90 protein-coding genes, 1 tRNA gene and 1 riboswitch are annotated in these 107,183 nt (G+C 46.1%); of the genes, 44 read left to right on the top strand and 47 right to left on the bottom strand.

Annotation, left to right across the window (positions count from 1 at the left end; all coding sequences use genetic code 11):
• Positions 1-790 precede the first annotated feature (790 nt).
• Positions 791-1,420, bottom strand: coding sequence for a thioredoxin family protein (locus ACX0G9_RS21005; protein WP_459066919.1), 630 nt, complete (start codon positions 1,418-1,420; stop codon positions 791-793).
• A gap of 50 nt (positions 1,421-1,470) precedes the next feature.
• Between ACX0G9_RS21005 and ACX0G9_RS21000 the strand changes: the two genes are divergently transcribed.
• The gene (locus ACX0G9_RS21000) at positions 1,471-2,031 is read left to right on the top strand and encodes a UbiX family flavin prenyltransferase (RefSeq protein ID WP_459066918.1); all 561 of its coding nucleotides are present in this window, start codon (positions 1,471-1,473) and stop codon (positions 2,029-2,031) included.
• Positions 2,032-2,040: 9 nt separating this feature from the next.
• On the opposite strand, the gene ACX0G9_RS20995 is transcribed toward ACX0G9_RS21000, so the two are convergent.
• Complete coding sequence (locus ACX0G9_RS20995) at positions 2,041-2,733, bottom strand: LolA family protein (RefSeq protein ID WP_459066917.1); 693 nt, start codon at positions 2,731-2,733, stop codon at positions 2,041-2,043.
• 166 nt (positions 2,734-2,899) lie between these two features.
• Entirely contained in the window at positions 2,900-5,506 is a 2,607-nt protein-coding gene (locus ACX0G9_RS20990; RefSeq protein ID WP_459066916.1) for an FtsK/SpoIIIE family DNA translocase, read from the bottom strand.
• A gap of 67 nt (positions 5,507-5,573) precedes the next feature.
• Here ACX0G9_RS20990 and ACX0G9_RS20985 point away from each other — a divergent pair, with 67 nt between their 5' ends.
• The gene (locus ACX0G9_RS20985) at positions 5,574-7,514 is read left to right on the top strand and encodes a sensor histidine kinase (RefSeq protein WP_459066915.1); all 1,941 of its coding nucleotides are present in this window, start codon (positions 5,574-5,576) and stop codon (positions 7,512-7,514) included.
• A gap of 59 nt (positions 7,515-7,573) precedes the next feature.
• Here the strand turns inward: ACX0G9_RS20985 and ACX0G9_RS20980 are convergent, their stop codons facing one another.
• Genes ACX0G9_RS20980 through ACX0G9_RS20970 form a run of 3 tightly spaced genes read right to left on the bottom strand, consistent with a single transcriptional unit; the run spans position 7,574 to position 9,814 of the window.
• On the bottom strand, positions 7,574-7,969 hold the full coding sequence (locus tag ACX0G9_RS20980; RefSeq protein WP_459066914.1) for a DUF423 domain-containing protein: 396 nt from the start codon (positions 7,967-7,969) through the stop codon (positions 7,574-7,576).
• 23 nt (positions 7,970-7,992) lie between these two features.
• Positions 7,993-8,529, bottom strand: a complete 537-nt coding sequence (locus ACX0G9_RS20975; protein ID WP_459066913.1) for a shikimate kinase — start codon at positions 8,527-8,529, stop codon at positions 7,993-7,995.
• Between the two features lie 55 nt (positions 8,530-8,584).
• Positions 8,585-9,814, bottom strand: coding sequence for an acyl-CoA dehydrogenase family protein (locus ACX0G9_RS20970; protein ID WP_459066912.1), 1,230 nt, complete (start codon positions 9,812-9,814; stop codon positions 8,585-8,587).
• Positions 9,815-10,016: 202 nt separating this feature from the next.
• Between ACX0G9_RS20970 and ACX0G9_RS20965 the strand changes: the two genes are divergently transcribed.
• Genes ACX0G9_RS20965 through ACX0G9_RS20945 form a run of 5 tightly spaced genes read left to right on the top strand, consistent with a single transcriptional unit; the run spans position 10,017 to position 14,965 of the window.
• Complete coding sequence (locus ACX0G9_RS20965; protein WP_459066911.1) at positions 10,017-10,574, top strand: RNA polymerase sigma factor; 558 nt, start codon at positions 10,017-10,019, stop codon at positions 10,572-10,574.
• On the top strand, positions 10,571-11,335 hold the full coding sequence (locus ACX0G9_RS20960) for a hypothetical protein (RefSeq protein WP_459066910.1): 765 nt from the start codon (positions 10,571-10,573) through the stop codon (positions 11,333-11,335). The genes ACX0G9_RS20965 and ACX0G9_RS20960 overlap by 4 nt, the downstream gene beginning before the upstream one ends.
• Positions 11,310-12,353, top strand: a complete 1,044-nt coding sequence (locus ACX0G9_RS20955; protein WP_459066909.1) for a DUF4097 family beta strand repeat-containing protein — start codon at positions 11,310-11,312, stop codon at positions 12,351-12,353. Before ACX0G9_RS20960 ends, ACX0G9_RS20955 begins: the two co-directional genes overlap by 26 nt.
• 54 nt (positions 12,354-12,407) lie before the next feature.
• On the top strand, positions 12,408-13,670 hold the full coding sequence (gene kynU, locus ACX0G9_RS20950) for a kynureninase (RefSeq protein ID WP_459066908.1): 1,263 nt from the start codon (positions 12,408-12,410) through the stop codon (positions 13,668-13,670).
• A gap of 20 nt (positions 13,671-13,690) precedes the next feature.
• Complete coding sequence (locus tag ACX0G9_RS20945) at positions 13,691-14,965, top strand: cation:dicarboxylate symporter family transporter (protein ID WP_459066907.1); 1,275 nt, start codon at positions 13,691-13,693, stop codon at positions 14,963-14,965.
• Here the strand turns inward: ACX0G9_RS20945 and pyrF are convergent.
• Genes pyrF through ACX0G9_RS20930 form a run of 3 tightly spaced genes read right to left on the bottom strand, consistent with a single transcriptional unit; the run spans position 14,922 to position 17,548 of the window.
• Complete coding sequence (gene pyrF, locus ACX0G9_RS20940) at positions 14,922-15,722, bottom strand: orotidine-5'-phosphate decarboxylase (protein ID WP_459066906.1); 801 nt, start codon at positions 15,720-15,722, stop codon at positions 14,922-14,924. The two genes, ACX0G9_RS20945 and pyrF, sit on opposite strands and share 44 nt — an antisense overlap.
• A 9-nt stretch (positions 15,723-15,731) precedes the next feature.
• Complete coding sequence (locus ACX0G9_RS20935) at positions 15,732-16,376, bottom strand: FMN-binding negative transcriptional regulator (RefSeq protein ID WP_459066905.1); 645 nt, start codon at positions 16,374-16,376, stop codon at positions 15,732-15,734.
• A 56-nt stretch (positions 16,377-16,432) separates the two neighbouring features.
• On the bottom strand, positions 16,433-17,548 hold the full coding sequence (locus ACX0G9_RS20930; RefSeq protein ID WP_459066904.1) for an Mrp/NBP35 family ATP-binding protein: 1,116 nt from the start codon (positions 17,546-17,548) through the stop codon (positions 16,433-16,435).
• A gap of 100 nt (positions 17,549-17,648) precedes the next feature.
• Between ACX0G9_RS20930 and ACX0G9_RS20925 the strand changes: the two genes are divergently transcribed.
• On the top strand, positions 17,649-18,284 hold the full coding sequence (locus ACX0G9_RS20925) for a carboxypeptidase-like regulatory domain-containing protein (RefSeq protein WP_459066903.1): 636 nt from the start codon (positions 17,649-17,651) through the stop codon (positions 18,282-18,284).
• A gap of 66 nt (positions 18,285-18,350) precedes the next feature.
• Positions 18,351-19,295: a 3-hydroxyacyl-CoA dehydrogenase family protein gene (locus ACX0G9_RS20920; RefSeq protein ID WP_459066902.1), complete on the top strand. Its 945-nt coding sequence runs from the start codon at positions 18,351-18,353 to the stop codon at positions 19,293-19,295.
• Between the two features lie 55 nt (positions 19,296-19,350).
• On the opposite strand, the gene ACX0G9_RS20915 is transcribed toward ACX0G9_RS20920, so the two are convergent.
• From ACX0G9_RS20915 to ribD, 3 genes are all read right to left on the bottom strand, one after another.
• Complete coding sequence (locus ACX0G9_RS20915; protein WP_459066901.1) at positions 19,351-21,204, bottom strand: carboxypeptidase-like regulatory domain-containing protein; 1,854 nt, start codon at positions 21,202-21,204, stop codon at positions 19,351-19,353.
• 124 nt (positions 21,205-21,328) lie between these two features.
• Positions 21,329-21,961 carry an IMPACT family protein gene (locus ACX0G9_RS20910; protein ID WP_459066900.1) on the bottom strand — a complete coding sequence of 211 codons (633 nt, stop codon included), beginning with the start codon at positions 21,959-21,961 and terminating at the stop codon, positions 21,329-21,331.
• An 18-nt stretch (positions 21,962-21,979) separates the two neighbouring features.
• A complete protein-coding gene (gene ribD, locus ACX0G9_RS20905) occupies positions 21,980-23,146 on the bottom strand; it encodes a bifunctional diaminohydroxyphosphoribosylaminopyrimidine deaminase/5-amino-6-(5-phosphoribosylamino)uracil reductase RibD (RefSeq protein WP_459066899.1) in 1,167 nt (388 codons plus the stop codon).
• Between the two features lie 83 nt (positions 23,147-23,229).
• Between ribD and prmC the strand changes: the two genes are divergently transcribed.
• Both prmC and ACX0G9_RS20895 read left to right on the top strand, forming a co-directional pair.
• Positions 23,230-24,138: a peptide chain release factor N(5)-glutamine methyltransferase gene (gene prmC / locus ACX0G9_RS20900; RefSeq protein ID WP_459066898.1), complete on the top strand. Its 909-nt coding sequence runs from the start codon at positions 23,230-23,232 to the stop codon at positions 24,136-24,138.
• 82 nt (positions 24,139-24,220) lie between these two features.
• Entirely contained in the window at positions 24,221-25,585 is a 1,365-nt protein-coding gene (locus ACX0G9_RS20895; protein WP_459066897.1) for a carbohydrate porin, read from the top strand.
• Positions 25,586-25,598: 13 nt separating this feature from the next.
• On the opposite strand, the gene ACX0G9_RS20890 is transcribed toward ACX0G9_RS20895, so the two are convergent.
• The 3 genes from ACX0G9_RS20890 to ACX0G9_RS20880 form a co-directional block, all read right to left on the bottom strand.
• Positions 25,599-26,003 (bottom strand): ExbD/TolR family protein, encoded by a 405-nt coding sequence (locus ACX0G9_RS20890; RefSeq protein ID WP_459066896.1) that lies wholly within the window; start codon positions 26,001-26,003, stop codon positions 25,599-25,601.
• Positions 26,004-26,035: 32 nt separating this feature from the next.
• A complete protein-coding gene (locus ACX0G9_RS20885; RefSeq protein WP_459066895.1) occupies positions 26,036-26,740 on the bottom strand; it encodes a MotA/TolQ/ExbB proton channel family protein in 705 nt (234 codons plus the stop codon).
• 163 nt (positions 26,741-26,903) lie between these two features.
• Positions 26,904-27,830, bottom strand: a complete 927-nt coding sequence (locus tag ACX0G9_RS20880) for an SPFH domain-containing protein (RefSeq protein ID WP_459066894.1) — start codon at positions 27,828-27,830, stop codon at positions 26,904-26,906.
• A gap of 85 nt (positions 27,831-27,915) precedes the next feature.
• Between ACX0G9_RS20880 and ACX0G9_RS20875 the strand changes: the two genes are divergently transcribed.
• Complete coding sequence (locus ACX0G9_RS20875) at positions 27,916-28,950, top strand: YpdA family putative bacillithiol disulfide reductase (protein WP_459066893.1); 1,035 nt, start codon at positions 27,916-27,918, stop codon at positions 28,948-28,950.
• Positions 28,951-28,966: 16 nt separating this feature from the next.
• Here ACX0G9_RS20875 and pepT read toward each other — a convergent pair whose 3' ends face one another.
• Positions 28,967-30,211: a peptidase T gene (gene pepT, locus ACX0G9_RS20870; RefSeq protein WP_459066892.1), complete on the bottom strand. Its 1,245-nt coding sequence runs from the start codon at positions 30,209-30,211 to the stop codon at positions 28,967-28,969.
• A 31-nt stretch (positions 30,212-30,242) separates the two neighbouring features.
• Here pepT and ACX0G9_RS20865 point away from each other — a divergent pair, with 31 nt between their 5' ends.
• Entirely contained in the window at positions 30,243-31,136 is an 894-nt protein-coding gene (locus ACX0G9_RS20865; RefSeq protein WP_459066891.1) for a CPBP family intramembrane glutamic endopeptidase, read from the top strand.
• A 163-nt stretch (positions 31,137-31,299) separates the two neighbouring features.
• On the opposite strand, the gene ACX0G9_RS20860 is transcribed toward ACX0G9_RS20865, so the two are convergent.
• Entirely contained in the window at positions 31,300-31,755 is a 456-nt protein-coding gene (locus ACX0G9_RS20860) for an FKBP-type peptidyl-prolyl cis-trans isomerase (RefSeq protein WP_459066890.1), read from the bottom strand.
• A 186-nt stretch (positions 31,756-31,941) separates the two neighbouring features.
• Here ACX0G9_RS20860 and fmt point away from each other — a divergent pair, with 186 nt between their 5' ends.
• A complete protein-coding gene (gene fmt / locus ACX0G9_RS20855; RefSeq protein ID WP_459066889.1) occupies positions 31,942-32,892 on the top strand; it encodes a methionyl-tRNA formyltransferase in 951 nt (316 codons plus the stop codon).
• A 7-nt stretch (positions 32,893-32,899) separates the two neighbouring features.
• Here fmt and ACX0G9_RS20850 read toward each other — a convergent pair whose 3' ends face one another.
• The 11 genes from ACX0G9_RS20850 to ACX0G9_RS20800 all read right to left on the bottom strand — a co-directional run bounded on the left by ACX0G9_RS20850 (position 32,900) and on the right by ACX0G9_RS20800 (position 46,184).
• Positions 32,900-34,033 carry a LysM peptidoglycan-binding domain-containing protein gene (locus ACX0G9_RS20850; RefSeq protein WP_459066888.1) on the bottom strand — a complete coding sequence of 378 codons (1,134 nt, stop codon included), beginning with the start codon at positions 34,031-34,033 and terminating at the stop codon, positions 32,900-32,902.
• A gap of 67 nt (positions 34,034-34,100) precedes the next feature.
• Positions 34,101-35,528, bottom strand: a complete 1,428-nt coding sequence (locus ACX0G9_RS20845; RefSeq protein ID WP_459066887.1) for a methyltransferase RsmF C-terminal domain-like protein — start codon at positions 35,526-35,528, stop codon at positions 34,101-34,103.
• A gap of 153 nt (positions 35,529-35,681) precedes the next feature.
• On the bottom strand, positions 35,682-36,563 hold the full coding sequence (locus tag ACX0G9_RS20840) for a DUF4249 domain-containing protein (RefSeq protein WP_459066886.1): 882 nt from the start codon (positions 36,561-36,563) through the stop codon (positions 35,682-35,684).
• A 14-nt stretch (positions 36,564-36,577) separates the two neighbouring features.
• Positions 36,578-38,920, bottom strand: a complete 2,343-nt coding sequence (locus tag ACX0G9_RS20835) for a TonB-dependent receptor (protein WP_459066885.1) — start codon at positions 38,918-38,920, stop codon at positions 36,578-36,580.
• Positions 38,921-38,985: 65 nt separating this feature from the next.
• Positions 38,986-40,095 (bottom strand): hypothetical protein, encoded by a 1,110-nt coding sequence (locus ACX0G9_RS20830; RefSeq protein ID WP_459066884.1) that lies wholly within the window; start codon positions 40,093-40,095, stop codon positions 38,986-38,988.
• 123 nt (positions 40,096-40,218) lie between these two features.
• The gene (locus ACX0G9_RS20825; protein ID WP_459066883.1) at positions 40,219-42,042 is read right to left on the bottom strand and encodes a peptidase associated/transthyretin-like domain-containing protein; all 1,824 of its coding nucleotides are present in this window, start codon (positions 42,040-42,042) and stop codon (positions 40,219-40,221) included.
• A 13-nt stretch (positions 42,043-42,055) separates the two neighbouring features.
• The gene (locus ACX0G9_RS20820; RefSeq protein WP_459066882.1) at positions 42,056-43,054 is read right to left on the bottom strand and encodes a FecR family protein; all 999 of its coding nucleotides are present in this window, start codon (positions 43,052-43,054) and stop codon (positions 42,056-42,058) included.
• A 33-nt stretch (positions 43,055-43,087) separates the two neighbouring features.
• Positions 43,088-43,669, bottom strand: coding sequence for an RNA polymerase sigma-70 factor (locus tag ACX0G9_RS20815; protein WP_459066881.1), 582 nt, complete (start codon positions 43,667-43,669; stop codon positions 43,088-43,090).
• Positions 43,670-43,798: 129 nt separating this feature from the next.
• On the bottom strand, positions 43,799-44,710 hold the full coding sequence (locus ACX0G9_RS20810) for an O-methyltransferase (protein WP_459066880.1): 912 nt from the start codon (positions 44,708-44,710) through the stop codon (positions 43,799-43,801).
• A 52-nt stretch (positions 44,711-44,762) separates the two neighbouring features.
• Entirely contained in the window at positions 44,763-45,329 is a 567-nt protein-coding gene (locus ACX0G9_RS20805; RefSeq protein ID WP_459066879.1) for a dihydrofolate reductase, read from the bottom strand.
• 60 nt (positions 45,330-45,389) lie between these two features.
• Positions 45,390-46,184 (bottom strand): thymidylate synthase, encoded by a 795-nt coding sequence (locus ACX0G9_RS20800; protein ID WP_459066878.1) that lies wholly within the window; start codon positions 46,182-46,184, stop codon positions 45,390-45,392.
• A gap of 70 nt (positions 46,185-46,254) precedes the next feature.
• Between ACX0G9_RS20800 and ACX0G9_RS20795 the strand changes: the two genes are divergently transcribed.
• Positions 46,255-47,124: a helix-turn-helix domain-containing protein gene (locus ACX0G9_RS20795; RefSeq protein ID WP_459066877.1), complete on the top strand. Its 870-nt coding sequence runs from the start codon at positions 46,255-46,257 to the stop codon at positions 47,122-47,124.
• Positions 47,125-47,203: 79 nt separating this feature from the next.
• The gene (locus tag ACX0G9_RS20790; protein WP_459066876.1) at positions 47,204-48,709 is read left to right on the top strand and encodes an apolipoprotein N-acyltransferase; all 1,506 of its coding nucleotides are present in this window, start codon (positions 47,204-47,206) and stop codon (positions 48,707-48,709) included.
• Here ACX0G9_RS20790 and ACX0G9_RS20785 read toward each other — a convergent pair.
• Entirely contained in the window at positions 48,676-49,974 is a 1,299-nt protein-coding gene (locus ACX0G9_RS20785; RefSeq protein ID WP_459066875.1) for a peroxiredoxin family protein, read from the bottom strand. The two genes, ACX0G9_RS20790 and ACX0G9_RS20785, sit on opposite strands and share 34 nt — an antisense overlap.
• Positions 49,975-50,391: 417 nt before the next feature.
• On the opposite strand from ACX0G9_RS20785, the gene ACX0G9_RS20780 reads away from it, so the two are divergent.
• The 8 genes from ACX0G9_RS20780 to ACX0G9_RS20745 all read left to right on the top strand — a co-directional run bounded on the left by ACX0G9_RS20780 (position 50,392) and on the right by ACX0G9_RS20745 (position 60,429).
• Positions 50,392-50,904, top strand: coding sequence for a DUF4402 domain-containing protein (locus ACX0G9_RS20780; protein ID WP_459066874.1), 513 nt, complete (start codon positions 50,392-50,394; stop codon positions 50,902-50,904).
• Positions 50,905-50,993: 89 nt separating this feature from the next.
• Positions 50,994-51,503 carry a DUF4402 domain-containing protein gene (locus ACX0G9_RS20775; RefSeq protein ID WP_459066873.1) on the top strand — a complete coding sequence of 170 codons (510 nt, stop codon included), beginning with the start codon at positions 50,994-50,996 and terminating at the stop codon, positions 51,501-51,503.
• 26 nt (positions 51,504-51,529) lie between these two features.
• Positions 51,530-52,408, top strand: a complete 879-nt coding sequence (locus tag ACX0G9_RS20770; protein ID WP_459066872.1) for a fimbrial biogenesis chaperone — start codon at positions 51,530-51,532, stop codon at positions 52,406-52,408.
• A gap of 65 nt (positions 52,409-52,473) precedes the next feature.
• Complete coding sequence (locus ACX0G9_RS20765) at positions 52,474-53,907, top strand: autotransporter outer membrane beta-barrel domain-containing protein (RefSeq protein WP_459066871.1); 1,434 nt, start codon at positions 52,474-52,476, stop codon at positions 53,905-53,907.
• Between the two features lie 88 nt (positions 53,908-53,995).
• Complete coding sequence (locus ACX0G9_RS20760; RefSeq protein WP_459066870.1) at positions 53,996-55,384, top strand: autotransporter-associated beta strand repeat-containing protein; 1,389 nt, start codon at positions 53,996-53,998, stop codon at positions 55,382-55,384.
• Positions 55,385-55,444: 60 nt separating this feature from the next.
• Entirely contained in the window at positions 55,445-57,190 is a 1,746-nt protein-coding gene (locus ACX0G9_RS20755) for a T9SS type A sorting domain-containing protein (protein ID WP_459066869.1), read from the top strand.
• A 20-nt stretch (positions 57,191-57,210) separates the two neighbouring features.
• The gene (locus tag ACX0G9_RS20750) at positions 57,211-57,729 is read left to right on the top strand and encodes a DUF4402 domain-containing protein (RefSeq protein ID WP_459066868.1); all 519 of its coding nucleotides are present in this window, start codon (positions 57,211-57,213) and stop codon (positions 57,727-57,729) included.
• Between the two features lie 30 nt (positions 57,730-57,759).
• Entirely contained in the window at positions 57,760-60,429 is a 2,670-nt protein-coding gene (locus tag ACX0G9_RS20745; protein WP_459066867.1) for an MSCRAMM family protein, read from the top strand.
• A 36-nt stretch (positions 60,430-60,465) separates the two neighbouring features.
• Here the strand turns inward: ACX0G9_RS20745 and ACX0G9_RS20740 are convergent, their stop codons facing one another.
• Positions 60,466-61,410, bottom strand: a complete 945-nt coding sequence (locus tag ACX0G9_RS20740; RefSeq protein WP_459066866.1) for an NAD-dependent epimerase/dehydratase family protein — start codon at positions 61,408-61,410, stop codon at positions 60,466-60,468.
• Positions 61,411-61,535: 125 nt separating this feature from the next.
• Here ACX0G9_RS20740 and kdsA point away from each other — a divergent pair, with 125 nt between their 5' ends.
• Complete coding sequence (kdsA, locus tag ACX0G9_RS20735) at positions 61,536-62,387, top strand: 3-deoxy-8-phosphooctulonate synthase (RefSeq protein ID WP_459066865.1); 852 nt, start codon at positions 61,536-61,538, stop codon at positions 62,385-62,387.
• Between the two features lie 377 nt (positions 62,388-62,764).
• On the opposite strand, the gene ACX0G9_RS20730 is transcribed toward kdsA, so the two are convergent.
• Positions 62,765-63,757 carry an AraC family transcriptional regulator gene (locus ACX0G9_RS20730; protein ID WP_459066864.1) on the bottom strand — a complete coding sequence of 331 codons (993 nt, stop codon included), beginning with the start codon at positions 63,755-63,757 and terminating at the stop codon, positions 62,765-62,767.
• Between the two features lie 290 nt (positions 63,758-64,047).
• Positions 64,048-64,269: a PspC domain-containing protein gene (locus ACX0G9_RS20725; protein ID WP_459066863.1), complete on the bottom strand. Its 222-nt coding sequence runs from the start codon at positions 64,267-64,269 to the stop codon at positions 64,048-64,050.
• A gap of 164 nt (positions 64,270-64,433) precedes the next feature.
• On the opposite strand from ACX0G9_RS20725, the gene ACX0G9_RS20720 reads away from it, so the two are divergent.
• A complete protein-coding gene (locus ACX0G9_RS20720; protein WP_459066862.1) occupies positions 64,434-66,698 on the top strand; it encodes an aconitate hydratase in 2,265 nt (754 codons plus the stop codon).
• Positions 66,699-67,042: 344 nt separating this feature from the next.
• On the opposite strand, the gene ACX0G9_RS20715 is transcribed toward ACX0G9_RS20720, so the two are convergent.
• Positions 67,043-67,966, bottom strand: a complete 924-nt coding sequence (locus ACX0G9_RS20715) for a Nif3-like dinuclear metal center hexameric protein (RefSeq protein WP_459066861.1) — start codon at positions 67,964-67,966, stop codon at positions 67,043-67,045.
• Positions 67,967-68,080: 114 nt separating this feature from the next.
• On the opposite strand from ACX0G9_RS20715, the gene ACX0G9_RS20710 reads away from it, so the two are divergent.
• The 3 genes from ACX0G9_RS20710 to ACX0G9_RS20700 all read left to right on the top strand — a co-directional run bounded on the left by ACX0G9_RS20710 (position 68,081) and on the right by ACX0G9_RS20700 (position 71,590).
• A complete protein-coding gene (locus ACX0G9_RS20710; RefSeq protein ID WP_459066860.1) occupies positions 68,081-69,220 on the top strand; it encodes a glycoside hydrolase family 18 protein in 1,140 nt (379 codons plus the stop codon).
• 305 nt (positions 69,221-69,525) lie between these two features.
• Complete coding sequence (locus ACX0G9_RS20705; RefSeq protein ID WP_459066859.1) at positions 69,526-70,023, top strand: RNA polymerase sigma factor; 498 nt, start codon at positions 69,526-69,528, stop codon at positions 70,021-70,023.
• The gene (locus tag ACX0G9_RS20700) at positions 70,016-71,590 is read left to right on the top strand and encodes a porin family protein (protein ID WP_459066858.1); all 1,575 of its coding nucleotides are present in this window, start codon (positions 70,016-70,018) and stop codon (positions 71,588-71,590) included. Before ACX0G9_RS20705 ends, ACX0G9_RS20700 begins: the two co-directional genes overlap by 8 nt.
• Positions 71,591-71,637: 47 nt before the next feature.
• Here the strand turns inward: ACX0G9_RS20700 and ACX0G9_RS20695 are convergent, their stop codons facing one another.
• Positions 71,638-72,024, bottom strand: a complete 387-nt coding sequence (locus ACX0G9_RS20695; protein ID WP_459066857.1) for an SET domain-containing protein-lysine N-methyltransferase — start codon at positions 72,022-72,024, stop codon at positions 71,638-71,640.
• Positions 72,025-72,110: 86 nt separating this feature from the next.
• Here ACX0G9_RS20695 and mgtE point away from each other — a divergent pair, with 86 nt between their 5' ends.
• The 5 genes from mgtE (at position 72,111) to ACX0G9_RS20670 (ending at position 81,423) form a co-directional block, all read left to right on the top strand.
• Positions 72,111-73,499, top strand: a complete 1,389-nt coding sequence (gene mgtE / locus ACX0G9_RS20690; RefSeq protein ID WP_459066856.1) for a magnesium transporter — start codon at positions 72,111-72,113, stop codon at positions 73,497-73,499.
• 26 nt (positions 73,500-73,525) lie between these two features.
• Positions 73,526-75,982, top strand: coding sequence for a S9 family peptidase (locus tag ACX0G9_RS20685; protein ID WP_459066855.1), 2,457 nt, complete (start codon positions 73,526-73,528; stop codon positions 75,980-75,982).
• 183 nt (positions 75,983-76,165) lie between these two features.
• On the top strand, positions 76,166-77,170 hold the full coding sequence (locus ACX0G9_RS20680; RefSeq protein ID WP_459066854.1) for a hypothetical protein: 1,005 nt from the start codon (positions 76,166-76,168) through the stop codon (positions 77,168-77,170).
• 139 nt (positions 77,171-77,309) lie between these two features.
• Positions 77,310-79,163 carry a glutamine--fructose-6-phosphate transaminase (isomerizing) gene (gene glmS / locus ACX0G9_RS20675; protein ID WP_459066853.1) on the top strand — a complete coding sequence of 618 codons (1,854 nt, stop codon included), beginning with the start codon at positions 77,310-77,312 and terminating at the stop codon, positions 79,161-79,163.
• Positions 79,164-79,173: 10 nt separating this feature from the next.
• Entirely contained in the window at positions 79,174-81,423 is a 2,250-nt protein-coding gene (locus tag ACX0G9_RS20670; RefSeq protein ID WP_459066852.1) for a DUF4954 family protein, read from the top strand.
• Between the two features lie 37 nt (positions 81,424-81,460).
• Here the strand turns inward: ACX0G9_RS20670 and der are convergent, their stop codons facing one another.
• The 3 genes from der to ACX0G9_RS20655 form a co-directional block, all read right to left on the bottom strand.
• Positions 81,461-82,768, bottom strand: a complete 1,308-nt coding sequence (der, locus tag ACX0G9_RS20665) for a ribosome biogenesis GTPase Der (protein ID WP_459066851.1) — start codon at positions 82,766-82,768, stop codon at positions 81,461-81,463.
• Between the two features lie 23 nt (positions 82,769-82,791).
• Positions 82,792-83,658, bottom strand: coding sequence for a GTPase Era (gene era / locus ACX0G9_RS20660; protein ID WP_459066850.1), 867 nt, complete (start codon positions 83,656-83,658; stop codon positions 82,792-82,794).
• 298 nt (positions 83,659-83,956) lie between these two features.
• Positions 83,957-84,028: transfer RNA gene (locus tag ACX0G9_RS20655), tRNA-Met, on the bottom strand.
• 195 nt (positions 84,029-84,223) lie between these two features.
• On the opposite strand from ACX0G9_RS20655, the gene ACX0G9_RS20650 reads away from it, so the two are divergent.
• From ACX0G9_RS20650 to ACX0G9_RS20635, 4 genes are all read left to right on the top strand, one after another.
• A complete protein-coding gene (locus ACX0G9_RS20650) occupies positions 84,224-85,477 on the top strand; it encodes a hypothetical protein (protein WP_459066849.1) in 1,254 nt (417 codons plus the stop codon).
• Positions 85,478-85,483: 6 nt separating this feature from the next.
• Positions 85,484-85,915 (top strand): QcrA and Rieske domain-containing protein, encoded by a 432-nt coding sequence (locus tag ACX0G9_RS20645; RefSeq protein ID WP_459066848.1) that lies wholly within the window; start codon positions 85,484-85,486, stop codon positions 85,913-85,915.
• 74 nt (positions 85,916-85,989) lie between these two features.
• On the top strand, positions 85,990-87,090 hold the full coding sequence (locus ACX0G9_RS20640) for an imelysin family protein (RefSeq protein ID WP_459066847.1): 1,101 nt from the start codon (positions 85,990-85,992) through the stop codon (positions 87,088-87,090).
• Between the two features lie 107 nt (positions 87,091-87,197).
• Positions 87,198-88,580: a di-heme oxidoreductase family protein gene (locus ACX0G9_RS20635; protein ID WP_459066846.1), complete on the top strand. Its 1,383-nt coding sequence runs from the start codon at positions 87,198-87,200 to the stop codon at positions 88,578-88,580.
• Positions 88,581-88,590: 10 nt separating this feature from the next.
• On the opposite strand, the gene ACX0G9_RS20630 is transcribed toward ACX0G9_RS20635, so the two are convergent.
• The 3 genes from ACX0G9_RS20630 to ACX0G9_RS20620 form a co-directional block, all read right to left on the bottom strand.
• The gene (locus ACX0G9_RS20630; protein ID WP_459066845.1) at positions 88,591-89,310 is read right to left on the bottom strand and encodes a head GIN domain-containing protein; all 720 of its coding nucleotides are present in this window, start codon (positions 89,308-89,310) and stop codon (positions 88,591-88,593) included.
• 22 nt (positions 89,311-89,332) lie between these two features.
• Positions 89,333-90,049 (bottom strand): head GIN domain-containing protein, encoded by a 717-nt coding sequence (locus ACX0G9_RS20625; RefSeq protein ID WP_459066844.1) that lies wholly within the window; start codon positions 90,047-90,049, stop codon positions 89,333-89,335.
• Between the two features lie 61 nt (positions 90,050-90,110).
• Positions 90,111-90,857, bottom strand: coding sequence for a head GIN domain-containing protein (locus ACX0G9_RS20620; protein ID WP_459066843.1), 747 nt, complete (start codon positions 90,855-90,857; stop codon positions 90,111-90,113).
• Between the two features lie 253 nt (positions 90,858-91,110).
• Positions 91,111-91,216: riboswitch (TPP riboswitch) on the top strand.
• Between the two features lie 84 nt (positions 91,217-91,300).
• Here ACX0G9_RS20620 and ACX0G9_RS20615 point away from each other — a divergent pair.
• Both ACX0G9_RS20615 and ACX0G9_RS20610 read left to right on the top strand, forming a co-directional pair.
• Positions 91,301-93,781: a TonB-dependent receptor gene (locus tag ACX0G9_RS20615; protein WP_459066842.1), complete on the top strand. Its 2,481-nt coding sequence runs from the start codon at positions 91,301-91,303 to the stop codon at positions 93,779-93,781.
• Positions 93,782-93,841: 60 nt separating this feature from the next.
• On the top strand, positions 93,842-95,860 hold the full coding sequence (locus ACX0G9_RS20610) for a S9 family peptidase (protein WP_459066841.1): 2,019 nt from the start codon (positions 93,842-93,844) through the stop codon (positions 95,858-95,860).
• A gap of 11 nt (positions 95,861-95,871) precedes the next feature.
• Here ACX0G9_RS20610 and ACX0G9_RS20605 read toward each other — a convergent pair whose 3' ends face one another.
• The 3 genes from ACX0G9_RS20605 to ACX0G9_RS20595 are packed head-to-tail and all read right to left on the bottom strand — an operon-like array spanning position 95,872 to position 98,125.
• Complete coding sequence (locus ACX0G9_RS20605) at positions 95,872-96,180, bottom strand: rhodanese-like domain-containing protein (RefSeq protein ID WP_459066840.1); 309 nt, start codon at positions 96,178-96,180, stop codon at positions 95,872-95,874.
• A gap of 55 nt (positions 96,181-96,235) precedes the next feature.
• Positions 96,236-97,057 (bottom strand): PASTA domain-containing protein, encoded by an 822-nt coding sequence (locus ACX0G9_RS20600; protein WP_459066839.1) that lies wholly within the window; start codon positions 97,055-97,057, stop codon positions 96,236-96,238.
• Positions 97,058-97,111: 54 nt separating this feature from the next.
• A complete protein-coding gene (locus tag ACX0G9_RS20595; protein WP_459066838.1) occupies positions 97,112-98,125 on the bottom strand; it encodes a D-alanine--D-alanine ligase in 1,014 nt (337 codons plus the stop codon).
• A gap of 106 nt (positions 98,126-98,231) precedes the next feature.
• On the opposite strand from ACX0G9_RS20595, the gene ACX0G9_RS20590 reads away from it, so the two are divergent.
• Positions 98,232-98,465, top strand: a complete 234-nt coding sequence (locus ACX0G9_RS20590) for a hypothetical protein (RefSeq protein WP_459066837.1) — start codon at positions 98,232-98,234, stop codon at positions 98,463-98,465.
• Positions 98,466-98,834: 369 nt separating this feature from the next.
• On the opposite strand, the gene ACX0G9_RS20585 is transcribed toward ACX0G9_RS20590, so the two are convergent.
• A complete protein-coding gene (locus tag ACX0G9_RS20585) occupies positions 98,835-99,182 on the bottom strand; it encodes a 4Fe-4S dicluster domain-containing protein (protein WP_459066836.1) in 348 nt (115 codons plus the stop codon).
• Between the two features lie 59 nt (positions 99,183-99,241).
• On the opposite strand from ACX0G9_RS20585, the gene ACX0G9_RS20580 reads away from it, so the two are divergent.
• Both ACX0G9_RS20580 and ACX0G9_RS20575 read left to right on the top strand, forming a co-directional pair.
• Positions 99,242-100,240: an acyl-CoA reductase gene (locus ACX0G9_RS20580; protein WP_459066835.1), complete on the top strand. Its 999-nt coding sequence runs from the start codon at positions 99,242-99,244 to the stop codon at positions 100,238-100,240.
• A 321-nt stretch (positions 100,241-100,561) separates the two neighbouring features.
• On the top strand, positions 100,562-102,085 hold the full coding sequence (locus tag ACX0G9_RS20575) for a trypsin-like peptidase domain-containing protein (RefSeq protein WP_459066834.1): 1,524 nt from the start codon (positions 100,562-100,564) through the stop codon (positions 102,083-102,085).
• A gap of 101 nt (positions 102,086-102,186) precedes the next feature.
• On the opposite strand, the gene ACX0G9_RS20570 is transcribed toward ACX0G9_RS20575, so the two are convergent.
• Positions 102,187-103,512: an alpha-amylase family glycosyl hydrolase gene (locus ACX0G9_RS20570; protein WP_459066833.1), complete on the bottom strand. Its 1,326-nt coding sequence runs from the start codon at positions 103,510-103,512 to the stop codon at positions 102,187-102,189.
• A 191-nt stretch (positions 103,513-103,703) separates the two neighbouring features.
• Between ACX0G9_RS20570 and ACX0G9_RS20565 the strand changes: the two genes are divergently transcribed.
• Entirely contained in the window at positions 103,704-104,942 is a 1,239-nt protein-coding gene (locus ACX0G9_RS20565; RefSeq protein WP_459066832.1) for a 4-hydroxy-3-methylbut-2-enyl diphosphate reductase, read from the top strand.
• Between the two features lie 42 nt (positions 104,943-104,984).
• Here the strand turns inward: ACX0G9_RS20565 and accC are convergent, their stop codons facing one another.
• Together accC and accB are read right to left on the bottom strand one after the other, a co-directional pair.
• Positions 104,985-106,322, bottom strand: a complete 1,338-nt coding sequence (gene accC / locus ACX0G9_RS20560) for an acetyl-CoA carboxylase biotin carboxylase subunit (protein WP_459066831.1) — start codon at positions 106,320-106,322, stop codon at positions 104,985-104,987.
• Between the two features lie 102 nt (positions 106,323-106,424).
• Entirely contained in the window at positions 106,425-106,916 is a 492-nt protein-coding gene (gene accB, locus ACX0G9_RS20555; protein WP_459066830.1) for an acetyl-CoA carboxylase biotin carboxyl carrier protein, read from the bottom strand.
• Positions 106,917-107,183: the final 267 nt, after the last annotated feature.

Below are 107,183 nucleotides of genomic sequence, written 5' to 3'. Positions count from 1 at the left end.
AAAACCTCTTCTAAAAAGGGGAGATTCCCAAGAGGCTCTCCTCTTGGGCGCCACGCATAGATTTTTTGTGTCCGGGGCCCTGGGCGACAAGTTTTAACTAAAAGAGCCCAGGGCGCCAAACATTATGGCAGAAGAAACTTTTTAGAAGAAGAAACTTTTCAGAAGAAAACCTCTTCTAAAAAGGGGAGATTCCCAAGAGGCTCTCCTCTTGGGCGCCACGCATAGATTTTTTGTGTCCGGGGGCCTGGGCGACAAGTTTTAACTAAAAGAGCCCAGGGCGCCAAACATTATGGCAGAAGAAACTTTTCAGAAGAAACATCTTTTCAGAAGAAAACATCTTCTAAAAAGCGGAGATTCCCAAGAGGCTCTCCTCTTGGGCGCTACGCATAGATTTTTTGTGTCCGGGGCCCTGGGCGACAAGTTTTAACTAAAAGAGCCCTGGGGCCCGGACACAAAAAAGCCCCGCCGAAGCGGGGCTGCACTAATCAAATACCATTAACCATTAAACCTTATCCTATGAAAAAACAAATATAAGACCTTAATGGGGAAACCTTAGCGGCAAGGCCAAATTTTTTTTACCCAGTTACCATTATATTGATTTAGATCAAGCCTTTGATATTGAATTAATCCTTTAAGAGTATTATGTTATCTACCAGGAGCTAAATCGTTATAGTCATTTGAGGTGCAGGGGTAGTAAATAAACGTAAAAAACGTAAGTATTTACGCTTATGTCTATTTTGACTGGTTGGCTAAAAAACAGGGAAAACCATTAGATCACTTCCAGGTCTCACTACCAGGTCGCCTTAAAGCCTTTCTGAAACTGGTCAAAGGAGACCTTTTCAAAGTTTCCTTCCCCAAAGTATTTGACCAGCAATTCGAGTTCGCGAGGTTGCATATAACCGGGAATCGCCTGAGGTTCTCCGCCCGGAGGGATTATGATAGTTGTTGGGAACTCGAGCCTGCCCTGGGTCAGATAAAGGGCGAATTCATTGGATTTGTAGGCAGCACTGAAAGAATAAGCTTTCCCATTCCAATTGATCACGGCATGTGTTTCTGCATCCAGCTTTACGGGGTAAAATTTATCCCCCAGGTATTGCGCTACCTTCTTATTGGAATACGTCTTTTTGTCCATTTGTTTGCACCATCCGCACCAGGTGGTGTAGAGATCGATGAGAACAGGGCGTTTTTCCTTTTGCAATTTACCTGCTGCTTCTTCCACGCTCAACCAGTTTATCCCTTCCTCCGTTGCTGCCGCTGTGGGAACCGGATCTATCGTATTATTTGTTTTTACAGGAGATCGAAGACCGGGTTGATTGGTATTATAGGCGACGGGTCTTCCTGCACTGGAAAAAACCACGATCCACAGGATCAAAAACAAACCTTTCCACTCAGATAAAAACGACCCTTTCCATTTTTGCATAGTACTTTTGTTTTCTCTTTTGTTTTTCCTTATAAAACTAACGAAATACCATGCATAAAATTGTCGTTGCGGTGACAGGAGCCAGTGGATCGATCTATGCAAGACTGCTTTTGGATAAACTGGCAGCCCTGAAAGACCAATGGCAGGCGGTGTCGGTGATCATGACCGAAAACGCAAAGGAAGTATGGAGAACGGAGTTGGAGAATGAATCCTATAAGGATTATACGCTCCCTTTTTTCACACAGCAGGATTTCTCAGCGCCATTTGCCTCCGGCTCGGGAAAATACAATACCATGATCATTATACCCTGTTCGATGGGTACCCTGGGCCGGATAGCCACCGGAATGTCATCCGATCTGATCACCCGGGCCGCCGATGTCGTTTTAAAAGAAAGAAGAAAACTGATCTGTGTGGTGCGGGACACTCCTTATAACCTCATACATATCCGGAATATGGAGACCCTGACCCTTGCAGGAGGCATTATTTGTCCCGCTACCCCCTCCTTTTACAGTAGGCCACGCAATCTGGAAGAATTGGCTGCAACAGTAGTAGACCGGGTCCTGGATCTGGCAGGTCTGGATATTTCCACTTTCCGGTGGGGAAGCAGGTAGCACCTTATTCTAATTCCTCAGATCCACTTCCTCGGCACCGGGAAATTTTCCTTTGGTATAAGAGAGTTGTGCATCTGTAAGCGGAGCATTGCCATTCAGCTTTTGGGTAGTAAGTGTGTAGCGGTTGCCGCTCTTTTCGAACCATTTGACACTGATCAGCGAATGCAGGGCTTTATCAATATATAGGAGCGCTTTAAAAAGAGGTTTGGACTTGTCTGCAGGAGTCAGCTCGACCTCCTGAACCGTGCGGGTGCCTATTTTGCTCTCTCCATTCAGTTTATACAGGAAATCCTTATCATAAAAATTGGTAAACAGTTTATCCGGACTGATCGTTTTGGTAGACGGGTCTGTTTTGGTGATAGTCACCTCATTGGAAGATTTATCATACATCCAGGAGTCTTTCCCATCGCTGAAGATATCCTGCCCGGCCATGCTGACATGATATTTATCCCCTTTCAGATAGATCAGACCGCTTTTACTTCCCTGTACCTTGCCTTTCGCATCTTCGACTTTCAGCGTAAAATTGGCTTGTATCGATTTATACGTCTTTAATTTCGTGCTTAGGGCATCCAATACCTTTTTTGCCTCCGGATCATTTTTACCAAGGCTGTTGTTCTGCGCCTGTGCCCCGAATAAGGAAGCCAGTATAAATCCACCTATCAATAAACTGGTAATACCAGATGATCTTTTATCCAAATTCATATTTTTCATTTTATCGACGTTCATATGTTATTCTGTTAAAGTGTGCCCATCCGCAAAAGAACGGGAGCCTGGAAATTGAAGGCGCAAAGATATTTCAAAAGAAGATAGCCTTTCCACGTTTATAGCGAAATAACGGAAGTTTAAGGGTAAAGGGAAGATTTAAGGGTTAAGGATTAAGATATTGATCCAGTTCCATTTCTGTCTTGATAAGCACATCACGGGCTTTACTACCTTGCCCGGGACCTACAACTCCCGCTGCCTCGAGTTGGTCCATCAGGCGGCCCGCCCGGTTATACCCCAGTTTCATCCGGCGTTGCAGCAGGGAAGTTGAGCCAATCTGGTTCTGCACGATCATACGGGCGGCCTCTTCAAACAAAGGGTCGCGGTCACCCAGGTCAAAATCCTTGCCTTCCATATCTTTTTCATCTACATATTCAGGTAAAAGAAAGGCCTGCGGATAACCCCTTTGTTTGCCGATGAATTCCGTAACCTCTTCGACTTCCGGTGTGTCAACGAAAGCACATTGCAAACGGGTTATCTCTCCGTTATAGGAGATAAGCATGTCCCCTTTGCCTATCAGTTGTTCCGCACCTCCTGCATCCAAAATGGTCCTCGAATCGATCTTGGAAGAAACCTTGAAAGCGATACGGGCCGGAAAATTGGCTTTGATGGTTCCTGTAATGATATTGACAGAAGGGCGCTGGGTAGCAATGATCAAGTGTATTCCAACGGCGCGGGCCAACTGCGCAAGCCGGGCGATAGGCATTTCCACCTCCTTTCCGGCCGTCATGATCAGATCGGCAAATTCGTCAACCACCAGCACGATAAAGGGAAGATATTGATGTCCTTTCTGGGGATTCAACCTGCGTTTGATGAACTTTTCATTGTATTCCCTGATATTACGGGCGCCTGCTTCCTTCAATAGATCGTAGCGGTTGTCCATTTCAATACACAAGGCATTCAGCGTATGGATCACTTTTTTGGTATCCGTTATGATCGATTCCTCCTCACCGGGCAATTTTGCCAGAAAATGTTTTTCGATGGTCCGGTAAATGCTCAATTCTACTTTCTTCGGATCCACCAGCACCAGTTTTAGCTGGGAAGGATGTTTTTTATACAACAGGGAGACAAGGATGGCATTCAATCCAACCGATTTACCCTGCCCGGTTGCTCCTGCCATTAAAAGATGCGGCATCGCAGCCAGATCGACAATAAAATTTTCATTGTCAATTTTTTTACCGATCGCAATAGGCAGGGCAAAAGTACTATGCTGGAATTTTTCGGAGGCAAGCAGGGTTCGCATGCTCACGATCGTCTTTTTTACATTCGGCACCTCGATACCGATCGTTCCCTTTCCGGGGATCGGTGCAATGATACGTATACCCAGGGCAGCCAGGCTTAGCGCGATATCATCTTCCAGGTTCTTGATCCGGGAAATTCGGACTCCGGGAGCAGGCACGATTTCATATAGCGTCACCGTTGGACCAACTGTAGCACTGATCTTCTGGATCAGAATATCATAGTTCTTCAGGGTATTGATGATCTGGTTCTTATTCATCTCCAGCTCCGCCGCATCCTGGATGATTTTATCACTGCCATGAGCTTCGAGAAGATCCAGGGAAGGATATTTGTAATCGCGCAGATCCAGGGTTGGTTCATAATCCGGCATAGGAGCCGATATAACGCCTTCTTCTGCTCCCTCCTCTATACCTATATTATTTCCCTCTTCCGGGATGGGTTTGATTTCCAGCTCCAGATCAGCGTTCTTACCCTTATTATTACCCGTATTAAATCCTGTCCCTGTCAGGGGAGGCACAACCGGCGGAAGGATCAGCGCCGGTATTTCTTCCTGAAAGGGTGTTTCCGGTTCTTCTTCAAAATCGGGTTCTTTTCCGTAATCAGGTTCATCCTGCGGTAAAAAGGCCTCAGGCTCCGGTTCCTTTTCAATGATCTGAAAATCAATTTCGGGTTCAATCTCCTTATTGCTTTTTGGAGGAATAATCGCCACCAAGCCTTCCCCTTTCATGATATTACCCTTCATATTACTGAAGCCCTCATCGACGAATAACCGGGCACCTTCTTCGCGGCCCACTTCAGCAGAAGCCGGATCCATTCCTTTTTCCTTCAGGGGAAGGGAAGGTATTTTGGGCATTTTTGGCACTTTGAATACCGGGTTGAATCTCCAGATAAAATAGGCCAATCCGGCAACCATCAGCAAGGCGGCTGTACCCAGCTTGCCAAGGAAACGGGTAAGCCAGTCACTGATCATATCTCCAACGGCTCCGCCCCAGGGAAACCCATTTCCCCGGGTAACAAAGGCTAATGCTACCGAAAAGAAGATAAGGCCTGCCAGCACATAACGCAGGTTACGGCCGATCGAAAACACTTTTCGTGTATACAGAAAGTTCACTCCCAGGATAAAAAGGAAGGAACAAAAAAGATAGGAGGCGAGTCCGAAGCCCTTATAGAAAAAAAAATGTGAAACCAGTGCTCCCAGGTTGCCCAGCAGGTTAGCCACCTTTATTTCGGAGGATGGCAGCAGTATGGACGCTCCGTGATGGAACACCTTATCCTGGTCTTCTTTCCAGGTATATAGATAAGAGGTAAATGCAATAAAAAGAAAAAGAGCCAGTAATAGAAAAACAGCCCCGGTTATCTTATGGGTGCGTTCGTCTTTCACGATTTGTTTGACAGTCACCTGAGAGTCTTTTTCAGGCTTCAGTTTATCGGCAACAGGCGCTTGGCTTTTCTTTGACTTCAGTCGGTTTGCCATGATCACAAATATACGTGAGTAGTGAATATTTTTATTTACTTTACCTTTTAAATCGCAAATAAGCTCCATGGCAGGGCAAACCATTTCTAACCCATCCAATTATATCAGGGCCATTCTGGTCTTTCTGCTGCTCTCCTTTAACAGATCAACCATCCTGGCTCAATCCGCCCGGGAGCTTCCGGCTGCCGATCTGGCAAAAACAGGCATTTTGGACGATATTTCAGAATATACCTCTCTTTACTTTTCAAAAACAAATACGATTTCCCCGGCCGAGCTGCCTTCCCTATCCTTCCCGGTCAGAGGCACAAAAAAATATGAACACTTTATTCCGGTCAGCCATGTCAACACAAAAGCGGTATTAAAATTCGTGCTTTCCAACAGTAGTGATCAGGAGGTTGTCGTATTCTTATGCCCCGGTTTTTTCTATGATACCATCCGGCTTTATTCCATGAACGATTCAACCCCGGGGCAGGTAAAAATCCTGCCGGATATATTGCCCAATGATCCGGATAGTTTGGGTTATCGCCAGATAAGCATGGCCCCTCATTCCCGGAACACCTACTTTGTGATCCTTTCCTTTATCAAATCTCCTACCAATTCCATCAATCCAACCCTAACCCGGACCAATTTCATCAAACAAGGGATCATTCTCAACCATAAGAACCGGACGATCATCGATATAATTACCAATCTGTTTGCAGGGATCATGCTGATGATGATTTTTTACGCGGTGAGTCAGTATGCGCAGACAGCCAAACCGGAGTTCCTCTATTATGCCGGTTATGCCATTTGTCTCAGCGTTCTTTTGTTCCTTAAATCCACCCTGCATAATGTAACGACTCCCTTTAATTTCTTTTTCGAAAGTTTCCTGGATAATATCATTTTTTGCTTAGGTTATATATCGTATATTTTTTTCCATCGTAAATTCCTGGAAACAAAAAAGAATTACCCCGATCTGGACCGCTATCTTTTCTGGGGTTCGGCAGCCATCATCGGGTTGACTGTATTATATATTCTTACCTATTTCCTTTCTCCGGATTTCCGGATCCCCAACTTTATGGAAGACAGTACGAAGATCGTGCTGCTCGTCCTTTCCTTTATTTTTATCTGGAAAGGATTAGGATACCGGAACCAGTTGATGAATTATATCGTACTGGGGAATATATCCTTGTGTCTGCTATCCATCGTATCGCAGGTTATCATTTCCACCAATTTCAAACTGGTAAAAGGGTCCTCGGTCTGGAACCTGGCCTTATTCTATTATGAAGCCGGCATCACCATCGAGCTTTTATTTTTCCTGTTCGCCCTGACCTATAAGAATAAAATGGAGATCATTCTCAGCATCCAGAAAGAAGAAAAACTGAAACTGGAGACGGAAAGAAAAGAATTGGAAAAACAGGTGGCCGTATTAGCCGCCAAACAGGATGAACGCAACCGGATCTCTGCCGACATGCATGATGAACTGGGATCAGGGGTCACCGCCATCCGCCTGATGAGTGAGATCGTCAAATCCAAGATGAAAGGGCAAACCTTACCGGAAATTGAAAAAATCTCTCATTCTGCCAATGAGCTTCTCAATAAAATGAATACCATCATCTGGACTATGACCAGTTCCAACGATTCGGTGGAGAATCTTGTCGCCTATATCCGGTCATATGCGGTTGAATTCTTTGAGAGCACGGCCATCGATTGTTATTTCAATATGCCTGCTTCTATTGCCCCAAGGGAGATTAGCGGAGAAAAACGCAGGAATATCTTTTTATCCGTTAAAGAAGCACTGAACAATGTGGCCAAACATTCTCAGGGTTCCACCGTCAGGATCAATATCTCCGTCAGCGAAAGACTGATCATCGAGATTAAGGATGACGGCGTCGGTATAAATATGGAAAAACTTCGGAAATTCAGCAATGGGCTGAACAATATGAAAAAAAGAATGAGCTCCATCGATGGAGAATTCCTGATCGAGAATCAGGAAGGGACCCGCACCACCTTCAATCTTGCCTTATGAAAAGCCGACCTAATCATTTCCTAACCATTAACCATTCATTCCCCCTACCCCACTGCTCATTACCTGTCGGATCCTTTCTGAACGCCCCGCCAAAGGAAGATCCATCCGGCTATAAAAAAGAGGCCGCCAACCGGAGTTAAAGGTCCGACAATATTCAGGTGAGCGCTCCCCGAGATCTTCAATGCAGTAATAAGATATAAGGAACCGGAGAACAGGATGATCCCGGTAATAAAACAATTCCCGGCCCAGATCATATATTTATAGGAGTGTTTTTCCGATAACATGGCTACTATCAAAAGGGCAAATACATGATAGAACTGGTAGCGGACACCTGTTTCAAAAACGGCTACCACCTCCGGGCTTACGATCTCCTTTAGCTTGTGCGCGGCAAACGCACCAAGGGCCACGGAAAGAGCACCTAATCCGGCAGCTATGGAAAGAAATTGTTTGTTCATCTTTATTAAATCCTTTATTATGTTTATTCTTCCCTGTCCCCTTCCTTTTCGCTCTGTTCCTGGAACAACAGGTGGATCAACTGCTCCAGGGAAATACTTTCTTCATTGACCATTAGGTGCGCCTTTTCATAATACAATTTCCGTTCACTCAGTTTCCGGCTGATATATTTCCTCAAATCGTCATCGTTAATGTCCCTGATCAAGGGGCGGGTCATCTTTTCCTTTACCAGGCGTTCTTTTAATACATCTATGGAAGTGTTCAGCCAGATCACCTTCCCGTTCTTCTTCATGAATTCGATATTGTTAAAAAAACATGGCGTACCGCCACCGCAGGAAAGGATAAAACTTTCTTGCTCCTCTACGAGCCCTTCCAATACCTCTTTCTCCTGGTACCGGAAATATTCCTCCCCTTTTTCAGCGAAAATCTGCGAGACCGATTTCTTTTCCCTTTCGATGATCACCGAATCCAGGTCCCGGAAGGGCAGGTGTAGTTTTGCGGAAAGCAAATTACCCCAATACGTCTTGCCGGACCCCATGAAACCTATCAGAAATATCTTCATATGCCTCCTTAACCCCTACGCCAAAGCCCTCCCTTCAGGGAGGGTTCAGGAGGGTTCATTTAAATGCATTCAGCCCGGTAATATCCATTCCGGTGATCAATAAATGAACATCATGCGTACCCTCGTAGGTAATAACGCTTTCAATATTCATCATATGGCGCATGATTGGATATTCGCCGGTAATCCCCATACCGCCAAGCACCTGCCGGGCATCCCTGGCTATCTGAGCAGCGATCTCACAACCATTGCGTTTGGCCATGGAAACCTGGGCGGGAGTGGCTTTCCCCTGGCTCATCAATACGCCCAGACGCCAGTTCAGCAATTGGGCCTTTGTAATCTCGGTGACCATTTCTGCCAGTTTCTTTTGCTGTAGCTGAAAGCCTCCGATAGGCCGGTCGAACTGGATCCTTTCCTTGCTATATCGCAGGGCAGTGTCATAACAATCCATCGCTGCTCCAACCGTTCCCCAGGCAATGCCGTATCTGGCCTTTGTCAGACAGCTCAACGGGCCTTTCAGTCCCTTTATATTAGGAAAAATGTTCTCTTTAGGCACTTTTACATGATCAAATACCAGCTCACCTGTAGCAGAGGCACGAAGGCTCCATTTTCCGTGGGTGGTAGGGGTTGTGAAACCTTCCATTCCCCTCTCCAGGATCATTCCCCGTATATCTCCCTGCTCGTCCTTTGCCCAGACCACTGCAACCTGGGAAAAGGGAGCATTACTGATCCACATTTTACTGCCATTCAGGACCACATGGTCGCCGGCATCCTTTATATTGCTTAACATCCCACTGGGATCGCTGCCATGATTCGGTTCCGTCAGACCGAAACACCCCAGCCATTCTCCGCTGGCCAATTTGGGCAGGTATTTTTTCCGTTGTTCCTCGCTTCCAAATTCATAGATGGGGAACATGACCAGGGATCCCTGTACGGATGCCGTAGACCTGACCCCGCTATCGCCTCTTTCCAGTTCCTGCATCATCAGGCCATAACTTATATAATCCAGGCCTCCCCCTCCATATTGTTCCGGGATGGTAGGGCCAAAACAACCCAGATCTCCCAATTGCTTAACAATTTGGGTGGGGAATTCCGCCTTTTGGGCATAATCTTCGATAATGGGGGATATCTCCTTTTTAACGTAAGTTCTTACCGATTCCCGGATCAATTTATGCTCATCTGTCAGCAATTCATCAAGTTGGAAGTAGTCCGGACTCTGGAAAACATCGGTTTTTGTAGTAGGACCGGTGTTAATGCTCGTGTTATTATTCGTGTTTAAGGCAGCCATGACCCCAGTTTTTATTTGTGCCGCTAAAGTAAGAAAAAGCCGCCTTATCGGCATTTTTTGTATTTATTTTACACCTGTAATGCAACATGCCATTACAACCTGTGTATTTAATAGGAGGAATTGCCAGTGAGTTTTACCAGAATGTTCATTATCAAAGATTTACTGGATTCCGGGTAACACAATGAATGCTAAAACAGCTTGTTTGGAATTGACAGAACCAATACTACGGGATGAGTTGGTAGAACGATGCAAACAGGGGGACTCCCGGAGTTTCGCTGAGCTGTATCATAAATATGCAAAGGCCATGTATAATACCAGCCTGCGTATAGTCAACCATACCGGAGATGCGGAAGATGTCTTGCAGGAAGCATTTGCCGATGCTTTCCGGTCTTTGGAGGAATTTCATTATAAATCCACATTCGGGGCCTGGCTGAAGCGGATTGTCATCAATAAATCGATCAATCAGCTGCGCAAACGAAAAATGAACCTGATAGATATTGAAAAAGCCAATGTCGGGCATTTACCGGAAGAAGAAGACTTGGATGAAGAGGAACTGAAGTTGAAAGTGGAAGACATAAAAAAAGCGGTCGCGCTGCTGCCGAATGGCTATAGGACGGTATTGACCCTTTACCTTTTCGAAGGATATGATCAGGAGGAAATAGCGGAGATCCTGCGGGTATCTCATGCTACAGTAAGGACCCAGTATATGCGGGCAAAACAAAAATTGTTGCTTTTTATAAAACAAGGAGCGTTATCATGAACAGCCGGTTAGAGAAATTCGTAACCGACCATCGCGAGGAATTTGACGCAGATGAGCCGGGAAAAAAAGTCTGGGAAAAGATCCAGCTCCAGCTGGAGCCGGGAAAAAAAAAGGCCACGCCGCTCGTCAGGGTCCAATGGATCCGCTGGAGCGCCGCCGCAGCCGTCATCTTCCTGATCGGGACAGGGGCCTGGTTGTATATGATCCGGGGTACAAAAAAGAACCAACCGGATATCGCCGGAGTATCCCGCCAAGCCACCGGATCGGATGCGAAAAGTAAAGAAGCGTCCAACGAAACCCCAGCAGGAACCCCGGGCGGAACGGCGGGTGCAAAAGATCCTCAGCAGGCAGGGCCGGACAATACCGGCATAACCCCTGCGACAAAAGAACCTTTGAATCTGGCTTCGCACAAACCAAAAGATAATTTCGGAGAAACCAGCGAAGAGCCGGAGTCCGTTTTCAAAGAAGAAATGTACCACTACGCCAGGCTGGTGGAAATCAAACACAAAGAACTGAAAACCATTGAGAAAGATGAACCCCTTCTTTATAAGCAATTTGCAGGGGATGTAAACAAACTGGACAGTATTTACCGGACACTCGAACATCAATTACCAAAAAACCCCAATCGCGAACAATTATTGGAGGCCATGGTACAGAATCTCCAGCTGCAGATGGGGTTACTGAACCATCAGCTTACCATCATCAAACAAATCAATCATTCTAAAAAAACAGCATATGAAAAAGCATATAAAACAATATAGTTCTATATTCCTTTTTCTCGCTTTATCCATCCCGGTGTTCAGCCTGGCCGACAGAGGCGTGGAAGACGTGAAGAAAAAAAGAACGATCAATAAATCCTATTCCGTTACGGCAGATGACAAACTGGAAATAGAGAATTCCTTCGGCAATGTGATTATCAGTACCTGGGATAAAAATGAAATAACTGTCGATATCGAGATTGGAGCCAGGGCTTCTTCGGAAGAAAAGGCGCAGGACATCATGAACGAGATCGATGTCAAAGAAACGCATAACGGCAATATCATCGCTTATAAGACCAAGGTTGGCGAGATCCATAACGGTAAAAACAAATCCGGAAATGGCGACGAGGAAAGGGCATTTTATATTGACTATGTTGTCCATATGCCATCCGGCAACCGCCTCCAGCTCGAGAACAGCTTTGGTAAATTGAGCGTGCCGGATTATAACGGGCAGGTCAACCTTACCAGCAAGTTCGGTAGTTTGAACACCGGCAGGTTGAGCAATGTCGATGCCATAGATGTGGAGTTCGGCAAAGCCACCATCACGGAGGTTAGCAATGGCAAAATTGTTTTTAAATTCAACAAGGAATCCACCATTGGAAAAGTGAGCGGGAATGTAAAGATCACCAGTGAATTTTCCCATAATGTACAGGTAAACGTTGGTGACAATATAAAAGAGCTTTCTGTATTCGAGTCTTACTCGGGAGTAAGAATGATCGTTACCAAAAGCCTTTCGGCTGAATTTGATATCCACACCAGTTTTGGCAGCTTCCATAACGACAGTGAATTCAAAATAAAGGAACAGCGGGAGGACGAAAAAGATTATGGTCCGCATTTCGATAAGGATTATAACGGGAAAGCCGGAGAAGGGAACGCCAGGATAAAGATCAAGAGCAGCTTCGGATCAGTGCGGCTATCCCATTCCGGTAGCTCCAAAAAGGGTAAAGAAGATCAGGATGATGACGACGAGGATGAAGACAAAGGCAAGAATAAAGAAAAATCCACGGATCAAAGCATTTAGAACTACTCTGGTTCCTACCCGTTTTTATTTTTATCTTGCGCTAAAAGCATGACGATGCCAGGCCAATTCGAACCAACGCTGGAATTTGCGCAACAAAAGGACCGGGAAGATCCCCTGCATAAGATCCGTTCTCAATTTTATTTTCCACGACACCAGGGAAAAGACGCAATTTACTTCTGTGGCAATTCTTTGGGACTGCAACCAAAAAAGGTGGAAGGGGCCATTCACCAGGAACTAAAGGACTGGAAGGATCTGGCAGTCGGAGGATATCTGAACGCAGAAAACCCCTGGCTTACCTATCAGCAGCCATTCAGGCAACCTCTTTCCAGGATCGTCGGCTGCCGGGAGAAAGAAGTCACCGTAATGAACGCATTAACCGTTAACCTGCATCTTCTCTTAATGACCTTCTATCGTCCCGGCCCTCAGCGATACAGGATCCTGATGGAAGCAGGAGCTTTCCCTTCAGACCAATATGCGATTGAAACCCAGGCAAGATTTCACGGATTCGAACCGGAAGATGCTATTGTGGAGATCCATCCCCGCAACGGAGAGCGTCTTATCCGGGAAGAAGATATCCTCACTGCCATTGAGCAAAACAAAGATTCCTTATCTCTCATATTATTCGGGGGGATCAATTATTATACCGGTCAGTTATTCGACATCCCGGTCATTACGGCTGCTGCACATAAAGCGGGAGCCCTGGCCGGATTTGACCTTGCCCATGTCGTTGGAAATATACCCTTGCAATTGCATGAATGGGAGGTCGATTTTGCCGTTTGGTGTTCCTATAAATACCTGAATGGAGGTCCCGGTGCAGTCGGGGGAGCGTATATCCATGAAAAATATGCCGCTGACAGGGATCTGGTCCGGCTTGGTGGATGGTGGGGCAATGAAGAATCAACCCGTTTCAAAATGGAAAAAGGTTTTATCGCCAAACAGAGTGCCGAAGGTTGGAACCAGAGTACCAACCAGGTATTTAACATGATAGCCTTAAAAGCGTCGCTGCAGATATTCGAAGAGGCCGGCATGGAAAGGATTCGGTCCAAGAGCCTGGAACTGACCGCGTACTTGTCCTACCTGATGGATCAATTAAAAAATATCCGTTTCAGTATCCTGACCCCTGCCGATCCCGGGCGCCGGGGTTCCCAGCTTTCCCTTTATTTTGAAGAAAAGGCAAAAGAGATCCATCAGAAAATGACCGACTCAGGCATTATTGTAGATTACCGGGAGCCCGGTGTCGTCCGGGTAGCGCCTGCCCCGCTCTATAATTCGTTCGAAGATGTCTACCGGTTTTATCATATCTTGAAGAATTTTTAAGCCCTGACTAAACCTGACTGATGGCATCTCTGACCGATATAAATCTAAAGGCCGCTGTAACCAACCCGGGCAAACCCCGTAACCTGTTTATCAGGCTTTTTACCAATCTCACCTTCCTGGTTCTTGTAGCACTCATCGCAGCAATACTGCTCGGCTATTTCTATCCTGCGGTTGCCGTCAAAACAGAAAAGATCGGAACGACCTTTATTAGCATCGTCAAGCTTTTCATACCCCCGATCATTTTCCTCACGATCGTAACAGGGATAAGTGGAATGAGCGATTTGAAAAAAGTAGGCCGGATCGGGATTAAATCCTTGCTTTATTTTGAGATCGTAACGACCCTTTCCCTGGCGATCGGTATATTGATGGCCATTCTTATCCAACCTGGCAAGATCGACAAAACAGGTTTGAGCGTCCAGGATGCTTCCAAATATACCCATCAGGGAACCGGCGGTATTAACTGGTCCGAATTCTTTTTTACCAACCTGACCCTTCAGGTATTGGTGCTCGCTATTATAACCGGGATAATAGTAAGTCTGAGAAAAGACAGGGAAAAAATCCTGCAGTTCCTGGAACCCATCACCAAATTCGTTTTCCGTTTATTAAAATATGTCATGTGGCTGGCTCCCCTGGGCGCCTTCGGGGGAATGGCCTTTACCATCGGTAAATTCGGGATACGGACATTAGTGCCGCTCGGCAAACTTATGCTGACCATGTATTGTACAATGGCCGTTTTTATCTTTATCGTCCTGGGATTGATCCTGCGTTATTTTAATCTGAATATCTGGAGCTATTTAAAAAATATAAAAGAGGAAATTCTCATCGTATTGGGCACCTCCTCCTCCGAAGCTGCCCTTCCTTCCCTGATGAATAAGCTGGAACGGATGGGATGCAGCAAACCTGTAGTAGGGTTGGTTGTTCCCACGGGCTATTCTTTTAATCTCGACGGCACCTCCATTTATCTTTCGATGGCCATTATTTTTCTGGCCCAATTGTATAATGTTCATCTGACAACCGGTGAAATGTTGACCATATTAGGCATCTTAATGGTCACCTCCAAGGGTGCTGCCGGAGTAACGGGCAGCGGGTTTATCGTACTGGCCTCTACCCTGACTGCCATTCAGAAGATCCCTGTCGAAGGTCTGGCCTTCCTGTTAGCTGTGGATAAATTCATGAGTGAGGCCAGGGCCATTACCAATATCATCGGCAATGGTGTAGCAACCCTCGTCATCTCGAAAAGTGAAGGGGATTTTAAAGATAACGGCTCATTTCCAACTGATAGTTCTTCGCTTTAACCCCTGCCTGTTCTGCAAAGTCCGTTCCGGCCGAAGCGAAAATAATATCACGGCTGACATTCACCAATAGGCCAACCTCCTTGTTCATAGCTTTGGCTGAAATAGCTTCCAGGCTTCCCCCCTGTGAGCCCACACCGGGAACCAGGTAAAAATGATCAGGAGTAAGTTTGCGAACCCCATCGAACCAGTCGGCACGGGTAGCGCCAATGACAAACATCAGGTTATCCGGAGTGCCCCAGCCGGAAGCGGTTTTCAATACCTTTTCATATAACAGTCCCTCACCGGCCTGCTGCAATTCGAAATCATGGGCGCCCGGATTGGAAGTCAATCCCAGCAGAATCGTCCATTTGTCTTTGTATGCTAAAAAGGGTTTGACACTGTCTTCCCCCATATAAGGCGCCACCGTGATCGCATCGAAAGCGAGGGTCTCGAAAAAAGCTTTGGCATATTGGGAGGAAGTATTTCCGATATCCCCTCTTTTGGCATCAGCTATCTTAAAATGCGTAGAAGGAATATAATTGGCCGTTTTCTCCATAGATTCCCAGCCCTTCACCCCCTGAGATTCATAAAAAGCGGTATTGACCTTGTAACTGACACAATAGTCCTGTGTCGCATCGATGATCTGTCGGTTGAATTCGAAGACAGGGTCGGGATGGGAAAGAAGATGTTTGGGGATCTTCGTAATATCGGAATCCAATCCAACACAAAGATAAGAGCCTTTAGTCCTGATCTGTTCCGTTAACTGATGACGTGTCATGCGTCAAAATTACTTGTTTTCTCCCTTTCCTCCGAATAAAGAGGATCTCCTATCTTTCATCTCCTCTGCTACACCTTTTGACGCTTCATCCCCCAGTTGCAGGTGATCGATTACACTATGATAACTCTCTTCATCACGGTTCTGGCTGAGCTTATAAGCAGCCTGCATCTCGTCGATCACAATTTTGAAACCTATGATGCCCCTGAAATCATCGTTAAAGGATTTTTCGGGAATATCTTCGATCTTCAAAGGATGCGGCATTGTATGTTCGTAAGTATGCGTTAACCGGGATAGGGCAGCTTTCAGTTCATTGCCCTCCACGATCTTCACCGTTCCGTATACATGAACAGAAATATAATTCCAGGTCGGTACCTTGATTTCCGTATACCAGCGGGGAGACACATAGGCATGGGGTCCGGTAAAAATGACCAGCACTTTCGCTCCATCGGTGAGGGTATATTTCTGCTCGTTCCCTTTTGAAATATGTCCCATCAGGATATCCTTTCCCTCTTCATCCTTTTCAAGTTGCAAGGGAATATGAGTGCCAATCGGAATACCTTCCTTTATACTGATCAGAATCGCAAAGGAATTCTCCCGGATGAAACCATAGATCTTTTCCTGGTCTTTTTCTTCGAAACGCCTGGGAATATACATAACGGTAAGTTAGAAATTTTTACGCCGCCACCTCAGAATTTCGTTCTGAACACTGATCAGATCTCGTTCGTAACGTTCACAAGCTCTGCAACTCTCGCCACACCCATATTGGCATTCAACATGGCAATACTCCGCACAGCATTGCCGGCAAAATCCAAAAAGGCTTTTTTGGTGATCGCATCATCGGTTGTCATAATGGGAACTCCGGAATCGCCGCCTTCCCGGATACTTTGTACCAGAGGTATCTGTCCCAGAAAAGGGATATCATATTCTTCAGCAAGGCGCTTGCCTCCCTCTTTGCCAAACAGGTAATATTTATTATCCGGTAATTCAGCGGGAGTAAAATAACTCATATTTTCAACCAAACCGATGATCGGCACTTTCAATTGAGCCTGGCCAAACATGGCAATTCCTTTTTTGGCGTCAGCCAGTGCTACGTCCTGGGGAGTCGTAACGACAATTACCCCCGTAACCGGGACCGTCTGCATCAGGGTCAGGTGTATATCGCCAGTGCCGGGAGGCATATCGATGACCAGATAATCGAGTTCGTCCCAGGCTACATCGGTTACGAATTGGCGTATGGCACTGCTGGCCATTGGTCCTCTCCAGACCACCGCATTTTTCTCATCCACCAAAAGACCGATGCTCATTAATTTAATGCCATATTTTTCCAGGGGAACGATCAATCCTTTTCCACCTTCTCCTCCCCCCATCATCATTGGACGTTCTCCCCTGACCCCAAACATGATCGGCACGCTCGGACCATAAATATCGGCATCCATCAATCCTACAGATGCGCCGCCCCGGGACAAAGCGAGGGCAAAATTGGCCGCGACGGTGCTTTTTCCCACTCCCCCTTTTCCGCTTACCACTGCAATTATATTTCTGACCTTTGGAAGTACGGCCTGGGTATCTTTCCGTGTTGAGGTAGTCTGAGAAGTGAACTTTACATTTACCGAAGCTTCTTTATTTACCAGCAAACGAACCGCATTGATACAGGCATTTTTTATCATATCCTTCATGGGACAGGCAGGCGTGGTCAGCACAACCGTAAAAGAAACATAATTCCCGTTGATCTCAATATCTTTCACCATATTCAGGGTCACAATATCCTTACCCAGATCCGGCTCCTGAACATTACTCAGGGCTTCTAAAACTTTTTCCTTTGTCATGCGTAAGATTTTGTTAAAAGCTTTACTTTGAGACAAAATTAACCATTGCCCTCCTTACTTTGTTCAAGATTTGCGGTTAAAAGTTTAATTTTGAGACTGAATGAAAAAAATTGTACTATACATCTTATTGATTTCCGGCCCTTTTGCAGCACATGCCCAGTTTGACAAGCTAAAAGACTCAGTAGTCCAATTATACGGTGTCATAATGACCGCAGACAGCCTTAAAGGCATTCCAATGGTCAGTGTGGTGGTAAAAGGACGCAATCAGGGGACTTTTTCCAATGATCAGGGGGTCTTTTCGATCGTAGTACTAAAAGGGGATGAGATTGAATTCACCAGTATAGGTTACAAACCCTATTTGCTGAAAGTTCCGGATACATTCCGGGGAAACCAGTATAGCCTGATCCAGCTTTTGGTCACTGATGCACAATATCTTCCTTATACCATCATTAAGCCCAAACCGACCAGGGAGCAATTCGAACGGGATTTCGTGAACACTCCTGTACCGGATGACGGTATCGAGGTAGCGAGGCAAAATACGGATGCCGCCAAAAGAAGGATATTGGCCAGAAGTCTACCGGCCAGTGCAGGGGAAGCAACCAGTTATTATTTAAAACAAAGTGCCACCCGATACTATTACCAGGGACAGGCGCCGCCTCAAAATATCTTCAACCCGATCGCCTGGGCAGATTTCATTCAAGCCTGGAAAAGAGGTGACTTCCGGAATAATAATTAATACCCCCCAACCCCCTGAAGGGGGAGTAATTATCCGAAAGATTCTCAAATAAATAAAAGACTTTAAATGAGCGCAGATAACCAGAGTAGCGGCGACATGCTTAACTCCCCCTTCAGGGGGCCGGGGGGAAACGTCTCCGTCATTGGTGCAGGTACCATGGGTAATGGGATCGCGCATGTTTTTGCTCAACATGGATTTAGTGTAAGTCTGGTAGATACAAATGACATCCAGCTTGAAAAGGCCCTTCAAACGATTACCCGGAATCTGGACAGACAGATTGCCAAAGGCACCCTTACCGAAGAGGCCAAAACAACGACCCTGAAAGCTATTACCACCCACAATTCTGTTGAGTCAGGGGTGAAAAACGCCGAATTAGTTGTGGAAGCCGCCACCGAAAATACAGAGCTTAAATTGAAGATCTTCCGTCAGCTGGACGAACTGGCTCCGGCAGGCTGTATCCTGGCCTCCAATACCTCGTCTATATCCATCACAAGGATCGCCTCTGCTACCAAACGTCCCCAATCGGTGATCGGTCTTCATTTTATGAACCCTGTCCCGGTCATGAAACTGGTGGAGGTCATTAATGGATATGCCACCGATCCTGCTATAACGGAACAATTAGTGACCCTTTGCGGCCAACTGGGCAAAACACCTTGTGTCGTAAACGACTATCCCGGATTTATTGCGAACAGGATATTACTGCCCATGATCAATGAGGCGATCTACAGTCTTTATGAGGGAGTTGCGGGAGTTCAGGAAATCGACACGGTCATGAAACTGGGAATGGCCCATCCGATGGGTCCTCTGCAACTGGCAGATTTTATCGGATTAGACGTTTGTCTTTCCATCCTTCGCGTTTTGCAGGAAGGTTTTGGAAATCCTAAATATGCACCCTGCCCGCTCCTGGTTAATATGGTCACCGCCGGTTTTCTCGGCGCAAAAAGCGGGGAAGGTTTTTATAAATACATCCCGGGGAATAAAGACCTTATTGTCAGCGGGCGATTTTTATAAGCAAAGCCAACCCTGGTTAGCAAAGCCATTTGTATTATTCAATACTCATTCGTATTTACTCGTTTGTACGCAATACCCTGTAACTTCCGGTGGCCGGATAAATAACTCCAGATTTCATATCCCGTAAGGTTCCGCTTATAGTACCGGTCATATAGGTCATTAACGGCCCCCAACCCGTGACCGTGGTTTTTAGCGTAGTCTCTATTTTGGGTGAAGAATTGTCATCGACTATATATTGAAAGTTACCTGCATTACCTGGTAAATAATAGTCGAGCATCAAATAAAGGGTAGGATAGTTCCCGATCCCTGATACCTGGTTAAAACTAATGGTAATGTTATAGCTGGGCAATGTAGGGTCATCACTGTTATATACTGAAGATAAAATGCTGGCTCCTCCACTATACCAATAGGTAACGCCAACACTAAAACCGTTACCCCATAAAAGGTTTTTGCCGTTGAACTTCAGGTTGAGATAAGCACCTTCGACATTCGGTAGGCTGTCACTGGGCAGACTATCCACGACACTGCCGCAGGCTGTCAACACACCCAGATCCTGGCTTCCGCCGGTAACGGAAAATTCACTTACACTTCCCAAGGCAGAAGTCCCCAGGTCCCCCGCAGTCAGTTTCACCACCGTACTGGTGTTATTACAACGATTGATATTCAGCAGAAAATTTCCTTTCGTGACCGCCGCACGATAATTCATCCCCTCCAGAAAGGCATTTACAAATCCATTTTCCACCGGGTTATTCGCACAATCGACAACCTTTCCGGTCAGCGTTAAGGGTGCGGTATTGATAGAAATGGTGATCGTTCCCAGGTCCTGATCATTAAGAGCCGGTCCGACATTGGTTCCGAACAGCATATTATAACAGTTATCCATGATCCGGAGGATCAGATCCTGTCCTTTGGGGATCAGGCCTTGCGCAAAACCGGAAGAATCGGTAAAACAATAGGCCACACCATAATTTTTCCCTGATGGAACAAATTGTAAATAGGTATAGGCCAAAGGATTCCCATGCTGATCCTTTATACGGGCTTTAAAGAAGACCTGCTCATAAGGTACATCATAATTCCACCAGGAGAAGTGTCCGACCTCGCCAATATAGGCATTGCCCATTCGGGTACCCGTTCCCTCTTCTATCCATTTTCCCGTAGAATCGTTAAAATACCATAAAGGAATAGTTGACGGAGCACTGGCTTGTAAGGAGGATGGAATATCCATCGAAATCGTCGCCTTTTTCCCGGGAGCGATCTGTAGTTTTTCTCCCCCGTCCCCTTCCAGTTCAACGACCATCATGCCAAAACTTTGCAAGCCCGTTTCCTTATTGTCCGTTCTTACACCCCGGAGATCGCCCGGCATTTGTTTGGATGAATTTACATCCGTAGGATCAAGGTAAGTAGCAAAAACATGTACCATACCGGAATAAGCAGCATTACTGGTTGCATTGACCACTGCCCCTGCATCAAAAGCTACGCTGTCACCGGTCTGTAGGATTATTTTACCACCAGATGAGGCAGAGAAGCTACCTTTTGAAATCCTGGGCAGCAAATCGATCCGTACAAAATTTAACGATCCGGCTTTGGTGAGGATAGTCCTGGACCCGGTAAAATAACCGGCTTTAACCACTTTCACAAAACCAAACCGGTTATACATGTCAATATTGGAAAAGGTAAAAACTCCATTCACGTCAGTGGAGGTAGTAGCAGTGCCGCTTGTAACAACAGCTCCTTTAACCGGAAGGCCGTTCTCGTCGAGTACCCGGCCTTGCAAACTGGCTTTTACTAATTCGTCGGGAGCAGTAAATCCAGGGGGATTAGACTGATCGACATATTTTTTACAGGCTGGCAATACAAAAAGTACAGCCAGCATAAGGCTAACGGCAAGGGTAAGTTGATTTTTTATCATAGGTATCTGATTCATTTTGAACACCAAAGGAATTCGTATTCGAAAAACCCCTTATATGTGTACAATTCAATCCTTTAGGATATCTATCAAAACGAAAAAAGAGTAAGTAAAGTATAGCGGAAAGTCATTTTACCGGGACCACAGATTTCCATTCGACGTCTCTCAACTCCTTGAATTTATATTCTACCTCGGTCAGTCTGTTAATGGGAACTGCGATGGTCATGCTGCAGAAAAGCTGGGCTTCGTGCTGAATGACCCTGCAATTGTATTGTTTGACGAGGGTCATGATATCATTCATCTGCGTATAGTCGAATTGGATGATAAACTCCTTCTCCACCGGTTTCTGTACCAGCGGGGTCATTTGAATGGCCAGGGCAGCTGCCGATTTATAGGCATTGATCAAACCGGGGGCACCTAACAAGGTTCCACCGAAATACCTGACCACCACTACCAGGACATTGATTAGTTCCTTACTGTCGATCTGTCCCAGGATCGGTCGGCCTGCGGTGCCGGAGGGTTCGCCATCATCGCTGACCCGGAATTTGTTTCCATCGAAACCCAGACGGTAAGCAAAACAGTGATGAGTCGCCTTGGGATGTTCTTTTTTTACCTCATTCAATCTTTCCTTGAACTCCTCCACATTCTTAACAGGATAAGCATAGCCCAGGAATTTACTACCCCTGTCCTTAAATTCGGCAGTCCCCAACTTCTCGATCGTATAATAAAAATCCTGTTCTGGTGTATTTCTGTTTGACATGATTTGTTCCAAAAAATCTTATTTCGGTGCGTAATAAAAAATAGAATCTGCATATAACCGTTCCCGATGAATAAACCGGGAATCCCGCAATTCCGGAGACGCCAGCCCATCCGGGATCAGCAATTCCTCATTGGTTATGATCCTGGCCTCATCCCAAAAGCCTTCATTTATAAAAGATTGCAGCAGAGATGGGCCGCCTTCGACTATTACACTCAGGATCTTTAATTGGTAAAGAGCTTCCACTATCAGCGGAACCAGGCTTTCGCCCCTGATCCGCTGTTCGCCCGGAGTCAGATGATTATTCCGGGACCGAAGATCACGCTGAGCCAGAGGATCACCCTGAGACAGGTGATCTTCTGAGGGTAACCGGTAATAGATCAGGTTATCCTGCTCTTCGTGTTTTACCGTATTAAAAACGATCGTTATGGTTTGACGGTCAAAGATCCGCAGCGATCCCGGTAAACGCAGATCTTTATCAATGACCAGCCTGACCGGATCGGGTCCTGTCCATAATCTTACCGTAAGGGAGGGATCATCCGCCAAGGCCGTATTCGTTCCTATCAGAATACCGGCTTCTTCCGACCTCCATTTATGTACCAGCCTGTTCGTGAAGTCATTGGAAATCAGGGTTCTGCTTACACCCTCCGACGCCGCCTTCTCCCTACCCTCCGTTCCATTGACCGCGGCCATTTTACCATTCGCGCTTTGCGCCCATTTCAACAGGATATAAGGCCGTTGTTTGGTGTGAAAAGTGAAAAAACGACGATTCAAGTCAATACATTCCTTTTCCAGGATCCCCAATTCCACGGCCACACCAGCGGCTCTCAACTTCTCGATCCCCTTTCCGTTGACCGCCTCAAACGGGTCACGACAACCCACCACAACCCGGGGGATCTTTTTTTCAATGATCAGATCTGCGCAAGGCGGTGTTTTGCCAAAATGGGCGCAGGGTTCCAGGGATACATAAATGGTCGATTCCCGGATAAAGGGAATATCCGCTTCTTTTACTGAACGAATGCAATTTACCTCTGCATGGGCCTGACCATACTGTTGATGATACCCTTCTCCGATCACTCGGCCTTCATAAACCAGAACCGAACCAACCATGGGATTGGGCGCCGTATGTCCGGCTCCTAAAAGGGCCAGATCCAGGCAACGTCGCATATAGGTTTCGGCCAGGTTCAAAATGATCCGTATTTATTTAATGGAGTGTTTTCTTAAAATAAAAGGCAAATTTACTGGATCAGGCCCATTCCTTATTGCTTATTTTGCAGACAGATATGGAGTTTTACCAGGCACAACAGGAATTATTATCTCAGCTGCGCACCCTGTACGATGACCGGGAGGCCGCCACCATTGCCGATTGGGTAATGGAAAACAGTACCGGCCTGAAAAAGATCGACCGCCTGCTGCAAAAGAATCAGCCAGTGCCGGCGGCTGCCCTGGAATCATTGGAAAAATATACCACAGCTCTTTTGACCCATCGCCCGGTTCAATATGTATTACAGGAAAGCTGGTTCTATGGAATGAAGTTCTATGTGGACGAAAACGTGCTCATTCCCCGGCCTGAAACCGAAGAACTGGTAGATTGGGTGTTGGAAGAAGCCGCAAGCTACAAGCTGCAAGTTACAAGCCTGAAGGAAGAACAAACCCCTCCTGTTTCCATCCTGGACGTTGGAACCGGGAGCGGCTGTATTGCCATAGCCCTGAAAAAAGTATTAGCCTCTTCGTCAGCCTCTTCCGTCTACGCCTGTGATCTGAGCGAAAAGGCCCTGGCCGTTGCCAAACGGAATGCCGTTACCCATAATACCCCCATCCATTTTTTGCAGCTGGATTTTTTAGATAAAAACCAATGGACCACACTTCCTGCGGTACAATTTCTGGTTAGCAATCCCCCTTATATTCCCTTAAAGGACAAGACAACGATGACCAAAGGAGTGGTCGATTTCGAACCCCATCTGGCTTTATTCGTGGAAGACCGGGATCCGCTCGTTTTCTATCAGGCACTGGCCGGTTTTTCCAGGGAAAAACTGCTCCCGGGCGGAGGGCTTTTTGTAGAAACCCATGGGGAACTGGCGGGCCATGTCGCAGAGCTTTTCCGGAATGCCGGTTTTACAGAAGTCACTCTTAAAAAAGACCTTCAGGGTAAGGATCGTATGATAAAAGCAACAGGGTAACATTTAATTATTTTTAATCTTTGTATAAGCGATCTAGTTTTGCGCAACTTTTCGTTTTACGCAACATTTTCGCTTATCGCTTATGATGAACATTTTCAAGATCCGGTCCATAAATCACTCCTTTTTACTGGGTATTTTATCCGCAGGAACCTTGTTCGCTTCGGCCCAAACAGTACAACAAGATGCCTTATTAAAGGATACAGGATGGAATTATCATTTTCAGTTTACGGGTATTCTCCAGGGGCACCCGGGTTTCAAGGCTCCTTATAGCGGCCAGAACAGCCTTCAAACGGATAAGGAGCGTGCCTATTCCGTAACGTCCACCCTTTACCTGGGCAGAAAATTATGGCAGGGCGCAGCACTTTATTTCAACCCTGAAATGGCAGGCGGCTCCGGGATCAGCAGCACGCTTGGTATTGCCGCATTCCCCAACGGGGAGACTTTCCGGATCGGGAATCCGGCCCCCACGGTTTATGTAGCACGCATCTTTTTACGTCAGTACATTTCCCTGGATAAAGAACATTATGAAATATTGAATGACGATGCCAACCAGGTAAAAGAAAAAGTTTCCACTTCCCGGATAACCCTGACAGCCGGCAAATTTTCCATTGGCGATTTTTTCGATAATAATAATGTAAGCCATGATCCCCGTTCGGATTTTATGAACTGGTCCTTCATGAACAATGGCTCCAATGACTATGCCGCCAATACCCGCGGTTATACGTATGGATTTACTGCCGAATATGTCAAACCGGGGTGGACAGTTCGTTTAGGAACGGCACTGGAACCAACGTATGCGAATGGCCCCGAACTGGACTGGCATTATTCCAAAACAAGCAGCGAGAACCTGGAATTTGAAAAAAGGGTATCCATTCATGGACATAAAGGGACAATCCGGATACTGGGTTTTTATAACGTCAATAAGGCTCCCAATTATAAGGAAGCCGTTGCTGCAAAAGAAAATGGTACCGATACCACGCTGGATGTCCTTATCGGTAAAAAATACGGCTCTAAAAAATATGGGTTCGGGATAAATGCAGATCAGGAATTAAGCGCGGCCGTTTCTGCTTTTTTTCGTCTGGGATGGAATGACGGCCATACGGCTACATGGGCCTTTGCTGAAATCGATAATACACTGAGCGGGGGGATCCGCATCAACGGTAAAAGCTGGAAACGGACAGCGGATAATATCGGACTCGCCCTTCTGTCTAATGGTATATCCCCGGGACACCGGAATTTACTGAATCATGGCGGTTATGGATTTATGATCGGGGACGGTCGACTTCCCCATTATGGCAGAGAAGATATTGCCGAAGTATTTTACCAGTGTAAGCTTTATGCTAATTTCTGGACAACCCTGGATTACCAGTTCGTGGAGCATCCGGCCTACAACAAGGACAGAGGACCTGCGCATGTATTCGCAGTAAGGGCGCATATCGGGTTCTAGATAAAAGTCACTTTCACTGCACCCCTTTTTTGTCCACGGCAAGCACTGTCCTGGCGCCCAATTCACGGGCTACCCGCATAACGGCAACTACATCATCGATAGGCACCGACTTATCGGCATTGATCACAATGGACGGCTGATCGGTTTCTTTGGCCAGAAATGGCTGCAGGCGTGCTTTTAATTCATCGAGGGTTACACGGGTCGTACCGACGTAAAACTGTTTATTGACATCGATGGATACCACTACCGTTTGTTTGGCCTTGGTATCGCTTTTTGACTTGGGCTGGGAAAGCTTGACCACATTTGGATTGGCCAGTGTGGATACGATGAGGAAGAACAACAACAGGATGAACAAAATATCGTTCAAAGGCCCGGTATGTACTTCGGCTTCTTCTCTATGTCGTTTTCTTAAATTCATATTTCGGTATTCATAAGCCTCATCCTTCGGGTTTATCTGGTCGGCTCCTGCAAAATATCAATAAATTCAGCGCTGGCTACTTCCATTTTATTAGTCGTTTTATCGATCTGCGAGATCAGGTACCGGTAACCAACATAGGCTATGATACCGATGATCAGACCGGAAGCGGACGAAACCATTTTTACATAAATACCTCCCGCAATATTTGAAATACTATATTCTCCGGTGGAAGCGATACTATAAAATAACTGGAACATACCGGCAATCGTCCCCAGGAAACCAAACAGGGGAGCTATATAACCTATAACCGAAAGCACGGACAAATTCTTTTCCATTTTATACAACTCTAATTTCCCCACATTTTCCATGCTTCGTTCAATAGCCTCGATCGGTTTACCGATACGCTGTATCCCTTTATCCAGCATACGGGCCACGGCAGTTGAGGTATTTTTTGTCAGGCTCCTGGCAGCAGTAACATTGCCCGTTACGATATGATCCCTGATAATGCTCATAAAATTATCATCCAGTTTGGACGCCTTATTGATCGCCATAACCCTTTCGATAAAAACAAAGATGGCTATGACCAAAAGGATAGCCAGGGGAATCATGAGCGGGCCACCTTTGATCAGAATATCCCACAAACTTTCTTTTTGTTGGGCAACTGCCTGAGCAACCCTGGTCAGGCTATCCTTGATCTTTACGGAGTCGATCAAAACCTGAAGAAAAAATAGATTCATCCAATATTCAGTTTAAATTGTTTTTGCTTAGGCACCGATGGCCCCATAACCCACCTTGGTAAAGGGTAAAGATACTGTTATAACGCCCCCGTATCCATCCTATTCTTTAACAAAATGCTAAAATTGTTAATATCCTCCTTACCAGGCAGCCCCTACCTGTGCTTTAACGGCCTACCTGCTTGGTCATCAGCGCCTGGATCTGCTGCATCGTCTTCTGCATCCCATCGCTGCTGCCATCAAGGAAAATGATATTTCCTTTCCCCACCTCGGCAAAGTTCTTAATAGCTTCTGTCCACATACTGAACAAAATGACATTAGTGTCCAGGTTGGCTCGTTTCATCTGTTCAGCGGCTTCGGTCATCCCCCGGGCCACTTCTTCCCGGAATAAAGCCACTCCCTGTCCGCGTAAACGGGCTGCTTCCTTTTCGGCCTCAGCGGATATCTTGATCGCATTACCTTCTGCCTCGGCCGCCTTGGTTTTAGTGATCAGGAGTGCCTGGCCTTCATTTTCTGCAGCCGCTTTTAAGTTATTACTCGCTACTACCTTGCTCATGGAGTCGATGATCGCCTGATCGAAAGTGATATCGTTGATCTGAAGATCCAGCAAATGATAGCCCCATTCTTCGAGAGAATTATCGATCTGATCTTTTACGAACTCCACGATCTCCTTTCTCAGACCAAGGATCTCCGCCTGTTTCTTCGTGGCAACAAAGGCGCGTATGCTCCCTTCGATGGTCCGGGTCAGCGCCTGCATAAGATCACGATCGCTGATGAATTTAAAAGCGACCCTTTTGATGGTTTCTTCATCGGCATTCTGGACCGCATAAAGAAGCATACTTTTAAAATATACATTGGCCTGATCTGCGGTTACGGCCTGGAATTCAAGTTCTACCGAACGGTTCTGAATAGAGATACGCTTGTAGACCTGCTCCAGAAAGGGGATCTTGAAACTAAGTCCCGGACGAAGGATACGCTGATATTTACCAAACATCGTAAGGACATTGATAAATCCCTGGTTGACGGTTACCAACCCGCTGAAAACGAAAGCTATGACCAATAGTACCCACCAGTAATGTAAAAGGGCATCCATATTAATAAAGTTTTAGCGTGAACACAGGGGCGAATTTAGGGATGAAAGTACGGCTTTTTGGCGGATTGTATGGTAACTTCGTACAATGTACGACCTGATCATAATCGGTGGTGGCCCTATCGGGATCGCCTGCGGGCTGGAAGCAAAAAAAGCGGGACTGACCTACCTTATCCTGGAAAAAGGGTGTCTGGTTAATTCCTTATATAATTATCCTGTTAATATGACCTTTTTCTCTACGTCCGAGCGTATAGAGATAGGAGGTATCCCCTTTGTAAGCAATCATGTTAAACCTCATCGCAGCGAAGCTCTTGAATATTATCGCCGGGTGACCGTTTCTAACGGGCTGAACCTGCATTTACAGGAAGAGGTAAAGGAGATCCGCCAGGCAGATGATAAATCGAACGGATTGACGAACGGATTGGGTGCAGGGCAATTCGAAGTAATCAGTTCCAAACAGAGTTATAGGGCCGCTCATATCGTACTGGCTACCGGTTTCTATGATATTCCCGTCCTGCTGGATATTCCCGGGGAGGAGCTGCCAAAAGTAACCCACTATTATAAAGAACCTCATTTTTATGCCATGCAGAAGGTCGTCGTCATAGGAGCCAGTAATTCTGCGGTCGATGCCGCATTGGAAACCTGGCGTAAAGGAGCCGAAGTAACGATGGTCATCCGTGACGAGGGGATCAGTCACCGGGTAAAATATTGGGTCAAACCGGATATCGATAATCGCATTAAAGAAGGAAGCATCAAGGCCTTTACCCATTCCGCCTTACTTGCCATACGGGAAGGTGAGGTGGATATCCGGACACCGGAGGGAATAAAGACCATCCCCAATGATTATGTGATCGCCCTCACCGGTTACCAGCCGAACTTCAATTTGCTTAGACGGGCCGGTATCCGCCTGTCGGAAGATGAAAAGCTGCTACCCTTTTATAACCCCGAAACAATGGAGACCAATGTAAAAAATCTTTACCTGGCGGGAGTAGTATGCGGAGGAATGAATACCCACCTTTGGTTCATTGAAAACTCCAGAGAGCACGCCCTCCTGATCGTCCGGAATATTTCTAAAGAAAGGACGGATAAAGAAAGGGCGGAGAAGGCGCCAGTCAACGGATAGCCCCGAATCCGGCTTCTTAACCCTTTTCCTCCCAGATACTGGCCAGATACACGATCGTCTCTACCGATTTCTGCATATCCTGAATACTTACATATTCCTGTTTGCCATGGAAGGCCATTTCACCGGTAAAAATATTGGGACAGGGTAATCCCATAAAGGACAGGCGGGATCCATCCGTACCTCCCCGGGCACTCCCCCTTTGTGCAGGTATCCCGGCACGTTCGAGTGCTTCCATGGCATATTGAGCGACTTCAGGATGGCTGTCCAGCACTTCTTTCATATTCCGGTATTGTTCCGTTACCTCAAAATCTGCACGGGCTCCCGGGAATTGGACTAAGACCTCCTCCATAATATCTTTGAGATGCGCTTCGTAAGCGGCCAGTTTGTTGGTATAAAAATCACGCACGATCAATTCAACCTGCACTTTTTCCGCTATTCCGGAAATACGTACGGGATGGACAAAACCGTATCGCCCTTCGGTCGTCTCCGGAGACCATTCATCTTTAGGCAAAGCATCCACGAAACCCGCAGCCACTTTAATGGCATTCACCAGTTTATCTTTTGCATACCCCGGATGAGCACTCAGACCATGAAAGGTTATTTTAACCCCGTCGGCAGAAAAAGTTTCGTCCTCGAAGGCTCCTCTTTCTCCGGCATCCAGGGTGTAGCCAAAGTCAGCCCCGAGCCGCTGCATATCCAGCTTGTCCACTCCCCTGCCGATTTCTTCATCCGGCGTGAACAGAATCCTGATCTTTCCGTGTTTAATCTCCGGATGGCTAACCAGGAAACTGGCCATATCCATAATAACCGCAACGCCGGCCTTATCATCGGCGCCCAGTAAGGTGGATCCCGAGGCCGTAATAATATCCTCTCCTTTTTTCATTTGTAAATAAGGATGTTCCCTGGGAGAAATAACGGTACCCTCTTCCGGCAATAAGATATCTCCGCCATCGTAGTTCGGGTGAACGATGGGTCTGACTCCTTTTCCGGTGCAGTCCGGGGCCGTGTCCATATGTGAACAGAAACATATCACGGGGATCTGCTTGTCCGTATTCGAAGGAATAGTTGCAAATACATAGCCGAACTCATCCATTCCGGCATCTGTCAGGCCGGCTTCGGATAATTCCTTAACCAGCAGGCGACCCAGATCCTTTTGTTTTTCCGTGGAGGGAAACGTTTTTGATCCCGGATCACTTTGCGTATCGATCTGTACGTACCGGAGAAATCTTTCCGATACGGTAAATGAATAGTTTTCAAACATGTTCGTAAATTACCGGACGAATATAATAACTATGTCTGATCAGGCTAAAAAAAATCCCCGAATTAAACAAGGATGGTTACGGGTTTTATTATTTGGAATCTTTTTTGGGGTCCTTACCCTGTTGATTGCGATTCCTGCGGTATTGATACTGACGGATGTGAAAAAAGAGGATTTGCTGGCAAGCCCCATTCACACGCTGGCCGCACAACTCACCGGGAATTACCTGTGGCTGATGCTGGTTCTGGAATGTATCATTTCCCTTATCAGTGTTTTCGTTTTTCGGGTCTTCATCGACCGGAAATCTTTCATGAGCCTGGGATTGACCATCAAGGGATATGAGACGGAATCCCTTACCGGTTTTTTTACAGCCCCTGCCCTTTTAGGTCTCTCGGCCCTCGTTTTACTGCTGAGCGGTCATCTGCACTGGGTCGATATCCTTTGGGATCCGAACACTTTGTTCATTTCTTTTGGATTTATGTTGTTGATCGCCATCGCAGAAGAACTGGTGTTCAGGGGGTATATTCTTCAGAATCTTATGGGATCCTTCGAAAACAAATATATAGCATTGGCCATATCCTCGGTATTGTTCGCCTGTTTCCATCTGACCAATCCAGGAATAAACACACTGGCTTTTGCCAATATTTTTTTAGCAGGCGCATTGCTGGGAATTAATTATATATATACCAAAAATCTTTGGTATTCCTTTTTTCTGCATCTGTGCTGGAATTTTTTCCAGGGTCCGGTAATGGGATTCAGGGTAAGTGGTCTTAATCTTCCTTCTCTTTTGCTTATGGAGACAAAAGGAGATCTGCTGGTGACTGGTGGTGAATTTGGCCTGGAAGGATCCATCCTGAATACAGCCCTGTCCATAACAGCCATTTTGATATTGACCTGGGCGTTTCGAAGAAAATATTCCACGAAGTAAAATCGAAAGAAAATCGGGACGAGATCGGAATGAGATCGGATTGCTCAACATAAAGATGCCGGCTTGGAAAAGATCTTCGATCCTTACTCCAGTCCGGCACTTTTTCTTATTACGGCCCCTGACTACTCTTCCAGATGAGTCATATTCCGAAAAAACAATTTTTTTAAGGCATAATGATCCGCGAAGGCGCCCCTATGATCTCTACCAATTCCAGGTCAAAGATCAGGTCCTCGCCTGCCAGTGGATGATTGGCATCCAGTATAACCGTATCATCCTTCACCTCCACAATAACGACGGGTATCTGCTGACCGGTACCATTGGTCATATTCAGTTGCATTCCTACCTCTGGCTTCATTTCTGCAGGGAAACGATCTATAGGGAAATCCATCACCATCTGAGGATCTTTAACACCATATGCATCCTCTACGGGGATCTGAATAGTCTTTTTCTCACCGATACCCATGTCCAGTAAACCAGCATCAAATCCCTTGATGACCATACCACTGCCCACTACAAATTCCAACGGCGTGCGTCCTTCGGAGGAATCGAAAGTCGTTCCATCTGTAAGACGACCATGATAATGGACCTTTACAGTATCACCGGCTTTAACTTGTTGCATAATTTCAGCTTCAATTTTAAGTAACTCCCTGAATTGGGATCACCCCCGCAATTTAAGATTAAAAAATTAAATAAACCGGGGCCGGAAGTCGTATAATAGAAAGATAACCGGAGACTTTTTTACCTTTTTAATACAGTTTTCCCCTTTTTTGGTTCTTTTTTTAGCTTTTTAGTACACTTTTGCAGGATGGCAGAAAAGAAAGATAGTTTGCGGATCATATTTATGGGCACCCCTGAATTTGCGGTCGCCTCCCTTGATGCCCTGGTGAACGCTGGATATCAGGTAGTGGGCGTCATTACGGCTCCTGACAAGCCCGCCGGCAGAGGGATGCAGTTGACGGAAAGCGCGGTGAAAAAATATGCCCGGGAAAAAGGATTAAGGATACTGCAACCTGAAAAACTAAAAAACCCTCAATTCCAGGAAGAATTACGATCGCTGAAAGCGGATCTGCAGATCGTAGTAGCTTTCCGCATGTTGCCCGAATCTGTCTGGAATATGCCCCCGCTGGGCACCATCAACCTCCATGGGTCCTTATTACCACAGTATCGGGGTGCCGCTCCTATCAACTGGGCGGTAATCAAAGGAGAAAAGGAGACTGGCGTAACCACCTTCAAACTCCAGCAGGATATCGACACCGGAAACATACTCCTGCAGGATCGTTTTCCTATAGGTGAGACACAAACGGCAGGGGATGTTCACGACCATATGAAAGAAATTGGTGCCAGATTGCTGGTCAGGACCATCGAAGCATTGGAAGCCGGTAATTTGAAAGAGATCGCCCAGGATCAGGACGGAGCCGTTCCTCCGGAATTATTGAAACACGCCCCCAAGATCTTTACCGAAACCTGTAAAATCGACTGGAGCAAGCCTGCTGCAACAATTTACAACCTTATCCGCGGTCTGTCCCCTTTTCCGGGCGCGTTCACTTACCTTGACGGAAAACTGCTGAAAGTTTTTCACGGCGAAAAAGAAGAAACCCCTCCTTCCATTCCTGCGGGACAATATGAAACAGATAAAAAAAACTATCTGAGATTTGCCACCCCGGATGGATACATCCGGTTAGGAGAAATCCAATTGGAAGGAAAGAAAAAAATGAAGATCGAAGACTTCCTGCGGGGATATAAATTCAATACCTGACCTGGGATCAATACTTTATCTCCACATTGAATTTTCCATCTCCTTCACCCAGTTCACCGGCAGCGGCATTGCTTATCCGGACAGTCAACCCTGTGCTTTCCTTCATATCGGGTAATTGTCCAAGGACCTTCGCAAATATGATCCTGTTGGTCGAAGGGATCAGGATCTTAACGATCAGGCCAACCGGTACATTATTCATCAGGGCATAATATTTTCCATCATGCCAGCCACTGGTACTTTTGAAGGTGCCAGCCATACCGCTGACCGTCTTTCCGCTTTCAGTAAAGTCAGGTTTGAAATAACCACCGTTAAAATGTAATGTAGGTGTTCCGGGAGCAGCAGAGACGGTTTTACTGTCTGACACTGTTTTAGTAGCGGTCGCCGGGGTATTATCGGTTCCCTGGGAATTTGCAGGATTATTTTCCTTAGTGACCGGATAGGTGCCTGCAGGCGCAGAAGAATTAGGGTTATTTTCTTCTTTCACTGACGCAGGATCTACTTTCGTTTTTGAAGTAACCTTCGTAACGGGTTGCGAAGAGGCAGGTGAATTGCCTGCGGAAGTTGTAACAGAAGGAGTAGTTGCAGCAGAAGGAGCAGTTGCAGCAGGAACAGGAAGGGCCTTGGAAGGGGCAACAGCTACAGAGGCTCCTCCTCCTCCGGCGGCAAAGGCGGATAAAGCCGTTTTCACTTTCAGATAGCCCACGATCAGGTGCATACCGGATTTGACCTGGTCCTTATTGACACTGTTCCATTTCTCCAGATTGCTGACGGGGACTTTATTATGGTTGACACTCACCCTATACATCCATTCTTTATCCTGCACGATATGATACACCGGCACAAGGGTCTCTGCCGCTGTTTTTTGGCCGTTTTGAGAGAAATTGGCAGCGGTCAGGGGAATTTGCAATTGCTGCCCGATACTCAACGGCTTATCCATCGTCAGGCTATTATAAGGAGCGATCTCTTTAGGACTTAAATTATACAACCGGCCGATACTATACCAGTTTTCTTTCGCAACCACCGTATGCTCCACAAATAACTTGCCGGTCTGGCCCTGAATCAATATCTCATTGGATTGCCCTTGGGAAGATTTTACAAAAAAAAGGCTGAGCAGTAAAAATAAAAAGGACATTGATCGCATAGCGCTGTTTTTTAATCAAGTTCGGGGCAAAGATGCACTTTTATCCCGCAATTTAAACAGTAAAACGTTAATCTCTTTTGAGGATCCTCCATTCTTTTGGATAATAATTATTTACCCGGTTAGGAAGGATCTTTACCCAACCCAGGTTATACCCATTATATTGAACAAGGGCCCAGCCCCTGTATCCGGAATCCGTCCTGATCTCTTCTTTACGTAAATATTGAATAGCTTCTTCTTTTGTCAGGCTAATGGCAGGGATCTCTTTCCGGATAAGGATACTCAAAGCGAGATCATGTTCCGGGATAAATTCTTTTGCAGCCAGTTGGCCGGCTGCGAGACCGGCTTTTTTCAGATAACAATTGGATTGAAGATAAAAAAGATCCTCCATCATTGGGCCAGGCAGAACATGGACCAGGTCATTATGCTTGAAATAACAAACAGGATAAGTATCTCCCTGTTTGATCCAGTCCTTCATTCTCTCTTCCTCCTGTCTGGATAATTTTTCAATAGCCTGGCGTTTATATTTTGGAAAGGAAAAATCTTCTCCTGAAGGTTTTCTGAGACAAGCGATAAAAAAACCTTCTCCTTTGAGTTGGTCCGGATAGAACCGGTATCCGTAAGCCCCTTTCTTACCGGTAGTCTCAATTATTCCCCATTTTTCCTCCACTTGCAGCTTGTAGCTCTCAGCTTGTAGCTCTTCCATCATCCAATCCAGTATATCCTCGTTCTCCTGTCTTGAAAAAGAACAGGTAGAGTAGATCAATATTCCATCCTGTTTCAGCGCAGGCCAGCAATCGGCCAGAATGCGCTGCTGACGTTGGCAACAAAGCTGCACATTATCTTCGCTCCATTCCCTCACCGCTTCCGGATCCCTGCGGAAAAGTCCGCTGCCGCTGCAAGGCGCATCTACAACTATCACATCGAAATAATTGTGCATCCGACCGAGATCACGTGGATCATTGTTGGTCAGAATTATATTGGGGTTACCCCATTTCACCATATTTTCCTGCAAAACGTTGACCCGCGTACGGATCACTTCGTTACTCACCAACAAACTATCTGCGGAAAGTAAAGAGCTGATCAGGGTAGACTTTCCGCCGGGGGCTGCACAGAGGTCCAATACCCGCAATTGTCGTGAAAGATCCACCGTTTGTTGTAAAGCTTGCTCCAGGAACATGCTGGAGGCTTCCTGAACATAATAGGCTCCTCCATGAAATACAGGATCGAACGTAAAAGATGGACGTTCTTCCAGGTAATATCCCATCGAGGACCAGGGAATCTTTTCCAGGGTTTCCGGCAATCCCCCGGGGCCTGCAGACGGGAATGAGGATACTTTGCCTGGATTGAACCGGACGGAGGTTACTTGTCTTGCGTCTGCATGCACTTTTTCAAATGCCCCAGCGTCAAAACCATTTACACCTTCGAGAGAGGACAGTAACCCGGCCGGCAATTGAGAATGCAATACTTTTTTAATTTTGATGAATAGAATCGGCAAATTTAAAGATTTTATCCCGTAACCCATCAGGCCTCTGCCAGGCTGGCTCCACATCACAAATCCCCGAACAATGGCATTTCGCCAGTCCGGGGATCACCTCCTGGTTAAAAGAGGTTGTGTTGAATAAAGCCTATGTGTAATAAAGCCCGCCTTTTATTTTATAATGATAGATTTGGTTTGAGAAGTGTGTGCGCTGAAGTATCCCAGGGCTCCTCCCTGGATATTGGTAACCGGGTTGGCCGGAATACCCTGGCCATCACCCGTGGAAGATTGATCGACACTATACCAATATTTATAAACGGAATAATCGATACACTGCATTTCGATATCCACCACGTCTTTCACATGCAAGGTGCTATCCGCATCCGGTCTTAATAAGGGCCAGGTACTTTCTTTTCCATTGCTAAAATCATCATTCAGGTAATAAATGGTCTTATCCAGGTTGCCGTCAATGATCTGATTAAAACGATACCAATTACCTTTTTCTATCGGGTCGGTAAATAAAGGAACGATAGCCAGTACGTTTTTGGAAAAATTAAATACCTCTTTTGTATAAAGGCTGTCCAGGTTCACCTGCTTTGGCATTACTGAAGAAGAAGTGAATATAGTATTACCCACCGTAATATTCAGGTAATAGGTTCTTCCCTCCACTCCTGCCAATGAAGCTGTTTGATAAACACCGGGCTGTGTTTCTTTTAACGTTTCCATATTGCCCGTATTATCACGGACCGTCACGACGGCCTGGCTTACACCGTTAAAACTATAATTATCTTCCACCTTACCGGTTTTCCCGATGGTAACCTGGTAGGGGCCGGGCTTATTGGTAATATTGCCTTCGACAACATATTTTCCGCCTGCATCTTTTAAATCCAGATGGATTACTTTCTGGCATCCTGTAAGCAGGCTCAATACGCCTAACAAGGCCACGACGATTCCTATGGTAATAATACTTTTATTTTTTACCGGTCTTACCGATCTTTCCAGTAGAAAATTCTCAATAGTAAGGAGCATATTTCTTTTTTCATTAGTGTTCATGGCGCAGTAAATTTTTAAAATTTAAAATTGTAGGATATAAAAGGTACGGCGCTAAACAAGGTAGTTTGTACCGCTTCCGTTTTTCCGGGATCCGTTTTATTATCCCGGAAAGTGATGATAAAAGCATTATCCCGGGCATAGGCATTATAGATACCAAAGGCGAGTTCGGAGGAGTACCTTTTTTTCTGTTTCAGTTGCACAGTAGCACTCAGGTCAAGACGATGATAGGCAGGCATGCGATACCCGTTCCGTTGGGAGTAATAATAAACCGTACGGCCATCCTGCAGGTATTTACCTCCGGGAAAACTTACCGCATTTCCGGTATTGTAGACCCAGCTGCCGGATAACATCCATTTGGGGCTGAGCTTGTACATCCCAACGATGGAAATATCATGCGTCCGGTCCTGGAAGGAATTATACCACTGATCATTATTAATCCCCTTGACCTTTCTCTCCGATTTGGACAACGTATAACCGACCCATCCGGTCAACCGCCCTGTCTTTTTTCTGAACAACCATTCCATTCCATATGCTCTGCCTTTCCCATATAATAATTCCGTTTCGATGGTTCCGTTACTCTGTACGTTGGCACCGTCCCGGTAATCGATCTGATTTTCCATCGCCTTATAATAGGTTTCAACGGTTAGTTCATATTTATCGTCCCTGAAATTCTTGAAATAACCAAGCGACACCTGGTGTGACCGCTCCGGTTTGATCATGTTATTACTGGCTACCCAGCGATCTGTAGGGAAACCTGCACTTGCGGTAGACAGCAGATGCATATTCTGGGTATTACCGGCATACGAAACCTTTACAGAAGAATTGGGATTCAATTGATAACTAAGGGCAATCCTCGCTTCCGGGGTAAAATAGGTCTTCAGGATCTGGCCATCTTTGTTGTGAATAGTATCAGTAACCTGTCCTGCCGGATTTACGTTATAAAAATCCCCCTTGCCCATAGGACTGAATGCCGTGACCCGTAAACCATAGGAAATGTTTAATTTTTCGGAGGCCTTCCAGTCATTGCTGATAAAGGCTGCATTTTCCAAAGCATACCTTTTCTGAAAACTGGTATCGTTCACCCCGCTCTTCGGTCCTCCTGCGTCCAATACACCGGGATTCAGGGTGTGATAAATTGCATTGATACCAAACCGGACCGTATTACGGGGATTGAGATAATATTGCAACTCTTCCTTTACATTGAAGTCCCTTAGCTCGGAAGTAACCATGAACTGACTGCCGTTATTGGAAAAACTCAGCTTATAGTTATAGTTGCTATAGATCAGGGAAGTATTGGAAAAGAGACGTGGACCGAAAGTATGATTCCAACGGACAGTTGCCGTCGCGTTTCCCCAACTAATGCCAAAAACATCAGCGCTGGAAAGATTATCCCTTCCAAAATAGCCGGAGATATACAGCTTATCGCGGGCGCTCAGGGTAAAGTTCAGTTTGGCATTCAGATCATAGAAATACAGGCTGTTTTTATCCTTGGTGGAATCACCCGATAATTTCATGAACATATCTGCATAGGTTCTGCGCGCGGTAAATAAAAAAGAAGACTTGCCCTTTTCGATCGGCCCTTCTACATTTATTTTGGCGGAGATCACTCCCAATCCACCGGTAACATGCAGATCCTGGTTATTTCCATCATTCATCCGGACATCCACTACAGAAGATAACCGGCCTCCATACTGAGCAGGCATGCCTCCTTTATACAAAGTCACATCCTTGATGGCATCTGAATTGAAAGTGGAGAAGAAACCCAACAGGTGCGAAGCATTGTATACAGGGGCCTCATCCAACAGGATCAGGTTCTGATCGGTTGCCCCGCCACGGACACTCAGACCGCTGTTCCCCTCTGCGACCGCCTTCACGCCAGGTAACAGCTGCAGGGTTTTCAGCACGTCCCGCTCTCCGAACAATACCGGTACGTTCTTTATGTCTTTTGTCGTAATATGTTCGACACCCATTTGAGCGCTGCGAATGCTCCGGCCTCTTCCGGGCGCCGTAACAGTTACATTCTCCAACTGGACTTCCTGGTCCTGCAGCAAAGTCGGCAATTGCATATTTTCTTTCAGATCGACTTCGATCGTTTGTGCTTGCCGCCCAATGGCTGAAATGATCAGGGTATACTTTCCTTCAGGAAGGGTAAGGGAATAAAATCCATAATCGTTGGTGGTCACACCTATATTTTTTCCGGACACGACTACCGTTGCACGGATAATACTTTCACCGGAAGATTTGGACTTGACCGAACCGCTGATGGTGTGTTTAACCTGTGCCGAAAGATGCATGGACAGGGCCGATAAGAAAAAAACGATAAAAAAATACTTTACATAGATAAATGGGGAACGCATAAAAAATGATTAGGTTGGTAATTTGTTTTATTGCTAATAATGTTGTTTGTATTCTTTTTCCGGGATCAGATCTTTACATGGAAGCCTGCTGTAAAACCGAAATACAGCCCATGCAGATCCGAATTCTTTTTTTCGCTCCACAGGTAATGAGAAACAAGATCGCTGCCCTGCCCTTTATTGGAGTAGATATAATTGAAATTGGGACCGCCAAAGACTTCAATTCCGGGGGTGAGCCGAAGGGCGGGCATTATCCGGATCGTTGATTTTAAGTAGTCGCCATTTTTAAAATCCGTCAGACCGATATTCACCAATTCAAAATTCAGCCGGAGAGTTTGGATAATCCTTACGTGGGCACCGATACCAGCTTCCCAGGCCGCCAGTTTACGATTGCCCTTGTTATTATAACCAAGACCGGCAATACCGTATAGTTTACGTCCCCCCGAGCGGAAAGTAATCAGGGTGGTCAGGGTCTCGTCCGTGCTGATGCCGATCGTTTTCTCCCCATTCTTAATAAGATTCACGATTCCGATCGGGCATTCATTGCTATCCGCTATATTGATAAATCCAACCTGTACCCCTTTTACCTTTTTTGCGATATTCATAAACCCTGACACCTGGTTACCGGCAATGGCAGCCTTATTGATAAAACCTGCTACCTGAATGCCTGAATTGGCGGCTTTATTGATAAACCCGGCAACCTGTATCCCTGATGCATCCCGATGGGCAATATTCCCAAAACCGGCAATATTCAATCCGGTAGAACTTCCGGTAATATTGATAAAACCCGCTGCCTGAACCCCGCTGGAATTATTTTTTATATAATTCAGGAACCCGGCAAGCTGGACTCCCTGCGCAGAATCATAGATGTGGTTGGAAAACCCGGCCATCTGAAGACCAGCGGCATTATGAAGGATAATCGTTGACAATCCGGAAAGGGAAAGACCATTTTCGGACCCGGATACGCCAACGATCGTATTCAGCGAAAAGTTATTGGTGTATTCTTTGGCCCGGGTACCATTACTGCTGATCGGGTAGACAATACCGATATTGGCAGTTTTTACAGGCCTGTCCTGCGCTGCTGATTTTTTTGCAGGAAGCTGGAATAATATAACTAAAGGAAGTGCCGGAATGAGTTTACTGATCAGGATCCGGAGAAAATAATTGACGATATCCATACTTTATTTTTTTAATGCTTATCTGAAAAGCTTGTATGGATATAGACAACTTACAAAGAATTCACCCCTATGCGGGAAATAAAAAAAACCGGAAAATATCGGGGAACATAAAAAAGACGCGCCTTAAAAAAAATTAATCCCTGCGCTCCAGCCTATCCAGGCGGAGCCATTTTGACCCACGGGGAAGGTTGAGTATCCGGCCCGGGGAAGTATCTTCTTATATTCACCCGAACCCATCATTTCTTCCGGATAATTCAGGGAAATGGCAGGGCCTGCAAACAAAGAGATCTTTTTTCCCAACTGTACCCGGAGATAGGCCTGAAACCGGTATACAATTGGCATTTTGTCCCAATTCCCCAGATAAAAATAATTCTGGGTTAATTCTGTAAGGATAGCCATCTTTTTGGCTATAGCAAAATCCTTCCCGATTCCAAACCCCAGAACGTATGCCTTTGCGTTCTTTTCCGGGCTATACCCCAGGGTCAGGATGCTGTACATTTTCCGTGAACCGGTTTTGTAAGAAAGATTGACTGGCAGCATTTCATTGGAGGATAGGGAAATTTCATGAAGACCGGTTTTGACAATATTGATCAGTCCTATCATATATCCGTCTGCCGTATCCGCGATATTGACCAGACCGATCTGAAGACCTTTTAATTTCCGGGTAACATTAAAAAGAGTGCTGATTTGCACGCCGTCCATTTCCGTATTGCTGATATTACCGAACCCGGCCAGTTGCACGCCGCCCGTTCGCCCTTTTACAGAATTGATCAATCCGGCCGCCTGCACCCCACTCATCGAACCCCCCACAAAATTGTATACACCGCTTAACTGAACGCCGGTCATGGAATCCAGGTTCTGATTATAAAGCCCTGCGGCCTGAACTCCATCCACTCCTCTGTCCACCTTATTAAAAAGACCACCCAGCTGAACGCCGGTGACGCCGCCAACCACTATATTACCAACACCACCTGCCTGAACTCCCTTCATGGAATCAAGATCCTGGTTATGGATACCGGCTAACTGAACGCCGGTTACCATTCCGCCTGCAATATTAAATCCACCTGCAGCCTGAACATGTCTCACTTCCTTTTTATCGATATTGAATATGCCGGCCAGTTCAACCCCATCGGTACCGGTAGTATAACCGCCGATCATATTGGCTGAAAATTTATTGATCACCTGCCCTCCCATACGGCCATGGGTACCCAGTCCGGGTACCAGGGAGAACTGAACAGGTTTATTTGCAAAAAAATCGCTCAGATTCATACTCTGAACGATTTCCCGGGAAGAAAGAAACAATTTACCCAGCCAGGTCTTTTCAACATGATTGGTGACGACAAAAGGAGAGAGTTCCGAAACCCTTGCCTGCGTAATAGTAAGATTAAATTGCTGATCACTTCCGCCGTTGACGACCAGGAGGGTATCATCGTAGAGTTGTTTGCTGACGACGATAACAGCCCTTGAAAACCGGTCTTTCAATCTCAGCCGGAAATAGCCGCTCGTATCGGTAAGTGCTGATACCAGTTGATTGCTTTCGAATACACTGGCATCGGTTATTTTTTCTTTCGTCCTCCCGTCCCTCACATAACCGCTGATGGTAAAAATTTTAAACGGAGTAGCAGCCGTCCGCTGAAGAATAATAACATATTTGTTCGTTTCCAGAAAATCAAACCGGTCGCCCAACAGGTTGTCCAGTATTTGCCGGATAGGTTTATTTTTTTCCTCCGCGCTGACCAGGCTGTCCCCCTTTATTATATTCGTATTATAAGAAAAATAAAACCCTCCTTTATGGCCGATCTCCACCAGTGCTTCCGTCAATGGTTTTTGGCGGAATTTAACGGAGACCTTTCTGTCTAGTTTTGCCTGTCCCAGAATTCGGGAAAGGGAGAGAAGGAAAAGAACAACCGTAAATGTTATGATCAGGGAGATTTTATTTGATTTCATGTAAGGGTTATGCTTATTTTAAAATTGTCTGCTGGCCGTTCTTTACCAGTGAAATTTTAAAAGTCTGGGAAATTATGTACAGGATTTCGTCCAGGGACTCATCCCGGAAGGTAGTGGTCAATGCCATATTACGGAGCCGGTCATTACCAATCACGATATTTGCCTTATAGACCTCATTTAGTTTATCGACCAACCTCTCCAGGGAAATACCATTACAGGCAAACTCATGGGTCCGGTAATAATTATATAATTCATCCGTATTACCTTGTTTTTCCGGCAGGGGATCATTTTCCCTCACGATCACTTTTTCATTCGCCCTGACGCTGATGGTATGTCCCCCTTTGGTAATTTCAACCATTCCGGTTTCAACGATCAATTCCGTTGCCTGTTTGGTTGTTCGTACATTAAAGGAAGTTCCGATAACCTTGATCGTCACTTCTCTTGCATGAACGATAAAGGGCTTATTTTTATCCGGGCTTACTTTAAAAAAGGCTTCTCCTTCCAACTCGACCGGCCTGGAATCTTCAGGGAATTGTTGTTTATACCTGATGGAGGATTGTTTGTTCAGGACCACGATACTTCCTTCTGATAAGGTATCGGTCAGCACTACCCCTTCAGAATGAAGAGACAGGAATTGTGGCTGTTTATCCGAATAAATAGTATATAACCAACCTCCGGTAAGCAGGACGGCAAAGATAGCGGCAGCTTTTAACCATTGGTATTTGCGGCGGGTAGCTAAATTTATAACAGGCGTATTTTCCTCCTTTACCCGCTGTTGGAAATTTTGCCACGCATCGTTCTCATTTACCGTACTTTGAACAGCCAGGTTCCTGCTTTCCTCCCATATCAGTTTGAAATCTTCGAAATAACGCGCATTGCGGTTACTTTCGGACACCCAATCCTTTACCCATTGTTCTTCCTGGCCGGAAGCCTCTCCCAACATCACCTTCACCAACAGTTCATCGATGGTTGGATTCTTTTCGTTTTCCTTATCGTAGTCGTTTTCTGTCACATTAAATTTCTTTAAATCAAATGATCAATCCATTTATTTTAATAAGGTGGTTATTATCAGGGTAATAAAAGGTAAAAAATCAACCATTTTCAACCGGAGTATCTTCAGGGCCTTTCCCATCTGGTTCTCGACCGTCTTAACGGACAATCCTAGGCGGTCTGCTATTTCCCTGTATTTCAGTTCCTCGAACCGGCTTAACTGGAAAATGGTCCGGCATTGTTCGGGCAAATCATTCAGGGCTTTACCCAACCGGGATTCCAATTCTCCCAGTTTTATTTTTTCTGAAGCTTGTTCAGGATTGTTTGGTGGGGGTCGGCGCATGGCAAAAGATTGATAGGCAGACTTTACCTTCAGATGTTTTAAATAATTAAGACTTTCATTATGGACTGCTCTATACAGATAGGCGGCAATATTTTCCAACATATCCATATTGTCCTTTTTTTCCCATAACCTCAGGAAAACATTTTGCACGACCTCTTCTCCGGAAGCAGGATCCTTTATCAGAGTACTGGCATAGGCATGCAGATTCTTAAAATGAGATTTAAAAACCTGCTCGAATAAGTCTTCACGACTCTGGCCCGGCGTTTGTAAAATACCCTTATAATTTTCTATCATCCTGTCAACTTGATAAGGTCAGTCAATGGCACCTCACATTCAAAGATACCTGATTACCATAGGTTTATTATTAAGACAACCTACCAAAGGTTTACCCCCATTCCCGGATAAAATTATTTTGAGTTGATTTTAGAACCGGATACTAAAGTCCTGTTTTATCTTAAATTCTTCCCGTAAAAAAATAAGACCTATGAAAAAAAGGTCGATCGTCAGGTATACACGGGGATCCATTTTTAAGATGTTCCAGGCCTCTTCCATCTCTTCACTCCAATGAATATCATCAAAGATCAGGATCGCCGGAGAAGAGGATCGGTTCATTAAGGCATGAAAATAACGAAGTGTAGGTTCCAGCCGGTGATTACCATCTACAAATGCCAGATCAACCGTGCCTGCCTTTTCCAGAACCGGATCCAGCATAAGATCAAAATTCCCCGTAACCAATTCCACATTAGGCAACCCCAGGGACCGGAAATTCCTCTCTGCCACCCTTGCTACCGGGACAGCCCCTTCTATCGTCCATAATTTTGCTTCTCCATTGCCGGAGGCCAGATAGGCGGAAGATAACCCAAGGGAAGTTCCCAGTTCCAATATCGTCCGCGGCTTATAATATTGTGCAATCCGGTAAAGCAATTGTCCTAGTTTCTGCGGTTTAGCTGCATGGCGCGCCAGATTGGCCACCGTCCTATGCCGGGTAGCCTGCAGAGCGGACCCCGCACCCATGTCCTCTATTTCCAGTAAGAGAGGATCTTTTTTTAATTCTTTTCGCAGGGATTCCACACGGGCATAAGCAGGATAAGCTTTAGCATCGTTTAATACATTTATGATAAAATCAAAAACAAAGGGGGAATGAATGCCGTGCCCTTTTCCGTTGGAAGCGGTAATATAATACCGGAGGAATTTTTTGGAAAGGCTGAAACGGGAATACCCCCCCAGTGCTTCGCGTTGAACACTGTTCAACACTCGCCCGCTACCTTCGCCTTCGCTCGGTAGCCTGACGGGGGAGTTGGGTAACACGCTGCTATTAGTGTAGGATTCACTCATTTCTATGAATTCGTGGAAAAATCTTTTGGCATATTATTCCCCCTTTAGGGGGTTAGGGGGCGATCCGCTCCCAAACCTGGAAACTGTATGCGTAAGCATGTTTTTCGTCAACCGGAAAGTCACGATGGGAGGTCATCTCCCACTTGTTTTCGTCAATGACCGGAAACCAGGTATCTCCTTCGATGACCGTATCGACGCGGGTCATATAAATTTTATCCGCAATAGCCATGGATTCGGCATAGATCTGACCGCCACCAATGACAAATGCTTCTTTACAATCCGTTTTCCGGGCTTCTTCAATCGCCGCGTCCAGGGTGGCCACCGGAACTGCCTTACTGTTAGGTGGATTCCAATTGGTGTTACGGGTAATGATGAAATTAAACCTTCCCGGCAAAGGTTCGCCTGCCAGGGCCTCAAAAGTCTTGCGCCCCATGATCACCGGCATACCCCAGGTCGTGTTTTTAAAAAACTTCATATCACTGGGCAAATGCCAGAGCAATTTATTGTCTTTACCGATCACATTATTGTTACTGGCTGCTACGATAAGGCTGATAATACCCCCCGCCCCCCTGAAGGGGGGGTTTGGTACCTCGCTGCTATTTATGTTAGTGTCGCTCATTGCATTTCTTTGCTCAAAATTCATATGGAATATTACTCCCCCTTCAGGGGGTTGGGGGGTTTATACCGCCACCTGGGCCTTGATGGCCGTGTGACTCTGATAATTCTCCAGGGTAAAATCTTCAAATTGAAATCCGAAAATATCCTTAACGGCAGGATTGAGTTTCATGACCGGCAACGGATAGGGAGTCCGCGACAATTGCAACCTGGCCTGGTCCAAATGATTATTGTACAAATGGACGTCGCCAAAACTGTGAATAAATTCCCCGGGCTGCAATCCGCATACCTGTGCGACCATAAGGGTGAACAGGGCATAGGACGCGATATTGAACGGGACGCCCAAAAAAGAGTCCGCGCTTCGTTGATATAACTGGCAGCTTAATTTTCCGTCTGCCACATAAAACTGAAAAATAATATGACAAGGCATCAGGGCCATCTTTGGCAGATCCGCTACATTCCAGGCACTAACGATCAGACGGCGGCTGTCGGGAGTTTTGTTGATCTGCCCGATCAACTGGGAGATCTGGTCCACCACCTGTCCATCTGCCCCTTCCCAGCTACGCCATTGTTTACCATAAACAGGCCCCAGCTCACCTTCCGGGCTGGCCCATTCGTTCCAGATACTGACCCCGTGATCTTTGAGGTATTTGATATTCGTATCGCCCTTCAGGAACCAGAGCAGCTCATAAATAATGCTTTTCAGATGCAACTTTTTGGTGGTTACGAGGGGGAAGCCCTGAGCCAGGTCAAAACGCATCTGATAACCAAAATAACTGATCGTACCTGTTCCCGTACGATCGGTTTTCGAAACACCCTTATCGAGGATATGCTGCAAAAGGTCAAGGTATTGTTGCATGGGGTGCAAATTACGAAAGTCTTATTTTACCCGAAGTCTTATTATAAATAATTATCTTTAAAGGGACCTTATGCACGAATACCGGCAATACCTCCCAGCAGCCCCCCTGGCTGATCTAATTGAATGTTACTGGATTTACCATTCACCAGGTCCTTCACCCGGAGATTACGCCCGGGGAGATATCGCACAGGGGAATGGCGGAGACCAAAAGGAACGATTGATCCCCGGGGGCAGGGTAGAGTTGATCTTTAACTTTTCCGATCCTTTGGATTGGCTGATCGATACAGATTCCTCCAAAATCGACCGTCTTACCAGGGCGCATATCATGGGCCAGCGCAACCGGATTTATTACGCAAGGGAGACCGGACGGACAGACATGCTGGGTATCCGGTTCAAGACCGGAGGTGTAATTGCCTTTTCACCTATCCCCGTTTCGGGGTTTTTGAACCAACTGGTTCCCGCGGAAGTCGTTTTTGGCCAGGTCCTTAACCAATGGGAATCTTTATTATTCGAAAAAAAGACCGATCAGGAAAGGATGCTCTTACTTGACCGGTTATTATTAAAAGAGGTAAGGTCTCTTCCCCAGGAATGGGAAGCGCTGAAAATGGCGATCACCTCTCTTAAAAAAGGAATAGAAGACAGTTCCCTTCAAATGATCTGCCACCAGACCGGCTGGCACTACAAAAAATTGGAAAGGACTTTTCTGAAGGCTGTGGGCTATACCCCCAAACATTATGGTAGGATCACCCGGTTCAACAGGGCCATCCGGAAAATGAAAAATGGAAGCAGGTCCCTTACCGAAATTGGTTATGATTGCGGTTATTTTGACCAATCCCATTTTATCAGGGATTTCTATCAATTTGCAGGGACTACACCCGGTCATTTTCAATCCGAAGAGCATAAAATGGCCGATATGCTGATCGAATACCAGCCTGTCTAAATCTGTATGGATTGTCTAACCTGTATGGATTGTCTAAAATTTACAATTTCCAACAATCCGCAGACCTTAGTTTTGAACTATGCATTTTGAAAAACTAAAAATCCCTGCCGCCATCCTTTTTTCCGGTCTCTGCTGGTATCTTTCAACTGGTCTTTCCGGTACTTTTTGGTGGCTGGTGTGGATTGCGCCCGCCCCCATCTTATATATCTCGTATCAGGTCTCGGGTAGAAAAACTTTTATAATAGCTTTTCTGGCTTTTTTTTTGGGAAGGCTTGTATGGCTGCCTTACCTGGTAACCGTTCTTCCCTTGTTGCCGGTCATTGTATTTACCCTGTTTCTTCCTTTGGTTTTTGCCTTGTTGGTTATATGGTCACGAAAAATTGTTTTGATGTCAAAAACCTGGATTGGTGTCCTTGCCTTTCCCGTTCTATGGTCATCCTTCGAATTCATTATTTTTCTGTTCTCAAGGGACGGGACTTTTGGCAGCCTCGCTTATACCCAGTGTAATTTTTTACCGCTGATCCAGATCGCCTCTATTACCGGGCTGCTGGGTATTTCTTTTCTTGTAACTCTTTTCCCTTCCGTTATCGCTTTAGCGCTTAATTTCAAACGTCAGAGCAAAAACATTGCTTATCTGGTCTGGCCTTCTGTATCGGCAATTGCACTGGTGATACTATTCGGAATAATAAGATTGAACGACAGCTCCGGATCCCATGAAATATCAAAGGAAATAACCGTTGGCATGGTTTCTCTTGATGAAAAATCTCATTACGGGAAGGTTGACCTTACCTCCAATAAAATGGCACCGGTTGTCAATTTGTATGCACAGGAAGTAGACCGCCTTTTAAAGGCAGGAACCCAACTCGTGTTGTTGCCGGAAAAAGTAATAACGGTAACAGATTCCACCTTTCCTTTTTTTAGCCGATTGTTCGCAGAGATGGCCGGCCGATACCAGGGAACCATTATAATCGGCTATACGCTGATAAAAAAAGGAAATAAGGAGAACCGTTCCATTGTCTTTTCACCGGAAGGAAAAATATCAGCCGACTACTCAAAAGTTAAACTTTTTGAAGGAGAGGTCCTGGAGGGGTTCACCCCGGGAAAAGAAACCGGCATCTTCACGATAGATCGGGCCAAGGCAGGCATCCCTATATGCAAAGACCTCGATTTTCAACAATATATACGCAGATATGGCAACGATAACGTATCCATACTATTTGTGTCTGCCTGGGATTTTGATAAAGATGCCTGGCTTCATTCCCGGATGGCCATAATGCGCGGTGTCGAAAATGGTTTTTCCATGGTCAGAATTCCCCGGCAGGGCCAGCTGACGATCAGCGACGAATATGGAAGAGTTACTTTCGAAGCGAGCAGTATCGGGGGCAAAAAAACGATTCTTTTGGGGAAAGTAAAACCCGCCCTTCATAACACCCTTTACAGCCGTTGGGGCGATTGGTTCGGATACACCATCCTGCTGGCAGCTCTTTATTGTCTTTTTCTTTTATTTAAGAAAAAAAGTACAAGACCGCTGCCTCAATTCACAAAAAAAACTCATTCACCCAGCATCCCATCCACCGTCTTATAAAACTCTTTCTTTTGTTCTTCGTAATGATCTCCGGTACCAGGCCCGTTGAATCCGGTATGGATCCTGGAAATCTCTCCCTTACGGTCTACAAAGATCGTAGTCGGAAAACCAACGATCTCTTCCAGTTGGGGAAGGGTTTTTTCTGTTCGTTTAGGGTCACTAACCGTAACGCCTGTGATCAGGATCGGGTATTTTACATTAAAGCGTTCTTGAAAACTACGCAGGCTGTTTTGTGAACGGGCAAAATCGGTGCTCCGTTCATAAGCAAGCCCGATGACCTCCACTCCTTTCTTATGATATTGTTCATAGAAGGGGCTCATGAAACGGGTCTCGTCCATACAGTTTGGGCACCAGGAACCCATGATCTGTATAATGACGATCTTACCTTTAAAACGGTTATCCCGGATGGACACTGTTTTGCCATTAAGATCCTTAAAAGAGAAATCCAGGGAGCCGGCATTTTTCTTCCACCGGGTAAGGGTAAATTCATCAGGGAGTTTCGCATCGGGGTTTTTCACTGCTGTCCAGATCTCACGGCCAATGCCACCCATATAATATTGTCCGCCGGACAACTTGTTTCCGTTAATCTTCGCAGTGAACAAATACGCATGCCCGCCGTCAAAACAGGAAAGCCGCAGCGAATCTCCGTCAACCTCCCCTTCCAGGTAACGAAGATCTCCGGTCGGGTCCAGGAAAGTGCCTGTTACCCTGCGTCCTTTCTGATAAAATTCTCCCACCCTCAACGTGGTGTCTTTGCCATCAGGGGAAATAAAAACAGCGCTGTACCTGCCAGAAACGTCTGTTATGGCGCCCGCCGACGTAACCGTTGACGTTTCCGGGATCGGAGGGACGAACCGGTAAGATTGACCGTAATATGCTTTAAAAGGAAGGGAGCTGTAGTTTACTGCCCCTCTTTTCAACCAAACCCCTTCCAGATTGCCCTCCTTGGTCAGGACGGCCCTTAGTTGTGATTCAAAAAAAGGAAGGTGGACAAGCACGGAATCCTCCTTTATCCGGATGTCGTCTACCAGTAATTTTTCGTCTGCATTGCGGATATAGAGGATCTTTTTGCGGGCACTGTCCTTTACTTCAAAATTGAAAACGATGGAATTTCCGTCTTTTCTTTCCAGCAAGGCACGATATTGCCCGTTGCGGAAGGGTGAACTTCTCTGTGCCGGTAAACTTCTCTGTGCCGGTAAACTTCCCTGCGCCGATACCCTGGTATAACAATAAAAAAGAAACACCAGAGAATATATTCTTAACATATTGATTATTATTAAAAAGAAGTACAAAATTAGGCAAAAGTACCAGACGGATAAGCAAAAGTGCCGGACGGTTTAACAAAAGATAAGGACGGTCCGATAAAAGAAACAGATCGCCATTTAATAAAATATCAGGGTCATACCTTACCATTTACTAAGTACAAACCCTTAGTTTTAATTACACCTATAAATTCATCGAATTAATTGATTATTAATGAATTAGCTTTATTGGCCCAAGTGGGTCTGACCTGTTTCCCGCTTGATGAACCTAGCATACCCTCGCACGATTTTGCGCAGAACTTCCAGTAGCAACTTTCTAAAGTAAGCCTGAATGTATTTACTGTGCAATGCATATAACCAAGCAATTGGTAACTTTTAAATAGCCTAAAAAACAATTATTCAACCACTAAAAAGAAACAAATGAAAAAAGAAATGAAATTTTTCGCCGTGTCCCTGTTTTTCCTGGGGGCTGCAGCCAGCTCGTTCGCCCAGTCTACCGCCACGGCTACGGCTACTGCCACTATTGTAACCCCGATCAGTATTACGAAAACCGTCGACATGAATTTCGGCAATGTGGCCGTACAAACGGCTACCGGTGGTACCGTAGTAATGACTCCCGCCGGAGTACGAAGTGTAACGGGCGGAGTAACAATTCCTTCCACCACAGGGACCGTTACGGCCGCATCATTTACTGTCACAGGTCAGGGAGTATATACATATTCAATTACCCTTCCGTCAACTGCACTTACCATTACCAGCGGCGCCAATACCATGACGGTCACTACTTTTACAAGTACTCCTTCAGGAACAGGAACCCTGACTGCAGGAACGCAGACCCTGAATGTGGGAGCAACGCTAAATGTGGCCGCCGCCCAACCAGCAGGGGTATATGTATCGGCAACCCCGTTCAATGTGACTGTCAATTACAATTAAGCCTTTTTTGACTCCATTATTCTATGTAGATTCTTTATGCTCATGCATATTACAGGATGCTATACATTCTTTTCTTAAACCACAAAAAAATGAAAATTGTGAAATCTTTTGCAGTCTCCCTTTTTTTTGCATGGTCTGCTACCAGCTCGTTTGCACAGGCAACCGCTACTGCAACCGCTACCGCCACCATTGTAGGCCCGATCAACATCACTAAGATAGTAGACATGAATTTTGGTAACGTAGCAGTACAAACGGCCACCGGGGGTACTGTTGTATTGGCTCCCAATGGTACCCGTACTGTAACAGGGGGAGTTACCATACCTTCAACCACCGGGACGGTCACACCAGCTTCTTTCACCGTCAATGGCCAGGGTACATATACGTATGTTATTACACTGCCTTCTACAGCAACTACCATTTCCAGCGGCGTCAATAATATGACGGTTAATGCTTTTACTAGTACGCCTTCAGGAACGGGACAATTGACTGCTGGCACCCAGGATTTGACTGTTGGTGCTACCTTGAATATAGCAGCCGGTCAACCTGCGGGTGTATATACCTCGGCGACACCGTTCAGTGTGACTGTAAACTATAATTAAGGTATTTTCTATAACATCATCATCCTATGGACAAACCGAGATTGCCGGAGAATACCCAGGAGCCTATATTATATTATAGTGGCCGCTTACTCTCCGGCTTGGTGATGGCATTTATTTTTTTCCCCATGCTGGGAATAGCACAGGGAAATCTTTTGATAATGCCCCGTAGAGTGGTTTTTGATGGTTCAAAAAGATACGAAGAACTTAATTTGGCCAATACTGGACGGGACACTTCGCGGTATGTGATTTCATTAGTTCATTACAGGATGAAGGATAACGGCGGATTCGAGGAAATTATGAAGCCTGATTCAGGACAGAGTTTTGCCGACAAATGGCTACGCTTTTTTCCTCATAGCGTGGTCCTCGGCCCTGGCGAATCCCAGGTAATAAAGATCCAACTTTCCAGATCAAATGAATTGGTAGAAGGTGAATACCGTTCTCATATCTATTTCAGAGCAATACCCGACACCAGGCTGCTTGGGGAAAAGGAAACTGTCCATGATTCTTCTTCCATATCGGTCAGGTTGGTTCCGGTATTTGGCATTTCCATTCCAGTGATCATACATATAGGAGAATCTACCACCAAGACAACCCTTAAGGACCTATCTCTGGAAATAGGACAAGACACGATCCCTGCGCTGACCATGACATTCCTCCGGACAGGAAACAGATCGGTATATGGTGATATTTCTGTTGATTACCTGACAACGCAGGGAAAATCTTTCCGGGTGGGAGATGTAAGGGGGATTGCCGTCTATACGCCGATCCCCTTACGCCGGTTTCGGATGGAGCTGGAAAATATTAGGGGAGTAAATTATCATTCCGGAAAACTTCATATTGTATATACCACACCTGCCGATTCCAAACAGGAGATCCTGGCCGAAGCCGAAATAATATTACACTAGCTGGGGGGCTAAACTAGCTGACATGATTAAATACCAGACTGCGGATTGTTTAAAACTATTATCATATGAACAAGACCGTTCCAATATTATTTTTCCTGCTGATTGCCGCTGGAATCCAGGGTTCCTCCCAGACTGTAGTAGTCACCGATGATCCCACCTATGTAACCGGACAGGCATCATCGGTCCTGGATGTCAAATCCATTTCAAAAGGTTTCCTGGCCCCCCGAATGACCCAGGCGCAAAGAACCTCCGTATCCAGTCCTGCCGAGGGTTTACTGGTCTACCAGACAGACGGGACAAAGGGGTTTTATTATTTTACCAATTCGGCATGGGTACTTATGGCATCTGGTACCGGCTCCCAGTGGACAACCTCTGGCAGCGCTATTTTTTACAATACGGGGAATGTGGGCATCGGCACCTCTAGTCCTGCAACTGCCCTGCAAATCGTGGCAACGAACCCCCTTACCTTGAACGGGGTTCAGGCCGGTACCATTACTGACAGCATTTTAACTATCGCGTCCGGCACTGTACGGAAGGTCCCTTTCTCCACAGTCACCAGCGGAACCTCCTGGTCCTTAACGGGAAATACCGGAACCAGTTACCTCACTAATTTTTTGGGTACGACGGATAATACAAGCCTGCGCTTCCGTACGAACAATACCCAGAAAATGATCATCGACAGCATGGGCAATGTGGGGATTGGCACTTCCGTATTTGATGCCACCTTCCCGGAAAAACTGGTTGTCAATGCAGGAACAACGACCTCCGTGAATGCTATTTATTCCAGAGGAAATATTAACAACTACTTCCAGACGAACATTCAAAATTCATCCGCCGGCAACATTGCCAGTTCTGATGTCGTTGCCACAGCCAATAACGGCACAGAAACAACTAATTTTGTGGATCTGGGAATCAATGGTTCCGGGTATGTCACTCAAGTGGGTAATCCAATTCAGACCGGAAAGGCCAATGATGGTTATTTACTTTCTGCCGGGAATGATTTCTATATTGTCAATAATAACGCCGCCAAAGACATCCTCTTTCTTACAGGAGGGACAGCGGCAACAAATGAAAGGGCCAGGATTACCAGCGCCGGTAATTTCGGGATTGGCAAATCAGCCCCGTCCTTCAAAGTGGATGTAAAAGGCAGGGCGAACTTTGACAGCACCGTCATAGCCCCCAATTATGCCACCACTGTTCAAACCCTGACATCCGGTTCTATCAGCTGGGACCAGACTAAAGGAGCTACTGCAACGGTCACCCTTACCGGCAATAGTACATTAACGATAACCGGTGCTGTTGCAGGTATGTATGGACTGATCAAGGTCATTCAGGATGCCACCGGGTCAAGAACATTGGCCCTGCCATCAGGCTCAAAAGTCATCAATGGCGGCGGAGGTGCCGTTACGCTTACGTCAGCTGCAAATGCGATCGATGTGCTTTCCTATTATTATGACGGCACTAACTATTACTGGACGGTAGGATATAACTATAACTAGAATTTAAAACAATTCAATACCTGATCAGAATCTGATTATGAATAAAGCTGCCTGCATATTTGTCCTAATAATCTGCCAAAAAACAGGCATGGCGCAAAATGAACAAAAGATGTTCTGGGCTCTGAACAGAACACCCGCTGCTCTTACCTGGGATAACACGTCAGGCAATAACCAAATAAATAATGGTACCGGCACATGGAATTTCAGTACAGCTAACTGGACGCCCAATGGTGGCAGAACAAATGTGATCTGGCGTCCGGGCGCTCCTGCTATTTTCGGAGGCAATACAGGAACAGGCGCAGCAGGAACGGTTACCGTTTCCGGTACCCAATCAATTCAATCCATGGTATTCAATCCCTCTGCCAGCGGTAATTTCATCATTGGAGCCAGTGCAGGCAACGGTACGATCATCAATAATTCCGGCAATATCACCGCCAATGCCAATGCAACTATTAACAGTATATTGGCAGGATCATCGGGCCTGACTCTATCGGGAACCGGCACAATAACCCTCGACACTACCACTACTTATACGGGTATCACCACAATAAATTCCGGTACATTATTACTATCAAGTGGAACAGCCAATGCCTACACCCCCACTTTAACTACCCCGATTGTTATCGCATCCGGAGGTACGCTAACCGCCGATATCTCCAGTAAGAATGTCAACCTTTCCGGCAACATTTCAGGTGCGGGAACCCTCACCTTCCCCAACGTAACACAGTTACAGACATTCCGCTTATACGGAAACAACAGCGGCTTTACGGGTAGTTTTTCAGAGCCCACAAGCTCCCGAGGTATAATGTGGTCGGATAACCAGGGCACAAGCAATGCAGCCAATACCGGCAGCGCGGGGGCTGCCTGGAATCTTAGTGGTGTGTTCGGGTTTATCGAAACGACAGGCACAGCCACAGCAACAGTACAATTAGGAAGTTTGTCAGGGACAAATACGGCCACCCTCCTTGGAGGCTTTGGCGGTTCAGGCATCGATACCTTTCAGATCGGGGCCCTGAACACTAATACCGCCTTTCTCGGAGCTATCCAGGACGACCCCCAGCAAGGCATCGCTACCATCGCTGTAAAAAAAGTAGGAAATGGCACACTTACCCTGAGCGGCGCCAATACTTATTCTGGGACTACAACGGTCAGTGCGGGCACCCTTTCCTTTAGCGGTACCGGCAGTGCTGTACCCGCTTCAAACACCTGGAATATCGTGGTCAATGCCACATCGTCACCCAGTTCGTCTAATTCTGGATTGTTGAAAGTTCCATCGGCTCTCACCTTCCTGGGCAAGACGGTAAATATTTTACTCACAGGTTCCGGCATAGGATTTACCTGGACAGCATTTACATGTCCATCTTTTGTATTAGTGGGCCCTGCATTGCAAATAAACGGCGTAGGTGTGTTAAGCGGAGTCGTAAGCGGTGGAACCACAGTGACATTCACAGGAACCAGTATAACCGTAAAAAGATAACAGAAATGATAATCAAATAGCTATAAGTTAAAAAAAACAAAGAGCCATGACAACAAAATAATGATCGCAAAAATCTACATACCCATCATTGCCATCCTCTCCTGGCTTCTGCCCCGAACCGCTTCGGCACAGGGCTTGATCATTCCTTCATCAGCCTACGTCATCGCCGGTAATGGCAATATCGTAACGGCGGCCAACTGGACGAATAATGGATCCTTCACCCATAGCGGGGGAACGGTCATATTTGCCGGCGCTACCCAAACCCTGGCCGGGTCATCTCCCACCCTTTTTAACAATCTTTCCGTCTCCGCCGGAAGCAATACCAGCATTACAGCAACGGCACAAACCTTACGGGGCACTCTACTGAGTAATGGGACCCTAAATGCGAACGGAAACCTTACCCTGCTTTCTACAGCCTCCCAAACCGCATTGGTCGATGGCAGTGGGACAGGGGAAGTGCTGGGGAATCTAAGTATGCAGCGATATCTTCCTACCGGATTCGGATATAAATACTTCAGTTCACCTTTCCAGGCAGACACTATTGGAGACTTCTCACAGGAAATCAACCTGGGAACAGCTTTCCCGGATGTATACAAGTATGATGAAAGCCTGGCTTCGAACGGATGGGTTACCTATACCAGTGGTTCCGGTTTGCTGATCCCCCTTATCGGATATGCGGTGAATTTCGGTACAGCTATGACCCCATTAACTGTTTCACTGACCGGGGTCGTTAACAATCATACCATCTCCTTACCGACCTTATATAACCACAACAATACCTATACTCTGGGCTTCAACCTGGTGGGGAATCCCTACCCTTCCCCGGTCAATTGGGACGCTGTGGGCGGCTGGACAAAGACCAATATCGATAATGCGATCTACTTTTTCAGCGCAGGAACGACTAACCAGTATACAGGTACTTATAGCAGTTATGTAAATGGGGTCTCCAGCAATGGGATCGCCGGTAATATCATTTCGTCCATGCAGGGTTTCTTTATACATGTTTCCAATGGCACCTACCCGGTTGCAGGAACATTGGCTGTCAATAATACGGCGAGGAGCCTTAATCCTTCCACGATTTTTTTCGGCATCTCTATTCCTGATGGCCCCCGCCCCCTGCTCAGGATTAGTGCCGGATTTGCCGATGAACAAACAGTTGCGGACCCGCTGGTATTCTATTTCAAACAACAGGCGACCGATGCCTTCGACAGGAAGCTGGATGCACTGAAAATGATGAATACACATTTGGATGTGCCGAACCTGTATGCCGTTTCACAGGATCTGGCTAAACTGTCCATATATGCCTTGTCCAATACTATTGATAGTTCAAAAATAATCCCCTTGGGTCTTAAGACCGCAAAGGACGGATTTATTACATTCAAAACGCAGGAGATAGCCAATATGCCTGGCGGCCTGTATATCTATCTTTCCGACACCAAAACAGGTACCCTACAGGACTTGTCCAAGGGAGCTCCATACCGCCTGTTCCTGTCATCGGGAGAATATACGAACCGATTTTTTCTGAATTTCAGCACCAAAGAATTGACATCCTCCACTACTTCCGGGAATGAGCTGTTCACCGTCTATAGTTCAGGAAATAATTTGATCGTAAACAGTAATCTTATGGCTGGGGAAAAAGGGAACCTTATCCTTGTCAATATATTGGGCCAGGTGGTTCGCAGGGATGAGATCATAGGAAATGGCAGCCATATTATCCCAATCAGCTTTATTCCGGGTGTATATGTAGTCTGTTTACAGGTAAACAATAAAGTACAGTCTAAAAAAGTATTCATCGGATCACCATGAGGGTAGGATCTATTATATCGATGCCATTTAAAAAAACTATTATTTTCCTTTCAAAGGGTATAATCTTACTGATCAGTCTTTTCCTCTTTTCCGTGACGACCAAGGCCCAACAGCCCCCGCCCCGCCCTATAATTATTTATGTTAACCCTGCTCAGGGCCTTATGTTCGGCGCTTTTTTCCAGGGGGCCACCGGGGGAACGGTGACGGTTTATCCGGATGGATCCCGTTCTGTTACCGGAAGCGTAACACAGGCGAATCTCGGATATATTTTTTCTCCGGCCATATACGAAGTCGATGCCAATGTTGGAACGGTCGTTTCCATATTGAACGGACCGGATGTTACGCTGTCGGGTAGTAATGGAGGAACGATCAGTTTGCATATCGGAAATTCAAGCACAGGCTCGCCCTTTATCACGACAGCCATATCTCCAGCCCGGACCCAGGTGAGGATCGGAGGTACCCTAACCGTAGGAAATCCCTTAGCTAACCCTTCGGGATCCTACAGTGGAATGTTCTCTGTTACCTTTATTCAACAATGAAAGATCGTAAATCAAATATATCCAGTTGAAATGACAGATAGTAACTTTTATTCTTCCAAAAGCCGGCCGTACAGGCCATTTATTGCTTTTTGGAGAATACCGGCCTGTCTGCTATTGTTCATGGTTTGGTTTATCCCTGCCAAAGGATTTGCGGGTAATGACCCAGATCCGGATCCGGTTCCCGCCTTTGATGAAATCCTGATCCTTTTGAATGTTCAGGGTATCGGAGGGGTGCAGATACCGGCCGCCATCCGCAATGACATTGTTTATCTGTCGGTCACCGATATCTTTGATTTTTTGAAGATCCGAAACATTCCTTCTGCCAGGATGGATTCCATATCCGGTTTTTTTATTAACCCTCAGGCTCCCTATCTGATCGATAAAAAAAATAACCGGATCCTTTATCAGGGAAAAATAGTCGGCCTGCACACTGATGATCTGATCCTTTCCAATGCCAGCCTTTATATGCGTTCGGATTATTTTGGCAAGGTCTTCGGACTGGAATGTAAATTCAATTTCCGTAGTCTTTCCGTCATTCTCAATACCAAGATCGAATTACCCATTATCCGGGAAATGCGGCAGCAGCTTATGCGCAATAATATCAGCCGCCTGAGGGGAGAAATAAAGGCGGATACGACTATTTTCCGCAGCTATCCAGGATTCCGTTTTGGCGTGGCGGACTGGTCAGTAGTTTCCACCCAGGATATCCACGGACAAAATGATACCCGGCTCAATCTTGGCATGGGTAGCGTTATCGCCGGCGGAGAAACGAATGTATTGATCAATTATGATAACCGGTATCCGTTCCGAGAAAGAGAACAATTATACCAATGGCATTATGTCGATAATGACAGGAAAGAACTCAGGCAGGTACTATTGGGAAAATATTTTCCGCAATCCATCTCCTCCATTTATTTCCCGGTGGTAGGCATGCAGTTCACCAACTCCCCTACCACCTATAGACGATCCTTCGGCACCTACCCCCTTAGCGGATATACGGATCCCAATTGGATCGTGGAATTATACGTGAATAATGAACTGGTCAATTATATAAAGGCCGATGCTTCCGGTTTTTATAATGTAGAAGTACCGCTGGTATATGGTAATTCGGCCATCAAACTTCGTTTTTACGGACCATGGGGGGAAGAACGGTCCAGCGAACAGCTTGTCCAGATCCCCTTTAACTTTCTTCCCTTTCACCAATTGGAATATACTGCCGGTGGCGGAATAGAAGAAGATAGTCTTCACAGCCGGTTCTCCCGGGCAAATTTCAATTACGGGTTGTCCACACATCTGACGGTGGGAACCGGCGTCGAATATCTTTCTTCAGTCACTTCCGGGAAATTAATGCCTTTTGTAAATGCATCCGCCAGGGTAGGTTCCAATCTGCTGCTTGCCGGCGAATATACCTATGGGGTCAGGGGTAAGTTCGTTGCGAATTATCACCTTCCTTCGGATCTGCAGTTCGAAGTGAATTACACCCGGTACAAAAGAGGTCAGACGGCCATTAATAATACATTCCTGGAAGAAAGAAAGGCAATACTTTCCTATCCTTTCCGAACACCGAAATTCTCCCTGTTTTCTCGTACCACCTTTTATCAGATCGTTCTTCCTTCTTCAAAATATACTACCCTGGAACAGTTGTTCTCGGGTGTCCTTTTTGGAGCCAGCACCAATTTTACTACCTACGCTTTGTTGGTCGAGCCTGCATCACCTTATGTATACAGCAATCTTTCCATGGCCTTCCGGGTCTTTAACAAACTTTTGTTCACCCCGCAGATACAGTATGAATATAACGATCATAATTTCATGTACGCCAGGGCAGAAATAGGAAAATACATTAACTACCGGGGATATGTAAATGTTTATGTTGAAAAGAATTACAAGACCCCGTATCAGGCCGTAGGAATTGGGTTCCGTTATGACCTCACTTTTGCCCGGATCGGCTCTACCTTCATACACAGCAAACAGACCAATACGATGATCAATTCCGCAAGCGGAAGTTTATTGTATGATAACCGGATAAATTATTTAGGGTATAACAACCGTAGCAGCGTGGGCCGGGGCGGTATCCTTATCCAGGGTTTTCTTGATCTTAACGGCAATGGTAAATGGGACAGAGATGAGCCAAAAGCAGGAATGATACGGGCTGAGATCAACAGCGGCCGGATAACGTATAATAAGGCAGATACGAGTATCCGGATATCCGATCTGGAAGCGTATGCCAACTACACGGTCCGCCTGACTCCTCAATTTGATCATATTGCCTGGGAGATCCGCAATCAAATCATTAGTGTAGCAGTCGATCCGAACCAGTTCAAACTGATAGCGGTCCCTGTCACAGTAATGGGAGAAGTTTCAGGATCGGTCTATTTATCGGAGAATGGGAACGAAAAACCACAGGGTCGTGTCCTTGTTTGTTTTTACCAGGGTGATTCTGTCATGGTCGCCAAAACAATTACGGAAGCGGACGGATCATTCGATTTCACCGGTCTGGCGGCCGGAACTTATACTGCCAGGATCAATTACATCCAATTACAGAAATTGGATATGATCTCCACCCCGGCGGCCATCCCTTTTACCTTGGTGCGCAGTCTCGAAGGAGGACTGGTCAGCGGCTTGAGGTTCGTGTTGCAAAAAACAGAAACATTGCCCCCGGCGAGGGACCCACTAAAAAATATATTTAAAAATTCTCCTTAGACTTATTTATCTCCCTTCAGATTTAATTCTTCTGATTTACCCCTTCAGATTTTCCAGCATATCGGCAGACATACGGGCCAGGTCATATTCCGGTTTCCAACCCCAGTCTCCGCGGGCAACTGAATCATCGATACTTTGGGGCCAGCTGTTGGCGATCCGTTGCCGGTAATCGGGAGCATAGCTGATGGAGAAATCCGGAATATGATTTTTGATTTCCGCGGCAATTTCCTTTGGAGAAAAACTCAACGCAGCTACATTATACGAGGTACGGACAGAAATCTTCGCCGCCGGTGCTTCCATAAGTTCGATAGTAGCCCGGATGGCGTCGGGCATATACATCATAGGCAGATAAGTACTTTCCTCCAGGAAACTGGTATACTGGCGATTTTCCAGCGCTTCGTGGAAGATCTCGATCGCATAATCGGTCGTTCCACCTCCAGGGGCGGATTTATAGCTGATCAAACCGGGATAACGTATACTTCTTACATCGACCCCATAACGTTCAAAAAAATAATTGCACCAGAATTCACCGGCATATTTGCTGATCCCATATACAGTACTTGGTTCGATGACCGTACGTTGCGGGCAATTTTGGCGGGGAGAAGTAGGACCGAATACGGCAATACTGCTGGGCCAATATACTTTAGTTAATTTTTCTTCCCGGGCTATATCAAGAACGTTCAGTAATCCCTGCATATTGAGGTGCCAGGCCAGATTGGGGTTCTTTTCTCCGGTAGCGGATAAAATAGCCGCCAGCAGATAGATCTGGGTAATATTCTGCCGGATCACCTGTACATGAAGCATTTCCTTATTCATCACATCCAGGGAAACGTAGGGGCCGCTGCCTTTCAATAATTCATTTTCCTCCCTCAGATCGGAGGCCACCACATTAGAATTGCCATATATCTTGCGCAGAGCCAGCGTCAGTTCTACCCCTATTTGTCCGCTTGCTCCGATCACCAATACTTTTTCTTTAGTCATTATCAATCGTTTAGGCCGCAAATATAAGCCGCAAGCTTATAAGCTGCAAGCTGCAGGCCAGGCTTTTTTTCAAGCGGCAAAGATGCTTCAGGGGAGTTTCAGGCCTTTATCCTGAAGCTTGATGCATGAAGCTATTTCTGTACTTTTGCGGCATGGAATTTATACATACGTTATGTCAGCATCAATCCTACGATAAAAACAATTTCTTCCTTATTGCCGGTCCCTGCGTTGTGGAAAGCGAAGAACTGGTCATGGAAGTAGCGGATAAGGTTTCGGCAATCTGCAGGGACCTGGCCATCCCTTACATTTTCAAGGCTTCTTACCGGAAGGCCAACCGTACCAGCGCGGGTTCTTTTACCGGCATTGGGGATGAGAGCGCCCTGGCCCTGGTAAAAAAAGTGGGAGAAACCTTCAAATTGCCAACATCTTCCGATATACATGCCCACGATGAAGCGGCGCCGGCTGCACGTTATGTAGATATTCTGCAAATTCCGGCGTTTCTCTGCCGCCAAACGGATCTGCTGATTGCTGCAGCCGAAACCGGAAAAGTGGTGAATGTTAAAAAAGGCCAGTTCCTTAGCGGACCTTCCATGAAATTCGCCGTGGAAAAGATTCGGAACGCAGGTAATGAAAAGATACTTTTGACAGAAAGGGGGAATACGTTTGGCTATCAGGATCTGGTAGTAGACTACCGGAATATCCCCTGGATGCAGGAACAGGGCGCCCCGGTCGTAATGGATTGTACCCATTCCCTTCAACAGCCCAACCAGACGAGCGGGGTGACCGGTGGCAATCCGCAGATGATCGGCACCATTGCCAAAGCTGCTATCGCCACCGGTGTAAACGGCTTGTTCATAGAAACCCATCCTAATCCTGCAGTAGCCAAAAGCGATGGCGCTAATATGCTACGCCTCGATCATTTACGGGGGTTGCTGGAACAATTAGTTAAAATCCGCAAAGTGGTTTCCCATTTTTAGATAGAAGGATTGATGTGACTCGCAGGTTTCCTTCAGGTTATTGGATTTGGATTTTTGGATCAGGATTATTGGATCAGGATCATTGGATCGGTATCCCATAACAGACACCGGATATGGATTCAGGGGTAGTAGATATTACATCTTTCTTTCAGAAGGTAACGGATCGACCTGGTCTTTCCTGGAAAATGAGGAATTAAAAACGGGACAAAAGGACAGGTGCCTTTGTACAAACATCGTGCAAAACTATCCCTATTGCGGCACTATTACTGCCCGCAAAAGGGATAAGGATAGCCGCAAAGATTATAAATGGGGTTCATGAAGCTCAAAAGTACACAAGGGCTGCAATATGGCCTGCGGAGCCGGCATAAGATTTACCGTTAAATGGAGGTAAGCAATTTACTGGGAAGAAGACCGAATTCCTTTTTAAAAGCGATGGTAAAATTACTGAGATTGGAATAACCCAGTTCCATAGCCACTTCTTTTACGGAATGGTCGCCCGACAACAATTTGTCTTTTGCCGCCTGCATACGGATCTTTTGAAAATATTCGTAGACAGGCAACCCGTAGATCAGTTTAAAATCTTTTTTGAGCTTCGATTCGCTGATGGATACCATTTTTGCCAATTGGCTGATCGTGGGAGCAGGCTCAAATATATCCCTGGTGAGTACCGTCTCCACCTGCATCATACGGTCGATATCCGTTTTGGACAAGGGTACGTCAAAATAGTTGTTCTTTTTCCGCTCATAAATACGCAGAAAAAAACGCTCGATCAGCAGCATGATCCGGTTTTGTATAATTGCCAGCCGCATAGGGCTGGACTCCTCTACTTCGGTGATTTCCTGCATTAGCCTCCGGTATTCGCTATCAAGCGGTTCCGTATGCACTCCTTCCAATTGCAGGGATAGATAGGTCGATAAAACGTCATCGATATTGCCTATTCCCAGGTAACCAGCCAGCCAACTGGCATCGAACAAAACATCGATCCCTTTAAAGACAGTACCTTTTGCACCCAGGTAGGCCCAGTCCGATAAGGTATTGGTTAGATAGGCAATAGATCTTGTAGTATTGGATTCCCGGAGGCGTTCCTTACCTATACGGATCTCCAGCGTATCCGGTATGGTCAGTTCATGAAAACGGAGCGTGTAAAATTCTTCTTTTATTTTCCGGCGGCATATCAGCCAGTCCTGATTCATCCTGCAATTGACGATATTGACCTGGATGCTGTTTGGCAATTTTACAAATAACATGTTGCCGGAGGCTATATGTTCAGGGAAAACCATTTCCTGGTTCACCACCGGCACATTAAATCTTCTGGCAAGATCGTTCATCAATTGCCCGTAGTCTGTATAGGAATAATCAAATTGGAACAATGATTATGGATTTAGGGGAAGGTACGACAATAGGTGCAGGGTTTTTGAAAAAAATACCCTGCACCTATTGTCCAATATTTGTTTGCCTGCGGCGGAAACAGCCGGTAGCAGCCAGGAGCACGTCGGGTTTTTGAAAAAAATACCCTGCACCTATTGTCCCATATTTGTTGGCCTGCGGCGGAAACAGCCGGGGAGCAGCCAGGAGCACTTCGGGTTTTTGAAAAAAATACCCTGCACCTATTGTCCCATATTTTATTGCCTGCGGCGGAAACAGCCGGGGGCAACAACCCCTATAAATATTTAACCGGATTCCGGCGGGCGGACAGAATATATCGTTTGATATTCATCCAGAAAGCCAGGACAAAATAAATGATCAGGGGAGACCCCATCGTAAGGAAGGATATATAGATGAACCAGGTCCGGATCCTGGAAGTAGCGATCCCCATTTTATCGCCGATGGCTGTGCAAACACCAAACACCTGCCATTCGATAAAGTGCTTAAATCTGTTCATGCCTGTAATTTAAAAAAAAACAACAAAACCCCCACCATTAATGTTACTCTTATAACGTTATAATAACGCAATTTTTAGGTAATTTCGCATCCTCAATAATCCGATACCGGGCACTCTATGCGTCTGTATCAACGCCTTACATCTAATAATTAAATAAATTTATCATGGTTTTTGATCTTGATCTTATTAAAAACTTATACGGACGGATGCCTTCCAAAGTGGATGCCGCACGTAAATTAGTAGGAAAACCGCTCACCCTGGCTGAAAAAATCCTTTACGCACATCTTTTCGAACCCCCTGCCCGGGCCTATGAAAGAGGGAAAGATTATGTAGATTTTGCTCCGGACCGTGTAGCCATGCAGGACGCCACTGCACAAATGGCCCTGCTTCAATTTATGACCTGCGGTCGTGATAAAGTAGCGGTACCCTCAACAGTGCATTGCGATCACCTGATCCAGGCCAAGACGGGCGCCGTATCAGATCTGGCTACCGCATTGGATGTAAACAAAGAAGTATATGATTTCCTCGCTTCTATTTCTAATAAATTCGGTATCGGCTTCTGGAAAGCAGGAGCAGGTATTATACACCAGGTAGTTCTGGAGAATTACGCATTCCCAGGGGGTATGATGATCGGAACCGACTCCCATACACCGAATGCCGGTGGTTTGGGCATGGTTGCGATAGGCGTCGGGGGGGCAGATGCCGTAGATGTAATGGCGGGTCTCGCCTGGGAGTTGAAAATGCCAAAACTGATCGGTGTAAAACTGACCGGTAAAATGAGCGGTTGGACATCAGCGAAAGATGTTATCTTAAAAGTTGCCGGCATTCTTACCGTAAAAGGCGGAACCGGGGCCATCGTGGAATATTTCGGAGAAGGTGCCGATAGCCTGAGCGCCACGGGTAAAGGCACCATTTGTAATATGGGCGCCGAGATCGGGGCGACCTGTTCCGTGTTTGCCTACGATCAGAAAATGGCAGCCTATCTGAAGGCTACAGGGCGGGAAGAAGTAGCCGCACTGGCCGATGGTGTTAAAGATTATCTCCGCCCTGACAAAGAAGTATACGACAACCCCGCCAATTACTACGACCAGGTCATAGAGATTAACCTGGATGAATTGGAACCTTATGTGAATGGCCCTTTCACGCCAGACCTGGCCTGGCCCATCAGCAAATTCGCTGAGGCTGTCAAAGCCAATAACTGGCCTGAACGCCTGGAAGTCGCTCTTATCGGTTCCTGCACCAACTCTTCCTATGAAGATATCAGCCGCTCTGCCTCCCTGGCGCAGCAGGCCATTGACAAAAAATTAAAGACCAAGGCCGAATTCACCATTACCCCCGGTTCGGAACTGGTTCGTTATACTATTGAAAAGGATGGATTCCTGAATACCTTCGATAAGATTGGCGGTGTGGTATTAGCCAATGCCTGCGGTCCCTGTATCGGTCAATGGGCACGTCATATCGACGATCCCAACCGTAAGAACTCGATCATTACTTCCTTCAACAGGAACTTTGCCAAACGTAATGATGGATTGGCAAGCACGCATGCCTTTGTGGCATCTCCTGAAATCGTCACCGCCTTTGCCATTGCAGGTAATCTTACGTTCAATCCGTTGAAGGATAAATTAAGGAACGAACAGGGAGAAGATGTAATGCTCGACGAACCAACCGGAGTGGAGCTTCCCCCCAAAGGTTTTTCCGTGGAAGATGCAGGTTATCAGGCACCGGCCAAAGACGGGAAAGGCATACAGGTAGCGGTAAAGGCCGATTCTCAACGTTTGCAATTACTGGAACCATTTTCCGCCTGGGAAGGAACAGATCTGAAGGGTCTGAGACTGCTCATCAAAGCAAAAGGGAAATGTACGACCGATCATATCTCCATGGCTGGGCCCTGGTTGAAATTCCGGGGGCACCTGGATAATATTTCCAATAATATGCTGATCGGAGCCGTAAACTTCTATAATGAAAAAACGGATTCAGTCAAGAACGAGCTTACCGGGGAATACGGCCCGGTACCGGCTACTGCACGTGCTTACAAGGCAGCCGGAGTCGGCTCCGTTGTAGTTGGTGATGAGAACTACGGAGAAGGGTCTTCCCGTGAACATGCGGCCATGGAGCCCCGGCATCTGGGCGTACGTGCGATCATTGTACGGAGTTTTGCCCGTATTCATGAGACCAATCTGAAAAAACAGGGGATGTTGGCACTGACCTTTGCGGCTAAGGAAGACTATGATAAAGTACAGGAAGACGACAGTATCGATATTACCGGCCTGGATTCTTTTACTCCCGGCAAATCCTTAACGATGGTATTGAACCATAAGGACGGCAGTAAAGATCAGGTAACCCTGAATCACACCTACAATGAACCACAAATCCAATGGTTCAAAGCCGGTGGCGCCTTAAACGTCATCCGCGCCGAAGTAGTCAAATAGGCAAGTAGCCAGGTAGGTAAGTAAGCAAATATGCAAGTAGGTAAGCAAGTAGTAAGTATGCCAATATGCAAGTAAGAAAATAAGTAAAAAAGTACAACAAAAGTTTCGTTAATAGGTCAAAAGCCCGCTGCAAAAACAGCGGGCTTTTTTTATTTCAATCTTTGCAAAATAATGTCACACCAAATGTTATATGTCAGCGATGTATTAAAAATTTGGACATTTTTTTCGAGCTGTTTCTTTAGTCGATGGTTAGCCCGGTTGAATTTCCTCCAAATGCCTGGCTATTTCTTGGCTCATGAGAAAAATCAGTCCAAATTTTTAATACATCGTTGACATAAGCCAAATCACGCCCATGAAAAAGCCTCCCCGGAAGGCACATGACTTATTTTAATTCCCGGCACCTTTGGCTGCAACCAGGGGAGCAACCATTCCATTCCCGGTTCTTCGCTTACGGAATGACCCAGCACCACCAGGGAGGTCTCCTGTCCCTGGTAACGGGCATCCCGAATATATTCACTGGTTTCCCATTCGTTCAATTCTCCGCAGATCAGCAGATCCGGTTTGTATTTCCTGACCGTCTTTATCTGTGCATCTCCACCCCAGGCTCCCGGCATGACCACTACGCGCTGACAGGACTGCGAAAGATCGCCGATGACCTTTACTTTTTCAATTCCTAATTGTTTTTTGGCGTGTTTGATGATATCCTTCAGAGAAGTTGCCGGAATGGTGAGGATCTCGGGAGCCGCTTCATTATAATACTTTTCCCAGCCCAGGGAAGTCAGCACACCCATGAGTATTCCGTCAGGGCGAAGGGTATGTATATAATCATGAAAACGCCAAACGACGATCCCATGTTTTTCCAGCAGATCTTTTTTGAAACGGAATACCGGATCATCTGCCAGCCAATCCGTTTTATCCTGGTGAGTATAAAAAGTAGGCTCATGGGCAATAATAAAATTTGCTCCCAATCCGATGGTCTTTTCAATGACGGCATCCGTTGCAAACATCGTTGTAACGATTCCCTTTACCGGTTGATCGGGGTCTCCCGATTTTACCGTATCCACCGTCTCTTTGAAGGGGGCGCCGGGGATAGTGGCCACGATGATATCTATCACCTGGCGGATAGTAAGACCGGAGCCTACCGCCTTTGCCGGATGGAAACCCGTTAACAGGGAAGATCCGGCCAGAACTCCAAGAGCTGAAGAAAGGAATTCTCTTCTTTTCCATCTGCCGGAAAAGGAATTTTCGTTGGTTGGTCGTAAAGGCATTGGTTATCGTTTATGAACTTAAAAATAAAGAATTAGTTCTCATGATACCTGGCAATTTTACATTACAAACGACTTAACTTCGGTACTTTTCAGACAAACTCACGGATAAACTCTATGAACACCAATCTCCTAAAAACAGCCATTTTCTTTTTTCTCAGCTATATTTCCGTTTCAACCTGCCAGGGTCAGGAAAAGACTTCGGGAGAGAAGGACAAACAGGGGCCTGCCGTGATCGGCTATTATGCGGGAAAGAATGCGGCGCTGGATAGTTTTGCCACAGACAAACTTACCCATATCATTTTTAGTTTTTGTCATTTGAATGGAAATCGCCTTTCCGTTTCCAATGCCAATGACAGCACCATTATCCGTCATATGGTCACTTTAAAGGATAAGAACCCGGGTTTGAAAGTCATTCTTTCCCTTGGCGGATGGGGCGGATGCCGGAGTTGTTCGGAAGTTTTTGCCTCCAAAAAAGACCGCAGGGCATTCGCCCGGTCTGTAAAAGAAACCGCAGCGTATTTCCATACCGATGGGATCGATCTGGATTGGGAATATCCAGCCCTTACCAATGTACCGGGCTATCCTTTTTCTCCGGCGGACAAGGATAATTTTACCGATCTGATCAGACAGTTACGGAAAAAATTAGGGAAACAGCAGGAGATCAGTTTCGCAGCGGGCGGGTTTACCAAATATCTCCAACATTCGATCGACTGGAAAAAGGTCACACCCCGGGTAAACTATATCAACCTGATGACCTACGATCTGGTAAACGGATACGATACTATATCCGGCCATCATACTCCTCTTTATTCCACACCCCAACAGGTCGAGTCTACTGACAATGCAGTACGTTTCCTCGATTCAGCAGGAGTTCCCATGAGTAAACTGGCCATCGGCCTAGCCTTCTATGCCCGGATCTTTGAGAACGTGGATAGCGTAAATAATGGGTTGTACAGGCCCAGTCGTTTTAAAAAAGGAGTGTCCTACAAGGACCAGGCAACGGTTCTGTCCAAAGACAGCGGGTACGTCTTTCATTGGGACCCTGTAGCACAGGCGCCCTACATGTATAATGCCCGGGAAAAATTCTTTGTCACCTATGACGATACCTTATCCGTCAGGCTGAAAACGCAATATGCTCTCGACAAAGGCCTGGGAGGGATCATGTTCTGGCAACTTCCGGAAGACCTTTTCAGGGGTGGATTGCTGGATGTCATCGATAATACCCGAAAAGAAGGACTCAAAAACCGCAAATAACAAGGATCCGCCAAGCCAGCCAGCACACAATGAGGTGAAATTCCTTTTCCTCACAGTTCTACATCTTCCTGACTATCATGGAGATGTAGAACTGGTCCTGTTATACACCTATCTATTTCCTGCAGGTAGCAACCATTAACAATTCATTTGCGTATTTTCCAAACAGGTACAAGTAGTTTGCGCGTTTATATTATTACACATTCTAATATTGCACATCCCATTTGATCGCAGGAAACACGCAAATACACGCTTTGATTGAGGGTTGCCGTCTGAATGACCGGGCAAGCCAAAAAGAGCTATACTATATGCTCAAGGACTATGCTATGAAAATATGTTATCGCTATCAAAATAACCTTGAACAAGTGGAAGAGATCATGAACGAGGGATTTATCAAACTTTTTAAAAATATACATCAATTCGAGGAATCACGGCATGCCGATATAGTAGCTTCCATGAAAGGATGGTTCAAACGCATTTTGATCAATACGTGCATAGATCATTACCGGAAGAACGCTTCTTATATCAATGGGCAGATGCTGTCAGAGGACGCGGAGAATATCGCCGATAAACAGGAGACGGGGCTGGATGTGTTATCCTATAAAGAGATTATTGAAGCTATCCGTCTGTTATCGCCCGCCTACCGCACCGTTTTCAATTTATTTGTCATAGAAGGATTGACTCATGAAGAAATAGCCAACCATTTGGGTATTTCCGTCGGCTCTTCCAAATCCAACCTATCAAAAGCCAGGGAGAACTTACGGAAGATCCTGACCAAAAAAACTGACCAGCAAATATATGTTTAACCTATCCGACAAAGAACTTGACCGCTTAAGCAGGGAAGCGGCCCAGGAATATGACCCGGGTTCCCTTTTAGGTTCCCGTTCCTGGGAAAACCTGGAAGGGTGCCTGGATAAGGAATTAGGTAGGTTCAATCCGGGTACGGGTACAGGCCCCCTGCGCGGGTTCCGCCGTTTGCCGTTTTATTTTGCACCTGCGATTCTGCTTTTGATAGGCGTATCTTACCTTCTTATAAAACCAGGAAAGAATAACAAACCGTCTACAGCTTCGGCCGTACCACATTCGACTTTACCACAAATTAATCAGCAGGAGTCCACAGGTAGCCCGCCCGGCCGCGGATCTTTATCTATTGTAAAAGCCGGCCAACCGGCAGGAGCAAACGCTGATCTATCACCAAAAACTACAGACCATACATCTAACTCTACTTCTGAACCGGATAAATCTGAGACTGACCTAAACCATTCGGCAGCCGGCCTTAACAGGGGAAATGCAGCCGCCGCAGGCCATCCGGGTATGGAAGACCGGACAAGGGAAAACTTAAGCAGAGGAACAGTATTTACCGGAAAGTCAAAGACTTTCCCAGGCAATAATTCTAAACCTGCTTTACCGGGAGAAACTTTCCTCAAACAGGAAAAAGGAACCAAAAACAGGAAAAATGGTCAGGGAAACAGGCATAATCCGATCATAGTGTCCGGTGAGCAGGCTGACCCGATGCAGGATATTATGGAACAGAAGAATGGAATAAATATCCGTGACCATAAGATTCAGGATAATAATACCAATAATAGCAATAATAGTAGCCCTGTTCAAAAAAGGGAAGCCCTGCGGTCCGAAATAACGGCAGGCAGCTCTTTATTACGCAGACCCCGGGTCGATGATTCAGCCTTAAGGGCATTTACCGCCATAGCTCCCCCTATCCCTGCAGACAAAAAGAAGGAAGGGCTGCATATCAACCGGACTTTACAATTCGGTGCGCTCCTTGCGCCGGATTTTTCGTCGGTTCAATCGCAGGCAGGGGACAAACCTGGCAGCTCTTTTGGAATAACTGTGGATTATCAATTTGCCCCCAGATGGTACATAGGTTCGGGTCTTCTTTATTCCAGAAAAAACTATTCTGCCAAAGCAGGAGACTACCATGCTCCTTACGATTTCTACCAGGCCAATAACCTGCATAATGTAAATTTCATCAAAGGGTCTTTCCACATGCTGGAGATCCCCCTGAATATCCGGTACGACTTCAGTGTGGTGAACAATACGACCTTTTTTGTAAGCGGTGGTGTATCCTCCTATCTTGGAACAAGTGAAAAAGCAAATTATTATTACGATTTTTTTGGCATCGAGACCTGCCGTCCATTCGAATATCAGCTGAATAAACCCTATCTGTTCTCTGCCGCAAATTTATCCCTCGGCGTAGAAACGGGGATCAGCAATGATCTTTCCATCCAGGTGGCCCCTTATATGAAACTTCCGTTAAGCGGAAGCGGTGTTGGGTTTGGCCAGGTGAGAATGAGCAGTATCGGGATCAGTTTTTCACTTAAATATGCGCCTGTATTAAGCCGGAAAAGGCATTAATTTTCTGTTATCATTCCCTATTTTTCTACTATGCATTACCGGAACATTCAGCTTTTTACGTCGAACCAGACGGGAGTCTCATTATTCCAATCCCCGTTATAGTTAATCACCAGTTCCTCCCCGGCTTTTACCGGACGGACTGTTTTTACAGAGATCAACTGTTCGTCATAATCCATCGAGTACTCGCAATTGGAGTTATAAGCATGGTTATACAGGGGAATATAACCCAGCGCCATGCAGCAAAGATCCTGGTCATGCCCCCATTCAAAAATATAATCGTGTAACAGAGTCTGGTCCAGTAATTTTCGTTCTTCGGTCCCCATAACAATCACTGGAGATTTTTCAATTATCGTTTCCGGATCGATATCTGTATTCGTGAATACTCCCCTTCCTTTCTGGGGCGTCGGGGCAATTACAAGGTTCGGTAAGATCATCCGCTAAGGTGATTTAAACCGACAAGTTACCATTTTAAGCGTATCCGCATATAGCGGATTTGAGAATTTTGATGTAGGTTTGGCCTATGCCTTTAGATCATGAACAGGATACGCCGAAGGAACAGTTCCTGGAGATCACCCAGTCGGAAGACGTATTGCAGATCCGGGAATTCCTGAACAATCAAAATATCAGTGATGTCGCGGAGTTGATCAACGATTTCCCGGACTACGAGAGCCAGATCATTGGAAACATGAGCACCCATCGGGCTGCCAGTACCTTCAAGATCCTGGATGTCTCCACTCAGAAAAGGATCATTCAGGAGTTACCCGCCTTTAAGTCTGCGGAGTTGTTGAATGATCTTTCGGCGGATGACCGGACCTCCTTCCTGGAAGAATTGCCCAGCGAAGTGGTCAAGGAATTGATAAAGACCCTGGACCCGGAAGAAAGAAAGATCACCCTTTCGCTGTTGGGTTACCCGGAAAGCAGCGTAGGCAGACTGATGACCCCGGATTATATAGCTGTCCAAAAGGATTGGACTGTAAAGGAGGTCATTGAACATATACGGCAGGAAGGAAAGGACAGCGAGACCATCGATGTGATCTATGTGGTGGATGATAAAGGTTTTTTTATCGATGACATACGGATCCGGGAGATCATCCTGGCCAACCCGGAAAAAATAATAGAAGATGTGATAGACAACCGGTATGTTGCCCTGAACGTAAATGATGACCAGGAAACAGCCAGCCAGGCTTTCAAAATGAACCATCGCGTGGCGTTGCCGGTCCTGGATAATAACAAAGTATTGTTGGGAATCGTTACCATCGATGATGTATTGTGGGTTGCCCAGGAAGAATTTACGGAAGATATACAGAAGATCGGGGGTACTGAAGCATTGGACGAACCCTATCTGGAAATCCCTTTACTGAAACTTTTCAAAAAACGTGTCGTGTGGCTGGTCGTTTTGTTCCTGGGAGAAATGCTCACCGCTACAGCCATGGGTTATTTTGAAGACGAAATAGCCAAAGCGGTTGTCCTTTCCCTGTTCGTACCGCTCATTATTTCAAGCGGTGGGAATAGCGGCAGCCAGGCATCTACGCTGATCATACAGGCCATGGCGCTGGGGGAGATCAATATCGGCGATTGGTGGCGGGTTGTACGGAGAGAGATCCTGTCAGGTCTTTTACTGGGAACCGTACTTGGCATTATTGGCTTTACCAGGATAATGCTTTGGAACCAGATATTCCACACCTACGGGATACATTCCATGCTGATTGCTACCACCGTGGGGTTTTCCCTTGTCGGAGTTGTTCTCTGGGGTACGCTGGCTGGCAGCATGCTGCCGATCGTACTAAAAAAATTCGGGGCAGACCCTGCGACATCCTCCGCTCCCTTCGTGGCTACCCTGGTAGATGTCACCGGTCTGGTAATCTATTTCTCCGTTGCCTTTTTATTCATGCGGGGTGTCCTGCTTTAATGTTTTAACAACCATATCACCATTTTATGACATTGCACACCTATACCCTTGGGATAATAAAATGTTTCCTGGCAGGCTCTTTTTTGCTCCTTTCCCCGGCTTCCCGCAGCCAGGGGCAGCCCGGTAAATTAACCGTGGAAAAAATTATGCAGGACCCAAAATGGATAGGCACCTCGCCTTCCGGCCAGTATTGGAGCCGGGACGGGAAAATACTTTTTTTTAACTGGAATCCGGACAATTCCCTTCATGACTCTCTTTATTATATTACCAGAGAGGATCTTAGCCCGAAAAAAGCTCCTTATAGCCTTCAGCAAAACAGCCAGCGGGAGGAAAATGTCGTCTACAACACTGGCCGGACGGCCTATACGTATGCCAGGGACGGCGACGTTTATTGGGGAGACGCCAGGACCGGCCAGGAAAAAAGGATCACCCAAACTGTCGGGGATGAGCATTCCCCCCGTTTCTCCTTCCGGGATACCCGGATCGTTTATAACCGGAACTCCAATTTATTCGCCTGGGAAATAGCATCGAGTCTTACCCTCCAACTGACCAATTTCCAGAAAACCCCGGAGCCCCCGAAAATCGAAAAAAATGAAGGACCCGATACCCAGGAAAAATGGTTGCAACGCGACCAGTTAGAACTTTTTGATGTGCTGAGAACCCGTAAAACAAAAAAAGACCTGGGCGACTCCATCACGAAGAGCCGTAAACCCAGGGAGTTGAAACCCATTTATATTGATGACAAAACCCTCACCGAAATAAATATCAGCCCCGACGGACGATTCATCGTGTACCAATTGCTTAAAAATGCCTCAGGGGCAAAAAACACTATAGTACCCAGTTATGTAACGGAATCCGGCTTTACCCGTGATATCGCAAGCCGGACGAAAGTCGGGGCACCTGATGACAGCTATAGCACCTGCATATTTGACAGGCAGAAAGATACACTTATCGTTATTCCGACAGGGCAGATCCCAGGTATTTCGGATCTGCCGGATTATGTTAAAGACTATCCTTCCGCGAACACCGCAGTTAAGGATACTAATTCGTCCGGCAATCCCGGAATGGTTGTCAAAAAGGACAGACCTGTTATCATGAATGGCCCTTATTGGTCTCCAAAAGGCAACCATGCTGTATTGGATATACGATCACAGGATAATAAAGACCGCTGGCTGATGAATCTGGACGAGGCCACCGGCAAACTAAAGTTGGTGGACCGGCAAAGGGATGAGGCATGGATAGGCGGTCCGGGCATCGGCTATCATTTTGGCGGAAGCAATTGCGGCTGGATCGATGAAAATACGTTCTGGTACCAGAGCGAGACCAGCGGATACTCCCATCTTTACAGAGCAGATCTCGGCACCGGTAAAAAGATCCAATTGACCAGTGGGTCTTACGAAATTTTACAGGCATCACTTTCCATAGGCAAAAAACTTTTTTTTATCACCACTAATGAAGTGGACCCAGGGGAACAACAATTCTATCAATTACCCGTCGCCGGTGGCAAGTCCGAAAGGATAACTACCCTGCCCGGCGGTAACCAGGTAGTAGTATCGCCCGATGAGAAACAACTGGCCTTCCTTTATTCCTACAGCAACAAACCCTGGGAGTTGTATTTACAGGATAATAAGGCGGGAAGTCAGCCCAAACAGATAACCACAAAGGCCAGGAGTAATGCCTTTCTTGCCTATCCCTGGAGAGAGCCTGAGTTTATCACCTTCAATGCTGCAGACGGAGCCACGGCTCATGCCAGGCTTTACCGGCCGGGTACAGCAAATGCAAATACGAATGCAGGTAAACCTGCCGTCATTTTTGTTCATGGCGCAGGCTATTTACAAAATGCCCATAAATGGTGGAGTTATTATTTCCGGGAATTTATGTTCCATAACCTGCTTGCCGATAATGGATATACGGTATTGGATATCGACTATCGCGGAAGCGCCGGATATGGAAGGGATTGGAGAACCGGCATTTACCGGCACATGGGTGGAAAAGACCTTAGTGATCAGGTGGATGGGGTTAAATACCTGGTTGAACACGAAGGAGTGGACCCTAAACATATCGGGCTTTATGGAGGTTCCTATGGCGGGTTTATAACCCTGATGGCCATGTTCACCCAACCCGACGTTTTTGCAGCTGGTGCTGCCCTTCGTTCTGTAACGGATTGGGCCCATTACAATCATGGGTATACCTCCGATATCCTGAATGAGCCGGCGACCGACAGCCTGGCTTACCGGAGAAGCTCCCCCATTTATTTCGCGCAGGGGTTGAAAGGACATTTGCTCATGTGTCATGGAATGGTTGACGAAAATGTGCATTTCCAGGACATCGTAAGACTCACCCAGCGTTTGATCGAATTGGGGAAGAATGATTGGGAACTGGCTGTATATCCCTTGGAAGATCATGGATTTGCAGAACCCAGCAGTTGGACGGATGAATACAAACGGATATTCCGGTTATTTGAAACATATTTGAAAAAATAAACATAGCTCAATTGTTAAAAGCTTGCTATCCCGCGCTTTCTATGCGCTTTTCTATCAATTTATTCGTAACTTTTAAGGGATATTTTGCCTGAAAAAAAGCTTGATCCCCATTAAACTTTTTATGCGGGAACCTGTCTAAAAGGTGTCAAAATAGAATTTCTGAACAGCATAAAAGCCATAGTTATGAAAACACATAAAAAATGGTTGCCAGTCCTTTTCTTTTTTACCTTGATCGGTATGGCCGGTTATGCCCAGCGGGGCGGCGGACGTGGAGGAGGTGGCGGGGGCAATCGCGGAGGAGGTGGCGGGGGAGCAAGAATGTCCGCAGGTTCCGGTATGGGCGGGGGGAGATCTTTTAGTTCCGGAGCAGGAGCCGGCAGATCCTTTAGCGGCGGCAGCAGAACATATAGCAACAGTTACGGTGGGAACAGAGGTACCAGTTATGGAGGCAACAGGATTTCCAGTTATGGCGGATCGAGGGCATCCACCATTAGGGGAACCGGCAGTACAAGTTATGGGAACAGGCCCAATAGTTATGGTAACAGATCCGCCAGTTATGGGAACAGATCAAACAGTTATGGCAACCGGTCAACAAGTTACAGGGACGTTCATGGCAACGTCTATGGCCGGAGTGGAGGATATTATGGTGGCGGGTATCGTGGTGGCAACCATGGAGGAAATTATAGAGGGTACTATGGCGGACGGGGTTATTGTGGATGGGGATACGGAGATTGGGGCTATGAAGGATGGGGTCTTGGATTGGGGTTAGGATTCGGTTTGGGGTATCCCTATGGCTACGGCTATCCTTATTCACCTTATTATGGTTATCCACCGGTGGTTATACAATCGGATCCATACCAGGATCAATATGATGCTCAGCCGGGTACGGATTATGAGGATCCGGCAGATCCTTATGATGATCAGCGGCATGATGATCAACAGCCGCCACAGTCAGGCAGCAACCCTGATAACTATAATCGTAATTATCATAATAACACTCAACAGGATCGGAGCGGCCAACCGGCCCCTCGTTATGATAACCCGGATTCTTTATCAAACAGACCCGGGACTAACCGCCCGACGTCTAATTCCCTTTCTGATGAAGACAGGGTTTGGGTAAAGGCACACTGGAAGAATACGTCCGATGGACGAATCTGGATCGAAGGATATTGGAAAAAATATTCCTGAGAGCCTTGCCTTAAGGGGCAAAAGGAGAAATATACTATTAATCTTAGTTATGACGTCCTCTATTAAATAGAGGACGTTTTCATTTAGATCAAAATATTTATATAATATTGCCCGTTGATAATCCAATAAAAATTATTCTATGTGTGGAATTGTTGCCTATATCGGACCCCGTGAAGCCTACCCCGTCATCTTAAAAGGACTCAAACGCCTGGAATACCGGGGATACGACAGTTCCGGAGTCGCACTCCTGAATAAGGACCTGCGGGTTTATAAGAAAAAAGGTAAAGTAGCAGAGTTGGAAGAGAGTTTGGTGGGAAAGGATCTGCATGCTCATGCCGGGATCGGTCATACCCGCTGGGCAACCCATGGTGAACCCAATGACCGTAATGCCCATCCCCATAACTCAGCCAGCGGCAAACTGGCCATGATCCACAACGGTATCATCGAAAACTACACCCAGCTCAAAAACGAGCTGGTCAAAAAAGGATACCAGTTCAAGAGTGATACGGATACGGAAGTATTGCTGAATTTCATAGAAGACATTCAACAGAACAATAATTGCGGGTTGGAAGAAGCTGTCCGGATCGCATTAAAAAGAGTGGTTGGCGCTTATGTTATCGTATTGCTTGACCGGGACAACCCCGACACGATCATCGCCGCAAGAAAAGGAAGCCCATTGGTGATCGGCATCGGCAAAGGGGAGCATTTTCTGGCATCCGACGCCTCCCCAATCATAGAATATACCAAGGAGGTCGTTTATGTGAACGACTATGAACTGGCTATACTGAAGGCAGATGAGTTGATCCTGAAGAATCTGGGCAATGAAAAACTGACCCCCTTTATTCAAAAACTGGATCTGGAACTGGCGGCCATTGAAAAAGTCGGATACGACCATTTCATGAAAAAAGAGATATTCGAGCAGCCGGATACGATATTCGACTGTTTGCGGGGCCGCCTCGATGCCGTCAAAGGCACGATCACCATGGCTGGCATTCAGAATAATATCGATCGACTTACGAGTGCCAACAGGATCATTATGGTTGCCTGCGGAACCAGTTGGCATGCCGGGCTGATAGCAGAATACATTTTCGAAGAATTGTGCCGCATTCCCGTCGAAGTGGAGTATGCCTCGGAATTCCGTTACCGGAACCCGGTGGTCCGTCCCGGAGATGTGATCATCGCCATTTCTCAGAGCGGAGAAACCGCAGATACGATCGTAGCGATCGAAAAGGCGAAAGAGAACGGGGCCTTCATCATGGGCGTCGTGAATGTAGTAGGATCTTCCATTGCGCGTATTTCAGACGCAGGAGCTTATACCCATGCGGGACCTGAGATCGGCGTGGCCAGTACCAAGGCCTTTACCGCTCAATTGGTTGTCCTGACGATGATCGCCTTGAAGGTCGCCAGGGAAAAAGGCACCATCGATCAAACCCGGTACATGCATTTACTGAGTGAACTGCATGAAATGCCGGGTAAAGTAAAAGAAGTATTAAAACTGGATGACCAGATCAAAGAATTAGCCAACAAATCAAAATATAAGGATTCCGGAAAAAAATCCGGCGGCGCTCTTTATCTCGGACGAGGGTATAATTTCCCGGTTGCCCTGGAAGGAGCCCTTAAATTAAAGGAGATATCTTATATCCACGCAGAGGGTTATCCTGCGGCAGAAATGAAACATGGTCCAATCGCTTTGGTAGATGAGCACTTACCAGTGGTCATCGTTGCCACCAAAGATTCTTATCATGAAAAGATCATCAGTAATATCCAGGAAATTAAAGCCAGGAAAGGGATCGTGCTGGCCGTTATCAGCCAGGGGGACGAGGTAATCGCTAAAATGGCCGATGATACGATCATGGTTCCGGAAGCCGATGAATTGGTAGCCCCCATGCTGAGTGTTATTCCGCTGCAATTATTCGCTTATCATATCGGCGTGGCCAATGGCTGTGATGTAGACAAACCAAGGAATCTGGCAAAAAGTGTAACCGTGGAATAACTCCTTTACCATGAATGAGATCAGGAAAAGCCCCATCAATTCTTTAGGCTATGACTTTATCGAAAGCGCCTATTTACCTAAAGGAAAAGACGAATATTATTTACGGGATCTTCAGAACAGGAATGTTACCGGTCACCGTCAACTAACGGCCTATGAGATAGAGGCCTTGGTTCGCAACCGGAATACATCCTCCAACTGGAACGACATTCTCGTTTCGGATTCATTTGCTCCTGAGCTGGTACAGAACTGCAAATTTTTTGGACTGATACGTATCGGCAAACTGGAGCCGTATTACCTGGAATTCCATAACCTCCGCCGCCCGGTTGGGCTTTATAACAGTACCGTTATCAGTTGCGATTTCGGGGACAATGTATGTATCGACAATACGAATTATTTATCGCATTATATTATCGGCAATGACGTCATGATCGTCAATACCAACGAACTGACGACCACCGATTATGCCAAGTTCGGGAACGGTATCCTGAAAGAGGGTGAAAACGAATCCATACGGATCTGGATGGAAGTATGTAATGAGAACGGAGGACGGAGGATCATCCCCTTTAACGGAATGCTGCCCGGTGACGCCTGGTTATGGAGCCGTTTCCGGGATGATGAAACCGTGCAAAACAAATTCAAAGCTTTCACGGAAAAGAAATTCGACAACAGAAGGGGCTATTACGGGAAAATCGGTGATCGTACCGTCATAAAAAATTGTAAGATTATTAAAGATGTATGGATCGGAAGTGATGCCTATCTGAAAGGTGCCAACAAACTGAAGAATCTTACGATCAATTCCTCCCCGCAAGCCAAATCCCAGATCGGGGAAGGATGCGAACTGGTCAATGGTATCGTAGGTTATGGCTGTCGGGTATTCTACGGGGTGAAGGCAGTTCGTTTTTTTATGGCCTCTCATTCCCAGTTGAAATACGGAGCCCGGTTGATCAACTCCTACCTGGGAAATAATTCCACCATCTCCTGTTGTGAAGTCCTGAACTCCCTCATATTTCCGGCGCATGAGCAGCACCATAACAATTCATTTCTCTGTGCGGCACTGGTCATGGGACAAAGTAATATGGCAGCAGGCGCTACCATCGGCTCCAATCACAATTCACGAAGCCCCGACGGAGAGATCGTTGCCGGGCGTGGATTCTGGCCGGGCCTTTGTGTCAGTTTGAAACACAATTCCCGGTTTGCCTCTTACGCTATCCTGGCAAAGGGGGATTATCCGGCCGAATTGGATATACCGATTCCTTTCGCCCTGATCAGTAATGATGCCAGTAAGGACGAATTGGTCGTTATGCCTGCCTATTGGTTCCTTCACAATATGTACGCACTTGCCCGCAATTCCTGGAAATACCTGGATCGGGACAAACGGATAGAGAAGACCCAATTACTCGAATTCGATTTCCTGGCACCTGATACCGTGAGTGAAATGACCGCCTCTCTTAAACAAATCAGTCTTTTCACCGGCAAAGCCTTTATCCTTCATTTAAAGCAAACCGGTCTTTCGGCACTATCGGGATCTTCCGGAAAAACAAACAAACATACGGAAGAAGAAATCCTGGCCATCGGTCAGGAACTTCTCGAAGGCCCCCAGGAAAAAGTGGATCAATTAGAGATCCTTGCCGAAGGTTTCGAGAACGGTGACCGGAAAGTGAGATTGGTGAAAGTTCATCAATCCTACCACATTTTTAAAGAACTGATTGTTTATTATACGGTAAATCAACTATTATCCCTTATCCGTTCGGAAGGAATTTCCGGCTATGATTCCTTGTTAGCTGCCTTACCGTCCAGGATATCCCTGGCTCCCTGGATCAATGCAGGCGGACAACTTATCCGGGAAACCGAATTACAAAAATTGCTGGAACAGATCCGTAATGGGAAAATAAAAGAATGGGAGCAGGTGCATCAATTCTATTCCAATCAGGGCGACCAATATAGCAGGGACAAGCTGGTCCATGCACTGGCGGCCCTGAAGGAAATGCAGGGAAAATCACTCAAACAAATGGGAAAAGAAGGCCTTCGGAATTTATTCCTCCAGGCCATTACCACCAAAGAATGGATGACCGCAGGGATCTATACTTCCCGGGCAAAGGATTATACCAATCCATTCCGTAAAATGGTCTATGAGTCTACCGAAGAAATGAATATCGTTGTCGGCGCCTTAGCCGACAACAGCTTTATCCGTCAGGAAAAAGAGGCCTTAAAAAAATACAGAAAAGAAGTCGGGACGGTTATCCAGAAATTTAAGCTATAAGCCAATTCAGGATTCAGTTCATCAATTAGATCCGGCCTTATTTTTTTCTGAAGAAGAGCCTCAGGGGAACGCCCTTAAAATTGAAATTTTCCCTCAGTTTATTTTCCAGGTAATTTTTATACGGCGTCTTAAAATCATCCGGGTAATTGGAGAAAAAAGCAAAAGAAGGAACCGCCGTATGCAATTGGGTGATGTATTTTATTTTGAGCGGATGTCCTCTGACCACCGGAGGGTGATAGGATTCCACAGCCTTGAGCATTACTTCATTCAACACCGCCGTAGGTACCTGACGTTGCCTGTTCTCATAAACTTCCAGGGCGAGTTCGATAGCTTTAAAAATACGGGTCTTTTCTAAAACCGAGATAAACAGAATAGGCACATCCGTAAAGGGAGCCATCCGCAATTTTAATTCCTTTTCATATTCTTTAGCCGTATTGGTCTCTTTTTCAACCAGGTCCCATTTATTGACCAGGACCACGATCCCCTTCCCTTTTTTGGCTGCCAGGCTGAAGATATTGAGGTCCTGTGCCGTGATCCCCTTGGAGGCATCCAGCAATAACATACAGACATCCGCTTCATCCATCGCCTTGATGGCCCGGATCACCGAATAGAACTCAAGGTCTTCATGGACCTTGGTCTTCCGGCGTATTCCTGCCGTATCGATGAGAATAAACTCTTTATTAAAAAGATTATAAGGCGTGTGAATAGTATCCCTGGTCGTGCCTGCGATATCACTCACGATCGTACGTTCCTGCCCGATCAAGGCATTCAACAGGGAGGATTTTCCTGCATTTGGCTGGCCGATAATGGCAAACTTTGGCAGAGGGCTTTCTTCGGGAATCCCTTTCTCGCTGATCAGATCCGTGATGGCATCGAGAATTTCACCGGTACCGCTACCTGACATAGAAGAAAGGAAAAAGATATTGTCGAAACCGAGACTGTAAAATTCGGTCGCTTCCAGCAAACGATCGCCGTTATCCACTTTATTGACCGCAAGAAAAACAGGTTTGGTGGTCCGCCGCAGGACATCCGCCATCGCATCATCCAGGTGAGTGATCCCTGTCGAGGTATCGACCATAAAAACGAGGGCATTCGCCTCTTCCACGGCAATCAATACCTGCTTTTTTATTTCTATTTCAAAAACATCTTCACTTTGGGGAACAAAACCTCCGGTATCGATCAGGTTAAAGGCTTTCCCGTTCCATTCCACGATACCATATTGCCGGTCGCGGGTTACCCCGCTGACATCATCGACAATAGCCTTTCGCTGTTCCAGTAAACGATTAAAAAACGTACTTTTCCCGACATTGGGTCGCCCGACAATGGCAACTGTAAATCCACTCATAAATTAATTTTTACCCCCACCCATTAATAACCGTATTCTTTTAAAAAAAGCTCACTATCCCTCCACTTCGGCCTGACTTTGACATATAATTCCAAAAAAACCTGTCTGTCGAGAAAAGCTTCAATATCCTTCCGGGCATCCGAACCCAGTTTTTTAATCATCTTGCCCCCTTCACCCAGGATAATTCCTTTCTGCGTCTCACGTTGAACGATAATATCTGCTCTTATTTTGGTCAGTGTTGTTTTTTCCTTGAACTCCTGCACCAGGACCGTAGCCTGGTAAGGAATCTCATCCCCATATAAAAAGAAGATCTTCTCCCTGATCATTTCCCCCACGAAGAATTTTGTCGGCAGATCGGTGAGATCGTCCCCCTCGAAAAAAGGATTCCCTTCCGGCAAAAAAGATAGAATCGTATCCAGCAAACCCGGAATATGCGTTTTTTTCAGCGCAGAAAGTGGGACCACTTTACGGCAATAGGGTTTGGCTTCAAAAAATTTAATCCCTTCCGTTATCGTTTCTGCATTTGCTTTATCGGTCTTGTTGAGCAGGATAATGGCAGGGGATTTTAATCGTAAGGCCTTGAATAATTGATCATTATCCTCCCAATTATCACCGATATCGACCAGTAAAAGGGATAGATCGGCATCCTCCAGTGAATTTTTTACCACCTGCATCATTTTTTCATGCAGTTTGTATTTGGGTTCGATGATCCCTGGTGTATCAGAAAAAATGATCTGGTATTCTTTTTCCGTGAGGATCCCTTTAATACGATGGCGGGTAGTTTGTACTTTAGGAGAGACAATGGCCAGCTTCTCCCCCATGAGCGCGTTGAGCAGGGTGCTTTTACCGGCATTCGGCTTACCAAATATGCTTACAAATCCAACTTTCATGTTTACATCCCTCCTTTTGCCGGCTTTCTGATTATTACAAAGATCGGACAAAGGATTTAAGCTGTGCCGGGCTTACGCCCTTTAATAATCCTGTCCGGGTTCAAGAAAAATAACCCGGCCCAGATTATTCTTTATTTAACTGCCTCCGGCAAACAGCCTCGGGCTTAATACGCCCTTTAATAATCCTGTCCGGGTTCAAGAAAAATAACCCGGCCCAGATTATTCTCTTTTTGATAACAGCCTCGGGCTTAATTAAGCCCTTTAATAAAAAAAGCCTCTCAAGAAAGAGGCCTGTTTGTTGCGAAGGGTGGGATCGAACCACCGACCTTCGGGTTATGAGCCCGACGAGCTACCGCTGCTCTACTTCGCGATGTGGACGGCAAAAGTAAAGGGATTTTTGTTCCTCACCAAATAAAGATGATTCTTTTGAGCAATCTTTTTGAAAATGAAGGCTTTACAGAAGGGTGCTTTTCAGAAAGAAGGGTAATTTCAGATTTTCCGTATCCGGTAAAAGGATTTTCCGATTACGTAAATGACTCCTTCGTAATCCCCTTTCTTTTGCAAAATGAAAAGAACAACTGTTGTTATTGGCCTTTCGCTGCTGGCCGTAACTGGAATACAGGCGCAGGTGTACCGAACCCCCGCCCAAAAACTAATGATTACCAGTGAGGATTCCTTAAATAATAATGCAGCAAAGAACAAAACAGTCATTTCCGGGTACGGAAGTGCCTTTTACCAACGAAATTTCGACCAAAGCCAATCCACGGTTACCCTGGAAAGGGCCGTCCTTTTTATAGGGCATCAATTCAATGAGAAAATTGCCTTCTTTTCCGAAATGGAGCTGGAGAACGCCAAAGTTACCGCCGGGGAAAGCGGTACCGGAGAGATCTCCATGGAACAGGCCTATTTAAAATTTAATCTTAATTCCAACCAATACCTGGTTGCCGGGCTTTTCGTTCCCAGAATTGGGCTGCTGAACGAGAACCATCTGCCTTCCAATTTTAATGGCGTTGAACGTCCGATCGTTGAAACCGTTGTTATTCCGGCTACCTGGCGCGAATTGGGGATCGGTTTTTATGGTTCTTCCGAGCGTTTACCCCTAAATTATTCGGTAGCTGTAGTAAATGGATTGAACAGCGAAGGATTTAATCATGGCGATGGTATCCGGGGAGGCCGTGCGGAAGGCAGCAGTGCCCTTGCCAATAACCTGGCCATTACCGCCTCCGTTCAATATTTATGGAAGGATTTTAAATTTCAGGTCTCCGGCTATATGGGGGGAACAGTTGGTTTAAGCAAACGAAGCGCGGACAGTTTGAATGTAGGGCTTCAAACCGGTGCCTTTGGCACCCCTCTTTATTTAGGGGAGGCAGACCTTCAATATGCGAGAAACGGTTTTTCGGCCAAAGCCCTGGTAACCTATATATCTTATCCGGATGCCGATAAAATATATAGTGCCTATGGAAAAAATGTAGCATCCGGCATGTACGGCGCCTATGCCGAACTGGCTTATGACTGGTTACATTCCAGACAGAAAACGCAGCAATTCATCAGCTTTGCCCGGATCGAAGCCCTCGATCTCAATTCAAAATTATCAACGGTACAAAAGAACCAGGACCAATACGACGGAACCTTAAAACAAACGCATCTGCTGATCGGTCTGGGTTATCTCCCTATACCCAATGTGGTCATTAAAGCGGACGTAAGGCTGCTGCATACCGGCGAACAAAACCCGGCGCTGGTCATCAACCCTGCCCCGAATGCATTGCCTTATAAACAAAATAATCAATTCCTGAATATCGGTATTGGTTATTCATTTTAAAAATTTATGGAACGCAGAGCCTTTCTTAAATCTACCTGTAATGCCTGTATGCTGGTGACGGCTGGTCTTATGCTGCCCGCCCTGACGGGTTGCGGTCCGGCTGCCTATCAGGTCATTCATACGGAGATCGTGAACGACCAGGTCGAGATTCCTTTATCAGCCTTCATCCAGTCGCCTCTGCAATTAGTAAAACCAAAAGGGTGGTTTTATACCATAGCCGTGCGAAAAAAAGAAGACAATACCTATTCCGCTCTGTTACTCAAATGCACCCATCAGGACAATCAGCTAATCGCCTCAGGCAATGGGTATAGCTGCAGTCTCCATGGAAGCGCCTTTAATAAAGAAGGGAAGGTAACAAAGGGGCCGGCAGAAAGAGCACTCAAACAATTTGAGACCACCTCCGGCCAAAACAATTTATTAATACATCTTAAGGCGTAAAAGACAATAAAATAATCATCTGATATTAAGAATCATCCATTTATAATAATCATCATTTAATAAGTAGCAGCAGCATGAAAAAATTACTCCTTTCGGCCACATCACTATATTGTTTATTTGCATTATCGTCTTGTAGTAAGTCTTCTACTACGGACAATTCACAGAGTTTCGTGTCCATCGAAACCGATGTCATCAATAATTTCGTCAACAATACAGCGCTGCCCCAATATCAGGCCCTTGTAACGGCCGGAACTAATCTTAACACCAGTATTACCACCCTGAATACCAACCCTACCGATGTCAATCTGCAGGCAGCACAGGCATCCTGGAAAGCAATGCGAACAATATGGGAAAGATGTGAAGGTTTTTTGATCGGACCGGTAGAAAGCGGCGATTATGATCCAAATACGGATACCTGGCCTACGGATTATCGTCAAATGGATTCCCTGTTGACCAGTGCCAATCCGCTTGCAGAAACGGATATTCAGAATCTTCCCCAAACGTTAAGGGGTTACCACCCTATCGAGTACCTGATCTTCGGGGAAGGTGGCAGCCGTAAGGCAAGCGAGCTGGATGCCCGGAAAAAACAATACCTGGTCAGCCTGTCGGCAGATATGCTGAATAACAATGTGAAGCTTTTACTCTCCGATTGGACTTCCGCCCCTATCAATTATGCAAATTCCATCCTTACCGCAGGAACCGGTAATACGGTATATTCTTCCAAACAGGCCTTCTTCCTTGATCTGGCAGCAGATAATGGAATGGCAGGCATTTGTAATGAGGTAGGGCAGCAGAACGAAGACGGTAAAATGTATAATCCTTTTTTCACCAAGGATTCGTCCCTGGCCGAATCTCCCTATTCCGGCAACAGCCTTATCGATTTTAAAAATAATATCGTTGGCGTTCAGCAGGTTTATTTGGGTCTGAACGGAGGTAAGGGAATAAAAGACCTGGTTGCTGCAAAAAATAAAGACCTGGATAATAAGATCCAGGCCGCTATAACCGCAGCAGTCAATTCCTTCGACAATATCAGCGGCGCCGACAACATGCGTTTTGAACTAGCGATCTTTCAGCGCAGAACACAGATCCAGACGACCATGACCCAGTTGAACGCCTTACAAACGCTGCTGGAGACTGACCTGGTTAATTTCATCAAACAGTATGTAAAGGATTAGTTCCTCTTTGATTTATCAGATACCGGCGAAAATCGAAACACCGGCAATAATCGAAATACCGGTAATAATCGAAACACCGGCAAAGACATTAAAAACAAGAAAGAAAAGTGAAGAAGTTCTATATCGTTATTGCATTGGGTGTACTTATGTATGGATTCAGCAGGTGCAATAAGGCCGGTGTTTTTCCGGAAGACAGTTATGATGACCGTATGAGCGGTGGTTCATTCACTACCCTGAACGAATCGACCCAGGCTTTTAAACAGGCTATCGATGGGCTGAGCGAGAGGCAGGAAAGAGTGCATACGATAGGGGATGGTACCTTTGACCAGGTTTTTGTCGCAGCCCCTGCCCCTCATTTTGGCGGTCTTGGGCCCGTCTTTAATAATCTTTCCTGTGTCAATTGCCATCGTAATGACGGGGGAGGATTCCCAAGTACAGGCTCATCCAATTCCGGTATGTTATTAAGGATCAGCATTCCCGGTATGGATGCACATGGGGGCCCTCTCCCAGCCCCTGGCTTCGGAGGGCAGATCCAGGATCAGGGCCTTTTAGGCATCCCTGCAGAGGCAAGTGCATCTATCAGTTATGCTGATCTTCCCGTCACCTATCCTGATGGCAGTATCGTAACCCTTCACAAACCTTCTTATGCCTTACAAAATTCTTATATCCCACTGCCGGCAGGTTATATGTTATCCCCGCGATTAGCGCCTCGTCTGGTGGGATTGGGTCTGCTGGAAAATATTCCCGAACAGACCGTTCTTTCCTTTGTCGATGCCGGAGATAAGAACGGAGATGGAATTACAGGGAAGGCCAATTATGCCTATGATGTTTATACAAAAAAAACCGAGCTTGGGAGATTTGGCTTGAAGGCAAATACCCCAACTCTTATTACCCAGGTGGCGACCGCTTATCAGCAGGATATGGGTGTGACCAGTTATGCACAAATTCAGGAGAGCGCCTTTGGCCAATCACAAATGGACTTTATTAACAAAGACGATACCAGCCCGGAATTAGTCGACACTCTTTTGAATTATGTGACCTTTTATGTACAAACATTGGCTGTTGCTGCCCGCAGGGACGTCCTGGATAGTATAAATAAAAGAGGGGCCGTCCTTTTTAACCAGGTCAATTGCTCCGGTTGCCACCGCCCGACCATGCAAACTGGCGTCAATCCGGCCATCAATTTAAGCAGTCAGCGCATTCATCCTTATACCGATCTTCTCGTCCATGACATGGGAGACGGGCTGGCTGATAACAGACCTGATTTTTTAGCTGCCGGAAAGGAATGGAGAACAACCCCTCTTTGGGGCCTGGGATTATTGGGCAAAACAAACGGGGGAACTCCATATTTCCTGCATGATGGAAGAGCCAGATCGATTGAAGAGGCAATATTATGGCATGATGGCGAAGCATCCCGTTCCAAACAACAGTTCATGCAGCTAGGTCAGGCGGACAGGGCCGCATTATTGAAATTCTTATCTTCTTTATAAAAAACCGGGGTTAACTTTTCTTTGATACATTGCTGGCCCCGCTGGAATGGAGATCCCTGATAACCCCATCACCTTTATAATAAATACTGCTGGCTCCGCTGGCGTGGGCATTTAATTCCTTATTCACGGTGATCCTGATATCCGAAGCCCCTGAAGCATGAGCCGAACAATTTTCGGTTGCCAGGTCATAGGCTTTAACATCGCTGGCTCCCGAAGACTGGATCGTTGTCAGGTTAGCTACGGTTCCGGTAATCTGAGCGTCTGAGGCTCCGCTTTGATTGATATGCAAATCGGTTACCTTCACGGCTCCCTTAAAATCACTGGCCCCCGATAAAGTAAGATCCAGGCTATTTCCGGAAATAACCCCATCCACATAAATATTACTGGATCCCGATGCCTTTAGCTTGTTCAGCATAGTGAAAGATATATAGGCTTTCATTTTTTTATTGCCGCCCGACCAGGACCAGCCCTTACTGTCAACCCATATCTTTAATATTCCATCCTGCACTTCCGTCCGGATGCGATCCCTCCACTCAATATCTTTTGCACTTACGGCTACCGTTTCCTGGTCTCCCTGACTTAAATACAGATCGATCGCATTGGAAACCTGTATTCCATTAAAATTTTTCACATTCCTCAGTTGAACATTCGGGTCATTGATAATGGTCTTCTGTGCCAGTACAGGCAAAAGAGCCACAATGCCCAATAAAAAAAAGCTTACCCGTTTCATAATATCTTTTGAAATTTATGGATCATCTTCTCGACACGCTGCCGCCGCTTCCTGTATGTACTTCTTTGATAACACCGGCTCCCAGGTAATTCACATGTCCCCCGCTATGGGCGGAAACGGCCATTTCCTTCTCTACCTTTATCTCGATCCTCCCTCCGCTGCTGGCGTTTACCGTACAATCGTCTACCTGAAGATCAAAACCCTGAAGGGAACTTCCGCTACTGGAGGAAGCTTTCAGATGGCCCGCTGTTCCGGAAATAAGCGAGCGGGCTCCGCTGCCCTGATCGATCGTCAGGTTCCCAACCTCCACTTTCCCCGTAAAATAGGCGCCGCTGGATAAATCCATGTCTAAATTAGTGGATTTAAGCGTTCCATCAACATCCACATGAGCCCCCGAAGATGCCTTCAATCCGTCAATAAGGCTGTTGGATACATAAACCTTCAACTCTTTCCTGTTCATATCGCTCCAATTAAACCCCTCATTATCATAATAAATATGCAGTACTCCTTGTTTTACTTCCGTCCGGATCCTGTTTCGGAAGGAAGGCTCCGAGGCACTGACGGCAATCGCTTTTGTTTTTCCCTGGGAAAGGTACAAATGAATACCGGTAGAAACCTTTATAGCGTGGAAATCATCCACCTCCCTCACCTGGGCATTGGGATCGTTTACGATCGTTTGTTGTGCCTGAGAGATGGAGAAAGTGCAAAACGCTGCCAGCGCAAAAAACAAATTTTTCATGGTGTTAGCAATTTTTTTTTTAGATATCCGGTATGGTTTACTTCTTTGATAATACGGCAACCTAGCTTTTTTTGCTAACGCTGCTGGATCCGCTGGAATGCAATTCTCTCATCACCGCCTCCCCCTTATAAAACACATCGCTTCCCCCGCTGGCATGAACGCTCAGCTCTTTATTGGCCGTGATATTGACATCGCTTCCTCCGCTGGCTTCCACATGACACTCCGAAGTCAGCAAATCATAGCCGTGCAGGTCGCTTCCTCCGCTGGCATGAACGGATAAGATGCTGGCCGTACCACTGAGGAACAGATCCGATCCACCGCTCTGAACGATCGAAAGATCCCGGATGGCTACCTTTCCTCTCAGATCGCTCCCTCCCGAAAAGGCCAGATCAAGCTTATCCGTCCTCAACACTTCTTCCAGGAATACATCTGATCCGCCGGAAGCACGGAGGGCATCCAATTCCCTGACCGAAACGTAGGCCTTTAATTTCTGGTTGGAATGAAAACCCCATCCCATTATGTTTTGTTCTATATAGATCTTTAATACGCCATTCTCCACTTCCGTCCTGATCCTATCCCTGGCCTGGGTGGAGGCGGCGCTGACGACAACTTTTTCACCGGTTCCCTGACTCAGATACAGGTCTATTCCACTGGAAATCTGTATGGCATGAAAACCTTTTACTTCCCTTGCCTGGGCATTATCATCCCTGATGACCTTATCCGCTTGTGCATAAAGCAAAATGCCCGTCAGGCCAAAAGCCACGAACAAAACTCCTTTTTTGAAATATCCAAAGAAAATTGATTTCATAACCGGCAGTTTAAATTTTGTTTTTTTAAAGAAATTCTGTTTAAAGACAATCTTTTTAAAGACACCCCCTGTTTAGAAATGTTGCCTGGGATGAATAGCCGGACTCCTTTTCTTGTTGCCTGGTCTTTAAAGACGACCCAATTATGGCCCTTGGTTGGACGATCGGGGTAAAGGGAATGTTACACCCTAGCTGCAATATTCTTATCTTTGCATCCGCTTCGGATGGTAAATCATTTACTGTCAGGAGCTTTTCTCAGATTCCTCGGGGTGCTTTTTCGCTGATTAGCGGATGGGCTGAGATGATACCCGTAGAACCTGATCAGGGTAATGCCTGCGCAGGGAAGGTGATTAAAACAATTTATTTCTCCCTTTTCAGCATTCCCCCAATTAAATAATTATCCGGTTAAACGTATTTTATCAGGGGTTTCTTCAAAAACACAGGGATGAAAAAAAATCTATTAGTACTCTTTTTTGGTGCCGCGTTCTGTATTGCTGACTTTCAGATCGTTATAGCACAGACCGGATCCGGATTTATTAATCAGGGAGGGATGGTTACGGATTCCCTAAGCGGGGTAGCTCTCGCAGGTGCAACCGTTGAAGGCGGTTCCATCGGTACCGTTCAGGCGGATGGGAATGGACTATTTGAATTCAGACATATCAAACCAGGTTCCTATTCCATCCGGGTCTCCAATATCGGGTACGCCCTTTTTTCCCGCGTACTCATCTTCAGCGGCGCTACATCCGCCAACCCGGTGCCCATCCCCATGACACGTATACCGTTATTTATGCAGCCAGTCGAAATCAAGGCCCTGCGGGCAGGTGAAAAGGCGCCCTTTACCAAGACCGATCTTACCAAAAAACAGATCGAACAACTCAACCTGGGACAGGACCTTCCTTTTTTGCTCAATCAAACCCCTTCGGTGGTCATCAATTCGGATGCTGGTAACGGGATAGGGTATACAGGTATCCATATACGGGGTACAGATGCCACCCGTATCAATATGACCCTTAATGGTATTCCTTATAACGATGCAGAATCGCAGAGCATCTATTTTGTGGATCTTCCCGATTTTGCCTCCTCCGTGAACAGTATCCAGATCCAGCGGGGAGTAGGCACATCCTCCAATGGGGCCGGGTCATTCGGTGCCACCATCAATTTTTCCACGAATGAATTCAATGAGAAGCCTTACGGGGAATCCAATAACACGATCGGCTCTTTTAATACCTGGAAGAATACTATAAAAGTAGGGTCCGGTCTGATTGACGGTCACTTTACCATCGATGCCCGTTTGTCGAGGGTCAGCAGCAATGGTTATATCGACCGCGCAAACAGCGATCTTAAATCCTTTTATCTGTCCACGGCCTGGTTGAACGAACATTCCTCCTTACGATTGAATGTCATGTCCGGAACGGAAAAAACCTACCAGGCCTGGAATGGCATTCCCAAGGCCAAACTCTTCGGAGATAAAGCGGCCCTGGACAAACATTACCAGGACAATCTGGGAACCTTATATTACACACAGGGGGATTCCCTGAATTTATATAATGCCAACAAACGGACGTACAATTATTTTACCTATAAAAACCAAACGGATAATTACCAGCAGGATCATTACCAATTATTCTTCAATCATCAGTTCAATGAAAAGCTATCTTTTAACGCCGCCGGTTTTTTAACCAGGGGCCGGGGATATTACGAAGAATACAAACCACAGGCGAATTACTCAGGTTACGGGCTGACCGGTCCGATCACCGGCAACGATACCCTGATGAGCACCGATCTTATCCGTCAGCAATGGCTGGATAATTATTTTTACGGAGGAATTTTTTCCGTTCAATATAAGGATCGCCAGACACAATTGACCGCCGGCGGCGGTTGGGACAGGTATGACGGGAAACACTATGGCAATATCATCTGGGCCCAGGGTGGAAATATCCCGAAAGATTATCAATACTATAACCTGCCGGCACATAAAACGGACTTTAATATCTATGGGAAATGGCAGCAACAACTGACGGATCACCTCTCTACGTTCGCGGATCTTCAATACAGAAGGGTGAATTACGACCTGCAGGGATTCCAGGACAATCCATCCCTTATGATCAAAAAGAACTATGATTTTATAAACCCCAAGGCGGGTATAACCTACACCAATCATGGTTCCCAGGCCTACCTTTCCTACTCCCGGGCAAGCCATGAACCCAACAGGGGCGACTTTGAGGCCAACCCCGATCAGCAGCCCAAACCGGAAACCCTGAATGATTTTGAATTAGGGTATGAGAAGAAAAACAATCGCTCTTCATGGGGAGTCACCGCCTACTATATGGTTTATAAAGATCAATTGGTCCTGACGGGTAAGATCAATGATGTGGGCGCTTATACGAGGACTAATATCCCGGATAGCTACCGTTTCGGTATCGAACTGCAGGGTAATACCCGGATCGCGGATTGGGTGGGCATTTCCGGAAACCTGGCCCTGAGCCGGAACAAAATAAGGAACTACACAGAGTTCGTCGATGATTATGATAATGGGGGACAACAAAAATTCTCTTATGCCCATCCGGACATCGCCTTTTCTCCGGACATCGTCGGCAGCGCGGTATTGCAGTTTTTTCCTCTTCCTCATTTTGAGATAAACCTTCCCGCCAAATATGTAAGCAAGGAATACCTGGATAATTCACAAAAGGAAACCCGGAAATTAAACGAGTATTATGTCCAGGATCTACGCCTGCTTTATACCCTGAAATTTCCTTCACTGAAGGGGATAGATCTGATTTTCCAACTGAACAATGTATTCAACAAAAAATACGAACCTAACGGGTATACTTATGGTTATTTTTACGGGGGCAGCCTGATTACAGAGAATTTTTATTTCCCCATGGCAGGGACCAATTTTATGTTCGCTGTCAATATAAAATTCTGACATTCTCAGGGAAGTTTTTGTAAATTGGTTGGATAAGCTTTTACAACCAATCCCCTGTTTATGAAAAAGTTTGCCCTGTTGGTTTTTTTTCTGGCTTGCTGCGGATTATTATCCGGGTTACGATTGACCGCGCAACAACCCCCGTCCAAACGATCCATGCGTCCTTCCGATATCTACCGCCTTCCCATTCTCGGGGATGCCCAGGTTTCGCCCGATGGTAAATGGGTGGCCTATACCATTTCAACGGTAGACACAACCAGGGACCGCCGGAATTCGGATATCTGGATGATCAGCTGGGATGGCAGTCAGAACCTGCAGATCACCAATAGTCCCGAAGGTGAGTCCAAACCCCGCTGGAGCCCGGATGGGAAATACCTGTCGTTTCTTTCCTCCCGTCAGGCAACCGAGCCAACAGCGACGATCAAAGGAAATCAGGTCTGGCTGATGGACCGCAGAGGCGGCGAAGGCAAACGGCTTACCGAAATAAAAGGAGGAGTATCGGATTATGCCTGGAGTCCGGACGGGAAAAAATTACTGCTTACCCTTTCCGATCAGGAGCCGGAGGATACTTCCAAGGCCAAAACTACCAAACCCTTTGTAATAGACCGTTATCAATACAAAGAAGATATTGAAGGGTACCGTTATAAAAAATTATATACTCATTTGTATCTTTTTGATGCGGTTTCTAAAAAGACAGATACCCTGACCAGGGGAAATTACAATGAAGCGGGGCCAGTCTGGAGCCCGGACGGGAGCCGGATTGTTTTTGTGAGCAACCGGACAGAAGATCCCGATAAAAATGAGAACACGGATCTGTATGTCATAGAGGCCAAACCGGGATCGGCCTTACGTCAGCTAACCACCTGGAAAGGCACCGATAATTCTCCCAGATGGAGTCCGGATGGCAAATGGATTGCCTATACACGCTCCACTTCAGAAGCGGATTATCTTATGTATGACCAGCCTGTGTTGTGTATTGTTCCCAGCGGAGGCGGCGAAACAAAACCACTTTCCCTGACCCTTGACCGTCCGGTAGAAAATCCCCGGTGGACGGAAGATGGAAAGGACATCTATGCCCTGGTCAGCGATGACCGACAGAAATATGTAGCCCGGTTTTCGGCAGGCAGCGGACAAATGACAAAAATAGCTTCCGGACAGCGGGTCTTTAGTTCTATTGAAGCAGGTCCGGGAGGAAATTGGCTGGTTACCATGAGCGATCCCCGGTTACCTGCGGAGATCTATGCGCTGGAAAAAGGGGGCTCCCGGCGTCTCACTAAACAGATGGATAGTTTTGTGGACTCCCTATCCCTTGCCGCCGTAGAAGGGTTTAATTCGAAAAGTGAGGATGGCGTTGAGGTGTCCGGCATTCTCTACCGCCCTGCCGGTGTAGACAAAACCCGAAAACTTCCGCTGATCCTTTTTATACATGGAGGACCGGTCGGACAGGACGAATTCGGCTTCGATCTTAGCCGCCAAATGCTGGCCTCCGGCGGATACGCAGTTGCAGCGGTGAATTACCGGGGTAGCAATGGACGGGGACTCGATTTTTGCAAAATAATTTCTGCCGATTGGGGCAACAAAGAGGTTATCGATCTTCATGGCGCGGTCGATTACCTGGTTAAAAATGGGATAGCCGATCCGGAAAAATTAGGGGTCGGAGGATGGAGTTACGGAGGGATCCTGACTGATTACCTGATAGCTTCCGATACCCGTTTCAAGGCAGCCTGCAGTGGGGCCGGCACAGGTTTTACTTTATCCCTCTATGGGGTGGATCAATATATTTCCCAATATAACAATGAGATCGGAGCACCCTGGAAAAGTATCGACAAATACCTGAAAATTTCATACCCCTTGCTGAAGGCCGACAGGATCAGGACTCCGACCCTTTTTATGGCCGGGGAAAAAGATTTTAATGTGCCTTCTGCGGGAAGCGAACAAATGTACCAGGCTTTACGCACCTTGGGCATATCAACCCAACTGATCATTTATCCAGGACAGTTTCACGGAATAACTGTCCCCAGTTACCAGAAAGATCGTTATGAGCGATATCTGGCCTGGTATGGAAAATATCTAAAATGAAGATCTTTATCTTAATTCCCGATCCGGTCCTGCCAGGCAAGCATGCCCCCGGAAACGTTGGTTACGTTGGTAAAGCCGGCCGTCTCCAGGATCAGACAAGCCTGCCCGCTGCGATTGCCACTGCGGCAATAACAGATAACCTCTTTGTCTTTCCAGTCTTCGATGTCATCTGTCTGCATGGTCTGAACCTTGCCTAATGGCAGCAATATGCCACCGATATTAAATTCTGCATGTTCCCCCGGTTCACGGACATCAAGCAGATTCAGGGGTTCTCCTGCATCTATTCTGGACTTTAATTCTTCAACAGAGATCACTTGCATATGTAGTGTTTGTTTTACAAAGATCGGTAATTTATAAAAATCTAAGGGAATACCATTAATACCCGTTTCCTGCCGGTTGGCTTCTTGCGGAATCGACTTTACGTTCAGGTCTCTGTACACCAAGCCAGATATCGAGGGTTTGACCAGGGTGTATTCGATTCGCCCTTCCATCTTCGTTGAACTGTGGCGGGCTTTGCTTGCGGATAAACCCATCTGCCGTATCTCTTACATCCGGATCGGGAACTACCGAACCAAAGGCAAGATTTAGTGAATCGATCCTGGCTTTTGCCTCACGGTAACTCAATCCGAACAGATCCGGTACCATAAAACCCTGACCGCCGATTCCATTACCAAGCACGAGGGTGATGGGACTTCCCTGCTGGATCTGTGTACCCGGCTTGATCGTTTCTCCTTTATAAAGCTGATCCAGGACTGAATTTTTGGCAAAATCCGGCTTGAAAAGGGTATCCTCCAATCTTAAGCCATATTGACGAAGGATCATATCCGCATTCCGGAAACTCATAGATACCAGGTTGGGCATCTGAATAAATGGGGCCTGTGCACGGTTGATGGTAAGATAAACCGTACGATTTACTTTCACCAGGTTATCCGCCTCCGGAAATTGTTTGACTACCTGTAATGGAGCCATGGTATCGGAATAAACCGAATCCTGGATCTGCACCTCGAAACCCTGCGTCTCCAGGGTCTTTTTCGCCTGAGCATAAGGAATGCCTGTAACGACGGGTATTTTCATCGTTTTGCCGTGTTGGGTCAGCAGGGCCAGGGAGCCTAAAAACAGCAATAAAAGCAGCAGCAACAAACCTGCGCCAGCTAGTACATTGACCCAAAGGGGCTTAGAAGTTATAAATTTGAACACGCTGTCATTTTATTTAGGTAAAGCCTGTTATCAAGGCTATGTAAAATAAGGAATTTAATGATCCCGGCTCCCTTCTGCCCGGGTGGCCAGTGCGTCTTCGATAAGGGCAGAATAGAATTCTTTTAAGGTCCAGCCGGCAGCCTGTAATTGCTGGGGAACAAGGCTTGCCGCACTTTGTCCGGGAACGGTATTGATCTCCAGCATAAAAGGCTCCCCTTTCTCTTCATTATAAATAAAATCTATCCGCACCACTCCCCGGCAATTAAAGACCTGATATATCTTTTTGGCCGTAGCCCTTACCTTGGCTGCAATGGATTCCTCCACGACCGCTGGAGTCGTTTCCACATTAAGACCGGGCGTGTATTTAGCTTCAAAATCAAAAAACTCTTTTTTGCTCTTTACCTCGGTAAATGGAAGAGTAATTATCTCTCCTTTTGACCGGAATACCCCGATCGTGAATTCCCGGCCGGTAATAAACTCTTCTACCAATACCTGGTCATCTTCCTTAAAAGCTTTTTCGATAGCAGCGCCCAGCTGATCCGAGGGTGCATTCACTTTAGACATACCTATACTGGATCCTCCGTTATTGGGCTTGACGAAAACCGGGAATTTCAGGTGTGCGGTCATTTCATCGGGGTTCTCGAATCTTCCCTTGATAAAAAGGACGGAACGTGCCACATTGATCCCATTAAAGGCAGCCACTGCCACCGTGAATCTTTTATTGAACGTTAAGGCTGAAGTAGCTGCATCGCAACTGGTATAAGGTAAATTCATCAGGTCAAAATAACCCTGCAATTTCCCGTCTTCACCGGGAGTGCCATGGATACCGATCAGAACGGCATCAAAAGAGATCCTGCGACCTTCCAGTGTCAGGGAAAAATCATTTCTGTCCACTTTTACCTTTTCCCCGTTCTTTCCTTCATAGAACCATCCTTCCCTGGTAATATCGATCTTATATACCGTGTACCTGGTCAGGTCCAGGTTATTTTCAATGGTAATGGCGCTTTTATAGGAAATAACAGATTCACCGGAGTACCCGCCTGTAACAAATGCAATAGTAGGCTTCATGAATAAAGACAATTTTCAGCAAATAAACGAAAAGATCGCGGAATTATTTCTGTCTTTGGGCGCCGTTAAAAAGCTTTAACAGGTTTACCTCCTTATGGTGGTAACCATGAAGAAGGCTCCTATGAGTAAGGGTATTGATAATAAAAATATAGAGAACCAAAAAAAAGAAGAAGCAGGAAGAAAGAAAAGACAAAAAATAAAGGCTTTCAAAAAAGTAAAAAAGTCTTATAGAATAAATATCTTATTCAAGGGGGAATCTTATTCAAAGGGGAGTACTGAGGGGGCGTTGCCGCCTCTGTCGCTACATAACCGAGGTTCGCTCCAGTGGAGCGAAGCGTAACTGAGTTCCGTTCGTGGGAACGGGACGAAAGCTACGGGTGTAGCCCATACGAGCAAGGCTCAGATTTCTTGTGCCATGTGGGGCACATTTTCGAGGGAAAGCACATGGCACAAGAAAGGTGAAGGCATAATCTCCTTCACCCTTTTATGACGGGAAATATCACCCGCCTATTTTCATGTAGCTCTAGGCTACATTGGTAAACTTCTTAATTACTTCCACATCTTTACATCACTTCCACATAATCACAAATCATCATATGTAAAGTATGCGCTTTTTTGGAAATCTGCAAATTATTGCGGGGGTATTTATCCACAATTTTTTTAATATAAAGATTTCCTCCTGCAAAATGGATGACCTTCCAGGAGCCTTTTACAGATGCAAACGTTCCTTTTTAGCCATCAATTCGTCAACAGTTTCCTTATAAAGTTCGTCGGGAACGCAACAATCCACCGGGCAAACAGCCGCACATTGGGGTTCTTCATGAAAACCCTGGCATTCGGTGCATTTATTGGGAGTTATATAATAGGTATCCACGCTAACAGGCGCATTGCGTTGACTGGCATCCACAATAGTTCCATCCACGAGGGTATAGGAACCTTTTACGCTGGTCCCGTCTGAAATTGACCACTCGACGCCACCTTCATAAATAGCGTTATTGGGGCATTCCGGTTCACAGGCTCCGCAGTTGATACATTCTTCCGTTATTTTAATAGCCATATCTTTAAAATTAGGGGATTAATAAGATAATTTTGTACAGCAAATATAAAATGGATTTAATGAAGTTAGAACAACGGATTGATTTATTAGCTGAACTTGGCAATTATTGCCTGTCCGAAGAGGCAGGTTGGAGGGAAGCCAAACTGGAGGCCAGCCATAAAAACAAGTGGTTTACCCCTGAATTCATTGAAAATGCTGTAGTACAGATAGCGCGGGAGTACCTGCAAAAGGACAAACTGAAAGAATGGGCCAAACAATATGAATTGGAGAAAGTTAACCGTCCTCCCTTGAATGTCGGTCTGGTCATGGCAGGCAATATTCCATTGGTCGGGTTCCATGACTTCCTCAGCATTTTTATATCCGGACACCGGCAGACCATCAAACCGTCGACACGGGATGAAGTCCTGATACGGCACCTTACAGAGCGGTTAAGCAGCGCTGAACCGGAAGTACAACAATACGTATCCTTTGCCGAAAGGCTAAAAGGCTGTGATGCATATATTGCTACTGGCAGTGATAGCTCCTCGGTATATTTTGATTATTATTTCAGCAAATACCCTCACCTGATCCGTCGTAACAGGACCTCTGTCGCCGTTTTGAACGGCAGGGAAAGCAAGGGTGAACTGGAAAGCCTCTCGGATGACGTAAATCTTTATTTTGGATTGGGTTGCCGTAATGTCACCAAGCTTTATGTTCCCGAAAATTATGATTTCGTTCCTCTGCTGGCAGCATTCCGGAAGTACGATTATCTAAAGGATTACAGCAAATACACGCATAATTACGACCATCAGCTGACCATCATGATCCTGAATAAAAAGTTTTATATGACCAATGACTCCATTTTGTTATTGGAAAGTGAATCTCCCTTCAGTCCCATCAGTGTACTGCACTACGAATTTTATAAGCCGGGAACAGATCCTCTGCCCGCTCTTGAGGGCAATCCTAAGATCCAGTGCATCGTAGGACAACGGCAGGTGCCATTTGGAAAAGCACAGCAGCCTGGCCTGACAGAATATGCAGACGGGGCAGATACCCTGCAATTTTTGCGGAACTTATGAACAATTGACAGTTTATTAAATGTGTACGGTAATTGATAATTCTTGGCTCACTTGATTTTGCCGCTATTGGCAAAATGGCTATATTGTATTGATTCCCAAAGAATAAACAGCTAAGGTCCTTTTTTGGGAACCGACCATCTACGAAGGGCTTAGTAAATTATTTGTTAAACTGGCCCATTGGTAAGAACAGTTCTGCAAGGTTGGCGTTAATTTGTTATCGATAGGCATATTATTTGAAACATTGCCTGGCAGAACCTTGGTTCGCAAAACCCAACGGTGCAAGTAAAAAAGTAAACCCAAACAAGATTAACAAACAAGATTATGAAAGCAAAGCAAATAGTAGCGGTTATCCTGATCAGTGCTTCGACTGCAGTTGCTACCATGTGGGGGTATAATCACCTTACATCCGGTAAAACCTATGTCTATTCACAGGATAATTATTCACAGGATTCAGGCAAGGTACCTTCCAATTATGCCAAATTTTTTGAGGGCAACAACAAGACAGGATCGGGTCCAGTAGATTTCACCAATGCTGCCAGTGCGGCAATTCCGGCCACCGTGCATATTAAAACCAAGACCGTTCGTACGGTTAGTAATAATTTACCCAAACGAAATCCTTTTTCCGACCTTTTCGGGATTGATCCGGATGATTTTTTCGGTAACGGGAATGGAATGCGGTCCATGCCGGAAATGGCTTCCGGATCGGGTGTCATTATCAGTAATGATGGTTATATCGTGACCAACAATCACGTGGTGGACGGAGCTGATGAAGTAACCGTCACCCTGAGTAACCGTAAATCTTTTAAAGCAAAGGTAGTCGGCGCAGATCCCAGCAGTGATCTGGCTGTAGTAAAGATCGATGCACAAGGACTACCCTTCCTGCTTTATGGTAATTCGGATGATGTGAAGATCGGCCAATGGGTGTTAGCCGTAGGTTATCCCCTTACCCTTGAAACCACCGTTACGGCGGGTATCGTCAGTGCAAAAGGCAGGACCCTGGATATAAACCGCCGTCAAAGCCAGACTCCGGTAGAATCTTTTATTCAAACGGATGCTGCCGTAAACCCCGGTAATAGCGGAGGCCCCCTTATCAATCCGGAAGGACAACTGATCGGTATCAACTCCGCGATCGCCTCTCCTACCGGTTCCTATGCAGGATATTCTTTTACCATTCCGGTGAATATCGTAAAAAAGATTGTTAGCGATATCATGAAATTCGGAACTCCTCAAAGAGCCTTCCTGGGTATTCAATATCCCAGGGATAATATGAGTGAGGATCAGAAAAAAGAACAAGGAATCAAAGAAGGAGATGGTGTTTATGTAATGGATGTTACTCCGGATGGAGCAGCGTTTAATGCAGGCATCAAAAAAGGCGATCTGATCACCAAACTGAATAATGCAACCGTTCTTACCGGAGCGGAAATGGTTGGCCTGATCGCTACCTACAGCCCTGGTGAAAAGATCAATGTGACCTATAAAAGGGAAGGCAAAGATTTTACGGTACCCTTGGTACTGCGTAATAATTCCGGCACGACCTCTGTGGTAAAGACTTCTGTGATGGACAAACTGGGAGCCCAGTTGGTGACCCTTACAAAAAAGGATGCCACCAGCCTGGATGTCAAAGGCGGGGTTATCGTAAAATCGGTAACCGAAAATGGCCTGATGGATAAATCAAGGGTACAGGAAGGTTTCATCATCCTGAAAGCAAACGGGCAGGAAGTAAAATCGATAGAAGAATTTCAGAAAGTATTGGAAAAAGCTACCGGTACCATAAAACTGGAAGGGATCTTCTCGGGATACGAAGGAGTTTATACCTATCCTCTCCGGCTTTCCAGCGGTAACTAAAATAATGCCCCGGCAAATGAAATAGCTCAGCAATTAAAATAGCTCAACAAACAGGCAAAAGGCCGCCCCATTAAACCGGGGCGGCCTTTTAAATTCAGCAACTATTTTTTCTCCAGGACGGCAAATCCCCAGGCGGGCAATTCCAACGGCAAGGCCAAATCGGAATCGAAGGTCTGCCCGGTAAATATATCCTGGAACCGGCCATTTATTCTCTCCACATAAGGCAATACCCCATCCTCTGATTTAAGATCATCAGCACGCACAGCTATCGGATCTCCCGAAAAGTTAAGCAGCACAAGAACCTCGTCGCCACCCGAGCTGCGTAAAAAGGCAAAACAACGCTTATCATCAGGGGTTGCTGAGTTGATATGCAGACGAACCGTGATCGCCGCCGGGGATCCTGCCCTTAAGGCCGGGTTGCGTTTTCTTAATTCCAGTAATGCCTTATAAAACCCGTGCAACAGGCAATGAGCCGTCCAATCGATCTGATCCTTATCGAAGAATAATAGCCGTTTTACATTCGGGAGTTCCTGTCCGCTATAGATCAAAGGAAGACCGTTCCAGGTGCAGCATAGGACAGCAAAGGCTTTTGCTGCATCTCCCATCCGTTCGTACTCACTGCCGCTATGGGAATTCTCATCATGGTTGGAGGTAAAAAAAGCTCTGATAGCATCGGGAGGGAACATGGCAGAATAATACTGAAGTACTTCATCCAATCCATCCAGCCCGGATTCTTTTCTCCAGACTGCCTCCATCTTATGCAGGAATTTCCAGGTATAGGTGACATCGAATACTTCGTGATAGGCAATTTCTTCGCATTCCGCAAGCCAGAACAATTCTTTTAATTTGTCAAGCTCCGTCCTGCTTTCCCTCCAGAATTCAAGGGGAACCAGCATGGCCATATCGCATCGAAAGCCATCGATATCACACTCTTTGATCCAGAAAGCCATCGCTTCGATCATGGTTTTGCGAAGACCGGAATTATCATAATTAAGATCGATCACGTCTTCCCAACCATGGGCCTCATAAAAATTACCTTCACTATTTTTCCGGTAAAAATCCGGGTTTTCCCTGGTCCAGCGATGATCCCAACCCGTGTGATTGGCGACCCAATCGATAATGACCTTAAATCCCATTTGATGAGCGGTCCTTACCAATTGTTTGAAATCGTCAAGGGCTCCGTATTCGGGGTTGACCGAAGTGTAATCGGAGCAGGCATAATAACTTCCCAGGGTTCCTTTCCGCCTGTCCTGGCTTATCGGGGTTATCGGCATAAACCAGAGCACTTCAATGCCCATGTCTCTCAAACGTGGCAATTCCCGGGCAAAAGCCGAAAATGTCCCTTCCCGGGTATATTGGCGCAGATTGACCTCATAAATATTGGTTGCGGCGATCCAGCCGGCACGGACAAAAGGAGCACTCATCATTCTTTTTAAACTTTGCTTCAGCAGGGAAGATAATATTTATTCTTTTTACTTGGATAATTGCCTGCAGGCACCTATAGCTACTCAGCTATCTAGCTAGATAGCTGGATAGCTATTTTGCTGGCTAGTACGTACCTTTGTACCCGGGCAAACAGGAAGTTCTGCCCCCTTTACCTTTTAGTTCCGATCATAACATGAAGACCTTCAATGTTCCCATTATCTATCGCAGTCCGCTCATCACCGCCATAAAAAGCCGGCGCAAACAGCAGGACAAAATGAAGAAGGATTTTACCCCTACATTACTGGAGTTGGGTGGTTTACATATTTACCTGGCCCGTCATTTCGGATTCTGTTATGGAGTGGAAAATGCAATTGAGATATCCTTCCGGACAGTCGACGAGAATCCTGGCAAAAGGATCTTTTTGTTAAGCGAAATGATCCATAATCCCCAGGTGAATGCTGATCTGCAATCCAGGGGAATAACCTTTCTGCAGGATACGAATGGCCGGCAGCTGATCCCCTTCGAAGACCTGGATCAGGACGATATCGTCATTATTCCCGCCTTCGGGACCACCCTTGAAATTGAAAAAAAACTTCGTTCGATTGGTATCGCAACGGAAAAATACAATACCACCTGCCCTTTCGTGGAAAAGGTATGGAACCGCTCCTTTCAGATCGGTAAAAAAGAGTATACCGTAATCGTACATGGGAAACCCGGGCATGAAGAAACCAGGGCGACATTCTCCCATGCTGCGGCGGATACACCTACGGTAATTGTAAAAGACATGCAGGAGGCCCTCGAACTGGCTCTTTTTATAACGGGAGAAAAAGCACCGGGAAGTTTCTATGATCGTTTCAAAGGGCAATACAGCGAAGGTTTTGATGTGCAGAAAGACCTTGAGCGAATAGGCGTGGTCAACCAGACGACCATGCTGGCCAGTGATACTCAGGCTATCGCCGATTTTCTTAAACAGACGATGATCGATAAATTTTGTCTTACCGAATCTACCGTAGAGGAACGTTTTGCCGATACCCGGGATACTTTGTGTTATGCTACCCTCGATAACCAATCTGCCGTTATCGGATTACTGGATACCCCAGCGGATCTGGCCATTATTGTAGGTGGATATAATTCCTCCAACACCAGCCATTTGGTAGAGTTATGCGAAGAGAAATTACCTACTTTTTTTATAAGCTCCGAAGAAAAGATCCTGTCCAAACAGGAAATCCTTCACTACGACTTTCATCACCATAAGGAAAAACTGACGACCGGGTGGATTTCCCCCCCTTCCAACACCGATCCTGTCCGGGTCCTGATCAGCAGCGGGGCTTCCTGCCCGGATGCCCTGGTAGAGTCCGTGATTCGCAAGCTGGCCGGCTATTACGGCGCCGAGGCCCTTTTAGCCGGCATGGAAATACAGTTTTCCAGATAGGAAAATTTACCGGATAAGAAAGCTCGCCGGATAAAATTATTCTCAGATCATTTTAAATCCTTCGAGGAACTTGGTATTAAAATCTCCGCTGCGGAAACGTTCATCTTTCATTAATTGTAAATGAAAGGGGATGGTAGTCTTGATTCCTTCGATGACATACTCGCTTAAAGCCCGGTGCATGGTATTTATGGCTTCTTCGCGGGTACGGGCGACGGCAATGATCTTGGCGATCATGGAATCATAATAAGGAGGAATGGTATATCCTGCATATGCGTGGGAGTCTACACGGATCCCATGGCCTCCGGGCTGATGCAGAACGGTGATCCTTCCCGGGGAAGGTCTGAAATCATTATAGGGGTCTTCGGCATTGATACGGCATTCGATCGCATGTCCCTGTGGTTCGTAATTAAGACCGCTGATCGTTTCTCCTGCCGCTATTTTAATCTGTTCTTTGATCAGATCGAAATTTACCACTTCTTCTGTAACGCAATGCTCCACCTGGATGCGGGTATTCATCTCCATGAAATAAAAATTACGGTGTTTGTCGACGAGGAACTCAACCGTTCCTACGCTTTCGTAATTAATGGCAGAAGCAGCCTTGATAGCAGCGTCTCCCATACGTTGCCGCAATTCTTCCGTCATAAAAGGCGACGGGGATTCTTCCACCAGTTTCTGGTGGCGCCGTTGGATCGAACAATCCCTTTCGCTGAGATGGCAGACTTTTCCGTATTGATCGCCAGCTACCTGAATCTCGATATGTCTGGGCTCTTCCACGAATTTCTCCATGTAAATGCCATCGTTCTTAAAGGATGCCGCCGCTTCAGCCTTGGCCGTAGAATAAGCCTTTTCCATTTCTGCATCTTCCCAAACCACCCGCATGCCTTTTCCACCGCCACCGGCCGTGGCTTTCAGAATAATGGGATATCCCATTTCCTTTGCCAGTCCCCTGGCCTCGTCCAGGCTTTCCAATAATCCTTTTCCCCCGGGCACGACAGGAACACCGGCTTTGATCATGGTTTCCTTAGCCGTGATCTTATCCCCCATGGAATTGATCATGGCTGGAGTAGGTCCGATAAATTTGATACCATGTTCTCCGCAAATCTCTGCAAACCGGGCATTTTCCGCCAGAAATCCATAACCGGGATGAATACCGTCTGCATTGGTGATCTCTGCAGCGGCCATAATATGGGGAATATTCAGATAAGAATCAAAACTGGCAGGTTTTCCGATACATACCGCTTCATCAGCGAACTTAACATGCAAACTATCCTTGTCGGCAGTGGAGTAAACCGCAACGGTCTTAATCCCCATCTCCCGACAGGTACGAATGACCCGAAGGGCAATTTCTCCCCTGTTGGCAATTAATATCTTTCTAAACATGATTTCCTTTTGAGTTCTCAAATAAAAAAACTCATGGTTCATAACCCACAACTCACGGCGTTTAAACCATGAACCACGGGCCATGAACCATGACCAACTAATTTATACGGGCTCAACTAAAAATAAGGGTTGGTCATATTCTACCGGTGAAGCATCTTCTACCAGCACTTTTACGATCCTGCCTCTTACCTCACTTTCAATTTCATTGAAAAGTTTCATGGCTTCGATAATACAAACTACCTTACCCAGATCGATCTCGTCCCCGACGTTGACAAAAGACGGCTTGTCAGGAGAGGAACTGCGATAGAAAGTACCGATCATCGGGCTCTTTATGGTTACCGTATTATCGGCAGGCGCTTCAACAACCTTTGCAGGTTTTTCAGGCGCACCGGAGGACGGCTGCTGGGCAGCAGAATAAGAAGCTGCTATCAGGTTCGAAACAGGAGATTGCTGCATAGGCGCGGCAATAACTTGTTGAACGGGTTCTTCTTTTTGTTTAATAGTCAATTTAAAGCCTTTCTCCTCGATACTTACTTCTCCGATATTTGACTTGTTGATCATCTTGATCAACTCCTGAATCTGTTTAAAATCCATATGGATGAATTTACAGTTTTTTTTGGGTCAGTTTTATTTGGGCGGCTAAAATAGGGATTAAAAGCTAAATATACCCAAAAACACTGGTGAAATTTAAAAATCGAAAAAAGGCAATTTGGCAAATGGCTTATTCTATGGTAGCCATTTGGGAAAACCAAAGTGAATCACAGGTTCACTGGCCGAAGGCCCGTTATAAGCGCTTTTTTCCTCACATGGCTATATTCCCTAATAGCCATTTGGGAAAACCAAAGTGAACCACAGTTCACT

The organism is Flavitalea flava, from assembly GCF_054461575.1.
This window is presented reverse-complemented; position numbering and strand designations above follow the sequence as displayed.

Excerpts from the sequence above, each read along its gene's own strand:
- ACX0G9_RS21005 (WP_459066919.1), bottom strand. The coding sequence starts at position 1,420 with ATGCAAAAATGGAAAGGGTCGTTTTTATCTGAGTGGAAAGGTTTGTTT.
- ACX0G9_RS21000 (WP_459066918.1), top strand. The coding sequence starts at position 1,471 with ATGCATAAAATTGTCGTTGCGGTGACAGGAGCCAGTGGATCGATCTAT.
- ACX0G9_RS20995 (WP_459066917.1), bottom strand. The coding sequence starts at position 2,733 with ATGAATTTGGATAAAAGATCATCTGGTATTACCAGTTTATTGATAGGT.
- ACX0G9_RS20990 (WP_459066916.1), bottom strand. The coding sequence starts at position 5,506 with ATGGCAAACCGACTGAAGTCAAAGAAAAGCCAAGCGCCTGTTGCCGAT.
- ACX0G9_RS20985 (WP_459066915.1), top strand. The coding sequence starts at position 5,574 with ATGGCAGGGCAAACCATTTCTAACCCATCCAATTATATCAGGGCCATT.
- ACX0G9_RS20980 (WP_459066914.1), bottom strand. The coding sequence starts at position 7,969 with ATGAACAAACAATTTCTTTCCATAGCTGCCGGATTAGGTGCTCTTTCC.
- ACX0G9_RS20975 (WP_459066913.1), bottom strand. The coding sequence starts at position 8,529 with ATGAAGATATTTCTGATAGGTTTCATGGGGTCCGGCAAGACGTATTGG.
- ACX0G9_RS20970 (WP_459066912.1), bottom strand. The coding sequence starts at position 9,814 with ATGGCTGCCTTAAACACGAATAATAACACGAGCATTAACACCGGTCCT.
- ACX0G9_RS20960 (WP_459066910.1), top strand. The coding sequence starts at position 10,571 with ATGAACAGCCGGTTAGAGAAATTCGTAACCGACCATCGCGAGGAATTT.
- ACX0G9_RS20955 (WP_459066909.1), top strand. The coding sequence starts at position 11,310 with ATGAAAAAGCATATAAAACAATATAGTTCTATATTCCTTTTTCTCGCT.
- kynU (WP_459066908.1), top strand. The coding sequence starts at position 12,408 with ATGCCAGGCCAATTCGAACCAACGCTGGAATTTGCGCAACAAAAGGAC.
- ACX0G9_RS20945 (WP_459066907.1), top strand. The coding sequence starts at position 13,691 with ATGGCATCTCTGACCGATATAAATCTAAAGGCCGCTGTAACCAACCCG.
- pyrF (WP_459066906.1), bottom strand. The coding sequence starts at position 15,722 with ATGACACGTCATCAGTTAACGGAACAGATCAGGACTAAAGGCTCTTAT.
- ACX0G9_RS20935 (WP_459066905.1), bottom strand. The coding sequence starts at position 16,376 with ATGTATATTCCCAGGCGTTTCGAAGAAAAAGACCAGGAAAAGATCTAT.
- ACX0G9_RS20930 (WP_459066904.1), bottom strand. The coding sequence starts at position 17,548 with ATGACAAAGGAAAAAGTTTTAGAAGCCCTGAGTAATGTTCAGGAGCCG.
- ACX0G9_RS20925 (WP_459066903.1), top strand. The coding sequence starts at position 17,649 with ATGAAAAAAATTGTACTATACATCTTATTGATTTCCGGCCCTTTTGCA.
- ACX0G9_RS20920 (WP_459066902.1), top strand. The coding sequence starts at position 18,351 with ATGAGCGCAGATAACCAGAGTAGCGGCGACATGCTTAACTCCCCCTTC.
- ACX0G9_RS20915 (WP_459066901.1), bottom strand. The coding sequence starts at position 21,204 with ATGATAAAAAATCAACTTACCCTTGCCGTTAGCCTTATGCTGGCTGTA.
- ACX0G9_RS20910 (WP_459066900.1), bottom strand. The coding sequence starts at position 21,961 with ATGTCAAACAGAAATACACCAGAACAGGATTTTTATTATACGATCGAG.
- ACX0G9_RS20895 (WP_459066897.1), top strand. The coding sequence starts at position 24,221 with ATGATGAACATTTTCAAGATCCGGTCCATAAATCACTCCTTTTTACTG.
- ACX0G9_RS20890 (WP_459066896.1), bottom strand. The coding sequence starts at position 26,003 with ATGAATTTAAGAAAACGACATAGAGAAGAAGCCGAAGTACATACCGGG.
- ACX0G9_RS20885 (WP_459066895.1), bottom strand. The coding sequence starts at position 26,740 with ATGAATCTATTTTTTCTTCAGGTTTTGATCGACTCCGTAAAGATCAAG.
- ACX0G9_RS20880 (WP_459066894.1), bottom strand. The coding sequence starts at position 27,830 with ATGGATGCCCTTTTACATTACTGGTGGGTACTATTGGTCATAGCTTTC.
- ACX0G9_RS20875 (WP_459066893.1), top strand. The coding sequence starts at position 27,916 with ATGTACGACCTGATCATAATCGGTGGTGGCCCTATCGGGATCGCCTGC.
- pepT (WP_459066892.1), bottom strand. The coding sequence starts at position 30,211 with ATGTTTGAAAACTATTCATTTACCGTATCGGAAAGATTTCTCCGGTAC.
- ACX0G9_RS20865 (WP_459066891.1), top strand. The coding sequence starts at position 30,243 with ATGTCTGATCAGGCTAAAAAAAATCCCCGAATTAAACAAGGATGGTTA.
- ACX0G9_RS20860 (WP_459066890.1), bottom strand. The coding sequence starts at position 31,755 with ATGCAACAAGTTAAAGCCGGTGATACTGTAAAGGTCCATTATCATGGT.
- fmt (WP_459066889.1), top strand. The coding sequence starts at position 31,942 with ATGGCAGAAAAGAAAGATAGTTTGCGGATCATATTTATGGGCACCCCT.
- ACX0G9_RS20850 (WP_459066888.1), bottom strand. The coding sequence starts at position 34,033 with ATGCGATCAATGTCCTTTTTATTTTTACTGCTCAGCCTTTTTTTTGTA.
- ACX0G9_RS20840 (WP_459066886.1), bottom strand. The coding sequence starts at position 36,563 with ATGAACACTAATGAAAAAAGAAATATGCTCCTTACTATTGAGAATTTT.
- ACX0G9_RS20835 (WP_459066885.1), bottom strand. The coding sequence starts at position 38,920 with ATGCGTTCCCCATTTATCTATGTAAAGTATTTTTTTATCGTTTTTTTC.
- ACX0G9_RS20830 (WP_459066884.1), bottom strand. The coding sequence starts at position 40,095 with ATGGATATCGTCAATTATTTTCTCCGGATCCTGATCAGTAAACTCATT.
- ACX0G9_RS20825 (WP_459066883.1), bottom strand. The coding sequence starts at position 42,042 with ATGAAATCAAATAAAATCTCCCTGATCATAACATTTACGGTTGTTCTT.
- ACX0G9_RS20815 (WP_459066881.1), bottom strand. The coding sequence starts at position 43,669 with ATGATAGAAAATTATAAGGGTATTTTACAAACGCCGGGCCAGAGTCGT.
- ACX0G9_RS20810 (WP_459066880.1), bottom strand. The coding sequence starts at position 44,710 with ATGAGTGAATCCTACACTAATAGCAGCGTGTTACCCAACTCCCCCGTC.
- ACX0G9_RS20805 (WP_459066879.1), bottom strand. The coding sequence starts at position 45,329 with ATGAGCGACACTAACATAAATAGCAGCGAGGTACCAAACCCCCCCTTC.
- ACX0G9_RS20800 (WP_459066878.1), bottom strand. The coding sequence starts at position 46,184 with ATGCAACAATACCTTGACCTTTTGCAGCATATCCTCGATAAGGGTGTT.
- ACX0G9_RS20795 (WP_459066877.1), top strand. The coding sequence starts at position 46,255 with ATGCACGAATACCGGCAATACCTCCCAGCAGCCCCCCTGGCTGATCTA.
- ACX0G9_RS20790 (WP_459066876.1), top strand. The coding sequence starts at position 47,204 with ATGCATTTTGAAAAACTAAAAATCCCTGCCGCCATCCTTTTTTCCGGT.
- ACX0G9_RS20785 (WP_459066875.1), bottom strand. The coding sequence starts at position 49,974 with ATGTTAAGAATATATTCTCTGGTGTTTCTTTTTTATTGTTATACCAGG.
- ACX0G9_RS20780 (WP_459066874.1), top strand. The coding sequence starts at position 50,392 with ATGAAAAAAGAAATGAAATTTTTCGCCGTGTCCCTGTTTTTCCTGGGG.
- ACX0G9_RS20775 (WP_459066873.1), top strand. The coding sequence starts at position 50,994 with ATGAAAATTGTGAAATCTTTTGCAGTCTCCCTTTTTTTTGCATGGTCT.
- ACX0G9_RS20770 (WP_459066872.1), top strand. The coding sequence starts at position 51,530 with ATGGACAAACCGAGATTGCCGGAGAATACCCAGGAGCCTATATTATAT.
- ACX0G9_RS20765 (WP_459066871.1), top strand. The coding sequence starts at position 52,474 with ATGAACAAGACCGTTCCAATATTATTTTTCCTGCTGATTGCCGCTGGA.
- ACX0G9_RS20760 (WP_459066870.1), top strand. The coding sequence starts at position 53,996 with ATGGCGCAAAATGAACAAAAGATGTTCTGGGCTCTGAACAGAACACCC.
- ACX0G9_RS20755 (WP_459066869.1), top strand. The coding sequence starts at position 55,445 with ATGATCGCAAAAATCTACATACCCATCATTGCCATCCTCTCCTGGCTT.
- ACX0G9_RS20750 (WP_459066868.1), top strand. The coding sequence starts at position 57,211 with ATGCCATTTAAAAAAACTATTATTTTCCTTTCAAAGGGTATAATCTTA.
- ACX0G9_RS20745 (WP_459066867.1), top strand. The coding sequence starts at position 57,760 with ATGACAGATAGTAACTTTTATTCTTCCAAAAGCCGGCCGTACAGGCCA.
- ACX0G9_RS20740 (WP_459066866.1), bottom strand. The coding sequence starts at position 61,410 with ATGACTAAAGAAAAAGTATTGGTGATCGGAGCAAGCGGACAAATAGGG.
- kdsA (WP_459066865.1), top strand. The coding sequence starts at position 61,536 with ATGAAGCTATTTCTGTACTTTTGCGGCATGGAATTTATACATACGTTA.
- ACX0G9_RS20725 (WP_459066863.1), bottom strand. The coding sequence starts at position 64,269 with ATGAACAGATTTAAGCACTTTATCGAATGGCAGGTGTTTGGTGTTTGC.
- ACX0G9_RS20720 (WP_459066862.1), top strand. The coding sequence starts at position 64,434 with ATGGTTTTTGATCTTGATCTTATTAAAAACTTATACGGACGGATGCCT.
- ACX0G9_RS20715 (WP_459066861.1), bottom strand. The coding sequence starts at position 67,966 with ATGCCTTTACGACCAACCAACGAAAATTCCTTTTCCGGCAGATGGAAA.
- ACX0G9_RS20710 (WP_459066860.1), top strand. The coding sequence starts at position 68,081 with ATGAACACCAATCTCCTAAAAACAGCCATTTTCTTTTTTCTCAGCTAT.
- ACX0G9_RS20705 (WP_459066859.1), top strand. The coding sequence starts at position 69,526 with ATGCTCAAGGACTATGCTATGAAAATATGTTATCGCTATCAAAATAAC.
- ACX0G9_RS20700 (WP_459066858.1), top strand. The coding sequence starts at position 70,016 with ATGTTTAACCTATCCGACAAAGAACTTGACCGCTTAAGCAGGGAAGCG.
- ACX0G9_RS20695 (WP_459066857.1), bottom strand. The coding sequence starts at position 72,024 with ATGATCTTACCGAACCTTGTAATTGCCCCGACGCCCCAGAAAGGAAGG.
- mgtE (WP_459066856.1), top strand. The coding sequence starts at position 72,111 with ATGCCTTTAGATCATGAACAGGATACGCCGAAGGAACAGTTCCTGGAG.
- ACX0G9_RS20685 (WP_459066855.1), top strand. The coding sequence starts at position 73,526 with ATGACATTGCACACCTATACCCTTGGGATAATAAAATGTTTCCTGGCA.
- ACX0G9_RS20680 (WP_459066854.1), top strand. The coding sequence starts at position 76,166 with ATGAAAACACATAAAAAATGGTTGCCAGTCCTTTTCTTTTTTACCTTG.
- glmS (WP_459066853.1), top strand. The coding sequence starts at position 77,310 with ATGTGTGGAATTGTTGCCTATATCGGACCCCGTGAAGCCTACCCCGTC.
- ACX0G9_RS20670 (WP_459066852.1), top strand. The coding sequence starts at position 79,174 with ATGAATGAGATCAGGAAAAGCCCCATCAATTCTTTAGGCTATGACTTT.
- der (WP_459066851.1), bottom strand. The coding sequence starts at position 82,768 with ATGAGTGGATTTACAGTTGCCATTGTCGGGCGACCCAATGTCGGGAAA.
- era (WP_459066850.1), bottom strand. The coding sequence starts at position 83,658 with ATGAAAGTTGGATTTGTAAGCATATTTGGTAAGCCGAATGCCGGTAAA.
- ACX0G9_RS20650 (WP_459066849.1), top strand. The coding sequence starts at position 84,224 with ATGAAAAGAACAACTGTTGTTATTGGCCTTTCGCTGCTGGCCGTAACT.
- ACX0G9_RS20645 (WP_459066848.1), top strand. The coding sequence starts at position 85,484 with ATGGAACGCAGAGCCTTTCTTAAATCTACCTGTAATGCCTGTATGCTG.
- ACX0G9_RS20640 (WP_459066847.1), top strand. The coding sequence starts at position 85,990 with ATGAAAAAATTACTCCTTTCGGCCACATCACTATATTGTTTATTTGCA.
- ACX0G9_RS20630 (WP_459066845.1), bottom strand. The coding sequence starts at position 89,310 with ATGAAACGGGTAAGCTTTTTTTTATTGGGCATTGTGGCTCTTTTGCCT.
- ACX0G9_RS20625 (WP_459066844.1), bottom strand. The coding sequence starts at position 90,049 with ATGAAAAATTTGTTTTTTGCGCTGGCAGCGTTTTGCACTTTCTCCATC.
- ACX0G9_RS20620 (WP_459066843.1), bottom strand. The coding sequence starts at position 90,857 with ATGAAATCAATTTTCTTTGGATATTTCAAAAAAGGAGTTTTGTTCGTG.
- ACX0G9_RS20615 (WP_459066842.1), top strand. The coding sequence starts at position 91,301 with ATGAAAAAAAATCTATTAGTACTCTTTTTTGGTGCCGCGTTCTGTATT.
- ACX0G9_RS20610 (WP_459066841.1), top strand. The coding sequence starts at position 93,842 with ATGAAAAAGTTTGCCCTGTTGGTTTTTTTTCTGGCTTGCTGCGGATTA.
- ACX0G9_RS20605 (WP_459066840.1), bottom strand. The coding sequence starts at position 96,180 with ATGCAAGTGATCTCTGTTGAAGAATTAAAGTCCAGAATAGATGCAGGA.
- ACX0G9_RS20595 (WP_459066838.1), bottom strand. The coding sequence starts at position 98,125 with ATGAAGCCTACTATTGCATTTGTTACAGGCGGGTACTCCGGTGAATCT.
- ACX0G9_RS20590 (WP_459066837.1), top strand. The coding sequence starts at position 98,232 with ATGAAGAAGGCTCCTATGAGTAAGGGTATTGATAATAAAAATATAGAG.
- ACX0G9_RS20585 (WP_459066836.1), bottom strand. The coding sequence starts at position 99,182 with ATGGCTATTAAAATAACGGAAGAATGTATCAACTGCGGAGCCTGTGAA.
- ACX0G9_RS20580 (WP_459066835.1), top strand. The coding sequence starts at position 99,242 with ATGAAGTTAGAACAACGGATTGATTTATTAGCTGAACTTGGCAATTAT.
- ACX0G9_RS20575 (WP_459066834.1), top strand. The coding sequence starts at position 100,562 with ATGAAAGCAAAGCAAATAGTAGCGGTTATCCTGATCAGTGCTTCGACT.
- ACX0G9_RS20570 (WP_459066833.1), bottom strand. The coding sequence starts at position 103,512 with ATGATGAGTGCTCCTTTTGTCCGTGCCGGCTGGATCGCCGCAACCAAT.
- ACX0G9_RS20565 (WP_459066832.1), top strand. The coding sequence starts at position 103,704 with ATGAAGACCTTCAATGTTCCCATTATCTATCGCAGTCCGCTCATCACC.
- accC (WP_459066831.1), bottom strand. The coding sequence starts at position 106,322 with ATGTTTAGAAAGATATTAATTGCCAACAGGGGAGAAATTGCCCTTCGG.
- accB (WP_459066830.1), bottom strand. The coding sequence starts at position 106,916 with ATGGATTTTAAACAGATTCAGGAGTTGATCAAGATGATCAACAAGTCA.